Genomic DNA, 95,645 nt, shown 5'->3' with positions numbered 1-95,645 from the left:
GCCCGGGTTCGATCCCCTGCCGCTGGCATCTAGCCTGGGCCGGTAGCGGAATGTCGGTTTTGGAGCCCCCTTTTGCGGGCAATTGTCCTCCGTTGCCAACTTACGTTGCCTATGGAACAAGTAGAACACAGCGTTAGGGGGGCAGCATTGAAAAAAGTGATTTTGCTGGCGGCACTGTGCGCGAGTTGTGAACAGCAACAGCCCGCGTCAAACGATGCCGCAGTCATCGATGCTAAGGTGACTCAGGTTCCAAGCGGCCCGCCAAAATGTACGATGGCGATGGCAGCGAAACCGCCGAGGCCAAGCGGTTTTAAAGAGATACAATCCATGCCGCCCGCCACACTCTGCGAAGGAAGCTCAAACGAAAAGCCTGACAGCCCACATTTAACGATGGACGGGCTTGATCTGAACATCGGCGATCCGGTTGCGGGCATTGCTGATACTGTGCTTCGGTCAGGCGGAAAAGTTGCGCAGACGTTTGCCGGAAAGGCTTACGTTTTTGAGCAGCTGGTTCCGCCGCCACCAGCGGAGCGATCCGTCACGTCTGACCCAGAGAAGCGAGTTAGACGATACTGGATCAATTCTGAAAATGGCAAAATCACAGGCTTTCGTCGGTGCGATCAGTACCAGAATACCGACACTGCTGAAATTCCCGGTGGCCAGTATGCGAGTTTTGCAGGCCCACCAGAATCGATGAAAACCTTCGCCGAAGGTGGCTTTACACTCGGGCTAGTCACCAAATGGGCGAATGGATCAGAATTCAGGATTAGTGGCGGACCAAACATTGCGCGACTTGATGTAGGAAAAATTCCCGAAGCGTTTTCGTGGTCGGATCGCACAGTTAATACAAAAATGATGCGGGAAATGATCCGGCGTGAGGACCGCATGGATCGCGAGGTTGCACGGCAAAGTATATCGTTCGAGAACTGCCTTTCCAGTGACGAGCTACAAGCCATAATTGTCCCCCTTTTGGAAGATGGGGTGTCAGTCGATGAATAGAAGATTTTTTTTAGATCTCGCTTTGGCGTCGGCCGCATTAATGGCGGGCTGAGGGGAAAAGGCCACGACTGCGCATTCGCAAACACCCCAAGCACTGATGCTGCATTGGCCCCTGCCTTTCCCGTCCCCTTCACGTTTCGCGTTACGTGTAGATGATCCATCGAAATGGCAACGGCCGCTTCCAGCGGAAGTCGCCGCAGTCACAGGTCGCCTGGAATCGCGGCTCTGTCCCAGCCCCGGTCAAAGGAGGACCGACCGCTCGCAGGCGCGACATTTTCGCACCTGAGCGGCTTGGATGGGCGCGCAGCCGAACCGCCAGATCTTTGGAGCGCGATCAATTGCCGTTCTTGATGCCATCTGCGAAGAATGGCGAATGAGAATGTCTGACTACGACTGCAGCTTTTCGAATCCAGGGCCTGAAAAGCTGGTTCTGTGGCTTGAGCCTTGGGCAGAGCAGTTCGAGGTTCCTGCCCGCTCAACAGTCGCCCTGAAAGGGGCGGGGGGCTCCGAGAAAGGCTCTGTAGGCGAGATCGAGTGGGGAACCGACTGCCTGGTCATTTGGGCGAACGTCACGACTTTAGAAGTGTTCATCGATGACGTGCTGCAAGATTCGGCCTCCGTTCCGCTGCCTGATGGCCTAAGCAAAGAAATGCTTACCGTCCTGTTCGCGGCCCATCCATCCGCCCGCCTCGGAGGGAAGGCTGAGATCGCAGATACTCAAAGCAAATGGTGGAAGCGTCTTTGGCTCGGATCTCGAAAAATTCTAGGACCGCTTCTCACCCATCCCAGCAGCTGACGAACCTGCGCGGCAAAGGAAACCGGACCGACCGCTGCTCGGCGCACCAGATCGGCCCTAGAACGACCGACTAGGGCGCGAAGCAGCCTCTTTCTGGCTGGCGGCGCAGTCCTGTGCGGCGCTTAGCCGGCTTCCACGAAGGCGCATTCAAGCCGCACGTCGTCGAGCAGGCTTTCGATGGCGGCGCGTTGGGCCTCGGTGCCGCCAGGCCTGACATCCCAGTTGCAATGCGGGTGTGTCTTCCTGTCGCGCACGATGACCTTCCCGACGGCTCGGCGCCAGGTCTGGGTGGTGCCGCCATTTTGCCGGACGAGGCGTGTTATCAGCAGGTGTTCGAGATCGGATGCCGTCATGCCCGCCGCATAGCTGTTCGCGGCGGCTATTCCAACACGGCGCGCGCAGGCACTTGGGCGGCGTCAGCGCAACTGGCTGTCCTTGCTGCCGCGCCGGTTGATGTGGGAATGGGCGATCGTCTTGTCGCGTTGCCCCTGGCAGGCGACGCAGGTTCGCACGCCCGGCAGGGCTTCGCGCCGACGGGGAGGAATGGTCTCGCCGCACTCTTCGCAGTATTCGAGCCCCTCGCCAGCGGGCATCCGGGCGCGTGCGCCGCGCACCGCGTCGCTTACCGTGTCATCAATCTGATCCTGCACCGCGCCATCGCGCGACCATCCACCGGCCATATCCATTCCCATTCGTATCGTGGGTTACGACGTGGGGACCCGATGCGGGCGATTCAATGCTGTCGCCTCAGGCACCGTACTCAGGCGCTGGGGAGAGGGGCCTGCATCGTCAGAAGCGGGCGCGCAGGCCCAGGGTCCAGCGGCGTGGGGCGCCGGGGCCATAGGCGCGCGGGTTGGAGGCATCCGGGGCTTCGGCAAGGTCGACCTCGTCGACTTCGCTGAACGTGCCGAAAGTGGCGTAGTCGCGGTCAAGCAGGTTGCGCACGTTGGCAAAGAGCGAGAGGCCCGGGACCAGTTCCAGGCTCGCGCGCAGGTGGACCAGGACATAGCCGGGGACACGCGGGGTGAGGTTGGCCTCGTCGCCGACCAGGCCCTGACCCGAGCGGGCAAGGACATCGCCGCCTATCGAGAAGGTCCGGCTGCCTAGCACGCCTTCGTAGTCGGCGCTGAGCGTGGCGCCGTGGCGCGCGATGCCGGGGAGGCGATCTCCGGGGCGGACCTTGATCTGGCCGTCTTCGTCGGCGAGGGGATGCGAGGGGCTTGATACGGCAAGCGCCTGGCGGAAGGTCGCGTCGGTGAAGGCATACCCGGCCGCGATGCGCCAGCCGCCGTTTTGCGCTTTCACCGTCAATTCCAGGCCCTGACGGCGGGTCGAGCCCATGTTGCGGAAGTAGGCCCGGCCGCGCACCTCGGAGGCGACGTACTGGATATCGTCGGTGTTGGTGGTGCGCCAGCCGCTCGCCAACCAGTCGAACGTCCATCCGCCGTGCGTGGTCTGGCCCGCCGCGCCCACCTCGAAGGTCTTGGCAACGACCTGCTTCAAGGGCGGATCGGCGACGAAGAAGTTGGTGAGGCTGCACGGCGCGTCTTCGTCCGCGCAGGAGAGTTCGGCCGGGGTGGGTGTGCGGTTGGTCTCGGTGTAGCCCGCGCGCAAGGTGAGGGCCGGGGCGACACGCCAGTCGAACTCGATCCCCGGGTTGAGGCGGGAGAAGTGGTGCGTCCCATTGAGCGCGGTGCCGATGCCGTCGATCAGCTCGATCCGGGCGCGGTTGTAGCGAAGGCCGATTTCGGCGCGCAGACTGTCGGTCAAGGGGAGGCTGTCGGCTAGGAACAGGCCCCAATAGCGGGTCGTGGCAGTGAGGCGCACGGGCGCAATGGCACCGTCCTCCTGCACGATCTGGACGCCGAGACCCTCGACGCTGCGATCTTCGGTCAGGGCGCCGAGGGTGGTGCCTGCGCCAAACGTGCTGGTGCTGGTATCGTAGCTGAAGCCGAGCGCCAGATGGTTCTCTCCGGTCCACAAGGCGCGCTCGTCGATGATCTGGGCGAGGACCCCCATCGAGCGGGTATGGACATTGCCCCTGTTGAGGACGCCGTAGCCATCGACGCCCGGCAAGGCAGGGATCGGCTGGCCGGCAGGGTCGGTCAGGACCCAGCTTTCTTCGCCGCCATCATCGTCATTGTCGTCGTCATCGCCGCCTGCGCCTTCGAGACAGAGCAGGGCCTCGTCGTCCTCGCACGGCTCGATGTCGGCGACATCGCCGTTGAGGGTCGAGACCTTGAGGCGCTGGCGATAGGCGGTGGCCTCGATCCGGGTGTCGGAGCCGAGCGCGACCCAGGGGTGGACGCTGATCCGGCCATAGCGGCTTTGCGAATTGTCCGGCCAGCTGAAGACCGAGCGACGGCGCGCGGCGAGCAGTTCGACAGGGGCCACGCCGTTGCCGGTCAGGTCGGTGTCGGCCGCGATAATTTTCACATGGACGCCCGCATCGACGCCATCAAGGCCAAGGTCCGCGTAGCCGTTGACCAGATCGGACGGGCTGAAATCGCGCCAGCCCCGCTCACGCCGGGACTGGAAGGCGCCGAAGTAGCTGAAGGCGCCGGTTCTGCCCCCGGCCGAGAGGCTCACCGTGCGCTCACCAAAGCGGCCCGCGGCAAGGGAAGTGTCCATGCCGGGATCGCTGCGTCCGGTCGCGGTCTGCAGCACCATCGTGCCGCCAAGCGCGTTGAGGCCGTAGGCGGGGCTGGGGTCGGCGAGCGTGACGCTGCGGATCGCGGCGTCCGGGATGAGGTCGAAGCCCACGGTATCGCCGAAGGGCTGGTTGAAGCGGGCACCATCAAGGTAGACCGCGATCCCTTGCGCCTGGCCCTGGAGCGGGGAGGCAACGAAGCCGCGGTAGACGAGATTGGGCTGCCAGGGGTTGCCCTGCGCGTCCTGCAGGCTGGCGCCGGGCAATGTGCGGGTGAGCGCGCCCAGAAGGTCCGGCGTGCCGTTGCGGGTGATGTCGGACGCATCGAGTTGGATCGCATCGTCGAGATCGAAGCGCCCGCCTGGCGCAGTGACGACGATGGTCGGGACCTCGTCGTCCTCTGTCCGGATGCCCGTCGTCTGGGTCGCGGACGTCTGGGCGGTGGCCGGGGCGGCGAGGCTCGCGCACCACAGGCTCGCCGCGATCGCGGAGCATCTGCGCATGATCCTTGATCTCTCCCTGGATCGAATTCGTGGGGAGAGCCTAGGAAGGGGGCCGGGATCCTCGCAATTGGACCTAGGACCAATCTGGAGCGATATGTGGGGAGGGCGTTAGCCTGGCGCAGATTCGTCGCGCCGTTGCAGGGACTTCAGCCCTCGACCGGGCGGATGAGACCTTCCTGTGTGGCGCTGGCGACAAGCGTGCCCTTGCGGTCGAACAGGGCGCCGCGCGCATAGCCGCGGGCGTGCCCGGCCCAGGGGCTGTCCATGGTGTAGAGCAGCCAGTCATCGACATCGGGATCGGTGTGGAACCACATGGCGTGGTCGAGGCTCGCGGCCTGGAGTCGTGGCGAGAAGAACTGGGTGGGGTGCGGCAGCGAGGTCGTGCGCAGCAGCGCGAAGTCGCTGATGTAGGCGAGCAGCACGCGCTGCAGCGCAGGATCGGCCTGCATCGGACTGGCGAGGCGAATCCAGTAATGCTGCGCGGGGAGGGCATCTCCCCCGCCATGGCCTTCGCCCGAGCCGCTGACCTCGGGCGCGACGCGCACATCGAAGGCGGCGAGCTTGACGAGTGAGCCCGACGAAATCGCCTGTCCCATTGCGGCAAGTGCGGTTGCCAGATCCGGGCAATCGTCAGGCGCGGGCAACTGCGGCATGGTCTGCGCGTGCGCGAAGCCGGGCTCGGCGCGGTGGAAGGAGCTGGCCAGGTTCAGGATCGGGCGCCCGTCCTGGATCGCGACGACGCGGCGGTGGGTGAAGCTGCCGCCGTCGTAGTCGCGCAAGGTGCGGTAGATGATCGGCTTGCGCACGTCGCCTGCGCGCAGGAAGTAGGCGTGGAGCGAATGGCACTGGCGGGCGTCCTCCACGCTGAGCGCGGCCGCGCGCAGGGCCTGGGCCACCACCTGGCCGCCGAAGACCCGGCCCGGCTCGGTGTCGCTGGCGGGGGCCCTGTAGAGATCGGTGTCGAGCCGCTCGATGGTGAGCAGGTCCCCCAGCGCCGCCACGGCAAGGGAGGAGGGGTTATCCAGCATCGTGCGTCTCCTGGTCCGGCCGGGCCCTGGCGATCCACTCGCTGGCTTCGGTTTCGATCGCGACGAGTTCGCCTAGCGTCTGTTCGATCGCCTTTTTCTGCTTGCGCAGGTCCTTGATGCGCTCCTGCACCTTCTGGCGCAGGTTGCGCATCTGTTCGACATGTTCGGGATCGACTTCGTAGAGGTCGAGGAATTCCTTGATCTCGCGGATCGTGAAGCCCAGCCGCTTGCCGCGCAGGATCAGCTGCATGCGGCCGATCTCGCGCCGCGAATAGATGCGCATGGTGCCCGCGCGCTGGGGCGCAATCAGGCCCTTGTCCTCGTAGAAGCGCAAGGTGCGCATGGTGACGCCCAGCTGGCTCGCCGCCTCCTGGATGCCGAGCATGTCGGGGGCCGGATCGCCGTCAGGTTCCGGCTCCAGCGCGTTCACGCCGCGTCCCCGGTTTCGCCGCGGCGCGCCTTTTCCTCGGCGACGAGCTCCTTCTTGGAAAGCTTGCCGACAAGGGTCTTGGGCAGGGAGTCTCGAAATTCGATCGCGGAGGGCATCTCGATCTTGTTAAGCCGTTCGCGCAGGAATTCCAACAGTTCCTCGTCCGAAAGGGTGTCACCGGGGTGGAGTGCGACGAAGGCCTTGGGGGCCTGTCCGCGATAGGGGTGGGGGATGCCGATCACGGCGGCCTCGTTCACCATCGGGTGCTCGTAGATCGCCTCCTCGATGATGCGCGGGTAGACGTTGTAGCCTCCGCACAGGATCACGTCCTTGATGCGGTCGACGAGGAAGAGATAGCCGTCCTTATCGACGTAGCCGATGTCGCCGGTGCGCAGCGCGCCGTGGGTGAAGGTCTTTTCGCTTTCCTCCGGGCGGTTCCAGTAACCCGACATGACCTGGGGGCCGCGTGCGCAGACTTCGCCCTTTTCGCCGACTGCGCACAGGCGCTCCAGATTGTCGGGATCGCGGATCTCGATAGTCGTGCCGGGAAAGGCGGGCCCGCACGAGTTGTCCTTGACCTCACCCTCGAGCGGGTTGCAGGTGATGATCGGGCTGGCTTCGGAAAGGCCGTAGCCTTCCACCACGCGCACGCCGGTGCGTTCCTCGAAGGTGTGGCGCACCTCCAGCGGGAGCGGCGCGCCGCCCGAAATGCACACCCGCACGCTGGAAAAGGCGCCGTGCGTCTCCTCGCCGTTCAATGCGGTGTAGAGCGTGGGCACCCCGAAGAACTGGGTCGGCCTGGTGCGCAGCGCGGTCTTGAGGAAGGACTTCATCTCGAAGCGGGGCAGGAGGATCATCTCGGCCGCGGTGTCGATGGAGTAGTTGAGCACCGTCGTCAGGGCAAAGACGTGGAAGAGCGGGAGGACCCCCAGCGTGCGCTCCTGCGTCTCGGGCATGTGGCCCACGTGGGCAAGCATCTGCGCCGAATTGGCGGTAAGGTTCGCGTGGGTGAGCATCGCGCCCTTGGGCACGCCGGTGGTGCCGCCGGTGTACTGCAGCACGGCGAGGTCGTCGGGATCGCGGGCGACCGGATCGGGCGCGACCCGGCGCGCGACAAGATCGTCGTAGGCGATGAAACGCAGGTCATGCTCGGGGAAGGGCACGATGTCGCCGCGCTTGAAGAGCAGGAACGCGCCGCGCTTGAGCGAAGGCAGGGCATCGGCAAAGGAACACACGACGACGCGCTTCAGCTGGTGCTTGCCGAGCAGGTCGGCGACCTTGGGCATGGAGACTTGCAGGTCGGCCGTGACAAGGATCTCGCAACCCGAATCCTCGACAAGGTGCGCCATCTCACGCTCGGTGTAGAGCGGATTGAAGTTCACCACGACGCCGCCCACGCGCAGGATCGCGAAATAGAGGATCACGTAATAGGGCGTGTTGGGCAGGCACAGGCCGACCCGCGTGCCCTTGACGACGCCCAGGTCCTGGAAGCCGCGCGCCGCACGCTGCGCGCGCTCGCCGATCTCCTCGTAGGTCCACTTGCGGCCCATGAAGTCCACGGCGTTCCAGTCCCCGTGGACCTCGACAGCGTGGTCGAGCAGGTCGGTCAGCAGGCGCGGCGCGATGGGGGGCATCTCGTCCGCCGTAGCGAGGGAGGAAGTCTGTGCCAGGCGGTCCATGCCGCCCATCTGCGCCGCGCGTGTCATCAGAAGGTCATCCTTGCGCCAAGAGAGAAGACGAGGGCGGAGGCATCGGTCAAGGTGCCGTCCACCAGGATCGGCGTCTGCACAGGTGTTCCCGCGTAGGAGGCCGTGGTGCGGTCGATCGGCGCGTCCTCGAAGCTGATGTACGAGGCTGCGAAGTCCACCGTCAGGTTGCGCGTGGCCGCGTAGCTGGCACCGGCCGAGAAGTTCAGGCGGTCGCTGTCGGGTACGCGCGCGTCGCGGTGGCCATCGCGCGTGGGCGTCTGCCCGTACTGGATGCCGCCGCGCACGGTGAGCTTGGGATCGAGGGCGTAGTCGAAGCCGCCCGCCAGGCTCCAGATGTCGCGGTAGCCTTCGGGGATCGAGGTGTTGATGGGCGCGCCCAGATCAATTGAATCAAACTCGCTCCAGCCTACGCGCACCGCCTGGAAGTTGAGGGTGAGCTCGGGTGTCGCGCGGTAGCGGACCGATCCGATTGCCTGCCAGGGCGTGGAGAAAGTCGCGCTGGTCGCCACTTCCATGTTCTGCCCGGCCAGCGGCCCCAGCAGTCCCGAATTGGTGAGCGTACCGTCGAGCTTGTGCTTGATCGCCGACTTGTAGGCGAGGCCGAGCGAGACAGGGCCGCGGTGCATCTGCGCGCCGACCGACCAGCCCGTGTTCCAGCCATCGCCCTTGAGGCGCTGGTGCCCATCGGGAAGCGCGGCGGACAGGTTGGGCAGGTAGTTCGAGAGTTCGGCCTTGGCGTGCTGGACGTTGAGGCCCGCGCCCAGGTGAATGCCCGGTGCCAGCTCGACCGCGATGGTGGGCTGGATGTCGATGGTGCGCAGCTCGGTCTTGTCGGCGGTGTAGCGCGCCCAGCTGTCTTCCGAATAGTCGGTGGTGAAGTTGTAGGGGGCGCTGACCGCAAGGCCGAAGGCGAACTTGCCAAAGCCGTAGGCAATCGCGCCGGACGGCAGGACGCCGGTGTTGATCGGGTCCTTGGCGACCGGATCGCCGCCGACGGAGGCCGGCGCGGTGCCCGGGCGCACGATCAGCGTGTTCTCATCGCGCACCTTGCCGCGCGGCAGGATGGCGCTGGCGTGGAGCGAGGCTTCGCCGCCTTCCATCCCGGCAATGGAAGCGGGGTTCCACCAGATGGATTCGACGCCCGTATCGGCGGCTTCGCCCGAAAACGCGCGGCCCTGGGCGCGCACCGACTGCTCCTGAAGATAGAAACCTTGCGCGTGGGCCGTGCCCGCTGCGCCCAGAGCGCCCAGCGATACCGCCGTGCAAAGGGCGACCCGCCCAGTCATTCGTGTCATGTGTCTTCTCTCCCAAGAAGGATATTTTGGTGTTGTAAGGCGTTAACGCGCGAAGGAGGCTAGTCGATCCGCGTCCAGGTCTGGGTCTTGCACAAGGGCCACACGATGCAGCCTTTCAGCTTGAGCGTATTGGGTCCGTCCAGCGAGATCGTGGCCTTGTAGGTGCCCCCGTCTTCGGGGTTGTAGATCGAGCCCTTCTCCCACTTGTCGCCGTCCTTCTCGAAGCCGCCGATGATCTGCAGACCCTTCAGTTTGCGGGTGCGCTTGGCTTCGTCCTTGTTGTTGACGTCGCGCAGGTCCGGGTTCTTCTTCAGGTTGTCCGAGCTGACCAGGCGGCCGCAGATCGAGGCGCCGCAGCGCGAAATCTCGATGGTGCCGTTCTTCGATGGGGTGCGCCAGGTGCCGAGCGCCGAATCGGCGCTGGCTGCCTGCGCAGGTGCGGCCAGGCCAAGCCCGGCAGCAAGCGCAAGAAGCGCGGATTTGCTGGTGTGCATGCGCAATCTTTCATCCTCTCTCTTCCTACGGTCTCGACCGTGACCCGGGTTGGGAACCGGGCCACGGCCTGCCGTGTTGAAGATTCGATAGCGCAAATTTTGCTTGACGTATAGGGAAAGAATTGCACCCTTAGGGAAGACATCGACAAGATTCAGATCCGGACGTTGACGGAATCGCCGCAAGAGGGATTCGAACGAACCGGGTTCGCCTGTGGAGAGAATGCATGGATAGCGTCGTCATTGCGGGTTACGCCCGCTCCCCCTTTCACCTGGCCAACAAGGGCGCGCTGGCGCGGGTTCGTCCCGATGACCTGGCGGCGCAGGTCGTGCGCGGCCTGATCGCGAAGACCGGCGTGGAAGCCGCCGACATCGAGGACCTCATCGTGGGCTGCGCCTTTCCCGAAGGCGAGCAGGGCCTTAATGTCGCGCGCCTGATCGGCCTGCTTTCGGACCTGCCGCTCTCGGTCGGCGGGATGACCGTCAACCGCTTCTGCGGCTCGTCGATGAGCGCGATCCACATCGCCATGGGCCAGATCGCCGTGGGCGCGGGCGAGGCTTTCATCTGCGCAGGGATCGAATCGATGAGCCGGGTGCCGATGATGGGCTTCAACCCGATGCCCAACCGCGCGCTCGCCGAAAAGTCCGCCGCCTACATGGGCATGGGCGAGACGGCTGAGAACGTCGCGACCAAGTACCAGATCCCGCGCGCCGAGCAGGAGGCGCTTGCGGTCGAAAGCCAGAAGCGCGCCAGTGCTGCGCGCGATGCGGGCAAGTTCGTCGATGAGATCGTGCCCATCGAGACCAAGGCGGGCCTGGTCGAGCAGGACGGCACCATTCGCGGCGGTACGACAGCGGAAGATCTCGCCGGGCTCAAGCCTGCGTTTGATGCCAAGGGTTCGGTGACGGCGGGCACGTCCTCGCCGCTGACCGACGGCGCGAGCGCGGTGCTGGTCACTACGGAAAGCTATGCGAGGGCCCATGGCCTCCCGATTCTGGCCCGCATCAAGTCGGTCGCGATTTCGGGCTGCGCGCCCGAGACGATGGGGCTTGGCCCCATCCTCTCCAGCCAGAAGGCGATGGAGCGCGCCGGGATCACCGCGGCCGACCTCGACGTGGTCGAGCTGAACGAGGCCTTCGCCTCGCAGGCCATCGCCTGCATCAAGGACCTGGGCCTCGATACCGCGAAAACCAATATCGACGGGGGCGCCATTGCCATCGGCCATCCGCTGGGCGCGACCGGCGCGCGCATTGTCGGCAAGGCGGCCTCGCTGCTGAAGCGCGAGGGCGGCAAGTACGCGCTCGCCAGCCAGTGCATCGGCGGCGGGCAGGGCATCGCGACGGTTCTGGAGGCGGTGGAATGACCCAGGCTATCCAGAAAGTCTGCGTGATCGGGGCTGGCACCATGGGCGCGGGTATCGCGGCGCAGGTCGCCAACGCCGGTGTCCCCGTGCTTTTGCTCGATATCGTCCCCAAGGACGGAGCCAACCGCAACGCCATCGCGCAAGGCGCAGTTGCGAAGATGCTCAAGACCGAGCCTGCGCCGTTCATGAGCAAATCGGCGGCCAAGCTGGTCGAGACCGGCAATATCGAGGACGACCTTGAGAAGGTCGCGACCTGCGACTGGATCATCGAGGCGGTGATCGAGCGGCTCGACATCAAGCAGGGCCTTTACGAGAAGCTCGAAGCGCTGAAGAAGCCCGGCACGGCGGTCTCGTCGAACACCTCGACGATCCCCCTTGCGAACCTCGTCGAGGGCCGCACGGACGCCTTCAAGGCCGACTTCCTCATCACCCACTTCTTCAACCCGCCGCGCTACATGCGCCTGATGGAGATCGTGACCGGCCCGGCCACGGCACCCGATGTCGCCGCGAAGGTCGAGGAATTCGCCGACGTGAAGCTGGGCAAGACGGTCGTTGCGGCCAAGGACACCCCCGGTTTCATCGCCAACCGCATCGGCACCTTGTGGATCCAGCTTGGCCTCAACGCCGCCTTTGACATGGGGATCTCGGTGGAACTGGCCGACGCAGTGGCGGGCAAGCCGATGGGCGTGCCCAGGACCGGCATCTTCGGCCTTGTCGATCTGGTCGGCATCGACCTCATGCCGCACCTTCAGGCCAGCCTCACCTCGACGCTGGCCAAGGACGATCCCTACCAGGCCATCGCGCGCGACATTCCGCTCATCCAGAAGATGATCGCGGATGGCTACACCGGTCGCAAGGGCAAGGGTGGGTTCTACCGCCTCAACAAGGAAAAGGGCCGCCAGAAGGAGGTTATCGACCTGGCCACGGGCGAGTACCATGCCGTCACCCGTCCGGCGGGCCCGCGCGGGGCGGCGGCCAAGGGCAACTTGCGCAAGCTGGTCGAGATCAAGGGCGAGATCGGCGAATATGCCTGGGCGATCCTGGGCGGTACGCTGGCCTACGCGGCAAGCCTGGTGCCCGAGGCGGCGGACGATGTGGTCGCCATCGATGATGCGATGAAGCTGGGCTATAACTGGAAGCAAGGCCCCTTCGAGATGATCGACGTCCTGGGCGCGGCCTATCTCGCCAAGCGCCTGGAGGAGAGTGGCCAACCGGTGCCCGAGATCCTCAAGGTGGCGGGCGAGCGCAGCTTCTACCGCGTCGAGAACGGCGTGCGCCAGCACCTTGGCCTTGATGGTGAATACCACGACATCGTGCGTCCCGAGGGCGTGCTGCGCCTCGCCGATGTGAAGCTGGCCTCCCAGCCGATCCTCAAGAACGCCTCGGCCGCGCTCTGGGATATCGGCGATGGCGTCGTCGCGCTCGAATTCACGGGCAAGATGAACGCATTGGATGGCGAGGTGATGAAGCTCATCGTCCAGGCGCTGCCGCTCGTCCAGGAGAAGTACAAGGCGCTGGTCGTCTACACCGATGCCGACAACTTCTCGGCAGGGGCGAACCTGGGCCTTGCCCTATTCGCGGTGAACATCGCGGCCTATTCGGAGATCGAGAAGCTCGTGGCGGGCGGCCAGATGGCCTACAAGGGCCTGAAGTACGCCCCGTTCCCGGTCGTCGGCGCCCCTGCGGGCATGGCGCTGGGCGGGGGCTGCGAGATTCTGCTCCACTGCGATGCGGTCCAGGCCCATGCCGAGCTCTACACCGGCCTCGTCGAATGCGGCGTCGGGCTGGTGCCCGGCTGGGGTGGCAATGGTGAGATGCTGCTGCGTGCGCGCAATGCGGCCAAGATGCCTAATGGTCCAATGCCGCCCGTCGCCAAGGTCTTTGAGACCGTTTCGACCGCCACTGTCTCCAAGTCGGCCGCGCAGGCCAAGGAAATGCTCTTCCTGCGCCCCGATGACGGGATCACCATGAACCGGGACCGTCTGCTCTACGATGCAAAGCAGAAGGCTCTCTCGCTGGTCGAAGGCTACGCCCCGCCCGAAGCGCCCGAGTTCCGGCTCCCCGGCGACAGCGGGCGCGTCGGCCTCGCGATGGCCGCACAAGGCTTCCACAAGCGCGGCCTTGCGACCGAGTACGACCTCGTTGTCTCGGATGCCCTCGCCGAAGTGCTGACCGGCGGCGAAGCGGATCTGGTCGACACTGTAAGCGAGCAGGAACTGCTGAAGCTGGAGCGCGACGCCTTCATGAAACTGGTGCGTGAGCCGCGTTCGATTGCCCGCGTCGAGCATATGCTCGAGACCGGCAAGCCGCTGCGCAACTAAGTGAAAAGAACAGGGGGACGCGCGCTGCGTGTCCCCCGCGAGGAGAGTTGAGATGCAGGTATACGAGGCCCCCTTGCGCGACATGGCGTTCGTGCTGAACGAGCTTCACGCCGACGACGGGTTCGGCGATCTGGAGGCGCTGTCCGAATTCACGCCGGACCTGACCGGCGCGATCCTGGAAGAGGCGGCGAAGGTCGCACAGGAAGTGCTCCTGCCCCTGAACCGCAGCGGCGACATGGAAGGCTGCACGCTGGAAAACGGCGTTGTGCGCACGCCCAAGGGCTTCAAGGAAGCCTATGACATGTTCCGCGAGGGCGGCTGGTGCGCGCTTGCCTCGGATCCGGAATGGGGCGGGCAGGGCCTGCCCGAAGCGGTCAACAAGCTGACCGAGGAGATGATCTGCTCGGCCAACCTCTCCTTCAGCCTTTACCCCGGCCTGACCCACGGCGCGACGACCGCGATCGAGGGTTATGCCAGCGACGAATTGAAGCAGGCCTACCTGCCGAAGATGGTTTCCGGGGAATGGTCGGGCACCATGTGCTTGACCGAGCCCCACTGCGGCACGGACCTTGGGATGTTGCGCACCAAGGCCGTGCCGCAGGATGACGGTTCCTACAAGCTGACCGGCGCCAAGATCTTCATCTCGGCGGGCGAGCATGACTTGACCCAGAACATCGTCCACCTGGTCCTGGCGCGCATGCCCGACGCGCCTCCGGGCGTGAAGGGGATCAGCCTGTTCCTGGTGCCCAAGTACCTGCCCAAGGACGATGGCACGCCGGGAGCGGCCAACGGCGTCTCGGTCCAGGCGATTGAACACAAGATGGGCCTCAAGGCGTCCGCCACCTGTCAGCTCAACTTCGAGGACAGCGTGGGCTGGCTCGTGGGCAAGCCGCACAAGGGCATGGAGGCCATGTTCACGATGATGAACACCGAGCGCGTCTCGGTGGGCATCCAGGGGCTTGGCGTGGGCGAGGCGGCCTACCAGTCGGCGGTGTGGTATGCGAAGGACCGCGTGCAGGGCCGCTCGCTCTCGGGCGTCAAGAACCCCGCTGGCCCCGCCGATCCGATCATCGTCCACCCCGACGTGCGCCGCATGCTGATGACGATGCGCGCCTACAACGAGGGCAGCCGCGCCATCGGAGCCTGGGTCGCCCGCGCGCTCGATGCCGAGCGCCACTCGACCGACCCCGAGGTCAAGGCCCGGGCGCAGGACTTCATCGCGCTGATGACGCCGGTCGTGAAGGCGCTCTTCACCGACCTTGGCCACGAAGCCGCGCACCTGGCTGTCCAGGTTTACGGCGGGCACGGCTATATCGCGGAAAGCGGGGTTGAACAGTTCGCCCGCGATGCGCGCATCGCGATGATCTACGAGGGCACCAACGGTATTCAGGCGCTGGACCTTGTCGGGCGCAAGATGCCCGCGCACATGGGCCGCTACTTGCGTTCGTTCTTCCACCCGGTCGCCGCTTTCGTCGAGGCGAACAAGGAGGATGCGGACTTCGGCAAGATGATCGAGGGGCTGGAAAAGGCCTTCGGCGCGCTGCAACTCTCGACCGGCACGATTGCCCAGAAGGGCATGAAGGACCCCGAGGAAGCTGCGGCGGCTGCGACCGACTACCTGCGCCTGATCGGCCTTGTTGCGATGGGCTATACCTTCGCCAAGGCCGCGCTGATCGCGCGCGGCAAGCTTGCCGAGGGCGCTGAGGACGCGGCCTTCTACAAGGCCAAGATCACGACCGCGCGGTTCTTCTTCGACCGCCTGCTGCCCCAAGCAACGGCGGCGTTCCTGGCGATCAAGTCGGGCAAGGCCTCGATGATGGAATTGGAGGCAGACGCCTTCTGACGCTCCTCCCTGTTCCCGCCGCAGTCCTGCGCGGCGGGATAAGGATGGGCCAACCGGTCGGGTCGCGCCAACCGAAAGGAGAACACCCGGGATGGCCTGCAAGGGCGGTCCCGGGTGTTCGTCATGGGGCGTGGTTGGTTTCCGGGCTGGTTTGCGCGGCGGCGGGCACGGGATGTGCGCGCTTTTCGGCCTGGTCGTCGATGGTGGGATCGGGGACCTTGAAGAGCCGGGTAGGCTTGTCCAGCGCGCTTTCTGAAGAATGCGAGGTCAGGCTGATGAACCAGGGCGAGGCGAGCAGTCCCAGCGTCAGCGGCGAGAGCCAGATCGCGGTGACCGGATCGAGGAAGGCGGTCGCGGCGAAGAGGAGGCCAAGCACGATGTGCTCGCGCAAGTCGGGGATGATCTCGCGCACCGAGATGCGCCGCGCCTCGCGCGCCTGCGTCGACCAGCCTGCCGAGATGCCGAAAAGCAGGCCCATCAGCGCCTTGGTCTGGGTGACCATGGTGATTGGCGCGAAGAGTACGGCGAGCGGGACTTCGGCCGCCACCGAACGCAGGATCGTGGCCGTTCCGCCAAAGGCCGTGCGGCGCTTGGCATCCGAAAGCATCCAGACAAGGCCCATCGCCTTGGGCCCGAAGAGCAGCACGACGGTCAGCCACAGCACGCTCGGCGGCGCGGTGCCGACGAAACCGGCGCCCATCTGGCCCGCCGCCTGGGCAATGGTGACAATAAGCAGCAGCAGCCAGCCGGGCGAGGTGAGGTAGGCCGAGGCGCCTACCAGCAGGTGCAGGCGATGCGTCCAGGTGAGGCCCGAACTGGCCAGCAGCTGTAGGTGCTGCAGGTTGCCCTGCATCCAGCGTCGGTCGCGGATCGCCATGTCGACGACGGTGGGCGGGAACTCCTCGTAGGAGCCGCCGATCATGACCATGTGGACCGCCCAGCCACGGCGGCGCAGCAGTGCGGATTCGAGCATGTCGTGGCTGAGAATGTGCCCGCCGAAGGGGCCCTTGCCCGCCAGTTCGGGAAGGCCGCAGCTTTCGGCAAAGGCGCGCGTGCGCACGATGGCGTTGTGGCCCCAGAAGTTCGATTCCGAGCCCGACCACCACAGCAGACCCGCCGAGGCGATGGGTCCATAGGCTTCGCTCGCGAACTGCATCCAGCGCTGGAACAGGGTGCGCGCGTTGATGATCATGGGGACGGTCTGAAGGAGGCCAATGGAGGGGCGCTCCTCCATGATCGAGGCCATGCCCACGATCGAATCCCCGCTCATCATCGAATCCGCGTCGAGCACCAGCATGCATTCGTAGGCCCCGCCGAAGCGGCGCACCCATTCGGCGATGTTGCCGGGCTTGCGCGCGATGTTCTTCTCGCGGCGGCGGTAGTAGACGTTGATCGGCGCCTCGGCGGCGACCTCCAGCCACTCGGCGTATTCACGCTTGCCGGACAGCTCATTGGAATCGGACAGCACGAAGAAGTCGATCCACGGCGCACCGCCCGCCTTCTCGATGGAGCGGGCCATGGCGCGCACGCGCGCGAAGACCTCCTCCACACTCTCGTTGTAGACCGGCATCAGCACGGCGGTGCGCTTGGAGAGCGACTGCGCGGGGCTGGGGATCGCGGTGAAACCGGGATGTTCGCCCGAGATGAGTTTCAGGAACCCCACCGTCGAGCTCACGAAGCCGAAGGCGATCCAGGTGAACAGCGGAATGAAGAAGACAAGAAGCGCGATCTCGAAGGCATCGAGGCCATCGCGTGAAAACGCAAAGCGCAGCTCGCTCGAGGCGGCAAGGCCGATCACCGCGGTGAGCGTGATCAGGAGGAGGCGCTTCATCGCCATGCCCGGCGGCTGCGTCTTCACCTCGATGGAGCCGGGAGGCGGTCCATCGAGGCGCTGGATCGGCATCTCCAGCGGCGCTTCATCGGGAAGCGGACGCGGGGGCTGCGCGGGCGGCGGGGCCATGGTCATACGTTCAAGGTCTTTATCACGGTTTCGGACAGGGCGTTCTCGCCCTGCTTCAGGAACAGGCGCAGGTCCATCGGGTTCCCCTGGCCTTGCGCGTCGCTCATGCGCACGTCGAGCTTGACGCGCCAGGTGTTCGTCTGGCCGACCACGGGGTGAACCTCGCGCGCAAGGATCGCCTCGGGCGGCGCTTCGGCGACGACTTCGACCCCGCTCGTACGGTCGAGCCCGGCAAGGGCAGGCCCTGCAAAGTCGAAGACGAACTTGCGCGCGCCCGCGATCGCGGGGCCGTCGGCAAGACCGGCCTTGCCTTGCCAGTCGTTGATGCACCGGGCGATGGCGCTCTGGCTGGGGTCGTCCGAGGTCCAGGTCAGGCGGTAGCCGAAGGCCATCTCGTCGCCCTTGCGTACGGGCTTCGCCGGGGTCCAGAAGGCCGCGACATTGTCCTGGTTCTCGTTGTCGGTGGGCATTTCATAAAGCCGCACCGCGCCCGTGCCCCAGTCCGAAGTCGGCTCGATCCAGAGCGAGGGGCGCCTGTCGTACCAGGAGCCGTCGTCCTGGTAATGGTCGAAGGTCTGGTCGCGCTGGAGCAGGCCAAAGGCGGACGGATTATCGGCGGTGAAGCTGAAGGTGATCGGGTGGAGTGCGTTCTCCAGCGGACGCCAGACCTGCTCGCCGTTGCCCGCGCGGATCAGGAGGCCGTCGCTGTCGTGGACTTCCGGGCGCCAGTCGGGGCCGCGGGGAGGGCGCGGATAGGAACGGCTGGCCTGGTCGAACCAGAACATGCTCGACATCGGCGCGATGCCCAGCTGCTGGATGTCCTTGCGGATGAACAGCTGTGCCTTCACGTCCTGCACCACGCCCGCATCGCCGCCCCCGCGCGTGTCGATGCGGTAGGCGCCGGCAACCGAGGGGCTGTCCAGCAGCGCATGGATCACGAAGTGGTCGGCGCCCGCCTGCTCGATCCAGAAATGCGTGAAGCGGGGAAATTCCTCGCCCGAGGCCAGGCCGGTGTCGATGGCGAGGCCGCGCGCGGAGATGCCGAACTGGTCGCGTGAACCGGACGTGCGGAAATAACTGGCGCCCATGAACGAGAGCCAGTCCGCGTGGCCATCGGCGGCCATCACGCGAAAGCCTGCGATGTCCGCCTCTTCCTCGCCCACGAAGAGGCTGGAATTGTCGACCACGGGCCGGGCCATGCCATCGGTCACGACGTCAATGCCGACGGCATAGGGGGAGACGGCGGTCGCGGTCGGGAAAAAGCGCACGACGTTCGCGACGGCATGGGCGTCACCGTAGGTAAGCCGCGCAAGCGTGTCGAAGTCTTGCGCCGCGCGCGAGGAAATTTCGGGAGCCTGGTACGCAGCCCTGGCAAGGTCGCGGGCGCGCTTGACCAGAATGTCCCAGGAGAAGGGCTCGGGATCGCCCAGCATGGTGGCGGGCTCAGCTGCGGCCAGCGCGGCGCGCGGAAAGGCGCCCCCGGCAAGGACCGTGGCCAGCCCCAGCAGAAGGCCGCTTGCCTCGCGGCGATTGAGCGGGAGGCGGGCAGGGGTGTTGGAAGAGGGTGTCGTCAGCATAAGGCTCGTGAACTCCGGTCTGGTGCCCCCGGTTTCATCGCTTGCGTCAATTCCCTGTTGTGGCCGGGGCCTGTGGGGCCTCGCGCCAGCCGATGATGACATCCTCACCGGCCTCAAGCTGGGACGAGAACACCTCGGTGCGCCCGCCGTCGCTGCCCCCCGCGGTCACGAAGACGCGGCGCGGGTTGCCATCCTCTCCCACGAGGTAGATCGAATCGCGCCCGTCCATCGCCTCGCCCGCGCTGTCCGGGCGGAACTCCAGTGCGGCGTCGGGAACGAGCAGGACGTTGCTGCGCGGTGCCAGCGCCACCTCGACGCGCGCGGCCATCCCAGGCTCGATGCCCTCGGTCGCGCCGGTCAGGCGGAAGTGGGCCACGCGCTGGCCGCTCGCGTCCTCGATCCGGTCGAGGACGGCGGTGTGGGCGACATCGGGCTGGGCTTCGAGCCGCACGCTGGCCTCGGCGCCCGGCTCCAACGCCATCGCCGCCTCGCTGGCGAGCGGCACGCGCAAGGTCAGCTTGCTGCCAGGATGGACCAGCGTGAAAAGAAGCATGTCCTGCAGCACGCCCTGGCCCTGGCTGAGATTGTGGACCACGACCACGCCGTCGAACGGCGCGCGGATCACGCGGCCACGGGCGCGCTCCTTCTCGGCCTCGACGTCGTTCTGGGCGGCATCGCGGCGTCCTTGCGCGGCGGCCAGGCCCTCACGGGCGCGGCGGGCATCGGCACGTGCGCTTTCCATCTCGTTGGTGGAGGGCACGCGATGGTCGGACTCGCGCCAGACCCGTTCGAAGCGGGCGAGGCGTGTTGAGGTCTCCGAGACGGAGACCTCGGCGGCTTCGACATCGGCCTGTGCCGAGGCGAGGCGCGCCTCGTGGGCGGCGAGCGTCTCGTCCCCGCCGGGGGCCTCGATGCGGGCAAGGACCTGTCCGTACTTTACCGTATCGCCGGATTTCACCGGCAGATCGGCGAGCCGACCGTCGAGGCGGGCGCGGATCGCCAGTTCCTCGGCGCCGTGGACCATACCCGCTTCCGAGAGGCGCGGCACGAAGTCGCCGCTCGTGATGCTGGCGACGTAGTAGGGATCATCGTTGCCCGCGACGAAGCGCACGAAGAGCGTCGCAATCGCGATGATGGCCAGAACAAGGACGACAAAGCTGATGAGCTGGCGGCGACCCCGGCGGGGTGCTGCGCCCAGGAACGTGTCGAGCGAGCTGTCCGTGCTCTGGGTGCCGGGCGTTTCGGGATTACTCACAGACCAGCACCTCCGGGCCGTCGGCGGGCGGGGACGGGGGATCGAGATCGGCCTCGGACCACCCTAAGCCTTGAGCATCCCAGCTGCCGATGGTCGCCTGTGCGCGGGCCGAGCGCGCGGAGATGCGCGCGTCGCCCAGTTTGCGCATGGCGTTCTCGGCGACATAGAGCGTGGCCATCGTGCCCGTACCGGAGCGATAGGCCAGGCGCGCGTCCTCGACCGTGTCGCGGGCCCGGCTCATGGCCGCTTCCAACTTGGTTTGCCGCTCGGCCGAGAGCGCCATGCGGTCGCGGCTGGTGGCCAGTTCGTCGAGCGCGGCGTCGCGCGCCTCGCGCCACTGGCGGACCACGGCGCGTGCAGGTGTCGCGGTGTCGGTTTCAGACGGCGCGGCAGGGGCCTTGAGATCGGCCAGCGCGGCGGCAAGGTCCTCGTCGCTCACCTTGCTTTCGATCAGGTGCGCGATGAGGCGGCGTTCGAGCGCGAGGAGGTCTGCGCGCCGGGCAATGTCCTCAGCGGTGCTCTCTTCGGGCGGGAGCGCGCCGATGTCGGGCACCTGTCCGGTTTCGCCGAGCTTGGCTTCCAGTGCCGCGTCGCTGAGGCCGACCAGCTGCGCGAGCGCATGGCGGCTGTCCTCGTAGCGGCTCTGGAGCGTGCCGATATCATCGTTGCTGGCCGCCAGCGCGGTCCCGGCAAGCCCGGTGTCGACGCCCGAGACGAGGCCCGCTCCTCGCGGAAGGCGGCGATCTCGGCGTTGTCGCGGGTGGTGGCAAGGGCGCTATGGCGCGCCTCCAGCATCTCCTGCAGCTCGCGCGTTGCGATGTAGCTGCGCGCGATCCGTGCGGCGAGGTCGGCGCGCCTGTCGGCATAGGTGAAGGCGCGTGCGGCTTCCTGGGCGGCGTCGACATCGGTGCCGCGCGTGTCGAACAGGCGGCCGATACGCGTGTCGATGCGCCGTGCGTGCGAGCGGGCGCGTTCGTTGGCGCGGCGCAGCGAGAGCGCCTGGCAGGTGAGATCGCGGTTCTGCGCAAGGCCCGTCTCGACCAGTTCGGCAAGCAGCGGATCGCCCGCGCTGCGCCACCAGTAGGGCTCCGTCGGTGCGTGCACGGCGGCGGGAATCGGGGCCAGCGTGGAGGCGGGCGTGGTGCGCTCGGTCGTGCCCGCGCAGGCGGACAGGGCCAGTGCGCAGGTCAGCGCAAGAGCAGCAGGAGCAAAGGACGGGCGCGGGGAGGGGGACTTGCAGGCGTAGGACACGATGCTGCGATAGCGAAATTGCTTTCCAAGGCAATCGCCCTTGCGGAAAAACGCCGCGATGCGCGAGGCCTGTTCGACCGACCGTGCCGGGCGTGGGGCCCGATTGCCGTGTATCAAGGTGAATGTCCCCCGAGAGCTTGCGCGAAAACCTCGGAACCCAGCGGTTCCGGCTCTTGGGGTTAGACACATGGAGACCGCAAATGGTTCCGTCGACTGGTCAAAAATGCACGAAGCGAGGTGCTTGCAGGCGCGCTCGGGGGCAGGCACACAGGGACGATCATGAAACAGGCAAGCGACATTCTGACTTTTGCAACCGCCGGGTGCGGTCTTGTCGAGATCACGCGCGAGGTGGCGGACTGGGCGCGCGGCGCGCAGGTGGAGCAGGGGTTGCTCACGCTGCTGTGCCGCCACACTTCGGCCTCGCTGCTGATTCAGGAAAACGCGGCGCCCGAAGTGCGCCCGGACATTGTCGACTGGCTGGATCGCCTCGCGCCCGAAGGTCCCCACTACCGGCATGACGACGAGGGGGCCGACGATATGCCCGCGCACTTGCGCGCCATTCTGACCGGTGTGAACCTGCAGATCCCGATCATCAACGGGCGCCTTGCGCTGGGCACCTGGCAGGGCATCTATCTCGCCGAGCACCGCCGCCGCCCGCACCACCGGCAAGTCGCGGTTCATCTGATCGGGGCATAACAGGGTACGAAGGAGCAAGCGTGGCAGGCACCGAGGCACAGGACAGCGCGCAGGATGGGGACAGGGTGATCCTGCGCCACCGGCTCTCCACGCGGCTGTGGCACGCGGTCAACGTTCTGACCTTGCTCGTGCTCCTGATGAGCGGCCTGATGATCTTCAACGCGCACCCGCGCCTCTACTGGGGCGAATATGGCGCGAACTACGACGCGCCCTGGCTCAAGGTCTCCTCGGCGCGGATTGGCGCGCGCGAGTTCGGTTTCGTGCAGATCGCCAATTCCCGCGTCGAGACAACCGGCGTGCTGGGATTGTGGGAGGATCAGGACGGACGCCTGCAACGCCGCGCCTTCCCCTACTGGATGACCTTGCCCTCGCGCTACAGTCTGGCGCTCGCGCGGATCTGGCACCTGGCCTTCGCCTGGGTGCTCGCGCTGGGGCTGCTGGGTTATCTTCTCTGGTCGCTGGTGAACGGCCATCTGAGGCGCGATCTTCATATCACGCGCCGCGAATGGCACCCGCGCACGCTCTGGCAGGACGTGAAGGCCCATGCGCGGCTACGCTTTCCCAAAGGAGAGGCGGCGCGGCATTATTCGGTCCTCCAGAAGCTCGCCTATGCCGGTGTGCTCTTCATCTTGCTGCCGGGCATGATCGCAACGGGGCTTGCCATGTCGCCGGGCACGGACGCCTGGGCGCCGCTGCTGACCCAGGCTTTAGGCGGGCGTCAGACGGCGCGCTCGCTGCACTTCCTCTTCGCCTTTGGTCTTGTCCTCTTCTTTGGTGTGCACTTGGCCATGGTGGTGCTGGCAGGCCCCCTCAAGCATCTGCGGGCCATCGTGACTGGACGGATGCAAATTGAGGAGGACGCGTCGTGAGCCGGATCCTGCGCCCCCGTGGCGGTCTTGCCCTCTCGCGCCGGGGGCTCCTTCGTGGCGGCGCCGTGGCGGCAGGCGGCCTTGCCCTGTCCGGGTGCGATGACCTGTGGCGCGCGGACGCGGCCAAGGATGTCCTCACCCGCGCCGAGGACCTGCATCGCTGGAGCCAGCGTGCGCTGGGCGGCGAGGCGCTGGCGCGCGAGTACACCCGGGCCGACCTTTCCCCGCGCTTTCGCGCCAACGGCAGCCGGGGCGTGGCCGATCCCGCCTACCGCCGCCAGCTGGGCGAGGGTTTCGCGGGCTGGACCTTGCGCGTCGAAGGTCTGGTGGCCCGCCCGCTCGATCTCTCGCTTGCCGCGCTCAAGGACCTGCCCCAGCGCAGCCAGATCACCCGGCACGACTGTGTCGAGGGGTGGAGCGCGATCGGCCAGTGGCAGGGGCCCCAGCTTGGCGGGCTGCTTCGGCTTGCCGGGGTGTCCGAGAAGGCGCGCTACATCGTCTTCCACTGCGCGGACCTCTATCACGGGCGGCCCTATTACGAATCGATCGATCTGGCCGATGCCTTCCATCCCCAGACGATCCTGGCCTGGCAGATGAACGGCGCCCCGCTTGAAGAGGCGCACGGGGCGCCCTTGCGCCTGCGGGTCGAGCGCCAGCTGGGTTACAAGCACGCCAAGTTCGTCACCCGGATCGTCGCGGTGGACAGCCTCCAGGACATCTACGGGGGCAAGGGCGGGTACTGGGAGGATGTGGGCGACTACGCCTGGTACGCGGGAATTTGAGGCGAACGCGCTGCCGGACGGCGGACCGGCGCGACGGAAAATTCGGTTTGCCGGCCCTGTACTTGGGGAATCGTGCGCAGGATCGTCTTGAAACCTTCATAAACTTTCGAATGGCGCGCAATTCGCGGCCTTTCGCTCCTGAACGGTTGCGCAAGCGGGGATGTCCTTGCACATTCAGAGGGTTCTCGCGCGATATCCGGCGGGGGTGCGCAGGCGCGTGGGCGCTGCGCACAGGGGGTTGCAGACTGGAGACTAGCACGAATGAATTCGTTGACCGTTCTGGCCGCGGTAGGGCAGGCGCCCGGTGAGCCGAGCCTGATCGACCGCATCACCAACATCTCGGATTTCATCTGGGGGGGGACCTGGAACGGGGAGGAAGTGCTCCCGTTCCCGCCCATGGTGATCGTGCTCCTGGGCATCGGCCTCTACATGATGATCGGCCTGCGCTTCTATCCGCTGCGCAAGCTGGGCAGCGCCTTTGCCGGGCTCTTTGCCAAGAGCCAGAAGGGCGAAACCGGCGAGATCAGCCCGTTTGCCGCGCTGTCCACTGCGCTTTCGGGCCAGGTCGGCACGGGTAACATGGCCGGTGTCGCCACCGCGCTTGCGCTGGGTGGTCCGGGCGCGATCTTCTGGATGTGGGTGACCGCGCTCATCGGCATGGCGCTGGCCTTTGCCGAAGGCTCGCTTGCCATCCGCTACCGTGAACGTGGTCCGGATGGCAGCTGGCGCGGTGGTCCGATGACCTACATCGTGCGCGGCCTCGGGCCTGGCTGGACCTGGCTCGCGGTGATCTTCTGTATCGGCGCGCTGTGCTCGACCATCATCACCGGCAACGTGATCCAGTCGAATGCGCTGGCCGATTCGATGAACGAACTGTTCGGCATCGAGGAGTGGCTGGGCGGCCTGATCGCGGCGGTGCTGGTTTTCGTGGTCATCGTCGGTGGCATCAAGTCGATTGGTGCGGTGGCCGAAAAGGTCGTGCCGTTCATGGGCCTTGCCTACTTCGTGATGGCGCTGATCGCGCTCATTCTCGATGCGCAGGACATTCCCGAATCCTTCGCCCGCATTTTCCAGGGGGCCTTTTCACCGCAGTCGGCCATGGGCGGCTTTGCGGGCGCTGGCGTCCTGATCGCGCTGCGCGCAGGCGTCGCGCGCGGCCTCTTCTCGAACGAGGCCGGGCAGGGCACCACCCCGATGGCGCACGCCGTCGCGCAGACCCGCGACCCGGAAGTCCAGGGCCGCATGGCGATGATGGGCACCTTCCTCGACACCATCGTGATCTGCACCATGACTGCGCTGGTGATCCTGACCGTGGAGGGCGATTTCACCGCTGGCGGACAGGCCGTGGCGCACGCCTGGCAGTCGGATCTCACCGGCTTTGCAATGACCTCGGGCGCTTTCGCGGCCGCGTTCCCGACCCTCATCGCCGGTGTCCCGCTGGGTTCGGTCGTGGCTTCGATCGCGCTGATCATGTTCGTGTTCTCGACCATGCTGACCTTCAGCTATTACGGCGAGCGCACGATCACCTTCCTCTACGATCTGGTTCCAGGCTCGAGCGCGCGCGGCGAGAAGATCCTGCACATGCTCTGGCGCGTGATCTACTGCGTGGGCGTGGTGGTCGGCGCGGCGCAGCCGCTTGAGCTGGTCTGGCGCATGGGCGACATTTCGAACGCCTCGATGGCGCTGCCCAACCTGCTGGCCCTGGCTCTGCTTTCGGGTACGGTGTTCCGTATCGCCAAGGGCAAGGAAAAGCCTTCGGGCATCGATCCGTCCTGACCGAAGGCGTGCGGCGTGGGCCTTTCCCGCGCCGCACCTTTTCCCGCCTGCACACAAAAAGGCGCGCCGCGGACAGCTCCGCAGCGCGCCATTTTCTTAAGGTCGGTGCGGCGTGTCAGCGCCCGGACAGGCGCTCGACCGTGCCTTCGGGGGAGATCGCAAGATCGGGATGCAGGACGGCAATCGTCTCGCTCATGCGGTCGAGCGCGGACTGGACGAACGCGGCCTCCACGAGGAATTCCCGTTCGTCAAGCAAGACGAGGGCCTCGCGAAGCAAGCCATGCGCTCGAGCAATTCTATCATTTGCCTGGTCCATGCAACGCCCCGATTAATTTTTTGCAAGGTTGCCAGTGACTAGGGCTTTTACCTTAGTCCTGCAAATATAAATCTAACCCATTTTGGAGAATTTGGGCAGAGGCAAGTTAACGGGCGTGAAATTTGATCGAAAAAAACTAGAGCGCAAGCTTGAGCCTCGCAGCGTCCTCGCGCACCGCGCGGGGCTGGTCCGGCCAGATCCCGCGCGTGTCGTAGACGAGCTTTTCGGCCCGTTCGGCCAGTGGAACGACCTTGAACACGTCGTGGTCGACCAGGACAATGAAGATGTCGCAGGTCTCCAGGGCCTCGTCGATGTCGATCTGGGCGACGCATGTATCGGTAAACTCGATCGGGAGTTCCTCCGCATAAGGCTCGACCACGTGGATGCGCGGGCCGAACTTGCGGACAAGGCGGCTGGTGATGAAGCGCGCCGGGCTCTCGCGAAAATCGTCGATGTTCGCCTTGAAGGCGAGGCCCAGGCACGCGACCTTTGCGGCGGGGTGGGCCTCGATAAGCCCTTCGGCCTTGGCGATGACATGGTGCATCTTGTGGTCGTTGACCCCGCGCGCGGTGCGGATGAGCGGGGTGTCCTCGGGCGCGCCGTGTACGATGAACCAGGGATCGACCGCGATGCAGTGCCCGCCCACGCCCGGCCCCGGCGTCAGGATGTTGACGCGCGGGTGGCGGTTGGCAAGGCGGATCACCTCCCAGACATCCAGCCCCATTGCGTCCGAGACGATCGAGAGCTCGTTGGCAAAGGCGATGTTGACGTCGCGGTAGGCGTTCTCGACAAGCTTGGTCATCTCGGCCGAGCGCGCGTCGGTGGTGACGCATTCGCCGCGCACGAAGCGCTTGTAGAAGGCGAGCGCCTTGCGCGCGCAACGCGGGGTGATGCCGCCGATCGAGCGGTCGTTGTTGGTGAGCTCCTCCAGGATGCGTCCGGGCAGCACGCGCTCGGGGCAGTAGGCGATGGAGATGTCGGGGGTCTCGTGCGTGAGGCCCGGGATCCTGAGATCGGGACGGGCCCTGGCGATGAGATCGCGCAATTCCTCGGTCGTCCCCACCGGAGAGGTCGATTCCAGGATCACCGTGTCGCCGTGCTTGAGAACAGGCGCGATGGTGCGTCCGGCCTCCAGGACATAAGAAACGTCGGGCGCGTGCTTGGCTCCGTCCGCACCGTCCTTGTGGAAGGGTGTCGGCACCGCGATCACGAACACGTCCGCGGCCGCGACTTCGACCGAGGCGGAGAGGAGCCCGCGTGCCACCACGCCCTGGACCAGGCCATCGAGATCGACTTCCTCGATGTGGATCTCGCCCCGGTTGATCGTGTCGACCACGCTCTGCGAGACATCGAGGCCCAGCACCTTGCACCCCGCACGCGCGATCACCGCCGCGGTGGGAAGGCCGATGTAGCCAAGGCCGACGACGCAGACGCTGGGCTTAGTTTCCGACTTCATGTGCAATGTGCTCCACGATTTGGCGTGCGGCGGTCCCGTCCCCGAACGGATTGTGCGCGCGCGCCATGGCCTCGTACGATTCCCTATCGTCGAGCAGGGTTGAGATTTCGGAAACGATGCGCGTCGGCGCCGTTCCGACCAGTTTGGCCGTTCCCGCGGCGACGCCTTCGGGTCGCTCGGTCGTCTCGCGCATGACGAGGACGGGCTTGCCAAGGGCGGGGGCCTCCTCCTGCACGCCGCCCGAATCCGTCAGCATGATCTCGGCAAGGCTGAGCAGGCGCGCAAAGTGCGGGTAGTCGAGCGGCTCGATCAGCGCGACGTTGGCAAGGCCGGCGAGCCGGGCGTCATCACGGCGCGCACGTTGGGGTTGAGGTGGACGGGGAAGATGACGGCGGTGTCGGGCCTCGCGGCGATCTCGCGGATGGCGGTGGCGATGCCCTCCATGCCCTCGCCGAAATTCTCGCGCCGGTGGCTGGTGACGCCGATGATCCGCTTGCCAATGAAGCGCTGTTCCAGCTCGGCGAGGCCCTGCGCCAGTTCGGGGCGCGCGGCGATGGCGTTCGTCACCCAGTGCAGCGCGTCGATCACGGTGTTGCCGGTCACGTGGACGCGCGCGGGATCGACGTTCTCCTTCACCAGCGCGTCTTGCGCGGTGGTGGTGGGCGCAAAGTGCAGGCTGGCCAGCGAACCGATGATCTTGCGGTTCACCTCTTCGGGCCAGGGGTGATAGATGTTGTAGGAGCGTAGGCCCGCCTCGACATGGTCGACCGGGATCTGGCGGTAGTAGGCCGCAAGGCCGCCCGCCATTGCGGTGGCCGTATCGCCCTGCACGATCACCCGGGCAGGCTTCGCCGTGTCCATCACCGCGCCAAGACCGGTCAGGAGCCGGGCGGTCAGCGCATCGAGGCTCTGGTCAGGCTTCATGACGTCGAGATCATGGTCGGGCACGATCCCGGCGATCTCCAGGACCTGGTCGAGCATCTGGCGATGCTGGGCCGAGACACAGACCACGCATTCGAAGCGCGGATCGGCCTTCAGCGCGTGGATTACGGGGAACAGCTTGATCGCCTCGGGGCGTGTGCCGAAGACGACGAGAATGCGGGCGGGCTGCGTCATGAGAGTGGCTGTATCAGCGGAGTGTTAAGCAGGGAATAAGCATTCGCCGATTGGGGGCGAATGGATTGGTGAAGCCTGAAAGTCAAAAGGACGAAGTTGGAAGAAGAATGACCAAGGGGCCATCGCCCCTTGACCCCGAAACGGGATAGCTCACCAATCTCAGCCAAGGTGCCGCAAGGAAGGTGAGGTCGACGGTTCGGGGAGCCCGAGGGCGATGGCCCTCGGACTTATTCCTTTTTGCTTTGATGACTTACGCCGCAGGCTTGCGCGCGAACCACAGGGTATGGGGGTAGGACGTGCCGCTCGGGCGCGAGCCGACGGTGCGCGCGGTCACGGTGAAACCGGCTTCCTCCAGACGCGTGGTGAACGCAGGGTCGAACCAGGCCGACCAGACCGCGAGGATACCGCCCGGGCGCAGGGCGCGCAGCGAGCCTGCGAGGCCCTCGGGCGAATAGAGCCCGTCGTTCTGCCAGCGGGTGAGGCCTTCCGGGCCATTGTCGACATCGAGCAGGATCGCATCGTAGCCCTCGCGCGCGGCGCCGATGAGCATGGCAACGTCATCTTCCACGACCATCACGCGCGGATCATCGAGGCAGCCGTCGGTGAGTTCGTGCATGGGGCCACGCGCCCAGGCAAGTATCTCGGGCACGATCTCGGCCACGCATACGCCTGCATCTGCGGGCAGGGCCGAGAGCGCGGCGCGCAGGGTAAAGCCCATGCCATAGCCGCCGATGAGCATCTGCACGCCCGGACGGCCCGAAAGCATGTCGCAGGTCATGACCGCCAGCGCCTCTTCCGAGGCATTGGCCTCGGTGCTCATCAGCTCGGTGTCTTCGAGCAGGATGGTGAAGGCATCGCCGTGCTGGACGAGGCGCATCTCCACGCCCTCGGGCACGAAGGCGGTACCCAGCAGCACGTCGTTGCTGGTGTCGATGGGGCCGGTGTCGAGGGGAGCCGTGGCGGTGGATTGGGAAAGGGCCATGCGCAAATGAGGTCCTGCCGTGTAAGCAAGAGCGCGGCGCGTCTCTCAGCCGGGACATGCCTACACGATGATGGCCCCGATCCCCTCCGGCATGGGGGAGGGGCGGGAGGATGGCAATACGTGGTGGCCCAAAGGACAAATCGGCTGTGGATGGGGCGTGCGGACGCCGGTTCTGCTTGCTCCTTGCCGCGGCCTTGGGCATGCACGCGCGCATGGCAATTCTGAGCGACAAGTGGATTCGGCAGCAGGCCCGCGAAAACGGCATGATCGAGCCGTTCGTGGAGGCCCAGCGCCGCGATGGCTGCATCTCCTACGGGCTTTCGTCCTATGGCTACGACGCGCGCGTGGCGCCCGAGTTCAAGATCTTCACCAACGTCGATTCCGCGATCGTCGACCCCAAGGATTTCGCCAGCAACTCCTTCGTGGACCGCGAGACCGACGTCTGCGTGATCCCGCCCAACTCCTTCGCGCTCGCGCGCACGGTCGAGTATTTCCGCGTGCCCAAGGACGTGCTGGTCATCTGCCTTGGCAAGAGTACCTACGCGCGCTGCGGGATCATCGTGAACGTCACTCCGCTCGAGCCGGGCTGGGAAGGCCACGTCACGCTCGAATTCTCGAACACGACGCCGCTGCCCGCGCGCATCTACGCGAACGAGGGCGCGTGCCAGTTCCTGTTCCTGCAGGGCAACGAGCCGTGCGAGGTCAGCTATGCGGACCGTGCGGGCAAGTACATGGGCCAGCGCGGGGTCACGCTGCCGCGTCTGTGATCCGGCGTACAGCCACGCTCTGGCGGACAAGCTCGAGCTGGCCGTAACTGGTGAGGAACGAGGCGTCGGCCGCATCGCGCCCGATGCCGATCTTGGCCATTTCGCTGGCTCTGGCCATCCCCGTGCAATCAACCAGGTGCCAGCACCCGTCGAGGAAGACTTCGGCGACGGCGTGGAAGTCGGGCGGATCGACGTCGGGGCCGTAGACGCTGGCAAAGCGTGCCGGGATCGCGCTGGCGCGGGTAAGCGCGATCATCAGGTGCGCATAGTCGCGGCACACGCCCTTGCCGGCGTGGAATGTGTCCGCAGCGGTCGTCTGGGCATCGCTCGCGCCCGGTTCGTAGGACAGCGTCGCGGCGATCCAGTCGCGGATGGCGGCGACGCGCGCGCCGCCTTGCGTGCCCGGAAAGGTCTCCTCGACGAAATCCTGGAAGGTGTCGGCCGGGCAGAAGCGCGAGGCCATGAGGTAGTCGACCGTCTCACCGGGAAGCATATGCGGCGGCGTTGCGGGCAGGGGCGCGATCTCGGTGACGAGGCGGTGAACCTCGACCTCGGCGGTGTAGCGCACGTGGAGCGGTTGGTCGGTGCGCAACCAGATCCGCTCGCCGATGCTGGCCTGGCCCGGCACGCGGGCGAAATGGTCGCTGGGAGGAAGCTCGATGTAGGGCGCGCGCACCCGCTGTTCGGGGATCATCGCCGCCTCGATCTGGAGGAGGATGTCGGCCGTGCCGGAGAGCGCGTAGTGAAGCTCGGTCTCGATCGCAATTGCCATGGGGCCCCTCGCGCTGCAGCGGGTCTCTGACCGCTCAATGCGCGAGGGACGCGATGGCTCCGCGGCCGGTCAGCTTTTCTTCGTCTTCTTCACGTGGTCGCTGCGTCCGAAGTCGGGGCGCGAATCGTCCTGGCCTTCCTCGATGATCGAGCGGCGGATGGCGCGGGTGCGGGTGAACTGGTCGAACAGGGCCTCGCCATCGCCCACCCGGATCGCGCGCTGGAGCGCGGACAGGTCCTCGGTGAAGCGCTGGAGCATGGTCAGCACCGCCTCCTTGTTGGACAGGAAGACGTCGCGCCACATCGTCGGGTCCGAGGCGGCGATGCGCGTGAAGTCACGGAAGCCACCCGCCGAGTACTTGATGACTTCGCTCTGCGTCACGTCCTCCAGGTCCGAGGCCGTGCCCACGATGGTGTAGGCAATGAGGTGGGGCAGGTGGCTGGTGACGGCGAGCACGAGATCGTGGTGCTCGGGCGACATCAGTTCCACGTTGGCGCCCAGCGTCTCCCAGAATTCCACCAGCGTGGAGAGCTTCAGGAGATCGGTGTGCTCGGGCGGGGTGACGATGCACCAGCGGCCCTGGAACAGCGAGGCGAAACCGGCGTCGGGCCCGGAATTCTCGGTGCCTGCAACGGGGTGCGCGGGGATCACGATGTGATCGGGCAGAGCTTGCGCCAGATCGGCGGCAATGCGCTTCTTGGACGAGCCCACGTCGCTGACGAGGCATTCGGGCGGGATGGCCTCGCGCAAGGGCTTGGCGGCCTTGCCGATGGCGCCCGGAGGCACGCAGAAGATGACGAGTTCGGCTTCGGCCACCGCTTCCTCGGCGCTCTCGCACACCGTGTGGCACAGCCCCCGCTCGGCCGCGCGGGCGCGTGTGGCGGGATCGAGGTCATAGCCGGTGACGCGCGCTTCGGGCAGGTATTCCTGGATGGCAAGGCCGATCGAGCCGCCCTGGAGGCCGAGCCCGATGATCGCGATCTGCGAAAAGGTCATCCGGCAGCCTCCGCCATCTCGGCCAGCGCGTCGGCCATGGCGTCCATGTCCACGCGCTTGCCGATGGTGAAGCGCAGCGCCTGGGGCAGGCCCTGTCCCGGCAGCCAGCGCACGATGTAGCCGCGCTCGGCAAGGCCGTTGTAGGCCGCCTCGGCGCTGAGCGCGCCCTCGAACAGGACGAGGACGAAGTTGGCCTGGCTCGGCAGCGGGCGCAGGCCGTGGTTGCCCAGAGCCTCCAGCTTGCCCACGAAGCGCGCGCGCTCCTCCAGGTTGTGCGTGTAGCTGCGTTCGATGAAGGCAGTGTCGCCAAGCGCGGCGAGGGCGCTCGCCTGTGCGGTGACCGAGACGTTGAAGGGGCCGCGGATGCGGTTCAACGTGTCGATGATCGCAGGCGCCCCGGTGCCCCAGCCCACGCGCTCGCCGGCAAGGCCGAAGATCTTGGAGAAAGTGCGCGTGACAAGGACGTTCTCGTGCGCGGCGGCAAGCGCAAAGGCCCCATCCTCATCCTCGGCAGGGACGTATTCACCATAGGCCTGGTCGATCACCAGCAGCACGTCCGAGGGGAGGCCCGCGTGCAGGCGTGCTATCTCGCCCTTGGGCAGGTACGAGCCGGTCGGGTTGTTCGGATTGGCGAGGAAGACCACGCGGGTCTTCTCGGTGACAAGGCCGAGGAGCGCATCGACGTCCGTGCCGTAGTCCGCATCGGGAGCGACAACCGGCGTCGCGCCGCAGCGCCGTGCCGCGATGTCGTAGACTGCAAAGCCGTAGCGCACGTAGATGACCTCATCGCCCGGCCCGGCATAGCCTTGCGCGGCAAGGTTCAGGATTTCGTCCGAGCCGGTACCCATGACGACGCGCGCAGCCTCGAGGCCATGGCGCGCGGCAATCGCCTCGCGCAGCGCTCGGCTGTCGGGATCGGGATAGAGCGAGGGCGGCACCGTCTGCAGTCGCGCTGCGAGGGCGGCCTCGCTCGTGCCCAGCGGGTTCTCGTTTGCCGAGAGCTTGATCAGCGGCCTGCCATCGGCTCCGGCCGACTTGCCCGGGACATAGGCATGGATCGCCTCGATCCACGGCTTGGGGGCAGGGGCGGGCTTGGACGTCGTGGTTTCGCTCATAGTGCGCGCGCCTTTACCCCAGCCATGGCGCGATTGCACCTGTCATTTCGACAAGCCCTGCGCTGTGCGCGGTGCAGGTGCGAGAAAGATGAGATAAGTTTCAACTTTGTTCGCAGCCTGAACCTGTTTTCCTGTCAAATGCCCATAATTTTCCGCAGAAAATCAGCTTCCTGCAGGGGTTTCGCAGGCGCAGCACGCAAAGTTTGACAGCGGGTGTCTATTCCGGGAAGCTGGTGCCCTGTCAAACAAAGTTTCCATGGCTACAGCACACACCATTGATCCCACCCAGGTGCTCACACTCGATGAGCCACTCACGCTCGACAGCGGCCAGACGCTGCCCCTCGTGGAAATCGCCTACGAGACTCACGGCCGTCTGAACCCAGCCAAGGACAACGCGATCCTGATCTGCCACGCGCTGACCGGCGATCACCATGTTGTCTCGGACCACCCGCTGACCGGCAAGCCGGGCTGGTGGGTGCGCATGGTGGGCCCGGGCAAGCCCATCGATACCGACCGCTACTTCATCATCTGTGCCAACGTGATCGGTTCGTGCATGGGCTCGACCGGCCCGGCCAGCCTGGCCCCTGATGGCGAGCCCTGGGCCATGCGCTTTCCGGTCATCACCATCCGCGACATGGTGCGCGGCCACGTGGCGCTGCTCGATTCGCTGGGGATCGACACACTCCACGCGGTCGTTGGAGGCTCGATGGGGGGCATGCAGACGCTCTCGCTCGCCGCCAACTTTCCCGAGCGGGCCCGCGCGGTCCTCGTCCTCGCCTCGACCGCGCGCCACTCGGCCCAGAACATCGGCTTCCATGAGCTGGGGCGCCAGGCCATCATGGCCGACAATTCCTGGCGCGAGGGCGACTACTACGGCTTCGAGGACAGCCCGGAGAAGGGCCTTGCCGTCGCCCGCATGGCCGCGCACATAACCTATCTGTCCGAGGAAGGGCTGACCAAGAAGTTCGGCCGCCGTCTCCAGGATCGCTCGGAAAAGACCTTCGGTTTCGATGCGGATTTCCAGATCGAATCGTACCTGCGCTACCAGGGCATCTCGTTCTCCAACCGCTTCGATGCGAACTCCTACCTCTACATTACCCGCGCGATGGATTACTTCGATCTCGCCGAGGAGCATGGCGGGCGCCTTGCCAACGCATTCCGGCGTTCCAGGGCGCGCTTCTGCCTTGTCAGCTTCGATACCGACTGGCTCTATCCCACGTCCGCCTCGCGCAACGTGGTGCAGGCCCTGAACGCGGCCGGAAAGCCGGTCAGCTTCGTCGAACTTTCGGCCCCCTACGGGCACGATTCCTTCCTGCTCGATGTCCCCGCACTGGACCGCGTGGTGGCCGGGTTCCTGGGATGATCGAACTGAGCGATGATCCATCGCGCCTCGACGTGGCGCGCATTCACGGCTGGCTGGCCTCCAGCTACTGGACGCCGGGCATCGCGCGCGAAAAGGTCGAGCGCCAGATCGCCGGATCGCATTGCCTCGGGGCCTACCGCACCGAGGATGGGCAGCAGGTCGGCTTTGCCCGCGCCATCAGCGACCGTGCCAGCTTCGCCTGGCTGGCCGATGTCTGGGTGGATGCGGACGCGCGCGGGCAGGGGCTTGGACGCAGGCTCGTGTCCTGGTTCCTCGACCATCCCGAGTACGCTGATGTGCGCCGCTTCGCGCTCGCCACCTGGGATGCGCACGGGGTCTACGCCCCGCTCGGCTTTGCCGCGCCGAGCCGTCCCGATCGCCTGATGGAGCGGCTTTCCCCCAACCTGAAGCAGATGCTGGAAGACACGCCATGACCGCGCTTCGCCCCGACCTTGCCGTCATCGCCGAAAATGTTGCGGCCGGTGCGAGCGTGCTCGACGTGGGGTGCGGGGATGGCACGCTGCTCGCCGCGCTGCGCGATGAAAAGCACTGCGATACGCGCGGCATGGAGCTTGCTCCGGCGAATGTGGGGGCCTGCGTCGCCCGCGGCCTCTCGGTGATCCAGGGCGATGCGGACCAGGACACCGTGTTCTACCCGGACAAGTCGGTCGACTACGCGATCCTCTCGCAGACCCTCCAGACGACCATGCGCCCCGACCTCGTGCTCGACGAACTGCTGCGCATCGGTGAAAAGGCCTTCGTCAGCTTCCCCAATTTCGCTTTCTGGCGCGTACGTCTTTCGCTTCTGCTGCGTGGACGCATGCCGATTACCCGCATGCTGCCGGTGGTATGGTACCAGACGCCGAACATCCACCACGTCACCATCCAGGACTTTCGTACCCTGCTCAAGGACCGGGGCATCACCATCGAGGGCAACTGGTTCCTCTCGGGCGATACCTCGTGCCGCACGGCCGCAGCCAACTTCCTGGCCGAGCACGCGATCTTCCTTCTTTCGCGCGCGGCCTGAGTTATCCACTCCATTCCCGGCGCGCCGCGTCCCCTTCCGGCTGGACGCCCCGCGGCGCGACGGGCAAGGATTGCACCATCATGTGGCACATCTTCCAGTTTCCCCTCTGCCCCTTCAGCCGCAAGGTTCGCCTGCTCATGGCCGAGAAGGGCATCGCCTACGAACTTCAGACCACGCGCCCCTGGGAGGGCGAGGATCGCCTGTTCCAGATGAACCCGGCCGGGCGCACGCCGGTGGTGCACGAGACGGCCAAGAACATCGTTCTCGCCGACAGCCGTGCGATCTGTGAATACTTCGAGGAAACGGTGGAGCGCGGCGCGCTCATCAGCGGCACCGGCCAGCAGCGCGCCGAGATCCGCCGCCTGATCGCGATGTTCGACGAGAACTTCTTCCTCGATGTGACAGCACCCCTGCTGCACGAGAAGATGAAGAAGCGTCTTGTCTTGCGCCAGTCGCCCGATGCCCGCCTGCTGCGCGATGCCATGCGCCTCGCGCACGACTATCTCGACTACATCGATTACCTGATCGACAACCGCCCGTGGCTGGCGGGCTCCACCATGACGCTGGCCGACCTTGCCGCGGCCGCGCAGATCTCGGTCGCCGATTACCTCGGTGGCCTCGACTGGTCGAGCCACGAACAGGCGCGCGGCTGGTATCTGGTGATGAAGTCGCGCCCGAGCTTCCGGCCGCTGCTGAGCGAGCGCATGGAAGTGATCCAGCCGCCCAGCCACTATGGCGAAGTCGACATCTGAGAGGTGGCGCGCGTTCAGATAGAAGGCGGCAGTAGAAAGTAATTTACCAAGGGGTCATCACCCCTTGACCCCAAAACGGGCGACCTCACGTTCCGCGCGCCAGCATGGCTGAGAAACGTGAGGTCGCCCGTTTTGGGGAGCCCGAGGGCGATGGCCCTCGGAACTATCCTCTTTAAATTAGGCTGTTCAGGCCGCGCTAGGGTGCTTGGCGCCGAAGCGGCCGTGCTTGCGGAACTGGGTCATCCAGCGCTCAAGGAAGAGGCCCATCGGGCGCGGCGTGACGCCCAGGTCTTCCAGGCCCGGCGCCGCGCCGCTGGCCACGCTGCCTGCCTTGAGCAGCTTGTACTGGTCGGTGCTGATCGGCGTGAAGGGCAGCGCCGCGATGAGGCCGCCCAGGCCATCCGAAAGCTCGATGAAGCTGGGCTCGCGGTTCTCGGCGCGGGCGATGCGGGCGTTGAGGCCGCGCATGGTGACGACTTCGGGGCCGGCCAGCTCGAAGGTCTTGCCGCCAAACGCGAACGGGTCGCCCGCCGCATTGGCAATGGCAGCCGCGACGTCGTCGACGAAGACCGGCTGCAGCTTGGCTTCGGGGGCGAAGATCGGGAGCACCGGCATCGAGCTCATCATGCGCCCGAACATCATCACGAACTGGTCGTCGGGGGCGAAGATCACCGCCGGGCGCACGATGGTTGCCTCGGGGAAGGCGGCGAGGGCCGCGGCTTCGCCTTCGGCCTTGGTGCGCGCATAGGCAACATCCGAGCCCGCGTCGGCGCCAATCGCCGAGACGTGGACGAAGGACGCCGCGCCTGCAGCCTTGGCGGCCGCGGCGATGGCCCCCACGCCTTCACCCTGGATGTCGTCGAGCTTGCCCTTGAAGGCGCCGACCAGGTTCACCACGGCGTCCGAGCCGGTGAGGACGGCGGCAAGCGAGTCGGGCTTGGTGACGTCGCAGCGCGCGAACTGGACCGTGCCCAGATCACCCAGCGCCTTGATCGAGAAGGCCTTTTCGGGGTGGCGGCTGGCGATGCGCACGCGCGCCCCGCGCTCCAGCAGTTCCTGCGCGAGATGCTTGCCGACAAAGCCGCTGCCGCCAAGGATGGTGACGATCTTGCCGTAAAGCGTATCGGTGGGGCTCATGCTCATCTGCGTTCTATCCTCAAGGCCTTGGTGCCGGGCGGAGCGACGAGTCCCGCTTTGCAGCACATCGCCAAAGCCCCTGCCACAAGCACGGGAACTCGGCAACCGGCCAGTTGTTTCCGCGGCTTGCAGGAAAGTGCACCTCGCAAAGGTCCTGCAAAGCCGCACAAATCCGGCAGGTTCGAAGCGGGAGGATACAAAAAATGCATTTTCCTTTCAAACCCCTGTTGACACGAATCGCACCGCCCCTTAGAGGCGCCCTCCTACCCGGCGAGGACGGCAACTTGGTCCCCTCGCCTCCGTGCCCAGATGGCGGAATTGGTAGACGCACCGTCTTCAGGTGGCGGCGCTGGTAACGGCGTGGAGGTTCGAGTCCTCTTCTGGGCACCATTTGTTCTTCTCACGTTCTCCCAAATAATCTATAAAACCCGCAGAAATCCTAGGGATTTGGCCCTTGGATCGTTCCGGATCGTCCCGCCTGTTCTCGGGGGTTCCAGACACTTTTGTGGGCCTTTTGAGGCCGTTTCGCAAAGGCCCAGATGAAAAGGCCCCCACATGCCGCTGACAGATACTCGCCTCCGCGCACTCAAGCCCAAAGATAAGCCGTACAAGGTCACCGATGAGCGCGGCCTATATGTTGAGGTCACGCCGACCGGTAGCAAGCTTTGGCGATTCCGATACCGGATCGGCGGTGCGCAAAAGAAGCTCTGCATCGGCAGCTATCCCGAAATCAGCCTCAAGCAAGCGCGAGACGCGGCCTACGAGGCAAGACGAGCAGTTGCTTCAGGGGCCGACCCGGCCTTTGAAAAGCGGAAGCGGAAAATCCGCGCCGAGTTCCTTTCTGCACAGACGTTCGAGGCAGTCGCACGTGAGTATATTGAACAGATGATGGTCCAGAATGGCCGCGCCGATGGCACGATCGTCAAGGCCAATTATTTTCTCGACAAGCTTGCGCCTGCCATCGGGAACCGACCCATCAACGAGATCGAGCCGTTCGAAGTCCTGGCTCCCCTCAAACGGCTGGAAGCCACTGGTAAGCACGAGACTGCGAAGAAATGCCGCTCGTTCGCCGGCCGCGTGTTTCGCTACGGTGTCGCTACTACCCGCTGCAAATCCGATCCGACCAGTATGCTGAAGGGTGCTCTCGTAACGCCGAGAGCCACGCATTATGCAGCAATTCTCGAGCCCACCGAGTTAGGCGGGCTGCTGCGCGCAATCGACGACTTCACTGGCTACATGGTGACGAAGTTAGCTTTGCAGATCGCGCCGCATGTATTCGTGCGCCCCGGCGAACTCCGGCACGCCGAATGGCATGAGATCGACCTTGTCGATGGGGTCTGGAAAATCCCTGCCGGTAAAATGAAAGCGCGTCGAGCGCATGCTGTCCCGCTTTCCAAGCAGGTTAGAGGCTATCTTACTGATCTGGCCGAGATGCTCGGCCGCGAAGGTTATGTCTTCCCGTCTGCGCGCAGCTCCAAGCGTCCTATGAGTGAAAACACGCTCAATGCCGCATTCCGTCGCATGGGATATTCGAAGGAAGAAGTCACCGCGCACGGACTCCGGGCGACAGCATCGACATTCCTGAACGAGTCGGGACTCTGGAATCCGGATGCGATCGAGCGCGCCCTGGCACATGGCGACAGCAATGTCGTGCGTGGCATCTACCATCGCGGCAAACATTGGGACGAGCGGGTGCGCATGGCTCAATGGTGGAGCGACTACCTCGATGAGCTCCGGACAGGAGGAAAGGTCATCGTGGGAAAGTTTGCGAAGGGTTGATCGGAAGAAGGAATTTTTTCTCAGCCAATGCAGGACCGAAGGCTCAGGACTAGCCCTATCAGGGAAACTGACGCGAGCAAGGCGAACTCAATTCTGATGCCCCAGACTTTAAGCCAATTCCGCATCGTGCCGAGCCTCAGTTCGTAGAGCTTTTACAGCTAAGCTGATCGAACCGTTCAGCAACAGTCTTCCACGTTGCTATGCCAGCCTCGTCCCCTTCGTTGGATAGCCGCTGGATTTGCTGCGCGATATACGCGGTTCCCTCTTCGCCATGGTTCTTTTCGACCCAGAGCGCTACGGCCCACAATTCCTGATCGCGGTTCAGCACCATGGTTCACGTCTCCCGGTCCAGGTTCGCGCCAGGCCTTTGCTGACCAGCTGATCGCCAAGCGAGCGGCCGCCGCGCGTTACAACCCGCAATTTGCGACCGTACTGATCCTCGTCTCTGCTACCGATGGTCCTCAGTTCAAAGGGCCCGCCATTCAGCAATTCGACAAGGCGGCGCGTCGCGCGCATGCCGAGCTGGTATTCATAGTCGCAACGGGGCTCGCTGATCTCGGGAGTGTCGATGTCGGCAATCCGGATCTTCACGCCATCAAGCCAGAAGGTATCTCCATCCACGACGCATGTGCGCCGGATGGATCCGCAGATGTCGAATTGTGGGGAGCTTGCTTGCTGGAATAAAGCCTGAGGCTGCTGATCGTCGTTAGCAAGGCTGGCATCATGGACTGGCCAGTTGAGTGCCAGCAGCCCTCCAGCAAATACGATCGCGAATGCTCCCATACCCAACGCGATCTCCTTTCTCAGCTTCCGGCGCTTTTGTGCCTTCAACGCCTTGCGAAAGTCGAACGGCTCACCGGGGGTCTCATTCACTGGCGTTGTCCGTCTTCATTCCGGCACATGATTTCAGACAATAGCCGGAAATCAGGTAGTTTCGTCAATTGTACGTACCAATTGCCTGCCAACGTCCCAACACAGACCGGACATATTGCGGCGTTTCACCATTGTTGGGAATGCCGCGTGATCGGGAGACGGCACCTGGGCCAGCATTGTAAGCAGCCAAGGCCAGGTGGACTGCGTCGAACCGGTCCAACATATCGCGAAGGTACCGGGCGCCACCGTCGATCGAAGCAAGAGGGTCATGACGGTTCCGGACGCCCAGTTCTCGCGCCGTGGCCGGCATAAGCTGAGCCAGCCCGGCAGCACCGGCTGGACTCACAGCCATCGGATTGAAGCGGGACTCAGCCCAGATAAGAGCACGAAGCAGGTTGGTCGGAAGCCCGTAACGGCGTTCAGCCTCGCTATCGCCGCCATATACAAGCCTTCCCGGTAGGACACGTTTGCCGGCTCGGCCTGGTAGATTGCAGGAAGATATTCCCTTGCCGGCTGCTGGTCCGTCTTCGGCGGAACGATCGCGTGCTCGAACAAGGTGAAATCCTGGGCGCGAACTTGCTGTGAGGAGGTCGCGATCATCCCCAGACAGGCGACCGCTAGCGCGGGCAGACAATTGAGGCAGTTCATCTCGACTTGTGCTCCATTGATTCGAATCGAAAGAGAACATAAAAAGAACATGTGCCTGTAGGAAAGCCGCGAAGGCCTGCCTTTGGGAGAGGAGAGGAGCGCTGTTGAGGGGGCCACTTTGCATGCTGAGGAGCTCGCATGTCCCTGTCTGTCCAAACTCATCCCAACCGGTCGCTTGCCGAGACCGCCCGTCGCATTTGCGAATCGCGAGGGGGCAAATGGTCCGGCACAAAGGGCATGGCCTGTTGCCCCGCGCATGATGACCGCACGCCGTCACTCGGTGTGTCGCTCGGCCGACAGGCCATCCTCTTCCACTGTTTCGCGGGATGCGATCAGCAGAGCGTGCTGGCTGCTCTGGCGCGTGAAGGCTTCGAGGCACCGGCGCTTTTTTCAGGTTCTGCGACCACCAACGAACCCGAATCGACCAGCACCCGCAAACCCTCGGCGGTAGCGCTGAGGATCTGGCGCGATGCACAGCCACTGCGTGCCAGTCCGGCAAAGGCATATCTTGAAAGCCGCGGCATCCTCGCCGCATCTCCGGCGCTCCGCTTCCATCCACGAACGCCGCTTGGCCCGAAAGGACGGGCCCGCTTTCTGCCCGCCATGATCGCGGCAGTCAGCCTCGACGAGGGCCCGATCGCCATCCACCGCACGTTTCTGTCGAGCGAGGCTTCAGGCAAGGCCGCTTTCGAAAAGCCGAAACGCGCGCTCGGCGCGCTCGGTAAAGCTGCTGTTCGTCTCTTCGCTCCAGTTTCCGGCAAGCTTGGCCTTGCCGAGGGGGTCGAGAGCGCGATGTCGGCCTATGCTCTCACCGGCACTCCCGTCTGGGCGACCCTGGGCAATGAGCGCTTCGGTCTCGTCAGCGTGCCTGCGAGCGTGACCGAGCTTCACCTCTTCGTCGATCACGATGCTGGCGGCGAGCTGGCCGCGTCGCGTGGCCTGGCCGCTTATGCCCGCGAAGGGCGGACGATCCACGTTCGCAAACCATCCTCACGCGACACCGACTGGAACGATGAACTTACAGCATGGCTGCGACGCAAAGCGGCGCGGTAGAGGAGAGAGGGCTTCTCGAATTCCTGAACCGGCAGAGGGCGTGTCCCGATGCCTTCATCAGGAGGACGAATTGCCATGTTTCAATCAGACCTGTTTCCCGCCGGCGAGCAGTTGCCGTCAATGCCTTTGGCCTACGCTATCGGCACCCGAGTTGCCGAACTACTCGCTTCGGGACGCCATCTTACCCGTACCGATATCTCCGGGCTGTTCGCCGACAAGACCAGCGCCCTGGACTGGGGAAGCGCCTGGACCATCGACGACTACAACAACGCGGTCGAGATCGGCGCACTGCTCTGGCTTCGGGAGTCCTCATGCATCGATCTGGCAACAAGCGTGCACGAAGCCGACGCGCGGTTCGACTGGCTCGAAGCAGCCTTGCCGCCCAGGCATGTACGCAGCGAATCACAGGTCGAGCTCCAGCAGTTCTCGACGCCGCCAATGCTGGCCTGGCTGATGGCGAAGGCCGCAGCTGTCTCTGCGCAAGACACGCTTCTCGAACCGTCCGCAGGCAATGGTGCCCTTGCCCTATGGGGCAACATCCAGAAGGCTTCATTGGTCCTCAATGAGATCGATCCGGGAAGACGAGACGCCCTCGGCCAGATCTTCCCCGCAGTCACGATCACTGCGCATGACGGGGAACTGATCGCCGACCTGCTCCGCGGTCCTGTTCCGTCGGTCGTTTTGATGAACCCACCATTCGCCCGCAGCCAGGAACGCGGCAAGGACGGCGAGACGGCGCAGCGCCACCTGCGCAGCGCGATCCGGGCCGCTGCTGCTGAAGCGAGGATTGTCGCCATCATGCCCGAAGGATTCGATGCTTCCACTTTCTCCGAGGCACAGGGCGAAGCGTCGCTGCTCCTCGATGTGCGGCTGCAGCAGATGTTTCGCCGGACAGGGACGGGGATTGCCGTTCGCCTGGTCGTGATCGACAAGGTGTCGACTGCGCCCTCGTCAGCGATCACCGGAGATACTTGCGATCTGATCGCGCTCCACGAGCTGCTCAACGCGCTTCCGCCACGCGTAGAGACCTCCACCAACATCCATCGCCTGCCAATCGGGAAGCCAGTCTGCCTCGTTGGCAAGACCTCAACACATCGCGCGTCGGTCCGGCCGGTGGCGCCGTTCGCTGCGACACCAGCAGCCAGGGCGCATGCGATCGATCTTGCCTATTCTGTTCTCGCCGACCCCGCGCCGGTGCCTGAACAGGCAGGCATCTACCTGCCTTACCGCCCCAGCCGCATCGCGTTCGAAGACGCGCCGGTTCATCCTACCCCGCTCGTGGAATCGGTCGCCATGGGTTCGGTCGCGGCACCGCAGCCGAACGTTAGCCCGCATCTCCCCGCAAATTGGCAGGCCGACGGCCTTCTGTCCGAAGCGCAGTGCGAGACACTGGTCTACGCTGCCCAGGCATTCGCGCGCGACCTACCGGGCCAGTTCAAGGTCAGCCAGGAAGGCACCGCGCTGGAACTGTCCAAAGATGGTCACGAATACCGCCAGGGCTTCTTCCTTGGCGACGGAACCGGAGCGGGCAAAGGACGGCAGATCGCCGCGGTCATCATGGATCGCTGGCTCGCAGGCGAGCGACGTCATATCTGGATCACCAAAAACGAAGCACTGCTCGAAGATGCACGCCGCGACTGGGAAGCGCTTGGCGGGCTGCCGCTCGATCTCCAGCCGCTCTCGCGCTGGAAACTTGGCCACCCTGTAACGATGTCCGAAGGCATTCTCTTCGTCACCTATCCGACGCTGCGATCGGGGCGTGCCGAGGATACGCGGCTTGACCAGATCCTGGCCTGGGCGGGCGAGGATTACGACGGCGTGATTGCTTTCGACGAAGCCCATGCCATGGCTAATGCGCTCGGGGGTTCTTCAACCCGCGGCAAGGTCAAGGGCTCCGAACAGGGGATGGCGGGCCTCAGGCTGCAGAACCGTCTCCCGCGCGCCCGCGTGCTCTACGCGTCTGCCACCGGCGCCTCGGATATCGCCAACCTCGGTTACACCTCCCGGCTCGGCCTGTGGGGACCCGAGACCGCATTCCCGACCCACGAGGCGTTCATGACCGAAATCCGCGCTGGCGGTGTGGCGGCGATGGAGCTCGTCGCCCGCGACCTAAAGGCTCAGGGCCTCTATCTCGCTCGTGCGCTGTCCTTCGCCGGGGTTGAGTACGAGATCCTCGAACACAGCCTGACCGAAGCACAGGTGCGGATCTACGACGCCTATGCCGATGCCTGGGCAATCATTCACCGCAACCTCGAAGCCGCGCTCGAAGCAACCCGCGTGGTCGACGAGGACAGCGGCGACACGCTCAACCGCAACGCCAAGGCGGCGGCGCTTTCGATCTTCGAAGGAACCAAGCAGCGCTTCTTTGCCCAGCTCCTGCTTTCGATGAAACTGCCGAGCCTGATCCCCGCGATGGACGCGGCGCTTGGCGAAGAGCATTCGGTTGTCGTGCAGCTGGTCTCGACCGCCGAGGCTATGCTCGACCGGCGCCTTGCCGACCTTAGCGTTGAAGATCGCGAAGCGCTCGATATCGATCTGTCCCCGCGTGAATACGTGATCGACTACCTCACCAAGAGTTTTCCGGTCCGCCTGATGCAGGTCTTCGCCGACGAGGACGGCAATCTTCGTTCCGAGGCGATGAGCGACGACGAGGGCAATCCCGTCTTCTGCCCGCGCGCGATTGCCGCGCGCGATGCGCTGATCGAACAGCTTTGCGCACTGCCGCCTATCGCCACTGCGCTCGATGCGATTATCGAGCATTTCGGGACCGAGGCCGTGGCCGAAGTCACGGGCCGGACCCGCAGGCTAGTCCTGGGCCGCGATCGTCAGCAGCGCCTCGAACGGCGAAGCCCCAGTGCTAATGTCGCCGAAGCGCAAAGCTTCATGGAAGGGACCAAGCGCATCCTGGTCTTCTCGGATGCGGGCGGGAGGGGCGCTCCTACCATGCCGACCTTGGCTGTCGAAACCAGCAGCGCCGGGTTCATTTTCTGCTCGAGCCGGGCTGGCGCGCCGACAATGCGATCCAGGGGCTCGGTCGCACCAACCGCACCAACCAGGCCTCGGCCCCGCTATTTCGGCCGGTAACCACCGACGTGAAGGGCGAACGCCGCTTCATCTCGACCATTGCGCGCAGGCTCGATGCATTGGGCGCGCTGACGCGCGGCCAGCGACAGACCGGCGGACAGAACCTGTTCGACCCGGCAGACAATCTTGAAAGCGACTATGCGCGCGACGCGCTCAGCCGCTGGTTCCAGCTACTCTATGACGGCAAGCTCGAAGCCACCACCTTTGGCAACTTCGTCGAGCGCACCGGCCTCCGGCTCGAAAACCCCGATGGCGGACTGACCGACAATCTCCCCACGATCCAGCGCTGGCTCAATCGCATTCTCGCGCTGCCAATCGCGCTCCAGAACGCCATATTCGACGAATACCTTGGCCTCGTCGAAGCGCGGATCGAAGCCGCGCGTGAAGCCGGGACGCTCGACCAGGGACTGGAAACCGTCAGGGTTGATCGTTTCGAGGTCCTTGCCGACGAACTCCTCCGCACAGACCCCGTGACCGGAGCAGAAACCCGCCTCGTCTCGCTCGAGGTGTCGAGGCACCTTCGGCCTCTACGCTTGCAGCGCCTGGTGCGGATGCACGAGATCGGAAGCACGCACGCGATCCCGATGTGCAATGCGCGCTCGGGCAAGGTCGCGCTGTCGGTTCCTGCCCGGCGCCTCATCGCCGATGACGGCGCCGTGATCGAACGTCAGCGCCTGCTGCGCCCGCTCAAGTCCGCCAACTGGACGCTTGAGGCACTCGCTGAGAGCCACTGGGAAGAAATTGGCGTCACCGCGTTCACGGGGGCCTGGCGGGCCGAGGAAGAGGAGACCGCTGCTTCACCGGTGACGGAGCGCGTCCATCTCGCCACCGGGCTGCTGCTTCCGGTCTGGAAGCGCCTCCCCGGCGATCATGTCCGGGTTACCCGGCTCGTTGCCGAGGACGGTCAGTCGATCATCGGCCGAGAAGTGCTCGAGATCGATCTCGCTGCGATCGCCGAGACCTTTGGCCTCTCCGGAGTTACCGGGCCAGCTGCAGAGCAGATCGGCGACCTCGTTCTCGCCAGAGGCAAACCGCTAAGCCTTTCCAGCCACGATCCACTCACGGTGAAGCGCTCGCTGGTCGGCGGCGAACAGCGCCTTGAACTGACCGGATTCTCGCCGGATCGCCTCGACTGGTACAAGGGCAAGGGGTGCTTCACCGAGATCATCCGTTACCGCACGCGGCTGTTCGTGCCAGTCTCCGAAGCCTCGTCGGTCCTCCCCGCGCTTGCCGCCTGATCCCTCGGGCAGACCCCAATCTCAGAATGAGAGTGGAGGGAGCCCTTTGGGCTTGTGGGCCTCGTGATCCTCACCTGCGCCTCCATTCCATCAGGAGAACACCCATGATCCAGTCGATTCCCTTGAAGAAGCTCGTCCCGAGCCCGCGCAACGTTCGCAAGTCGAGCGACGTGCTGGCCGACCTCCAGCTGCGGGCAGACATTGCGGCGCGCGGCCTGCTGCAGAACCTCGTCGTGCGCAAAGGAAAGCGCGGCAAGTTCGAGGTAGAGGCCGGCGGTCGCCGTCTCGCCGCGCTGCAGGCGCTGGCCGAAGAGGGCACCTTGCCCGAAAACCACGAGGTCACCTGCCTCGTCATCGAAGGCGGGGAAAGCGAAGTGCGCGAAGCCAGTCTTGCCGAGAACTTCCAGCGCCTCGCGATGAACCCGGCCGACGAGGCGCAGGCCTTCGCCTCCATCATCGAAGCAGGAGCTACCACGGAAGACGTGGCTCGCCGCTTCGGCCTCACTGTCCGGTTCGTCGAAGGGCGTCTGCGCCTGGCAAGTCTGGCACCCTGCGTCTTCGAAGCGCTCGCCGAAGGCACGATCACGCTCGACATGGCCAAGGCCTACGGCGCGATCTCCGACGTGGAGCGCCAGGCGCATGTCTATGCCGAGCTGCAGGACGCCTGGTACCAGATCACGCCCGACACGATCCGCCGTATGGTGCTCGATGCCACAGTGCGCGGTTCCGATCCACGCGCTGTCCTCGTCGGACGCGATGCCTACCTCGCTGCAGGCGGCCGGATCGAGCGCGAACTTTTCGACGATGATGCCAGCGAGAGCTGGATCGATGTCGCGCTGCTTGAGGACCTCGCGCACAAGGCCATGGAAGAGGCAGCAGAAAAGGCCGCGCTCGAATATGGCCTTGCCTGGGTGCGCCCGACGCTTGGCAACTACGTCAGCCATGACCTCGTCGAAGGTCTCGGCCGTCTGCCATGCGAGCCTGCGCCGATGACCGAACAGGAAGCGAAGGAACTTGGCGAGCTCGAGGCCGACTACGATCGCGTCGCCGCCGTGCTCGAAGACGAAGACAGCGACGAGGACGAGGTCGCCAAGGCCGAACAGGAACTCGTGGTGATCGACCGCGCCATGCGCGCGCTCAATGACCGGCCGCCGGTACTCGCCGACGAACTGAAGTCCGAGGCTGGTGCATTCCTCGTCCTCTCGCGCAATGGCGAGCCGTCACTCGTCCCGCAGTTCTATACCGAGACCGAGGTCATCACCGACGACGAAGGCGTGCTCGAGGCAGTCGAGGAAAGCAGAGCGGTGAAGACCAAGGGGAGCGCGCTGTCGCAGCGTCTTCTCGACGAGCTTGCAATGCAACGCCGCGATATCCTCGCGATCCATCTCGCCAACGATCCGGCGCTTGCCCTCGACCTCATGGTCTTCACGCTCGCCGATGCCGATGGGCATGACTGGCGCGCGAAGAAGGCGTCGACGCTTGTTGGCCCGGTCGCGTCCGGGCCTGTCACCGGGTTCGAGGCCAAGGATGCACCGGCGAGCGCTGCCCTGGCCGAGTTTGCCGGGTCGCTCGATGAAAGCTGGCGAGCTGGAGAAAGCGACGTGGAACGGTTTGCGAGGTTCCGGGCGCTTTCCGACGAGGCGCGCTCGGCCTGGCTCGGCCATGTTGTCTCGCGCACGCTTGTCGCGAGTCTTGCCTGCGAAGGCGAGCGTTCGGTGCCACTGCAGGAGGCACTCGGCTCGCTGCTCGAAATCGAGACTGCGCATTGGTGGCGTCCCACGGCGGCTAACTACTTCGACCGCGTGGCAAAGGCCCGCACGCTCGAAGCGCTCGATGCCGCCGGCGGTCCCGAACTGGTCAGTCGCTACGCTGCCTCGAAGAAGGCCGAGCTTGCGAGTGCAGCCGAGCGCATCTTCTCGGGCAACTTCATTGGCGAGCCCGAGGTCAAGGAACGGGCGCAGGCCTGGGTTCCGCCGATCATGCGGTTCACAGATGCTGACGCCCCCGTCAATCTGGAGGAAGCTGCGTCCGCAGATGACGAAGCCGACGAACGGATCAGCGACGACGCGACAGACGAGATTGCCGAGCAGGCTGCCTGACCCCTCCTGACAGGTCCAGGTCACTCGGCAGGCGGTCCGTCCCAAACGGGACGGGCCGCCTTTTCCATGCCAGATACTCGGCAGAAAACTAACAGTCCGCGTATGGGCAAAAAGACAAGAGCAGACCTAGCAATGCTGGCAATCGACTTAGGCTGAAGGTCGATGGCTGATCGCTCCAAGGGGAGCGGTCAGGCGCGAGATGCCCTTGCTCTTCATATAGCCGCATAATTCTCCACATCCGGCGCTTAGACCTTCTCCGCCGAGCGCAACGGGGCGATGTTTCGAAGAAATTTCGGAGTTTGCCCATGGATATCGAAGCTATCGCACCGTTGAAACGGTGCGCAATTTACACCCGCAAGAGCACTAACCAGCGCCTCGAACATGATGTCAATTCGCTAGTTACACAGCGCGAAATCAGTAGCGCTTATGTCAAGAGTCAGCAGTACAAGGGTTGGGTCGAGCTGCCTAATCGATACGACGATGGCGGCCATTCGGGAAGCGGAATGGATCGCCCTGCGCTCTCGCAGCTCATGCAGGATATCGAAGCGGGAGAGATCGACGTTGTCGTGGTGTACAAAATCGACCGGCTGACCCGTAGCCTCGCCGATTTCGTTCGGATGATCGAGATCTTCGACCGCCGTAACATCGCTCTGGTCTTCATCTCACAGGCCTTCGATACTTCCGACAGTATGGGCCGGATGATCCTCAATGTGCTGCTTACCTTCTCCCAGTTCGAACGCGAGCTTATCGCGGAAAGGGTGCGCGACAGCATCCGCACGCGCAAGCGGCACGGGAAAATGCACGGTGGTTTGCCGCCGTTCGGCTATGTTGCCACACCCGAGGGGTTGAAGGTCGATGAGCCAGAAGCTGAGATTGTCCGGTTTATCTTCGACGAGTTTCTGCGGACACGGCGATACACTCGCGTCATGACGGCCGTTCGCGAACGGGGTCTTTGCAGCTCGGTCAAGTATTCGCCGCGGGGCAAGCCGCGCGGGGGAACGCCGATATCACCCAGTACCGTCTACGGTATCGTTCAGAATCCCATGTATATCGGTGAAATTAGAGGACACGATCGTACTTATACAGGAGAGCATGAGGCACTCATATCGCGCGAAATCTGGGAGGAGGCGCAAGCGATTTGTAACGAGCGCAAGAAGCGTAGGCCGAACAATCGAGATACCGACCACTTTCTCGCAGGCCTGCTTTGGGACGATCTTGGACGCCATATGCGGCTCGACCTGAAATGGCATTGGGGCAAGTTCTACAAGACCTATGTTTCGAGCAACGCCATCTGGTCGCGGAAGCTGTTTCTTCGGCAGTATCGTTCAAGCGCCGACGAGCTCGATACGGTAGTTCTGGCAGCAGTCGCAGAATTCTTATGCGATCGGATCAAGCTAAGAAAGGCGCTCAAAGGGCTGGGTCTGTTCGGCGAAAACCTGGAAACATTGGCCGAGAAAGGGCCGGCAGCTTCCGACCGGCTGATGGCGACCGCGAAGCCGAATCTGCATGAGCTTTTCAGGGCAATCGCGCATCGTGTGGAGCTTGGCGAGGACCAGGTCTCAATCGAGTTTCGTATGCTCGAGGTACGTCGCTATCTCGAGTGGAAGAGCGATATGAGCTTCCGCGGGCGTCCATCGAACTGGTCTTGCAGCGATGCGCGCTACGACCATGTAGTCGCGGTAAGAGCGGTAACTGCCGAGCGTTGGCCATCCCTGCACATCAATCCACGCGAGGCATCCTGTAAAGGCAAGCCAGACAAGAAACTTGTCGATCTCATTCGAAGCGCGCGCAAAGCACAACGCCTCGTGGAAGAGAACCGGGAGCTCGACCTATATGCGCTTGCGAAGATTCACGGCTGCCGCACAGCGCAGTTCGCACGTTTGATCCGACTGAACTATCTGGCTCCAGACATCGTAACCGCGGTTTTCGATGGGACGCAGCCATCCGGCCTCAACAGGAAAGTGTTGCTGAATTCCAACGTGCCAACCGATTGGGCGGTCCAGCGCAAGCTCTATGGGTTTCCAGCACCCGAGCGCGCAATCGATCGTCGTAATCTGTTCGATCGCGGGATGTGGCCGAGCGCATCAGAGTAGGGGGCCGGCAGCGTACTGACAGCTTTAGGCAGACGCGATATGCGAAGCGGAACTTCATTCAGGAATACGGCGGAACCGCTAGAACCATTCGCTGTTGGCTGAGCAGAGCTCAAGAATGCCGCGTTAGTTGCTTCACTTCGGCAGTACGAAGTAGAACCCGCATATGACTGAAAATCACCCCAAAGCAGAATCGAAGCGCGATCCCGCGGAGATCTTTGTCGGGAAGCGCTTCGATATCGAGCACGCTCTCAATATGTACGCGACCAGCTTCGTGCTCATGCCCGCGTTCGGGATTTACGAGAAGGAGATCGTGGCGGCGTACAAGTCGGAGCTCGCGAAATGCCATATCTACATCATTGGCACCATGCCGAAGATAGAGACTGTCGATCAATGCCTCGAGAATGGAAGGCTTATCATCGGTATGTTCGTCGGCGGCAAACGTCATGAACTCGCTTGGCCGATGCCAGAAGGCGTCGAGATGGTGGAGACTGAACGAGGTTGGTTCATCAAAAAAGATGATGGCTACTGGGCGCCTTCTGACGAAGAGATGGCCCAACGGCTGAACGCCGAGCAAGACGCAATCCGCTTCGAGGTCCTCTATATCGGGCAGGCATATGGCAAAGACGGGTCTCGCAACGCCTTGGACCGGCTGCTCAAGCACGAGACCTTGCAGCGGATTTCAGTCAGGGGCGTGCCGGCTGATCAACGGCTCACGCTTCTCATGTTAGAGATCGAGCCGGGCAATCGCATGATCTCCCTCATGAACCCTTGGGCCGAGAACACTAAAGACGGAAGCGCCCGCATCGCTGCTGGCCTAGACAAATTGTTCGGGACATCAGACGCTGAGCGTGTGACCCTCTACGAGGCGTCGCTGATCCGGCACTTCCAGCCACCATTTAACAAGGAATTCAAAAAGAGCTTCCCGTCGACTAATCTGAAGGTGCTAGCGGACTGCTATGACAAAGATTTTTCTGCCTTGGTTTCAGAGATCTGCATCGACGAACTGCCGTTTAAAATGACCTCGGATGCCGCTCCACCTTCCCAGTATCACATCGCCAAGTTCGACTTGCACGAGGATCAAGCTCGTCAGGTGTTCTTTGGCAGAAAGGTTTAACGGTGCGGCGGACATCGAACGGCACCGTTCGAGACGGCATAACCTGAGAATAGGCGCAGGGCCGTTGACATTGGTGAAGATGGACGAAGGATTTAAGGTCACAAACCAGTCGGGTTTTGAGGCGCCCTGCGATTGCGATCGCCATGGGAATCAGAGACGGCTGACACCTGCGCGCAAAGCATTTCAGACCCGGACTGAAGATTTTTTCCCATTTTTCGGGGAGTCACTTCGCTTGGGCTTGTGAGGGCGGCTGGTTCGCCGCCTGATCAGGAGCCAAGTCCAATGTCCCATACCGTTTTCATCGCCGTCCAGGGCCACGACCACCTCATCGAGGTCGACCTCCCCGAGAACGCTTCGATCGAGATCGTGCACGCCGCTGTCGAGGCGGCGGGCGTCAAGATCGATGAGGAGTTCGTCCTCTTCCACGACGAGGACGAGGAGCCGATCGAGTGGCAGGGCCACAAGCGACCGGAGCACACCAAGCACGGTGCCAAGCTGCACCTCGCCCGCTGCCGGAAGATCGACGTTACCATCCATTACCTCGAGCAGACCAAGCGCCACCGCTTCGCCCCCGGCGTCCGCGTGCGCCGCGTTAAGGCGTGGGCGGTCGAGCACTTCAAGCTGGCCGAGCGCGACGCCGCCGAGCACGTTTTGCAGATCTGTGGCGGCACTGACCGCCCGCCGACCGACACGCCGCTGCACAAGCTGGTCAAGCGCGGCCACTGCGAGCTGTGCTTCGACTTGGTCCCCGACATCCGCGTCGAGGGCTAATATGAACGCGCCCGTCAGCCCCAGCCAGACGCTGCTCGCTCGCGACCTGGCCGCACCGGAGTTTCGGTGCGGCCAATTCGACGGGCGGTGGCGCCTTGTCTCCCAAGCCTGGCCCTACGTCGTTATCGCCGTTTCGGCCGCGCCGCGCCCAAACTCTCCGACCGAGTTCGGGCTGCGGTTCGAATGCAGCGGCTATCCTCAGGTCGCCGTCACCGCGCAGCCTTGGGACCTTGCGACCGACGCGCCGCTCTCGGCGCACCTGTGGCCGCGCGGCAAACTGATTCTGCCTTCGGTCTTCCGGCCCGAGTGGCAGGGCGGGACGTGCCTCTACCTCCCGTGCGACCGCATCTCGATGAACGGGCACGAAGTATGGGTGAACCAGCACCCCAATCGCCTGTGGCAACCCGCCCGCGGCATCATCTGCTACTTGGAGCAAGTTCATGACCTTCTCAATCAGGACGATTACACGGGCGCTGTCGCGGCGTAACCGCGGCATCCGCTTCAGACCTGAACGCTGGATTGCACTTCTGGCCGAACTCGACCGCCGCGGCGAGCGACGCCACGAGGCGGGCGCGTTTCTCCTCGGCACCCGCACCGGCGATCTGCGCGAGGTGCAGGACGCTGTCTTCTACGACGAACTCGACCCGGAGGCCTATAAATCCGGCGTCTGCATCCTCCACGCCTCTGCGTTCGCCGCGCTGTGGTCGATGTGCCGCGCGCGGGGTCTCACCGTCGTCGGCGATGTACACACTCATCCGGGCAGCGCGTTCCAAAGCGAGGCCGACCGCACCAACCCAATGGTCGCGCGCGAAGGCCACATCGCGATCATCGTGCCGAACTTCGCTATGGGCCGCCCTGCGACCGCGACGCTCGGTGTGTACGAATACCGCGGCGACCATACCTGGATTGACCATTCCGGCGGATCCGCGATCCGGTTCCTCCACAACGACTTCTGGAGCAACTTCCTATGACGACCGATCCCGACCGCCTGCACCGAACGGCGAAATATTTCATGGACAGCGGAAGGGCGGCGACCGCCGAGGACGCGGTCGACATGCTCTCGCGCTTCGGCATGACGATCACCGTCGACGCGGCAATAGCTACGACTGTGAACGGCCAGACCGCGCTGCTTACCCTGGTTAACGCGGCACGGCGCACGATGCTTGGCGGCATCGAGGTCGAGGGCGTCAGCGACCAACGCGTCGTGACGCCCCTCTCAACCGAGACGACCCTTAGTGCCGCGGTCGCTGCGCTCGGCGGCAACTGCGTCAGTTGCGCGCGCGACGACTGGCCAAGCGCGATCATCGGCTTCGCCGCGCCGCCGACCGGACCCGCACCGGCCTGGCGTCTGCAGTGGGCGGGCTGGCGCGGCGGCGTCGTGCCTGCAGCCTGGCCCGCAGCCCCCGCGCACGACGCGATCCCGCTCGCGCCGGCCATGGCGGCCGCCGCCTGTGTTGGCGAGGTCTTCGCCTGGCACGCCGGCGACCACGAGATGGCGGGCCGGCGCGCGTCGGGGCTGTCGATTTGGAACCCGGGCGCGCCTTGGACCGATCCTGATCCGACCGAGCCGGCGCTCAGTCACCTCCCAACCAAGCTCTGGCTGATCGGCCTCGGGAACCTCGGCCAAGCCTTCGCCTGGTGTCTGGCCGCGCTACCCTATCCCGACGGGGCGAAGGCGGCGCTGTTGCTGCAGGACTTCGACAGGATGGCGGAGTCCAACGACAGCACTTCGCTGCTCGCGATCCCCGACCAGCCGACCGCTATGAAGACACGGTGGGTAGGTGAATGGCTAGAGCGCCGCGGGTTCGAGGTGCGGCACGAGGAGCGGCGGTTCGGCGCATGGATCCGGCGCCACTACCTCGAACCGGGCGTTGCCCTGTGCGGCGTTGACAACGCGGTCGCCCGCGCGGCGCTGGAGGACGCTGGCTTTGATCTTGTGGTGGAAGCCGGTCTCGGTGGCGGGACTCAGGGGTTCCGCAACTTCTCGCTTCATTGCTTCCCCGGCCCCAAGCGCGCGGGCGCGATCTGGGGAGCCGCGCTGGCGGCGACCGCACCTGACGTCTCCGCCATGCCAGCCTACCAAGCGATGAAGGAAAAGGGGATAGACGGTTGCGGCCGTGCCCAGATCGCGTCTCGCACGATCGGCGTACCCTTCGTCGGCCTGACCGCAGCAATCCTTGCCATCGGCGAATTACTGCGGCGGCTGCATGGCGGCGGTGCAATGGAGGTGGTGTCGGGTTCGCTCCTGACGCTCGAGGACACGGTCGTGTTCAACGGCAGTTTCGATCCTTATGCCCACGGCCATATCGATGTTGGCGACGCCGGTCCGGCGGAGGTGACCTGACCGACTCGGACCACGGGACTCCTAAGGACCGGAGCATCGTCTAATCTCGGTGGACATGCGGCTTCGACGACGTACGCGCGTTGATCGACCGCCTCGACACCGAGCCAACAACAGGCGAACACGCTGGCTCGAACGGCTTCGAGCGGCGCAAGGAAATTTGTTCGATGTGCTTCGGCGGAAACTGGTGATTCGACGGGTTAGGTGACGGCGCGGAAGGCGCAACGCGTCGTGACCCCGCACGGTCGATAATTCCTCGTCTGCGACAGGCTGAGGCGCATGTCAGTTCCGAAGTTGCCAACCGACCATCGCGACCAGTTCGTCATGGAATTGATCGCCGTACGCGGGAAGGTAGTCACGACGCGCAGGCAGCCGACGAGCGAGGTTAAGCCATTTTCCTTGAAACCGTCGATCGCGCCAAGCGCGCCTTGCACCATCGCGGGACGGTATGGCGGGACGACGGTGCTCTCGATCTTCGCCGCAATGTCGGGAGTCCTACACGCCGCAGATGAAGTAGCACTGACAGTTCGGGCAGAAGCGGTTATCGTCTGGCTTGGCGGGGAACTCGCCGGCCTCGATGCCGATGATTGCCCTCTCGAACGCCTTCACCGCCTTGTCTTCCTTACCGGCTGGAAACTCTCGGGTCTCGCCGTTGCTGGGATAATAGGCTCCAACGGATATCGTCCTGCCCGGAAAACGTCGCTGCGCCGCCAAGCGTAGCGCGCCGTAGATCGGCTTTTCTCCCTCGCCCTTTGACTGCCGGCCGGTCCGGATGCGCTGCACACGCACCATGTCGCCCGCGTCAATGAGGCGGTCTGGCACCATCGTGACAGTTCGACCGGCTATTGTAACCGCGAGTTCACCGTCAATCTGTGCGCCTTGCTCAGCGGCGATGAACGCTGCCCCGTTGGTAATCATGCGGTTCGCTGCCTGCCGGTAGTAGGCCTCGAACCCGTGGCCCACGGGCCCACGTTCGGCCCAGACCGCATCTAGATGCGCCAACGCCTCGGCCACGCTGGTCGCGACGCCGTCGGTGCGACGATCCTCTATCCATTCGAGCGTTCGGCGCACGCAGCGGTGGAAATCGAGGAACGCGGCGCCGTCCGCGCCGCCGCGCAGACCCATCAACTGTTCGTAGCGGTATCTCGCGGGACAGCGGATGTAGGTCTCAAGCTCGCTGGCGGAATAGCTAGTCCTCTTTTCGACGATCACGGGCGCGCGGGCGGGGGCCGGTGGCACGATGGAAGGAACCGTGCGGGTCTTAGCCGGGATCGCCGAAATTGAGTCTAGGAACTTCGATGCGGACGCGTTTTGCGTGGTGTATCTCACCGCTCGCGTTAGAGACAGATGGTCACGGGCGCGCGACAAGCCGACGAAAAACAGGCATTCCTCCTCGGCGTCATGGTCATCCTTCGCCATGTTCAACTGCGGGAATTTCGCCAAGGCAGGCGTCCTGGAACCTTTGCGACTCGCGGGCATATACCTCGTCGCCAGGGCGGGCAGGTGGACCGCAGGGAACTCTAAACCCTTGCTGCCATGGATCGTGAGCACGCGGACGGCATCGATGTCTGTCGCCTCAGCTGAGATCGCTCGGTAGACACTGTCCTGGTTCAGTAGCTCGATGCGGCGGATGCGCGCCAGAAGGCGCTTTCGGCTCTTGTCGCCAATAGCATCGTGCTCGCCGCACACCTTGAGAAGATGATAGATCGCGATCAGCTTCTGACGGTCCGCCGGGTCTGAACTCCGCACGAGGGGATCGAGGTATCCGCCAGTCTCGAACAGCCAGCCGGTTAGCATCGACCAGGGCGAGGTGCCGGGCCCGACGAACGAAAGCTCCGCGCCCAATTTTGCGAGCCCGCTGCGTCCCGTGTCTGACAACCCTTCGATCGCGGCGACCAAGGGCAACGCCTGGATTATCGGCAGCTTCGAGGCCGCGGCCCAGGCGATCACGGCGAGCGCGTCCTTCTCGGTAGCATTATATGGGGGAAGCTGCGCGACCCGCACAAGTCCCAGCCCGCCGAACTCGGCGTCGAGCGCGATCAAAGACAGCAAGTCGCGGATTTCGGAGCGCTCGAATAAGTCGCCGAGATATAGAAGGGGCACATTCAGCCTCTCGAGCAACGCCGTCAGGCGGCCAAGCGTCAGATGGCTGCGCGCTAAGATCGCTTGGTCTCGGTATGGGACGCCCGCGGCCCTCAACTGCTCGATGCGGTCCCGGATCGCGCACGCCTCGTTCTCGACAGTCGCGCAGACCTCGAGTGTTACCTCGCCGACTGCGCCGCGGTTCGCCTGCCACTGCGCCGCTTTGCCACCCGCCATTCCCCCGGTGAAGGCGGCGAACGCCCTAACGACCGGCGTTCCCGAGCGGTAGTTGATCCCGAGGCTGAGGCGAGTCCCATCAAACTCAGTCGTGAAGCGCTCAACGTTGGACGGCTCCGCGCCCCGGAACCGGTAGATCGACTGGCGATGGTCCGCGACGACCCAGATGTCACGACAGTCGTCGGCGAATGCGCGCAAGAGTGCCGAGCTGGCGAAATTCACGTCTTGGTATTCGTCGATCAGCAGGTGACGGTAGCGCCCGAGCACCTCCATCCGAACCTCTGCATCCTTGAGAAGGCTGACCGCGTACAGAATCAGGTCGCCGAAGTCGACTGCGTCCTGCTCCTCAAGTAGGCGTTCGTAGACAGCGTAGACTTCGCCAACCTCGACCGCCTTCTCGGCGACCACACGCGCAGCCTCGTCGGTGCCGGCAGCCGCGAGGTCTGCCTTGGCGGCCGCAAGGTATTCCTTCGGGCCGATCAGTTCGTCCTTCGCCCTCGAAATCGCGCTCACCACAAACGCCAGTTCGAGCGCTGGCTCGAACAGGTTTTGGTAGTGGCGCAGCGGAAGCTGTCCAAGGTTGGCTTCTAGCAATGCGAGGCTGGCCGTCGGATCAAAGATCTTGACATTCTCGGTCCGGCCGATGCGCCCTGGGTAGCAGGTCACCAGCTCAAGCCCGAACTTGTGGAACGTCCCGACCCACATCTCGATCGCGGCGTCGGCGTCAACTGCCGACATGCGCTCGCGCATTTCCTCCGCCGCCTTGTTGGAGAACGTTAGAGCGAGGATCGAGGAAGCCTCATCCTCCTTTAAGATGCGCGTGACGCGTTCGACAAGGGTGCGCGTCTTGCCCGTCCCGGGACCGGCATGTACCAAGAGCGGCCCGTCAGTCCAATCCACAGCCGCCTGCTGATCGGGGTCTAGGTCGTAGGCTACCTTCTCGCCCTCCTCAACTTCGGGGCTGACCAGGGGCGGAAGCAAAAGGGCGCGGATAGCCTGCTGTAGAACAAGGTTGCGCGGTAAGCCCAGCCGGGCCGCGATCGCCGGAGGCCGGGCGCCGGCGAGGAGCTCGTCCCTCAGCCAGTCCGAAGGACAGAGGAACTCGCCTGCGAAGACGTCGGCCTGAACCTCCTTGCGCTCGCGCGAGGAGTAGCCGTCGACGCGAGCTCCACCACTTTCCACAGGCTCGCCCGAAAGTCTCATCGATACGTCGGTGACGTCGCTCTGGGGATCAGAGTGGAGCCGGAAGTGTCCGAGCTCGTGCGCGATGACGACGACCTCGTCCTCCTTCGCCTGACCTCGCGCGACATGAATGATGCCGGGACTGCGCTCGAAGAAGCCTAGGACGTTCTCACCGGCCCGCGTGCCCGGATCAAACTCGACGATTTCCAGATCCTCCAGCTCGGCCATCGCGTCGACGAGCTCACGGGCGGTCGGAGCAGCACCCGCCTTGACAAGAGCGGCGGTGCGGCAGTCGCGCGCGGCGAGCCGGATGTCGCTCCACGCGTCCATCAGGCGTCGGCCAACCAGTAGGCGATCTCTTCATCGCTCATGCCGGACGACCGTATGATCTCCTCGAAGCTCCGCTGGTTCGCCACCGGTTGTCCGACGGACTTGGCGCGGCCGCCAAGTGCCGGAGTTCGGGCGGCGTGGGAATGGGCGACATTGAATGCCTCCACCGACACGCCGAGCTCCCGCGAGATCGCAGTCGAGAAGCGCGGTGGCACGTCACGCATTCGACCAGCGAACAGGTCGGCCACCACGACCCGCTTTATCGGCAGCCTACGGGCGAGGTCCGGTTGGGTCAGACCCGCCGCCTTGAGCATAGCGTTGAGCGTCGGGCCCGATGAGGCGGTCGGAGCGACGACACGGTCCCGGGCCTCTGCCTCGAACATGGCCGCCTGCACCCGGCTACGGCCACGCGCGATCATGTCGTCATCTAGCTGCGCGGACTGCTCTACCATGTCCGCGACCATCGCTAGCCGGACGGCTGCGTGCTCGCGGATGTCTTGGGCGAAGTCCGGGTGCGCCTCGGTCCAGCGCTCAACGTCGGCTCGCGTCGGGACGTCGCACTTCTCGTGGAACGCGATCAGCACTTCATCTCTTTCTCGCTGCTTATTTTCCATCACGATTTTCCGATCATCTTCTTTAACTGTTGCTTGGCGGACGCCAGCCTCTTCGCGGCGGTGCCCGGATCGATGTCGAGGATGCTCGAAATCGACTCGCCCTTAATGCTGCTGCAACGGTAACCCCGCATGTGGAGTTCGAACACGTCGCGCACGCCCTTGCCGCGGAGGCAGTCCAGGATTCGCTGCACGTCGGCGGCCTGTTCTGCCTCCGAGAAGTTCTCGGTCCGCGGATCCACCATGCCGCCCGGGTCGTCGACCATTTCGGGCATACGCTTCATCTTCTTGATCTCTTTGCGCACATGGTCGATTGCGCGGTTGCGCAGCGTTGACCTGAACCACTTGCGCAGGCCTTCGCCATCCGCCGCCGACGGCGACAGCAAAGCCTTGAGCATCGCGTCGTGCACTGCTTCGACGACCTCGCGCCCGCCGTCCGGAAAGGCCTTCGTCGAGACCTCGCCGCGCAGGATCGACAGCATTCTGTCGGAGATGAAGACTATCATCTCGCGGACAAACTCTTGTTCGATGCCGGCGCGGCGGTAGTTGGCACGTATCGCACCTACGATGACCCCTTCGGGGAACCGGGCCAGTTGACCCTGCTCGACGATCCGTCGCCACGTGCAGTGGTCGTCCGGCAGCGGGGGCTCATCGCCAGCGTCACTCATGAGAATCTCCTTCAAATCCGTGCCTCAGAGTTGAAAGCGAATCCTAACGCGAAAAATCCGGGAAAAAAAATTACAGTCGTGCGCGGCGGCGCCTCCCCGAACGTGACGTCAAACAACACCCGCCTCTATACAACTCGTTGGCGCTGGCAGGGAAGTTCGCGCAACTTTCCAACATCTTCAAGCTAATGCGAAAAGACGCGACGGGATAATCATCCGGATTGGTAGCTTCTTCGGTTCAGGCCGCACGTTTGGGCGAGCTCGCGAGCCATTCGGCGATGTCGCTGGCTATCCAGCTGGTCGTCGAACAATAGGGCGTGATGAGTACTTCGACGGGGCCTTTACTTCGGCGCCTCTGCGCGGATGGACGACGAGCATCATGCCATGCTCGGCGCGATGCCATGTCCACGATTGGCAAGCGTCTAATCGCAATACTCGCTCGATGAATGAAGGTTCGCTTGCGCCGATTAACGCTCAAAAGCGGAGGCGCAGCATTCAGTAAATTCGGACCATTGGACCATGCAAACGAAGGACGGCTTTCGGGCAATTGCCGTTTCAACCGGATTGACTGAGATTGGGGCGAATAGCCGTCTTCATTTAAAGAGAGAAGAGGGAGCTCTGCTTTTCCTGAACCGGGGCATGTCCGTCCCGTTGATCAGGAGACGTCCCATGACCAAATCCCGTCGCACTGCTTCAGTTTCGCCAGCTGAGCGCATCACCGCTGCCATCATTGAGAAGCTCGAGCAAGGCACCAAGCCATGGGCCAAACCGTGGCGGGGTGTGCCGGTTTCGCGGCCCTTGCGGTCCTGCGGAACGCCCTATCGCGGCATGAACACCTTTTGGTTGTGGATGGTCGCCGACGGCTGTGGCTACGCCTCGCCATACTGGATGACCTATCGCCAGTGCCAAGCACTCGGCGGCCAGGTCCGCAAGGGCGAGAAATCGACCATCGCGATTTTCTACAAGAGCTACACCAAGGAGGTCGAGAACGCCGAAGGAGACGCTGACACCGAGAACCGGCGCGTCCTCAAGGCTTATGCCGTGTTCAATGCGGATCAGTGCGACGGCCTCCCCGAGTGCTATCATCCTAAGCCACTCATTGCCGCGCTTGAGCCCGAGGGACGCGAAGACCGGCTTGATGCCTTCTTTGCCCATATCGGCGCAGACCTGCGCCATCATGGTGCCCAGGCTTATTACGAGCCGCTGCGCGACCGGGTCACCATGCCGCCAGCCGAGTTGTTCGAAGCCTACGACCACTACTATGCGACGCTCGCACACGAGTTGTCGCACTGGACGGGTCATTCTTCGCGGCTCGACCGCGATCTCAAGAACCGCTTCGGCAGCGACGCCTATGCTGCCGAAGAACTGATCGCAGAACTGTCCTCAGCAATTCTTGGGGCCGAACTGGGTCTTCCAGTCACCCACCTCGACCATCACGCCAGCTACATCGCGTCCTGGCTCAAGATCCTCAAATCGGACGAGCGCGCGATCCTCACCGCCGCGGCCAAGGCCGAGGAAGCGGCCAGCCTGCTGCTCGGACTGGGCGGATACCAATCAAGCGAAGGCGAGACCGATGTCGATCTCGCCGATGCAGCCTGAAGAGCGGTGAGATGGGACGTTCCGTCAGCTATCCAACTGGCTCCCTGGTTGCCTTTCGCCTGCTTGATGACGGCGAAGACGAAGATGTCGACTGGGCCTACGAGTGCCTAGTCGACGAGATCGTCGATACCGCGAAGGCGACCTTTCCTTCCTTCGAGCGCTTCGATGGATGGCGCGGCCGCGAAGATCGTATCCTCCTGCGCAATGCCTTCGCTGATTGCGGCATATCGACCTGGTGCGGGCTCGCCGCGATCTGGCTCGCCGAACGCGACGATGCCCAATACTGGGAGGCGGATTTCTACAACCCACGAACGGCGAGAGCACGGCACTGGCTTGGCCAGGTCTCGGGTAGGTTCATCGACCTGTTCGGTGAGTTGCGCCTGGTCGGGCGGTTCTCGAATGGCGAAGCGATCTTCGAGCGCTCCCGATCCACCAGCGACACCGGGTTCTGATCCTGCCTCATCCCAGTCCGCCGGGAGAGGCCCTTGGGCCGGTCGGGGCGCGCCGCAACCTGCGGCCCGTCGGCCCGTGTTGCCCGCGCCAGCCTAGGGCCGCAGGTTTCCCGCTGCGCGGTGCGTCTCGCCCCTTCTCCCGGCCCTGATCGGGCTCCGGCGGACAGGGTCGAGGCAATGGTGCCTCCTCTCCTTGTCCCCGCGATCAGGAGACAACGCATGTACGACAGCTTCATCGACCAGTTGAGCGGCCTCGACCTCTCAGGCCTCAGCATCAGGCCAGCTCCCTTCAACGAAACCGATTTTCCCTGCGAGGACGCGATCGAGCAGACGCTTAATGCCGTATGGTCCGACCTCTTCGCGATGTTTTCCGACACGGCCCTGGAAGCTGATGCCGAGGACATTGCCTGGGGTATGGTCAACCTTTTCCACCGCGCAGCCAGCCGCAAGTCAGCTCAGCTTGACCGGGCGAGCGACGAGATCCGGGTCCTGCTCGCATCAGCCGATGGCTCCGAAGTGCACTCAAGCAATCTGGACGAGCAGGTCGAACGTGCACAGGCCGCCGAAGCCAGTATGCTGGCGTTCGAGCAGATGCGCGAGACTGCGGCAGCACTCTATCGCGACGAGACCGGTTCCTCGTGGAAGCCTGTTTCCGGCTCGCGCGCGAGCCATTCACGCAATCTCACCTCTGCCGTCATCGATGCCCGCGACTTCCTCCGCGCACGCGCCGAGAGCCGGCGTCAAGCCCTGATCCCGGAAGGAACTCCGGTCGTCTTTGCTGGTGGTCGTCAGACCTTCGAGAGCGCCGAGGACGCGCGCGTTTATGCCGACAATATCTGGGCGACGCTGGACAAGGTGCGCGATGTGGTTCCCGATCTCTTCCTGGTCCATGGCGGCGACGGCAAGGGTGCCGATCGCTTGGCAGCGAGCTGGGCCGAGCGCCGCGAGGTCCAGCAGCTGACTTACTCGCTAGATCGTCGTCTCGGTGCCCGCGCCGGCTTCAAGCGCAACGAGCAGATGCTTTCCCTCAATCCGCGTTACGTTGTCGCCTTTCCGGGCAATGGCGTGACTGAACGGCTAGTGATCGACGCCAAGACGCGCCGGATCACCGTGGTCGATCGCAGGACCGTCACGTCCCGATCCAAGACTAAGGGATAACAGTCTGTTGGTCGCTGCAGCATGTCTACCATCGGTTGGCTGCGGCGACCATCTCAGACAATTGTCATCGATTGCCTTTTCGGTTGGAGAGGGGATTTCTTGGGAAGGCATCTCGGGTTATCAGCCCCGCATGCACCACGTCGACTCCAATCCGCTCGCCCATGATCACAACTTCCTGAGCGCCTCGCACGACGCCCATGAGCGGCGCACGCGTTATGTCGTTGCCTTGACCGCCGCGATGATGGTGGTCGAAATCGTCGCTGGCCTGTGGACCGGATCGATGGCGCTTCTCGCCGATGGTATCCACATGGCGACCCATGCAGGTGCCTTGGGCGTCGCGGCCTTCGCCTACTGGTTTGCCAGGCGCCATGCGAACAACCAGCGTTTCACATTCGGTACCGGCAAGGTGGGCGACCTCGCCGGCTTCGCGAGCGCGCTTGCCCTCGCCATCTTCGCAATCGGAATCGCGGTTGAATCGGCCCAAAGGTTCGTCAGTCCGCTCACGATTGCCTATACCGAGGCGATCTGGATCGCCGTGCTCGGCCTTGTGGTGAACCTCGCGAGTGCCTGGCTGCTTGGTGCCGATCATCACCATGGGCATGATCACGACCATCATCATCACCACGACCATGCGCATGCCGATAACAATCTGCGCTCCGCCTATTTCCACGTGCTTGCCGATGCCCTGACTTCGGTCCTGGCTATCGTGGCCCTTCTCGCCGGCATGTATCTCGGCTGGGCTTGGATGGACGCGGCAATGGGGCTGGTGGGTGCATTCGTGATCGGGCGCTGGTCATGGTCACTGCTGCGCGATACTGCTGCAGTGCTTGTGGACGCCGAAGCGGCCTCTCAACGGTACACAGAGGTGCGCGAGGCGCTCGAGGACCGGGACGCCGCGATCGGCGATCTGCACATCTGGCGGATCGGTCCCGGCAAGTATGCAGTCATCGCCTCGCTCATCGCCGATGATCCGCTCGCGCCCGACAATTATGCCAGCCGACTTTCAGAGCATGCAGAATATGTGCACGTCACGATCGAAGTTCATCACTGCGAGCATCCGCATCCCGAGCTTCGCGCGGCCTGATCGCGCCGTTCTAAAAGACCGAAACAGTATTCGAGGACTGTTATACTGTAACAAAAGACTTATACTTCATCGTGTTACGGAACTTGCAATCTTGATGCGGTTTGCTAGGAGCCGTTGGAATCCATGACTACAAGCTATCGTCGCCTTGTCCTGCACCCCTTCGTCGTCCTGCTCATGCTGGTCGCGATGGTGTTCGTGACGGCGGCGGATGCTGCTGCTTGCGGTGCCGAAGTGGCGCCCGGAAGCACGCCCGTTCTGGCTTCGCTCGATAGCGTGTCTGCGTCATCCGCAGCCGCCGACGAAGTGCCGGGCGATCCGGATGCGCCGGCCGAGCAACACGGCGTGTGTGGACACGGCCATTGCCATCACGGGGCGAGCTTTGCCGGCACCGTGCAGAAGAATTCGGTCCCTCACTTGGTCGTGGTTCCCGATGCGCCTCCCGCCGAAGCGCTCGCTTCCGAAATTGCCGACCGACTGAAGCGCCCCCCTCGCGCCTGACGACCGTCACCGCGCTGCATGCCGCAGCGCAATTCGGATCGTCAGCAGAGGAATTTTCGAAAAATGTCAGCCATTCATTGGCGAGGAGTCCTCCTTGGAGGGCTGCTCTTCGCCGCTACTGCCACGTCGGTGGCCGCGCAGGAGCAAGATCTCCTGACGTTGGAGGGCGCGCTGGTCCGTGCGGGGGCTTCGGAGGACTTGGATCAGCAGAGACAAGGACCGGAACTCAATCCGCGTATAATTGGACCGCGCGCCGATAAGGAAGCGGCCGAAGCCTTGGTCGGGCAAGCGCGACTACGCCCGAACCCCGAAGTATCATTCGAGGCTGAAAATATAGCCGGAACCGGTGCGTTTTCGGGTCTCCGGGCGACAGAATACACGTTAGCCGTCGGCCAGCGCATTGAGCTGGGAGGGAAGCGGAGTGCGCGCGTTCGGGCCGCGGAAGCCGAAGCGCGTGTCACCTCGCTCAGAGGCGATCTATCGTTAGCGGAACTGGGCTTTTCTGTGCGGGAGCGCTACGTCAGTGCCGCCGCCGCCGCCGCGAGGGTCGAGCTGGCCCAGGATATCGTTGGTCGCAATCGCGAACTAACCCGCATAGCCGATTTGCTAGTCGAGACAGGGCGCGAGCCGCCTTTGCGGGCCCTTCGCGCGAAGGCGGCGCTAGCGGAGGCCGAAGCCGAACTGCAGGCCGCCGAAGCCGCGAGTATTGCGGCGCGCGCGGCTCTCGGATCGCTGTGGAGCGCGTCCGAAACACTTCCTTCCGTTCCTCCCGACATTCCGCACATCGAACCACCCGCGGGGCTTGTCGCAAGCGAGGACACCCTGCGGCTACAAGTCGCGCGGGCGGAGTCCGCAGCCGCAGAAGCAGCGATTGCTCGCGAGCAGTCGCTGCGCGTGCCGGACCCGGTCATATCGGCCGGCGTCCGCCGGTTCTCCGAAAGCAAGGACAACGCCTTCCTCGTCGGCGTGGCCATCCCGCTCCCGTTCCGGGACCGTAACCAGGGGAACATAGCCGCGGCCCAAGCGCGGCTGCGAGCGGCTACTGCGCGCGAAGCTATCGTTCGAGCCGATTTCCGGCAGGAAGTCGCGCAGGCGCGCGCCGAGTTCCTGGCCGCTGAAGCACGCGTCGACACTTTGTCGAACACATCGCTTCCGCAGGCTGAAGAGGCCTTGCGCCTGGTTCGCATCGGATACCGGGCAGGTCGGTTTCCGCTTATCGAAGTTCTTAGCGCCGCCGAAGCGCGCGATGCCATCCGTAACGCGCTGATCGATGCGCAGGAGACCCGCGGACAGGCTGCGGCGCGTCTCATCCGTCTTTCAGCGCTCTAGGAGTCTTCAAAAAATGAACCGCAGAAATCTGATCGTAGCGCTGGTGGGAGCCGTGCTTATTCTAATCGCAGTTCTCTGGTTGTGGGGGGGAGGCGACGGGACCGAGAGCTCGGACGCAGTAGCGACCGAAGGGTCGGAAGAAAATCATGCAGCCGAAGGGATTGTTGAGCTTACCGATGAGCAGATCAAGGCTTCCCAGCTTGACATAGTAGCCGCAAGCGCGAGTTCGCTCGGTGCCGAAATCATCGCTCAAGGTAGCGTCGCCACATCGCCGCAAGGCCAAGCCGTGCTCAGCGCGGGCGCGGAGGGGCGGGTCGCACGTATTGCGAAAAGGCTGGGCGACCCTGTTCGCCGCGGCGAGACCGTAGCCACGATCGACAGCCGGGAAGCGGCGGCGATAACTGCCGATGTTACCTCGGCGCAGGCTCGCGCCGAACTCGCGCGGACGAGGCTCGAACGTGAACAGAAGCTCTTTGATGAGCAGGTAACGGCGCGTGCGGATCTCGAAACAGTTCGGGCAGAATACCAGCAAGCCCTCGCCGAGGTATCACGGGCAAGGCAGGCCGCGGCGGCAGCAAATGCGTCGGGCCGCACCATTGCCGTACGCTCTCCGATTGCGGGCAGGGTGACGGGCGCGCCGGTGGTCCTCGGTTCGTACGTGACGGCTCAAGACGAACTCTACCGCATAGCCAACGCCAACAGCGTGCAGATCGAGGCCGCGGTTCCGGCGGAAGATGCCCGGCGCATCGCCGCAGGCGCAGCGGCACGCGTGGAAGCGCCTGGCGGGGAAATTACCGCCAGGGTGCTCAGCGTGACACCCACGGCCGATGTCGAGAACCGCTCGGCAACCGTCGTCCTTGCCCCGGCCTCGGGCGCCGGCCTCCTGCCCGGCGAATATGTGCGAGTGCGGATCGAAAGTCGCACACCGGAAGGAACAGGCGGTGCCTTGGTGGTGCCGGCCGAGGCCGTGCAATCGGTGGACGGCCGGGATGTCGTGTTCGTCCGGACCGCCAACGGCTTCAAGGTCCAACCCGTGCAGGTCGGCGCGCGCACTTCGGAAAGGGTGGAGATCCTTGGTGGGCTTGCCGCTGGCACGCGCATCGCGGGCCGCAAGGCGTTCCTGCTCAAGGCAGAGCTCGGACGCGGCGAAGCAGAACATTGATCCAGATTGAGCCGGAGTTGCCAAGATGATTTCCAGTCTAGTCGAGATGTCGGTCCGCAACCGCATCCTCGTCCTGTTCCTAACGGCGGCGGTCGCGATCTGGGGAACCATCAACCTCCTCAATCTGCCGATCGACGCGGTGCCGGACATCACGAACAACCAAGTCCAGATCAACACAGTCGATCCGACGCTCTCTCCGCTCGATGTCGAACGCCTGGTTACCTACCCAGTCGAGGTCTCACTTGCCGGCATTCCGGGGCTGGAATCGACCCGCTCAATCTCGCGCAACGGCTTCTCGCAGGTTACCGCGATCTTCAGCGACAGCACCGACGTCTACTTCGCCCGCCAGCAGGTCGCCGAGCGGCTCACCACAGTGCGCAACAACCTGCCCGCAACGGCCGAGCCCTCGATGGGCCCGGTCTCGACCGGTCTGGGCGAGGTGTTGATGTGGACGGTGAGCTACGCGGACCGAACGCGGGAAACGGGACGCACCGGACCGGGCTGGCAGGCCGACGGCTCCTATCTCACGCCCGAGGGCGAGCGTCTGACCGACGACGTCTCGCGCGCGGCCTATCTGCGCACTTTGCAGGACTGGGTCATCGCCCCGCAGATTCGCAACGTGGACGGCATGGCAGGCGTCGATTCCATCGGGGGGTATGCGCGCCAGTTCGTGGTGACGCCGTCATCGACGCGTATGGCGTCCTTCGGCATTGGTTTCGACGAACTCGCGAGCGCGCTGGAAAGCATCAACCTGTCGGTCGGCGCCAACTACGTCCAGCGGGGCGGCGAAGCGTTTCTGGTGCGCTCCGACGCGCGCTTCCGCACGATTGAGGAAATCGAGGACGCTATCATCGCGCGTCGCGAAGGGATCCCGGTACACGTGCGCGACGTCGCCAGCGTGCAGAACGGAGGCGATCTGCGTACTGGCGCCGCCTCCAAGGATGGCGAGGAAGCGGTCGTAGGAACGGCCCTGATGCTTCTGGGCGAGAACAGCCGGTCCGTGGCTGCTGCTGCGGGCGATCGCCTCGCCGAACTTGCGCCGACCATGCCGCCCGACATCGAACTCGATGTCGTGCTCGACCGGTCCAAGCTCGTCAACGCGACGATCGCCACGGTCGAGAAAAATCTGACCGAGGGTGCGCTCCTGGTGATCGCGTCGCTATTTTTGCTGCTCGGAAATTTCCGCGCTGCTGTGATCACCGCGCTCGTCATTCCCCTGTCCTTCCTGATGATGGCGATCGGCATGAACCGGGTCGGTGTCTCGGGCAACCTGATGAGTTTGGGCGCCCTCGACTTCGGCCTGATCGTCGATGGCAGTGTGATCATCGTCGAGAACTTCCTGCGCCGGGTCAGCGAACGCCAGCATGAGGAAGGACGCCTGCTCGCACTCGGTGAGCGGCTCGAGGAGGTCATCGCGTCGACCAGAGAGATGATCCGACCGTCTTTATTCGGACAAGCGATTATCCTGCTCGTGTTTGTCCCGCTGCTCACCTTCCAGGGCGTGGAAGGCAAGACCTTCTCGCCGATGGCCATCACGGTGATGCTCGCACTCCTCTCAGCGTTCGTCATCTCGCTGACGTTGGTCCCGGCCCTCCTCGCACTCCTGATCCGCGGCAAGGTTGCCGAAAAGGAAGTACGCCTGGTCGCGTGGCTTAAGGCCAAGTACGAGCCGGCGCTGCGCAAGGCGCTGGCCTGGCCCAAACGAGCGGCGCTAGCGGGGTTCGGCGTGTTTGCGTTCTCGCTGGTCGTCTTTGGTTTCATTGGCAGCGAGTTCATGCCGCAGCTCGACGAGCAGGATCTGTCGATCCAGTCGATCCGGATTCCCTCGACCTCGCTCGATCAGTCGCTCGAAATGCAGCTTGGTATCGAGAAGACGGTCACGGCATTTCCCCAGGTCGATTACATCTATTCGAAGACAGGAACGGCCGAGGTCGCCAGCGATCCCATGCCGCCCAACATCTCGGATGCGTTCGTCATCCTCAAGCCGCGCGACGAATGGCCGGATCCCGACCTGTCGAAGCCGGAATTGATCGAACAGATGGAGCAGGCGATCTCGAAGCGCATCGGCAGCGACTTCCAATTCAGTCAGCCGATCGAGATGCGCTTCAACGAGTTGATCGCCGGCGTGCGCGGCGACATCGCGGTCAAGATCTTCGGCGACGACCTGGAGCAGCTAACCGCTGCTGCCAACCAGCTGGCAGCGATCTTTTCGGGGATCGATGGTGCGACCGAAGTCTCAGTAGAACAGACCGAAGGGTTTCCAACGCTCGACATCGAATTCAACAGGGCAGCCATCGCCGCGCATGGCCTGACCGTCGATGAAGTGGCGGCGACCGTTTCCTCCGCCTTGGGGGGAGCCGAAAGCGGTCTCGTCTTCCAGGGCGACCGGCGGTTCGACATCGTGGTTCGCCTGCCGGACGAGGTGCGCAACGATCTCGATGCGATCGGGGCGCTTCCGGTGATGCTCCCAGAAGAGGGGGTAGGCGAACGCCGGTCGGTTCCCTTGCGCTCGCTCGCAAGCCTCAAGGAGGTTGAGGGGCTGAACCAGATCAGCCGCGAAAACGGCAAGCGGCGAGTCGTGGTGCAGCTGAACGTCCGCGGGCGCGACGTCAGCTCGGTCGTGGCCGAGGCGAAGCAGAAGATCGCGCAACAGGTTCAGCTGCCCTCGGGTGCCTATCTCGAGTGGGGCGGGCAGTACGAGAACCTCCAGGCCGCGCAGGCGCGGATCGGCGTGGTCGTTCCCATCGTGGGCCTGGTTATCTTTGGCCTTCTCGTCATGGCGCTCGGCAATCTGCGCATGGCGACGGCCGTTTTCGTCACGGTCCCGCTCGGGATCGCCGGGGGGATATTCTCGCTGGCGCTGACCGGACTCCCGTTCTCGATCTCGGTCGCGGTAGGCTTCATCGTTCTTGCCGGTGTGGCGGTGCTCAATGGACTCGTGATGATGACGAGCATGCAGGGCCGATTGCGCGAAGGGATGTCGCTCGATGACTCCATCTATGGCGGTGCCGTCGAGCGATTCCGGGCAGTGCTGATGACCGCGATCGTGCCCTCGCTCGGCTTCGTGCCGATGGCGCTTGCGACCGGAACCGGCGCTGAAGTGCAGAAGCCGCTCGCGATCGTTGTGATCGGCGGTCTCATCACGGCCACAATCCTTACCCTGTTCGTCCTGCCGGCGGTGACACGCCTAATCCTGGCACGGCAGGGCGACGGGGGAGCGCGATGGGATCTTCGCAAATGGATGCCCACGCTGCCGACTTTCGGCCCTCTCGCGCGCTGGCGGCGACGGGGCGCAGTGTGATCGTCTTTTGCCGAGTGAAGATTGAAGGAGAGCATCGATGACGCAGACCAAATCCATGCTGATGCGGATTTATACCGATGAGGCAGCGATGCACGGCGACGAAGAAGCCGTGCACGTCGTAGTCGGCAGGGCGCGACAGGCGGGCCTGGCCGGGGCGACCGTGCTGCGCGGTCGGCTCGGCTTCGCTTCGGGTTCGGCGGTGCATCGGCACTACTCGCTGGGAATCGGCGATAATCCGCCGATGGTCATCGAGCTCGTCGACCGCGAAGACCGGCTGCGCGATTTCGTCCCGCAACTCGCGGATATGCACGGCATCGGGCTCATCACTCTCGAGGCGGTGGAAATCCTTTTCGCCGCCGACCATCCCCGCAAACGCGAGGCCTGAATGAGCCAACGCCAGATAGCAAGCGAACTCGTGGCCGCCTTCTGCGCCGACTCCACGTCCATCCAGTTTGGGAGCGGGGGACAGCTGGATGCGGCGCGTTCGCCCCGGACACAATTGTGCTCGGCTCCACTCAAGACGCGGCCTTCGCGGCTGTTCTTGCGCGAAGCTCCTAAGGTTCAAGAATGACACCGCCACAGACCTTCGAACAATCTCCCGCGCCCGAATGCGGCACCCCCGGCGCGCCGCCGCCCGATCAGGGCCACGACGAGCACGAGCACGATCACGATCACGCACATGGCGGCCCGCTCGGCGCGAACTCGGAACTGATATTTGCGCTCATTTGCGGCGGCCTGCTCGCTATCGGCTTCGCCATCGACAAGCTCGTGGCTGATGCGCCCGGGTGGTCACCCACCGCGCTTTACCTCGCAGCCTATTTCTTCGGCGGCTTCTTCACCGTGCGCGAGTCGGTCGACAATCTGAAGCAGCGCAAGTTCGAGATCGACACGCTGATGCTCGTTGCGGCCGCGGGGGCCGCTGCGCTCGGCGCGTTCGCCGAAGGTGCGCTTCTGCTGTTCCTGTTCAGCCTTGGCCACGCGCTCGAACACTACGCCATGGGCCGCGCGAAGCGCGCGATCGAGGCGCTTGCCGAACTCGCTCCGAAAACCGCCACCGTGCGCGGTGACGATGGCGAACTTCGCGAAGTTCCTGTCGAGGAGCTGACGGTTGGCGCGATTGTCGTGGTCAGGCCCGACGAGCGGGTTCCCTCGGACGGGTTCATCGTCAAGGGCATCACCGCGATCAACCAGGCCCCGGTGACCGGGGAAAGCATGCCGGTCGACAAGCGCTTCGTGATGAACGACGAGGCCGCGCGCGCCGACCCGGACGGGCTCGATGCCGCCTATCGGGTCTTCGCCGGGACCATCAACGGCAGCGGCATGATCGAGATCGAAGTGACCCGCCTTTCGAGCGAGACGACGCTCGCCAAGGTGGTGAAGATGGTGAGCGAGGCCGACACGCGGAAATCTCCGACGCAGCGCTTCACCGATCGCTTCGAGCGGATCTTCGTGCCTGCCGTGCTGGCGCTCGCGGTGCTGCTCCTGTTTGCCTGGGTGGTCGTCGACGAGCCGTTTCGCGACAGCTTTTACCGGGCCATGGCGGTGCTCGTCGCGGCCAGTCCCTGCGCGCTCGCGATTGCCACGCCCAGCGCGGTCCTTTCGGGAATTGCGCGCGCCGCGCGGGGCGGTGTGCTGATCAAAGGCGGAGCCCCACTCGAACTGTTGGGATCGCTCGACGTGATCGCGTTCGACAAGACAGGCACGCTGACCATGGGTGAGCCACGCATCCAGGAGATCGTGCCCGCAGCGGGCGTGACTAAAGAAGAGTTGATGGGGGTTGCGGTCGCCGTCGAAAGCCTGAGCGATCACCCGCTTGCGCGAGCAATCGCGGAACACGGCCGCGAGCACGTGGGCGATAGTCCCATCCCCCGCGCCACGGGACTTGAAAGCCTGACCGGCCGGGGTGTTTCGGCGAAGATCGACGGCGAGAATGTCATCATCGGCAAGGCCGAGATGTTCGGCGTCGAGGGGCTCGCCCCATTGTCCGCGGACATGGAGGCGGCAATCGATCGGCTGCGCCGGGCCGGTCAGACAAGCGTGGCCGTGCGCATGGGCGGGCGCGATCTCGGCGCGATCGGTCTGATGGACACCCCGCGGGGACCCGCCAGGGATGCTCTGATGCGATTGCGTGCGCTCGGCATCAAGCGCATGATCATGATCTCGGGCGATCATCAGCGGGTCGCTGATGCGGTCGCCGCCGAGGTCGGCATCGATGAGGCGCGCGGCGATCTTCTCCCCGAAGACAAGGTCGAAGTCATCAAGGCCATCCGCGACACCACGAGGGTCGCGATGGTCGGCGACGGCGTGAACGACGCCCCGGCGATGGCGAACGCCACCGTCGGCATCGCCATGGGTGCGGCCGGATCGGATGTTGCGCTGGAAACGGCCGATGTCGCACTGATGGCCGACGACCTGGCGCATCTCCCCTTTGCGGTCGGCCTCAGCAGGCGCACGAAATCCATCATTCGACAGAACGTCTATGTAAGCCTCGGCGTCGTCGCCGTGCTGGTGCCGGCGACAATTCTCGGCCTCGGGATCGGTCCCGCGGTCGCGATGCACGAAGGTTCGACCCTGGTCGTGGTGTTCAACGCGCTCCGACTGCTTGCCTATCGTGATGGGCCGCGACACCGCCCACCCGGTGTCTGAAAAGGAAAAGTCAAACAGCCTGCGAGGTTTGAATATGTTGGAACTAACCGAAGAAGACCGCATCCTTGTCATCAGAGCGGGCGGCAAACTCACCCTGGCGGATTATGATCGCTTCGTGCCCGCCTTCGAAGAAGCAGCCGCGCGCGGGGCGGGGCGCCTTCCGATGCTGATTGAATTGGATGACGACTTTGCCGGTTGGGATCTGGGCGGGCTCTGGCGCGATCTGAAGTTCGACGTGAAACACAAGGACAGCTTTGGGCGGATCGCTGTCGTTGGCGACAAGAGATGGGAGGAGTGGGGAACCAAGCTGTCGAATCCCCTCTTCCCTTCTGCAAAGATGCGCTTTTTCGAACGCGAGGAGCGAGCACAGGCGAAGCGGTGGCTGGAGACTTGAAAGGGGCAATGCGATGACCGATGATGCGGAATTCGACTTGGCTTCGGCGGACAAGCGCCGGACATTGTGGATCGTTCTGTGGCTCAACGTCGCGATCGCGGTCGGCTTCTTCGTTGGTGGCTATTTTGCGGACTCGAACGCACTTCTCGCCAATGGTCTCGATAACTCCTCGGATGCCATCGTCTACGGCCTCAGCCTCCTTGCGTTGTCGCGGTCGGGAAGCTGGAAGCGCGGCGCCGCGCGTTTTTCAGGGATCATGCTCCTGATATTCGCCGGCGGCGTCATTGCCGACGCCGTCCGACGTTACCTGGAGGGATCCGATCCCGGCGGCATCCTGATGATTGCGATGGCAGCTATAGCGGGGATCGTGAACCTCTATTGCCTCCGCCTGCTGCAGAAAATGCAGCACAAGGATGTCAACCTGCGCGCGGCGACCACATTCAGCTTCAACGATTTCATCTCCAACGGCGGCATCATCATTGCCGGTATCATTGTGATGATCACGGGCGCGAACTGGCCCGATCTCTTGGTGGGCGTCGCGGTCGCCGGCATCGCGTTATACGGCGGGATCGATATCCTCCGGGATGCGCACTCCGACAAACATGACGAGGAAAGAGCGAACCGCCAGAGCGACGGGCGGTGATTGGAAGGTTTTCACCCAGGCCCGTCGGACGTTAAGCCATCCGAATTGTATCCAGGCCGTTGCGACATGCCGACATGAAGCTTCGACGCGGCGTCGCTGCGAAACGGCGTTCTCTGCATGACCTTGGTCGATCTTATTATCGCTTCCGAAGGACTTTCGCACGTCCTGACCGTAGGCATCCTCATGGCAGTGATTGCAGGGGCGACCGTTCTGTGCGTCCGCGGCCTTCTGTTGTCGCAGCCTGCCGGGGATCTGGCCGCCTTCCTGTCGGCGGGGTTTGCCCTGGGTCTCGCTCTTATTCTTCTTTTCGAACTCGCCAGCGAGAAGGCCCTCGGACCGCCGGAAACCCTGGCCATGTTGGCGGGAGGCCTGAGCTTCGCCGCGTGTCTTGGTTTGGATCCATCAAAATGGCTCACTCGGAACCGTATGGCGAACGAGGGGCCGACGGATCGGCAATATGGCTGGCGCAAGAACTTTCGAACCGCGGCGCTGGCACTCGCCGGTGGGCTCATTTTTGGAACCGCCGCCATCGCGTCGCGCGACGTCGAACTAAAAATTGCAATCGGCCTTGCCATGGCCTGGGCAGTTTTGTGGCCAAAGATTCCAGACATATCCGTAACCCCAAACGGTGCCAAAAGGAAGCTTGGCCTCAACTTCGCGATTGCTTCAATTCTGTTTCTCGGCGGGGCACTCGGAACATATTCCTTGCTCAAATTGCTAACCCCCGAGGTGGTGACGGCGTTGCTCGCATTCGAGGCGGGATCCCTCATGGTCGGGGCTTTCGGTCTTGTTGATCAAACGAAATCCGCCGCTCCCAGACTTGGGCGTGGTCTTTCAGTCCTGATTGCCAGCCTTGCTGCCCTGATGCTGCTCGCCGAGGGGATCGAGGCCGTTTTGCCGCCTCAAGCCTCCGGTTCGTTTGGTCATCCGTCTCCATCGGCGGCCGTCGAAGTCACCTCCTTTTTTTGTATGGAAACCATCTGCTGGCCGAACCCCATCGTCATTTCGTTCATGGCCGTCAGAGTCATTCCCTCCGACGTGCAACGTCTGAGCGAGAGGCACATCCGTTCTCGCGGTCGGGATCAGCGTCCTATAGACCGTTCGTTCGCGGTATCCTTTCGGGTGGGGCGTTCCGCGAGATCGCCGATTCAGCGAGGAAGATAACCCATGAAAGCCTCTGACCTCTTTGTCGCCGCGCTCGAGGCCGAGGGGGTCGAGTACATCTTCGCCGTTCCGGGCGAGGAGAATCTCGATTTGCTCGAATCCCTGCGTACGTCCTCGATTCAACTGGTGGTCACTCGCCACGAACAAGGCGCGGGCTTCATGGCTGCGACATATGGGCGGCTGACCGGCAAGGCGGGCGTTTGCCTGGCGACCCTCGGGCCTGGTGCGACAAACCTTACCACACCTGCCGCTTATGCGGCGCTCGGGGCTTTCCCCCTCATCATCATCACCGGGCAGAAACCAATCAAGACGTCGAAGCAGGCACAATTCCAGATCGTGGATGTGGTTTCGCTGTTTAGGCCTTTGTGCAAGGCATCAACGCAGATCGTGAACGGGAACCGTATTCCTTCGCTGGTCCGCGAGGGGTTTCGCCTGGCCCAAGAGGAGCGACCTGGCGCCGTTCTGCTAGAGTTGCCGGAGGACATTGCTGAGGAAGATACGATCGAGCCGATCATACCACCGCACGATCGGCGTTATGCTGTCGCCGGAGACGCGGTGCTTGATGAAGCGGCAAAGCGCATTCTAGCCGCCGAACGGCCTCTGCTATTGATCGGCGCGGGCGCGAACCGCTGGCGCGCTTCGAAGGCGCTGCGGCGATTTGTGGCACAAACTGGATTTCCATTCTTTGATACCCAGATGGGCAAAGGCGTCGTGGATGAGAACAGCGAGCTTTATCTCGGGACAGCCGCTCTGTCATCGGGTGATTATGTCCACTGCGCGATCGAGAAGGCCGATCTGATCGTCAACATCGGGCACGATGTGGTGGAGAAACCGCCCTTCTTCATGGAGCCCGACGGTCAGACTGTCATTCACATCAATTACAAGGCAGCTGAGGTCGACCAGGTCTATTTTCCCCAACTCGAGGTCATCGGCGACATCGCCGGATCGGTCGAGCGATTGGGGAAACGCCTCGATGGCAAGCTGAATTGCGACCGGAGCTATTACACGGCCCTCCACAAGGAGATCGCATCTCACCTTCGGGAGACGAGTGATGACGATCGGTTCCCCATGGTGCCTCAGCGTGTGGTGGCCGACGTTCGCAGTGTGATGGCGCGCCACGATATCGTCGCGCTGGACAACGGCATCTACAAGATCTGGTTCGCACGCAACTACATCGCGCACGAGCCGGGGACCATTCTCCTCGACAACGCTCTGGCGACGATGGGCGCGGGACTGCCGTCAGCGATGATGGCAGCCATGCTGTCGCCCGGACGGCGAGTCCTGGCAGTGTGCGGAGACGGCGGATTCATGATGAACTCGCAGGAACTCGAAACCGCCGTCCGGCTCGCGCTCGATCTCGTCGTTCTGGTTCTGAATGATGCGGCCTACGGATGATACGCTGGAAGCAGGACCAGCTCGGTTTTCCTGATTATGGTCTGACTTTCGCCAACCCCGATTTCGTAACTTATGCAAAGAGCTATGGGGCGACCGGCCACCGGATCGAACAAAGCTCGCAGCTCATCCCCGTGTTGGATGCCGCGTTCAAGGCAGGCGGCGTCCATCTGGTCGATCTCCCGGTCGATTATTCCGAAAACAATAAGGTTCTCATCGACGAACTGGGCGCGAAGGTCTGCGACCTATGAAAAAAACGACCGTACACAACCCGTTCGACCGCGAACCCATCGCCGAAGTGCCACTCGCCCAATGGCCTGAAATCGATGGCTGGCTGAACGATGCGACATCGCTCCACAGCGACCGCAGCGCATGGCTTCCGGTGTATGATCGTATCGCCATCCTTCGGCGGGCAGGCGGAATCATGGCCGAACGCGCCGAAGAGCTTGCGCTTCAGATTGTCCGCGAGGGCGGCAAGCCTCTGGCCGATGCCCGTGTGGAAACCGAGCGCGCGGTCAACAGACGTCTAACTGTGGGTTCAGGTGCAGTTCGATGGGGGCAGCTGCGAGATCCCCATGGATCTTACCCCGGCCGGTGCGGGGCGGACGGCGTACACGTTCTGCGAGCCGATCGGTCCTGTCGTTGCAATCTCGGCTTTCAATCACCCTCTCAACCTGATCGTCCAGTTTGGACCCGCGGTCGCCGCAGGTTGTCCTGTCCTCATCAAGCCCGCGTTGGAAACGCCCTTGTCATGTCGAAGCTTCGTAAACATTCTTCATGAAGCAGGTTTGCCCGATGGTGGCGCGCTCTTTCCGTGGCTGGGCAATCGTCGCACAAGCGAAACGAAAAGGCCGGCGGTCCGCGACTGAAAATTTCGGGCGAGGGCGAACGCGGCGGTGGCGTGTCAGGCGACACAGCCTGGAAAGACGGGTCTTAGCGAATGCAGGCGCTCCTCTACACCCTTGTGCCGCTCGTCGCCGTGATTGCCGGGGCTGCCTACGCGAGTTGGCGCCGGCCCGGTCCGGCCTTCACCGCAGGCGTTCAACACCTGGCGGCAGGGGTCGTCTTTGCGGCGGCGGCGGGCGAAATTCTCCCGGCCCTCAAGCATACCGTCTCGCCCGTCGCAGTCCTGATCGGCGGCGCCCTCGGCGTCGTGCTCATGCTGGCGATCAAGCGCATTGGCGAGAAGTTCGAAGGGCCGCTGGCGCTGACGACGCTCATCGGGGTCGATCTCTTCATCGACGGACTGGTGCTGGGAATCGGCTTTACTGCCGCGCTGCAAACTGGTCTGCTTCTCACAATTGCGTTATCCCTCGAGGTCCTGTTCATCGGTGTCGCGCTTGCTCTCGGCCTTGCTGGCCGGGGCTGGCGCACCGGCAAACTGCTGCTGACAGTGACTGCCGTCGGACTGCTTCTGCCGCTGGGAACCCTCGCTGGGACGGCCGCCGCTGTTCTGCCCACGGCCTTTCTGACGGGCCTGTTCGCCTTCGGACTCATTGCGCTGCTCTATCTGGTGACCGAGGAATTGCTGGTTGACGCGCACGAGTCACCCGAAGGGCCTTTGGTCGCGTCGATGTTCTTCGTCGGATTTCTTCTCTTGCTGATGTTGGAAGAGGCGATGACGGTCTAGTCGAATTTCCGCTTGCCCTCTCGCGCGCCGCCTGCGCGCTCGCTTCGCCAATCACCGCATGAAGCGCTAGGGCGCTCTTGACGGAGAAGTGAGCGTCGCAACCGGAGCGCAATCCGAAGCGCCTACGCAGTACCCGACGGGCTGGAGTTCGACCGGATCGTTGCCGTTCTCGAAAATCAGAAAGGTATCGAAAGCGTCCACCACGTTCATGTCTGGAACCTTGGCGAGCATCATCGTGCGCTTGAGACGCACGTCGTCCTATCGTCAACCTCGCTAGATGCTTTCGAGGACCTCAAGGTTCAACTGCGAAGCCTTCTTGCCGAACGGTTCGCAATTGGACATGCGTCTTTCGAGGCGTGCCGAGCGCCAGGTTGCGATAATGCGCTTGTCCCCGAGCACCGCGTTCCCTGGATGGCAAATGAAAATGAAATCCGCAGGCGCTGACTGTCGCAGGTTCCCCTGATCGTCAGGGGCCATGCGAAGCGGCAAGAGTATCGATTATCCTGCAATCGCTGATGGTATACTGTTCACAGCTTGCGATCATGCGCGAGAGTTCATCGCGCATGACCTGCAGGGCGGCAATCTTTCGTTCTACCTGATCAAGATGCGCACGCGCCAATGAATCGACCTCAGCGCAAGATCGATCGTCCTCGTTCGATAACTCGAGCAGTTCGCGGACATCCGGCATCGAAAAGCCGAGATCGCGCGCCCGGCGAATGAAGGTCAATGTCGCCGCCTCGTCAGGTCCGTAATCGCGATAGTTGGATCGGGTGCGGGGCGGGGCAGTTAAAATGCCTTCGCGCTCATAGAAGCGGATCGTCTCCGCCTTGACGCCGGTTTTGCGCGCGACCTCACCAATTCTCATACCATCATCCCCAATCGCTTGACCTTGTAGTGGCTACAAGGTGCATAGGCGGTCTTGAAACCAGGAGTCGAGTGGATGGCGAAGAATTGTTGCGATGCCGCCGATGTCGGCGATGCCCATAACGATCCGCAATGGCGCCGGATCCTGTGGGTGGCCCTCGCTCTCAACGCCATCATGTTCGCTGTTGAGATCGTGGCCGGGATAGCAGCTGATTCGCGCGCACTGCAGGCCGATGCCCTCGATTTTCTCGGCGATTCGGCCAATTACGCCATCAGTCTCGGAGTTGCCGGAATGGCTATTGCATGGCGCGCACGCGCGGCCCTTGCGAAAGCAGCGACCATGCTGGCTTTCGGCGTGTGGGTGCTCGGCTCGGCCATCTGGGGTTTCTTTGTCGAGGCGTCGCCCGAGCCTGGAACGATGGGCGCCATCGGTTCTCTTGCTCTGGCGGTAAATCTCGCCGTCGCCGCGATGCTGTTCCGGTATCGCTCGGGCGATGCGAACATGCGCTCGGTGTGGATCTGTTCGCGCAACGACGCGATCGGTAATATCGCCGTGCTGGCGGCAGCGATTGGCGTTTTCGGCACCGGCCGTGCGTGGCCCGATCTGGTTGTGGCGAGCATCATGGCAGGACTGGCGGTGTGGGGAAGTGCCGAGGTCTTCAAACAGGCACGTGGCGAACTGCGCTCTACCTAAACTTCAGAATATGCCCGCGATTGCGGATTGGGGGAAATACGTTTCCGTCTATACCCTGCTATTGCGAATTAATTGCACAAGTTATAGAGCTCCCTCATGCATCGCATCGTCTCCGCTACCGTCCATCCGGCACTGCGGCTCATTCTGCTGGCGCTTGCGCTGTGTCTGTCCGCCACCGCGAGCGCGGAAGAGCCCGATGTGCGAACCACTTGGCGTTTGCTCGATTATATCGCGGTCGACTACGCCTCCGCGGTTTCCAACGGACGTGTTGCCGACGAATTCGAATATCGCGAAATGGTGGAGTTTTCCGATGTCGTGGCGCGACAGGTCGCCGTATTGCCGGACATTAACGACAATCAAGAGCTCATCCGCCGATCAGACCAGCTGCGAGCTCTGATCGCCAACAAGGAACCCGCCGAGCGAGTTGCGCGCTTCTCGCGCGCGCTGGCAGCCTCGTTGCTGACAGCCTACCCGGTTCCGCTCGCCCCTTCGCAGGCGCCCGACCTTGTCCGCGCCCGCACTCTCTTCGCGCAGAACTGTGCCTCGTGCCACGGCGCAGCCGGAAGTGCGCCACCAGCCGCAATGCAGGCGCTCGATCCCGCGCCGATCGACTTTACCGATATCGACCGGGCGCGGCAGCGCAGTGCGTTCGGGCTTTACCAGGTCATCACGCAAGGGCTGGAAGGAACGTCCATGGCCAGCTTCGCATCGCTGTCCGACGAGGATCGCTGGGCGCTTGCATTCTATGCCGGCAGCATTGCTTTAGAAGATGTAGCCAAAGGCGAGCGTATCTGGCGGGAAGATAATGGCATACGCCAGCTTGTCCCCGATCTCGAGACGCTCGCCGCGCTCACACCGGAACGTCTGGCCGAGCAAATCGGCGAGGACCGTGCGCTCGCCGTCATGGCCTATCTTCGCGCCAATCCCGATGCGGTGGGACAGGCAAATGACGCAGGTTCGCTCGCCTTCGTTCGCGATACGCTCGATCGCAGCCTGTCAGCTTATCGGGCTGGCAACCGAGAGGAAGCGCGGCAGCTTGCACTGTCTGCCTATCTCGACGGTTTCGAACCCCTGGAGGCCCTCCTGGCAACGCGCGATGGCGGTTTGATGCGCGAGGTAGAACAGGCGCTCGGGCAATTTCGGGCCGCAATAGAGTCCGGTGCGGACCCATCCGAACTACAGCAAGAGCGGGCTCGCATCGATAGTCTGCTGGCCAGAGCCGAGAGAGCGTTGGCTCCTGAGGCGGCCAGCGAAATCTCGACCTTTCTCGGGGCGTTCACCATCCTGCTGCGCGAGGGGATCGAAGCACTTCTGGTTGTTATCGCCATGATCGCCTTTGTGAAAAAGTCGCAGCGCTCCGAGGTATTGCCCTATGTCCATGGCGGGTGGATCGCTGCTCTTCTTGCAGGTGTCGCTACCTGGGTCGTAGCAACCTACTTCGTCAGCATCAGCGGTGCGAGCCGCGAGATGACCGAAGGGATCGGCGCGCTGCTTGCGGCTGTCATTCTCGTATCGGTCGGGATCTGGATGCACGGCAAATCCCAGGCCGAGGAATGGCGGCGCTATATCCAGGAAAAAATGGGCAAGGCGCTCTCGCGCGGATCGGCATGGTTTCTCTTTGGTCTTGCATTCGTGGTCGTCTACCGGGAAGCGTTCGAGACTATCCTGTTCTACGCTGCCCTGTGGAACCCGCAGAGCAGCGGCATCATACTGGCAGGTGCCTTGTCCGCAGTCGCGCTGCTGGCGCTCATTGCATGGGCCATGCTGCGCTACAGCCGCAAACTGCCGATCACCCAGTTCTTCCGCTACAGTGCTATCCTGATTGCGATCCTTGCGGTCATTCTCGCGGGCAAGGGCGTGGGCGCTTTCCAGGAGGCCGGAGTTCTTTCCGCCACTTTCATTGCCGGCTTGCCGCGCCTCGCCGAACTCGGCTTCTTCCCGACTGTCGAGACGATCGGCGCGCAATTGCTCACGCTGCTGGCCCTGATTGCCGGATTTCGGGTAAGTCGATCACCATCGGGACCGCAGCCGGCAGCTGTCGAGGGATAGGAGATCCCGGTTTGCGATCAGCGGGGTCCGGTGCCGAGACGGCGCGCGAGCCACAAGGTGGCCGTGGGAACCGCGACCCACATCACGATCGGTACCAGGCCGATTTTGGTCCCGGGCACAAGCGGCATGATTGCACTATAGGACCACCCCCAGTCGGCACCGACAGCCAGCACTTCGACCATGGCAGTAATGGCCAGGCCGATTCCCAGGAACACGACAAAACGCGAGATCGGCCAGTCTACGAGCCACGGCGTTTTACCACTGCCGACAGAGGCGCCGAGATAAGCGGCCACCATGATCCCGGCATCGCCGAACGAGGCCAGGCCGCAGCGACGTGCTGCCTCGGCAGGCGACAGACCTCCCGACTGGTAGAAAGGAAGCTGGAGCATCTCCCAGGCGAAAGCGATGAGAATTCCGAAGATGGCGATCCAGAGCGCTGGATGAGCACCGCGCCATTCGCGCGATTTCTCAGAGATTTGGTTTTGATCCTGCATCGTCTTATCCGTCACTCTTGCCATCTCCGTCCCGCACCCATTGCTCAGGTATCGAATTTGGGGAGAGCGAGGCCGCGCAGGCGCAGGGCGTTGCCGATCACCGATACCGAGGACAGGCTCATCGCCGCGGCCGCGATCATCGGGCTCAAAAGCAACCCGGTCCACGGATAGAGAACACCTGCCGCGACCGGAATGCCGAGCGCGTTATAGGCGAAGGCAAAGAACAGGTTCTGCCTGATGTTGCGCATGGTCGCTCGAGACAGGACGAGGGCCTGAACAACGCCGACGAGATCGCCGCGCACCAGTGTCACGCCCGCGCTTTCGATCGCGACATCGGTGCCCGTTCCCATCGCGATCCCGACATGCGAAGCGGCGAGCGCCGGCGCGTCGTTTATGCCGTCGCCGGCCATGCCCACCCGGCGACCCTCGCTCTTCAACTGCTCGATCTTGCGATGCTTGTCCTCGGGCGAGACGTTCGCTTCGACTTCGTCGATACCGACCTGGCTTGCTACCGCACGCGCGGTGGCTTCGCTGTCGCCGGTAAGCATCACGATCTTGATGCCGCGCTCATGCAACGCGGCAATAGCGGTGCGGCTGGTTGCCTTGATCGGATCGGCGACCGCGATAAGGCCTGCCGGTGCCCCGTCCACGGCCACGAACATCACCGTCTGTCCGAGGCTTCGGCCTTCGTCCGCCGTTGACCGCCAGCCTTCTTCGAGCGCCCCTATACGCTCCATCATCTTTTCATTCCCGATCGCGACCAGGCGCTTGTCGACATTTGCCTGGATGCCTTCGCCGGTCACGGACTCGATATCGGAAGCGTCGAGAATGGCAGCGCCCCTGTTTTGAGCCCCTTCCACGATCGCGTGGGCGAGCGGATGCTCGCTTCCTCTCTCAACGGCAGCGACAAGGCTCAGCAACTCCTGCTCGTCGAAATCTGACTGCGGTTTTACGTCGACAAGATCGGGCTTGCCCCGGGTCAGTGTGCCGGTCTTGTCGACAACCAGCGTATCGATCTTTTCCAGCGTTTCGAGCGCTTCGGCGTTCTTGATCAGGATGCCGTGCTGGGCTCCCTTGCCGGTGCCGGTCATGATCGACATTGGCGTCGCCAGTCCGAGCGCGCAGGGACAGGCGATGATCAGAACGGCGACCGCGTTGACGAGCGCGTAGGCAAGGGCCGGTGCCGGTCCCCAGATGGCCCAGACGACAAAACTCACGATAGCGACAAGGACGACGATGGGCACGAACCATCCGGTGACTTGGTCGGCGAGCCGCTGGATCGGTGCCCGGCTGCGCTGCGCCTCCGCCACCATCTGCACGATCTTCGAGAGCATGGTGTCCGCGCCGACCTGCGTCGCGCGCATGGTGAAGCTGCCGGTCTGGTTTACGGTGCCCCCGATCACGGGATCGCCAGCGCTTTTCTTGACGGGAATGGGCTCGCCACTGATCATGGATTCGTCGATGGCACTGCTTCCATCCTCGAGCGTGCCATCGACGGGGACCTTGTCGCCCGGACGCACGCGCAGAAGGTCCCCAGACGTCAATTCATCAAGCGGAACTTCGCGCTCGTCCCCGCGACCGAAAATCTTCATCGCGGTCGGGGGCGCGAGCTCGAGAAGCGCCCGCAAGGCGCTCGATGTGGATCCGCGCGCCTTGAGTTCGAGCACCTGCCCGAGCAGCACGAGGGTCGTGATAACCGCTGCTGCCTCGTAATAGACGCCGACCCGGCCCGCATGATCGCGGAAAGCCTCGGGAAAGATGTCCGGGGCGAGGGTTGCCACAAGGCTGAACAGATAAGCGATGGCAACGCCGAAGCCGATCAGGGTGAACATGTTGAGGTTCATGGTTCGGACCGATTGCAGCGCGCGGGTGAAGAAGGGCCAGCCGCCCCAAAGCACCACCGGAGTGGCCAGCAGAAGCTGCAGCCACTGCGCGAAAGCGGGTTCGATGATCTGATCGAACGGTCGCGACGGGATCATGTCGCCCATCGCATAAGCGAAGAGCGGCAGGGTGAAGAGCGCGCTCCACCAGAACCTTCGCCGCATGTCGACCAGTTCGGGATCGGGACCCTCGTTCAAGGTCACCGTTTCGGGTTCGAGGGCCATCCCGCATATCGGGCAGGAGCCCGGCCCCGGCTGCCGGATCTCCGGATGCATCGGACAGGTGTATATCGTACCTTCCGGGACATCCTCGACAGCATCGAGGTGCGCCTTTGAAAGATACATCTCCGGATCCGCGCGGAACTTGTCGAGGCAGCGCGAGGAGCAGAAGTAATGGTCGCCACCCTTGTGTCGATCGATGAAGCGGGCGCCGTCCATCTTCACGCTCATTCCGCAAACGGGGTCGGTCGCCGTGCCCTCGATCGCATTGTGCCCATCGCTCATTTGTCGTTCTCCCCTAATTGGCCGTGACCACGAACTGCCCCATCATGCCTGCGTCCTCGTGCTCGAGGATATGACAGTGATACATGTAGGAAGTGTCGGGATCGGTATTCTCTTCGAACCGCAACAGCAGCCTGACCTGTTCACGCGGATTGACGATGACGGTGTCCTTGAAACCTGCCTCTTCCGCCCGCGGAGGCCGGCCGTCCCGGTCGAGCAAGCGGAACTGCACATTATGAATGTGAAAGGGATGGGCCATCATCGATGCGTTGGCGATTTCCCATATTTCCCACTGACCCACCGGTACGCGCTGGTTGATGACATCCATGTCCATGGTCTGGCCGTTGATCGACATGCCCCGACCCATCATGCCCATATCGAGTACGAAGCGGCGGCTGCGAACGGCGAGCGAGGGGTCTGGCGCGGCAAGCGTGGCCAGGATGGGCGGGAGCGTTACTGGAGTCCCCGCGCCGGAGGGGCACATATCGAGGATCGAAAACGTGCGCCCCTGCCTCTCGCGATCGGCCCGGTTTCCCATCATTCCGCCGCCCAACATACCCCCGCCTTGTCCGCCCATCATGCCCATGGCGTTAGCAGGGCTGCTGGCAATCAGCCGGAGCGGGCGCCCTTCGGAAAGATCGACGATCACTTGTGCGCGTTCGCCTGGGGCAAGGGTAAGACTGCGAACCTCGCTTGGCGCGGCAAGCAGGCCGCCATCGCTTGCGATGAGTTGCATCGGACGATCACCTTCGAGCGAGAAGGTGTAGAACCGCGCATTCGATCCATTGAGAAGCCGCAGGCGCAGCGGACCGGCGGCCGCCTCGAAAACGGCATTGGCCGTTCCGTTCACATAGATGCGCTCACCCATCACCCCCATCATCCGCGAGTGCATATCGAGCGGGTAAACAAGGCGGCCCGCGCCGTCGATCACGCGATCCTGCACGACGAGCGGTATGTCATCTACACCGTACCGGCTCGGCAGATCGAGGCGATCCTCTTCCTCGTCGCGCACGTAGATCGGGGCAGCAAGTCCGGCATAGACCTGTGGTCCGGCCCGGCGATGCAGATGCGAATGATACCAGTATAACGAAGCGCGCTGGCGTATTTCGAAGGACGGGCTCCAGCGCTCACCGGGCCGTATGAGCTGGTGCGGCCCGCCATCCGCTGTGGCGGGAAGTTCGAAACCATGCCAGTGGACGGTCGCATCTTCGGCAAGCTTGTTGTCGATGTGAAAGCGAACCTGTTCGCCGCGGCGCATTTCGAGGGTCGGGCCGAGATAGGATGCGTCGATACCGATCGTCGGTGACGCCGTGCCGGGCACGAATCTTTCTCGCCAGGTGTGAGGGAGAGGCGAAAGACACGCTCGCCCCGTTCGATCGTTCCGGCCTGTAGCCGAGGTATGGCAAGAGGTTTGCTTGCACCTGATCGATCGAGCGACATCCTGCTTTGCGTATCGCAGCCCAGCAGCGGCAGCGCCGCGAAACCCGTCGCCGCGAGACCGGCGCTCTTCATGAAATCGCGCCGATCCTGAAAGTTGGGCCTGTCGATATCGGGCATATTCACCTGTTTTTGCGTGGGAGGCACCGGCGCAACCGAGCGCCTCCCACCCTTCATGCTATCGCGGCGTTACCGAGGTAACGACGCTGCCTTCGGTTCCAGTACGAAATTCAAAGGCTATTCCCTCACCGACACTGACCTGTTCGAGGATTTGCGCGTCGGCTTCGAAGGCCATGGTCATCGCGGGCCATCCGATACTTTCGACCGGACCATGCTCGATGGTCACCGTGCCCGCCTCGGAATCGATGGCTGTAACCGTTCCCTCCGCGCTGGCGCTCTGCTCGCCGCCGGTCTCCTCCGCCATCGGCATTTCGCCTGACATGGGCATGCTGTCCGAGTTCGCCATGTCGTCTGACATCATGGTCTCTGAGCTGTCGTCTGCAGCGTCGCAGGCTGCAAGCGCCAGCGGTGCCGCGAGCAGGATCATGTAGGTTAGGGTACGCATTCTTCTTCTCCTTGAGGGTTGGCCGGTTTTTCCGGACGGGGGCGCCGCAACAACAGATAGGCGGCGGGAAGCAGGAACATGGACAGGAGCGGGGCGGTGATCATGCCGCCAACCATCGGCGCGGCGATGCGGCTCATGACTTCCGAGCCCGCGCCGGTGCCGATCAGGATCGGAAAGAGACCCGCAAGGATGACTGCGACGGTCATCGCCTTGGGCCGCACGCGCAGGAGCGCGCCTTCCCGGATGGCCTCGTCTACTTCTTCGGCGCTCAGATCACCGCGTCGCCGCTCCAGTGCGGCTTTCAGGTAGATCAGCATCACTACGCCGAATTCGGCGGAGACGCCGGCAAGCGCGATGAAACCGACCGCAGTCGCCACCGACTGGTTGTAGCCCATCAGATAGAGCAACCAGTATCCGCCCGTCAGCGCGAAGGGCAGCGTGCCCATGATCAGCAAGGCTTCGTCCCAGCGCCGGAAAATGAGATATAGCAGCAGGAAAATGATCGCGAGCGTCGCGGGAACCACGACCTTCAGTCGCTCATATGCGCGCGTCAGATATTCGAACTGGCCCGCATAGGACAGGCTGACGCCGGCAGGAAGATCGACACCCGCGGCGACGACCTCCTGCAGATCGGCGACCACCGAAGTAAGATCGCGGCCCCGGACGTCGACGTAGATGTAGCTGGTCAGTCGGCCCTGTTCGCTCTTGAGCATGGGCGGACCGTCGCTGACGGCGATACGGGCGACAGTGCCAAGCGTGATCTGTTGGCCGGACGGCGTCAGAACCGGCAAGGCCCTGAGTTCCTCGACGCTGTCCCTGATTTCGCGGGGATAGCGCACATTGATCGGATAGCGCGCCAGCCCCTCGACGGTCCGTGCGACATTGGCACCGCCAACTGCACCAGAGACGATCTGCTGGATGTCGGCAATGTTGAGCCCGTATCGCGCGGCCGCCATCCGGTCGATATCGACATCGACATACCGACCGCCCGACAGCCGCTCGGCCAGGGCGGAACTCACGCCAGGCACGGTCTTGGCGATACGCTCCACATCGAGTGCAACGCGTTCGAGTTGATCGAGATCGTCGCCTGAAACCTTGACCCCGATCGGGCTCTTGATCCCGGTCGCGAGCATGTCGATCCGGTTGCGGATCGGCGGCACCCAGACATTGGCGAGGCCCGGCACCTGAACGACCCGGTCAAGTTCCTCGACCAGCAGATCGGGCGTCATTCCCTCGCGCCACTCCTCGCGCGGCTTGAAGCGGATCGTCGTTTCGAACATCGTCAGGGGAGCCGGATCCGTCGCTGTATCGGCGCGCCCCGCCTTGCCGAACACCGTTTCCACCTCGGGGACCGACTTGATCAGGCGATCGGTGCGCTGCAGCAGCGCCGAAGCCTCGCCGGGGGAGAGGCCGGGCAGCGCGCTCGGCATATAAAGCAAATCGCCTTCATCGAGCGGCGGGAGGAACTCGCCGCCAAGCCGGGTGAAGGGGATCGCGGTGGTCAGGAAGATCAGCGCCGCGATCACCAGCGTTGCCTTTGGGCGCCGCATGACCCAGTCGAGCCCCGGACGATAGATTTTCGTCAGCCAGCGGTTGAGAAAATTGGAATCCTCCGAAGGGATCTTCCCACGGATCAGCCATCCCATCATTACCGGCACCAGCGTTACCGACAGAATGGCCGCGGCCGCCATGGCATAGGTCTTGGTGAAAGCGAGCGGAGCGAACAACCGCCCTTCCTGCGCCTGCAGGGTGAAGACCGGTAGGAACGACAGCGTAATGATCAGCAGACTGAAGAACAACGCCGGTCCCACTTCCTTCGATGCATCGGCGATGATCCGCCAGCGTTCCTTCACCGCGAGCACGGTATCGGGATTCTCGTGTTCCCATCGCTCGAGATGCTTGTGCGCGTTCTCAATCATGACGACGGCGGCATCGACCATCGCACCGACCGCGATGGCTATTCCACCCAGCGACATGATGTTGGCATTGACGCCCTGGATGCGCATCACGATGAAGGCCGCGAGCACGCCCAAAGGCAGGGTGATGATGGCGACAAGTGCCGAGCGCGCGTGCCAGAGGAACAGCGCGCATACGAGCGCCACGACGATAAACTCTTCGATGAGCTTCGTGGTGAGGTTCTCTATAGACGCATCGATGAGCTGAGAGCGATCGTAGGTCGTGACGATCTCGACGCCTTCGGGAAGGCTTGCCTGCAAGTCGTCGAGTTTCTGTTCGACGGCCTGTATTGCGCTTCTTGCATCCGCACCCTGGCGCAGGACGATGATGCCGCCGGCAACCTCGCCTTCGCCATTGAGCTCGGCGATGCCTCGGCGCAGTTCGGGGCCGACCTGGATCGTCGCTACGTCGCCCAGCGTGACCGGAACGCCGCCGCTCACCGCGCGCAGCGGGATCGCCCTGAAATCGTCGAGGTCGCCGAGATAACCCGAGGCACGGACCATATATTCGGCTTCGCCCATCTCGACGATCGAGCCGCCCGCTTCCTGGTTGGCGGACTGGATTGCGCTCACGATCTCGGCGTGAGTCACGCCGAGCGAGGCCATCCGGTAAGGCTCGAGCACGACCTGGTATTGCTTGACCATTCCTCCGACGCTGGCGACCTCGGCAATGCCGGGGATTGTCTTGAGTTCGTAGCGCAGGAACCAGTCCTGCAGGCTGCGCAGTCCGGCAAGGTCGTGTCCGCCGCTGCGATCGATCAGCGCATATTCGTAGATCCACCCTACCCCGGTGGCATCGGGGCCGAGCGTGCTCGTCACGCCATCGGGCAGGCGGACCTGCACCTGGTTGAGATATTCGAGCACACGCGATCGCGCCCAGTAGAGGTCGGTACCGTCCTCGAAGATGATATAGACATAGCTGTCGCCGAACATCGAGTAGCCGCGGACGGTTTTCGCCCCCGGCACCGAAAGCATGGTCGTTGCCAGGGGGTAGGTGACTTGGTCCTCGGCGATCCGGGGGGCCTGCCCCGGATAGTTTGACCGGACCACAACCTGCACATCGGACAGATCGGGCAACGCGTCGACCGGCGTCGTGCGCACCGCCCAGAAACCGGCCAGCGTTACCGCGACGGCGGCGAGAACGATAAACAGGCGGTTGGCGATCGAGGCATCAATTATCCGAGCAATCATTGTCCGGCCCTCGTGATAGACTCGATCCGGGGGCCGGCATCCTGCTGGGTGAAGGTGAAGCGCACCCTGTCTCCCGTCTCGAGCCCGCGCATTTGCGCCGCGCTCTTCGTGCGGAAGGTCATGGTCATCGCGGGCCAATCGAGCCGGGGCACAGGACCATGCCGCAGCGTCACCGAACCATTGGCGATCGACTGGATCGTGCCGGTGGCACCGAAGGTCGCTGGTTCGTCCTCGCCGCCGGTGGAAGCGTCATCTGCCTGATCGACCGGACGGACGTCCAGTCCGGTAAGGCTTGCTTCGGAATCGAGCAGGAACTGACCCGATGTCACGACCTGTTCGCCGGCCGACAGACCGGCCAGAACCTCGGTCCTGCCACCCGCTTCGCGGCCGATCCGGACCTCGGCGGGCATGAAACCGCCCTCGTCCTGCTTCACCATCACGATGGTTCGACGTCCGGTCCTGATAACGGCTTCGGACGGCACCAGCAGCGCGCGGCGTGTGTCCGGGGTCAGCGAGACCTGTGCGAACATGCCCGGCTTGAGGCGACCGGATGCATTGGGCAGTTGCGCACGAACGGTGATCGTACGGCTTGCATCCTCCGCGCTCGGCAGGATAGCGACAATGGGTCCGGAGAAGCGTTCCTCGGGGAATGCGGTCAGCGTCGCGCTGACAGGTTGCCCGACGCGTACATTCGCCGCCTGCGTTTCAGGCACCGCGGCTTCGAGCCAGATCGGTGAGAAACCGGTTATCTCGGCGAGCGTCTGTCCGGCCATGACTGTCATTCCCGGACGCACGCCGAGCGATGTGATGGCACCTCCAATCGGCGCGGTAACGGTGATCGTGGACTGCGGACGTCCATTGCGCCCTACCGATGAGATCAGGCCTGGAGGCATGCCCAAAAGGCGCATGCGTTCGCGCATGGCCTGCGCAAGTTCTTCATCACCGCTGTTCAGGACGGCCAGATACTCCTGCTGCGCTCCGCCCCATTCGGGAACCAGGATATCCGCGAGCGGCGCGCCCCGTCCAACGACATCGTCGGGCGCGCGGCCGTAGGTTCTTTGTACATAGCCTCCGGCACGTGGCTGGACGATCGCGACGTCGCGTTCGTTGTAGGCCAGAACGCCTGTGACGGTTATTTCCGGCTCGAGGACGCCGTACTCGGCTTCAGTGGTGCGGATGCCGAAATTCTGCACCAGGCCGGGATCTATCCTGACGCCTGCAGTGGCCTCCTCGCCCGCGCACTTGGGCACCAGCTGCATATCCATGAAGGGCGAATTGCCCGGCTCGTCGAAGTGCTGCCCCGGCACCATCGGGTCGTACCAGTAAAGGACCTCCTCGCATTCGGTCGCACCGCCGCCCGCGTCGCCTGCACCACCCTGGCCTTCGCCGAGCTGCGAGAGACCATAGCCGGCGGCAAGACTGATGAGCGCGACCGTGCCTGCCATCGTCCAGGATTTCTGGCGCGGCGACAGCCTGTCCCACGCGGCTCCCATTGCGGCTCTCATCGGCCATACTCCCCATAGGTCAGTCGCAGGTTCGCGGCGGCTTCGACGGTCGCTTCCTCGCGTTGCAGAATGTCCACCCGCAGCACGGCGAGCGTTTTGATGGCGTCGATGACGTCGAGCAGTTCCGCGCGGCCCGCGGCAAAGCTCGCGCGCTCGAGGTCCACGCGGCTTTCGGCAAGGGGAAGCAATTCGTCGGTCGCGCGCTGCCATTGTCGATAAGCGCTGCGCCATGCCGCGAGATCGGTTTCGAACCGGGCTTCGAGTTCACGCAGCCGGTCGGCTCTGGCCGACTGTGCCGCAGCCGCCTCGGCTTCGGCGGCGGCTATACGCGGGTTTTGGCGCCGGTCCGCGAAAATCGGGAGCGTGATCGAACCCATCACCGAGATCGCATCGCCAAAATCGGGATCGCGCCGTCCATAGCTCACATTGACGCCGAAATCCGGACGCCTTTCCGATCGCGCAAGATCGCTTCTCGCTTCCGCTTGGCGGACCTGCGCAAGCGCCACGACAAGCTCCGGATTGCTTTGGAGCATGGCCCGCAAACCTTCGGGATCGAGATCGGCCGAAGGGATGGTTCCGGTCGCGGTAGCGTTCGGCAGAGCCGTATAGCGCGACAGCATGGCCTGAGCGGCCTCTCGGTCGGCTTCGATCCTGGTCCGCATGTCTGCGACTTCGAGCACGGCACGGCGTACTTCCAGACTTTCGGCGGGCCTGGCCGAACCGGCGGCGACAGAACTGCGGGCGAGTGGTACGAGCCCCTCGATTTCAGCGAGTGCATCGTCGGCGACGGTCAGAGCCCGTTGGGCATAAGCCAACGAGATCCATGCCATTCCTGCTCCGAGGCGCACCCTGTAACGGGTTTGACGCAACTGTGCTGCGGCAAGATCGATGTCGGCGTCCGCCATTCCAAACCGGGCCCGACGTTTCGCGAGATTGGGGATCTCCTGTTCGATGCCGACTTGGATCTGCGTTGGGAGCTGGCGATTCAGCTCGAATGCAGCCGGCCCGCTTAGCGGCAGGTTCTGGATGCCCGCGCGTAGGCGCGGGTCTGGCAGTTCATCGGCAGCGTCGGCGATCTCGCGCCGGGCGTCCAGTCGCAGCTCGCTTGTTCGAACCTGCGGCTGGTCGCTCGTTGCTGCTCGTAAAGCTTCCTCATAGCCCACCGACTGGGCATTACTCGCCGGCGCAAGGGCCAGCAGGACCGGAAGCGCGGTCCAGCTTATTCGTTTCATGATCGTTCATCCGCAAAAGGAGCGCGTCAGGCACGCGTTCCGGATCACCGGCCCGCGTCGAGCGCAGGCCGTTCATCCAGAGGCAGGAGCGCGCAGGCTTAAGCCTGCACGCGGGTCATGCCGGAAATTGCGGAGGTGGCGGTTCTGGCCCCAGCCTTGGGGCGGCGAGCGAATTGGAGATCAAACCGCTGAATTGAGCAGCCTGCGCCGGTAAGTCTTCGGAAAGGGTCGCATCAGCGCCGGGAGCGAGCGGCGCAATGCACCCGAGCGCCACCAGACAATCCAGCCGAAGGTTCTTGCAAGGTGCGCTGCCGTCATCTTCCGTGGAAGTCGCGCCCGCCATCGTTTCCATCTCTGCGCAGGCCGGATCGCCTGCGTCGACGACCTGAGGAAGAGCAGAAGCATGCGCGGCCGACTGGACGAATAGCCCGCAGGCGATCAATAACAGTCCTAGGGTACGCAAGGCTCGCATCACACTCACCTAGAGCTTTGCCGCTTTTAAGACAAGGTCATGCAGCCTGCGGAGAGTCTCAAAATTATCGTGACCCCTCCCGATTGTCGCCGTACGTGTCTCGAACATGCCGCCTCCTCCTCAGTCGATTCCCAGTTCGGCTTTCAGCGCTGTCATGCTTTCGAAGCGGTCTTCTTCTGGGCGGGCTATTGCGGGCTTGGCGTTGACCCAGGTGTTCTCGCAGACGAATTCGAGCATCGCTGCCGCAAGATCCGCGTGCCGGCAGCGAAAGCAACCTTCGGCAAGGCGCTCGTCGGAAATGACGGCTTCACCGGTATAGGGTTCGTCCAGGAGCCAGCCCGGTCGCGCAGCCGTCCATTCCAGGCCTTTCGCGCGCTCCAGAAGATCTTCCATTGCGCGCATCTGTGCGAGAATTTTGTGCAAGGCTGGTCTTGCTGTGAGCTCGAACCATGCAGGAACGCTGGGCTGCGCCTCTACGAACGCTGCCGATATCACGACGATCCGGGAAATGCCGGTTGCCGACATCGCTTCCACCAGCCTGCGGGTTCCCTCCGTGTAAAGCGGAGGCGGATCGATCGCCGTCGATGGACTAAACCCTATACCGAGTGCGGAAATAACAGCACGGCAACCTTCGAGCTCGCTGCTGAAGTCGTCATTGAGTACATCGCATTGGAAGTACTCGACGTTATCGACCCGGTCCGATGGTTCGGGCAAGGTGTGCTCGAACGCTCGAACCGCGATGCCCTTGCGAACCGCATGGCGCAGTATTTCCGTACCGGTCTTTCCTCCGGCACCGAAGACCGCAATGGGTGCTGCATCGGTCACAGGCTCAGCTGCCACTGTCGTACCTCATTATGAATCTGGCCGCGCGTGCCGGGCCCGTCGTGATCATGGAGCGGGCGCCGACGCACGCTGGCGCCCGCTCGCTCGTGTTCACGCCTCGCTGTTGCCGCAGGTCGTGTACCCCCAGAACCCGAACTCGTCCTTCATCCGAGGTCCGGCGACGATGAGTTCCTGCATCTGCAGGCCCGCGTCTCCTTCGTCATCGAGAAGGCGCGTGCGGATACGAAGCTCACCATTCGCATACTCACCCGAGGCGCTTGCTGTGACAGGGATCAGCTTGCCGTTGATCTTGATCGCGCCGCCACCGCTGTTGTCGTAGACGAACGACGGAAACGCGACCTCAGTCAGGCGAAACTGACACGTGTTCTCGGCTCCCAGCGTGGCGAGGTCCGCGTCGCTCATGGTCTCGGGCAGCATGAGGCCGGGGCTGAGGTTGGCAAGAGCGCTCGCAGCACTCTCTATCGGCGCCGCAGTTGCCGGGGGATCGAGCTGTGCTTCGCGATCATTGCCGACCGCGGTATTGGTGTTGCAGGCCGCCAGAGGGAGGGCTGCAAGCGTCAGGATTGCGATCTTGTTCATTGCTGCATCTCCTCGGGCAGGCGTTCTTCGGTGCGCGGACCGTTTTCCTCGATGTCCTGGATGAGATATTTCATCTCGGCGATCTCGCGCCGCTGCGCGACGATGATGGCCTGCGCGAGTTCGCGAACCCGCGGATCCTTCAGGCTCGCCCTCTCGCTAGTCATGATCGCGATCGAGTGGTGCGGGATCATCGCGGCCATGTATTCGGTATCGTCCACCGTGGTCTGGCTGCGTACGAGCCATAGCGCGAGCGCGAAGACGACGGCTCCGACACCCAAGATGATGAAGTTCTTGGTCCGGTCCTTGTACATGCCCCACATGAAGAGAAGCATGACCACCATCATCATCGCGCCCATGACGAACATCATCCAGAAGCGCGTCTCGCTCCAGAAAACGTCGTCCATGTCGAAGCTGTTGGCATACATCAGGAAGAACATGATCACGGTCGAGGTCGATACCATTGCCATGAACCGCCAGTAGTTGCCGCCCCCTCCACCTTTTTCGTGTGCATCGCGCCTAGCTTCAGCCATATCAATTCTCCTTTTCGCTCATGGTTTGATAGACATATTGGGCGGTGCAACTGATCATCAGGAACCCGGTAAGGGCGGCGATGCCGGAAATGGCGCGCATGTGCCCGGCGGGCAGAATATCGCCGAGACCGACCGTCGAGATCGTGATCAGCGCGAAGTAGTAATAATCCATCCAGCTGTTGATGACGTCCTTCTCGAGCCCGCCAAGGCCCCAGACGGAAGCGAGATACATTCCGCCCGCGAATATGCCGGCGATGACCAGATGGCTGAGAAGAACGAGGCTGGAGCCTGCAAGCAGCCGGAAATGGCGTGGGTCCTTGCCTGGCGGAGAAACGGCTTTCGCCCCGCGCAGCATCAACATGTGGAAGTAGAGAGAGATCGCGAACAGGGCGAAACCGAGAAGCAGTGCCCAAATCATAACGAGACCCAACCCAGGGCCTTGGCACCCATCCAAAGACCCATACCGATCATGAACAGGTTCTCGGTCAACGATACGAAGCCGAGCGGCACGTTGCTGCCTCCGCCGACGCAAGCGCATTTCAACTCGCGCTTGTCGATGTAGACCGCCTTGAACACGCTGACCGCGCCGACCGTCCCTATGAACAGCGATACCGGAACCGAGACGATCGGAAGCGCGTGCGCGACCATTAATATTCCAGCCAAACCCTCACCGAACGGATATAGAAATCCATATCGTACCCAGCGTCGCGCCAGCAGATCGTAGTTGAGGAACATGGTCGAGAAGCTGCGCACGTCCTGCAACTTCTGGATCGCGAGCAAGGCCATCGATAGGCTGACAAACCATTCG

The 95,645-nt window shown here is 63.7% G+C and carries 81 protein-coding genes, 1 tRNA gene and 5 pseudogenes (1 of these 87 running past the window's edge); 45 read left to right on the top strand and 42 right to left on the bottom strand.

Going from position 1 to position 95,645, the window contains the following annotated elements:
- Nucleotides 1–147 precede the first annotated feature (147 nt).
- Nucleotides 148–999 carry a hypothetical protein gene (locus MBENS4_RS25220; RefSeq protein WP_144400838.1) on the top strand — a complete coding sequence of 284 codons (852 nt, stop codon included), beginning with the start codon at nucleotides 148–150 and terminating at the stop codon, nucleotides 997–999.
- A 379-nt stretch (nucleotides 1,000–1,378) separates the two neighbouring features.
- Nucleotides 1,379–1,795: a hypothetical protein gene (locus tag MBENS4_RS03210; RefSeq protein WP_039388729.1), complete on the top strand. Its 417-nt coding sequence runs from the start codon at nucleotides 1,379–1,381 to the stop codon at nucleotides 1,793–1,795.
- Between the two features lie 122 nt (nucleotides 1,796–1,917).
- Here MBENS4_RS03210 and MBENS4_RS03205 read toward each other — a convergent pair whose 3' ends face one another.
- The 8 genes from MBENS4_RS03205 to MBENS4_RS03170 all read right to left on the bottom strand — a co-directional run bounded on the left by MBENS4_RS03205 (nucleotide 1,918) and on the right by MBENS4_RS03170 (nucleotide 9,904).
- On the bottom strand, nucleotides 1,918–2,148 hold the full coding sequence (locus tag MBENS4_RS03205; RefSeq protein ID WP_039388726.1) for a hypothetical protein: 231 nt from the start codon (nucleotides 2,146–2,148) through the stop codon (nucleotides 1,918–1,920).
- Between the two features lie 63 nt (nucleotides 2,149–2,211).
- Nucleotides 2,212–2,475: a DksA/TraR family C4-type zinc finger protein gene (locus MBENS4_RS03200; RefSeq protein ID WP_039388723.1), complete on the bottom strand. Its 264-nt coding sequence runs from the start codon at nucleotides 2,473–2,475 to the stop codon at nucleotides 2,212–2,214.
- 109 nt (nucleotides 2,476–2,584) lie between these two features.
- Nucleotides 2,585–4,948, bottom strand: a complete 2,364-nt coding sequence (locus tag MBENS4_RS03195; protein WP_052321973.1) for a TonB-dependent receptor — start codon at nucleotides 4,946–4,948, stop codon at nucleotides 2,585–2,587.
- Between the two features lie 146 nt (nucleotides 4,949–5,094).
- A complete protein-coding gene (locus MBENS4_RS03190) occupies nucleotides 5,095–5,976 on the bottom strand; it encodes an acyl-CoA thioesterase (RefSeq protein ID WP_039388721.1) in 882 nt (293 codons plus the stop codon).
- Complete coding sequence (locus tag MBENS4_RS03185) at nucleotides 5,966–6,361, bottom strand: MerR family transcriptional regulator (RefSeq protein WP_039391661.1); 396 nt, start codon at nucleotides 6,359–6,361, stop codon at nucleotides 5,966–5,968. Before MBENS4_RS03185 ends, MBENS4_RS03190 begins: the two co-directional genes overlap by 11 nt.
- A 41-nt stretch (nucleotides 6,362–6,402) precedes the next feature.
- A complete protein-coding gene (locus MBENS4_RS03180) occupies nucleotides 6,403–8,112 on the bottom strand; it encodes a long-chain-fatty-acid--CoA ligase (RefSeq protein WP_039388718.1) in 1,710 nt (569 codons plus the stop codon).
- Nucleotides 8,112–9,410, bottom strand: a complete 1,299-nt coding sequence (locus MBENS4_RS03175; RefSeq protein WP_144400837.1) for a porin — start codon at nucleotides 9,408–9,410, stop codon at nucleotides 8,112–8,114. The genes MBENS4_RS03180 and MBENS4_RS03175 overlap by 1 nt, the downstream gene beginning before the upstream one ends.
- Before the next feature lie 59 nt (nucleotides 9,411–9,469).
- Nucleotides 9,470–9,904 (bottom strand): DUF2147 domain-containing protein, encoded by a 435-nt coding sequence (locus MBENS4_RS03170; protein WP_039388714.1) that lies wholly within the window; start codon nucleotides 9,902–9,904, stop codon nucleotides 9,470–9,472.
- Between the two features lie 224 nt (nucleotides 9,905–10,128).
- On the opposite strand from MBENS4_RS03170, the gene MBENS4_RS03165 reads away from it, so the two are divergent.
- Genes MBENS4_RS03165 through MBENS4_RS03155 form a run of 3 tightly spaced genes read left to right on the top strand, consistent with a single transcriptional unit; the run spans nucleotide 10,129 to nucleotide 15,429 of the window.
- On the top strand, nucleotides 10,129–11,265 hold the full coding sequence (locus tag MBENS4_RS03165) for a thiolase family protein (RefSeq protein WP_039388712.1): 1,137 nt from the start codon (nucleotides 10,129–10,131) through the stop codon (nucleotides 11,263–11,265).
- Nucleotides 11,262–13,586, top strand: coding sequence for a 3-hydroxyacyl-CoA dehydrogenase/enoyl-CoA hydratase family protein (locus MBENS4_RS03160; protein ID WP_039388710.1), 2,325 nt, complete (start codon nucleotides 11,262–11,264; stop codon nucleotides 13,584–13,586). Before MBENS4_RS03165 ends, MBENS4_RS03160 begins: the two co-directional genes overlap by 4 nt.
- Before the next feature lie 52 nt (nucleotides 13,587–13,638).
- Entirely contained in the window at nucleotides 13,639–15,429 is a 1,791-nt protein-coding gene (locus MBENS4_RS03155) for an acyl-CoA dehydrogenase C-terminal domain-containing protein (RefSeq protein WP_039388707.1), read from the top strand.
- A 121-nt stretch (nucleotides 15,430–15,550) separates the two neighbouring features.
- Here the strand turns inward: MBENS4_RS03155 and mdoH are convergent, their stop codons facing one another.
- The 5 genes from mdoH to MBENS4_RS03130 are packed head-to-tail and all read right to left on the bottom strand — an operon-like array spanning nucleotide 15,551 to nucleotide 21,589.
- On the bottom strand, nucleotides 15,551–17,395 hold the full coding sequence (mdoH, locus tag MBENS4_RS03150) for a glucans biosynthesis glucosyltransferase MdoH (protein ID WP_039388704.1): 1,845 nt from the start codon (nucleotides 17,393–17,395) through the stop codon (nucleotides 15,551–15,553).
- Complete coding sequence (locus MBENS4_RS03145; RefSeq protein ID WP_052321972.1) at nucleotides 17,392–18,966, bottom strand: glucan biosynthesis protein; 1,575 nt, start codon at nucleotides 18,964–18,966, stop codon at nucleotides 17,392–17,394. The genes mdoH and MBENS4_RS03145 overlap by 4 nt, the downstream gene beginning before the upstream one ends.
- 46 nt (nucleotides 18,967–19,012) lie before the next feature.
- Complete coding sequence (locus tag MBENS4_RS03140) at nucleotides 19,013–20,221, bottom strand: efflux RND transporter periplasmic adaptor subunit (protein ID WP_039388702.1); 1,209 nt, start codon at nucleotides 20,219–20,221, stop codon at nucleotides 19,013–19,015.
- Nucleotides 20,214–20,774, bottom strand: coding sequence for a hypothetical protein (locus MBENS4_RS03135; RefSeq protein WP_039388698.1), 561 nt, complete (start codon nucleotides 20,772–20,774; stop codon nucleotides 20,214–20,216). Before MBENS4_RS03135 ends, MBENS4_RS03140 begins: the two co-directional genes overlap by 8 nt.
- Complete coding sequence (locus MBENS4_RS03130) at nucleotides 20,672–21,589, bottom strand: hypothetical protein (RefSeq protein WP_039388696.1); 918 nt, start codon at nucleotides 21,587–21,589, stop codon at nucleotides 20,672–20,674. Before MBENS4_RS03130 ends, MBENS4_RS03135 begins: the two co-directional genes overlap by 103 nt.
- Before the next feature lie 162 nt (nucleotides 21,590–21,751).
- On the opposite strand from MBENS4_RS03130, the gene MBENS4_RS03125 reads away from it, so the two are divergent.
- From MBENS4_RS03125 to MBENS4_RS03110, 4 genes are all read left to right on the top strand, one after another.
- Nucleotides 21,752–22,168: a secondary thiamine-phosphate synthase enzyme YjbQ gene (locus tag MBENS4_RS03125; protein ID WP_039388694.1), complete on the top strand. Its 417-nt coding sequence runs from the start codon at nucleotides 21,752–21,754 to the stop codon at nucleotides 22,166–22,168.
- A 20-nt stretch (nucleotides 22,169–22,188) separates the two neighbouring features.
- Nucleotides 22,189–23,037, top strand: a complete 849-nt coding sequence (locus MBENS4_RS03120) for a cytochrome b/b6 domain-containing protein (RefSeq protein ID WP_039388691.1) — start codon at nucleotides 22,189–22,191, stop codon at nucleotides 23,035–23,037.
- Nucleotides 23,034–23,819, top strand: a complete 786-nt coding sequence (locus tag MBENS4_RS03115; RefSeq protein ID WP_242404757.1) for a molybdopterin-dependent oxidoreductase — start codon at nucleotides 23,034–23,036, stop codon at nucleotides 23,817–23,819. The genes MBENS4_RS03120 and MBENS4_RS03115 overlap by 4 nt, the downstream gene beginning before the upstream one ends.
- 261 nt (nucleotides 23,820–24,080) lie before the next feature.
- A complete protein-coding gene (locus MBENS4_RS03110) occupies nucleotides 24,081–25,595 on the top strand; it encodes an alanine/glycine:cation symporter family protein (RefSeq protein ID WP_084591929.1) in 1,515 nt (504 codons plus the stop codon).
- A gap of 115 nt (nucleotides 25,596–25,710) precedes the next feature.
- Here the strand turns inward: MBENS4_RS03110 and MBENS4_RS25670 are convergent, their stop codons facing one another.
- The 4 genes and pseudogenes from MBENS4_RS25670 to MBENS4_RS03095 form a co-directional block, all read right to left on the bottom strand.
- Entirely contained in the window at nucleotides 25,711–25,851 is a 141-nt protein-coding gene (locus MBENS4_RS25670) for a hypothetical protein (protein WP_159108009.1), read from the bottom strand.
- A 196-nt stretch (nucleotides 25,852–26,047) separates the two neighbouring features.
- Nucleotides 26,048–27,367: a UDP-N-acetyl-D-mannosamine dehydrogenase gene (gene wecC, locus MBENS4_RS03105; protein ID WP_039388688.1), complete on the bottom strand. Its 1,320-nt coding sequence runs from the start codon at nucleotides 27,365–27,367 to the stop codon at nucleotides 26,048–26,050.
- A pseudogene (wecB, locus tag MBENS4_RS03100) lies at nucleotides 27,351–28,483 on the bottom strand (non-hydrolyzing UDP-N-acetylglucosamine 2-epimerase). Before wecB ends, wecC begins: the two are co-directional and overlap by 17 nt.
- Before the next feature lie 250 nt (nucleotides 28,484–28,733).
- On the bottom strand, nucleotides 28,734–29,360 hold the full coding sequence (locus MBENS4_RS03095; RefSeq protein ID WP_052322313.1) for a spermidine synthase: 627 nt from the start codon (nucleotides 29,358–29,360) through the stop codon (nucleotides 28,734–28,736).
- A 317-nt stretch (nucleotides 29,361–29,677) separates the two neighbouring features.
- On the opposite strand from MBENS4_RS03095, the gene dcd reads away from it, so the two are divergent.
- On the top strand, nucleotides 29,678–30,232 hold the full coding sequence (dcd, locus tag MBENS4_RS03090; RefSeq protein WP_039391652.1) for a dCTP deaminase: 555 nt from the start codon (nucleotides 29,678–29,680) through the stop codon (nucleotides 30,230–30,232).
- Here dcd and MBENS4_RS03085 read toward each other — a convergent pair.
- The 3 genes from MBENS4_RS03085 to hisC form a co-directional block, all read right to left on the bottom strand.
- Nucleotides 30,213–31,004 carry a transglutaminase-like domain-containing protein gene (locus MBENS4_RS03085; RefSeq protein ID WP_039388685.1) on the bottom strand — a complete coding sequence of 264 codons (792 nt, stop codon included), beginning with the start codon at nucleotides 31,002–31,004 and terminating at the stop codon, nucleotides 30,213–30,215. The two genes, dcd and MBENS4_RS03085, sit on opposite strands and share 20 nt — an antisense overlap.
- Nucleotides 31,005–31,073: 69 nt before the next feature.
- Nucleotides 31,074–32,000: a prephenate/arogenate dehydrogenase family protein gene (locus tag MBENS4_RS03080; RefSeq protein ID WP_039388683.1), complete on the bottom strand. Its 927-nt coding sequence runs from the start codon at nucleotides 31,998–32,000 to the stop codon at nucleotides 31,074–31,076.
- Nucleotides 31,997–33,115 carry a histidinol-phosphate transaminase gene (gene hisC / locus MBENS4_RS03075; protein WP_039388681.1) on the bottom strand — a complete coding sequence of 373 codons (1,119 nt, stop codon included), beginning with the start codon at nucleotides 33,113–33,115 and terminating at the stop codon, nucleotides 31,997–31,999. The genes MBENS4_RS03080 and hisC overlap by 4 nt, the downstream gene beginning before the upstream one ends.
- Nucleotides 33,116–33,371: 256 nt before the next feature.
- On the opposite strand from hisC, the gene metX reads away from it, so the two are divergent.
- From metX to MBENS4_RS03055, 4 genes are all read left to right on the top strand, one after another.
- Complete coding sequence (gene metX / locus MBENS4_RS03070; RefSeq protein WP_144400836.1) at nucleotides 33,372–34,478, top strand: homoserine O-acetyltransferase MetX; 1,107 nt, start codon at nucleotides 33,372–33,374, stop codon at nucleotides 34,476–34,478.
- Complete coding sequence (locus MBENS4_RS03065; RefSeq protein ID WP_039388678.1) at nucleotides 34,475–34,912, top strand: GNAT family N-acetyltransferase; 438 nt, start codon at nucleotides 34,475–34,477, stop codon at nucleotides 34,910–34,912. The genes metX and MBENS4_RS03065 overlap by 4 nt, the downstream gene beginning before the upstream one ends.
- A complete protein-coding gene (gene metW, locus MBENS4_RS03060) occupies nucleotides 34,909–35,505 on the top strand; it encodes a methionine biosynthesis protein MetW (protein WP_039388677.1) in 597 nt (198 codons plus the stop codon). Before MBENS4_RS03065 ends, metW begins: the two co-directional genes overlap by 4 nt.
- Nucleotides 35,506–35,585: 80 nt before the next feature.
- Entirely contained in the window at nucleotides 35,586–36,257 is a 672-nt protein-coding gene (locus tag MBENS4_RS03055) for a glutathione S-transferase family protein (RefSeq protein ID WP_039388674.1), read from the top strand.
- Between the two features lie 186 nt (nucleotides 36,258–36,443).
- On the opposite strand, the gene MBENS4_RS03050 is transcribed toward MBENS4_RS03055, so the two are convergent.
- Nucleotides 36,444–37,400, bottom strand: a complete 957-nt coding sequence (locus tag MBENS4_RS03050) for an SDR family NAD(P)-dependent oxidoreductase (RefSeq protein WP_039388671.1) — start codon at nucleotides 37,398–37,400, stop codon at nucleotides 36,444–36,446.
- 297 nt (nucleotides 37,401–37,697) lie between these two features.
- Between MBENS4_RS03050 and MBENS4_RS03045 the strand changes: the two genes are divergently transcribed.
- Together MBENS4_RS03045 and MBENS4_RS03040 are read left to right on the top strand one after the other, a co-directional pair.
- Nucleotides 37,698–37,784 (top strand) — tRNA-Leu (locus MBENS4_RS03045).
- Between the two features lie 165 nt (nucleotides 37,785–37,949).
- Nucleotides 37,950–39,173 (top strand): tyrosine-type recombinase/integrase, encoded by a 1,224-nt coding sequence (locus MBENS4_RS03040; protein WP_039388668.1) that lies wholly within the window; start codon nucleotides 37,950–37,952, stop codon nucleotides 39,171–39,173.
- 136 nt (nucleotides 39,174–39,309) lie between these two features.
- Here the strand turns inward: MBENS4_RS03040 and MBENS4_RS03035 are convergent, their stop codons facing one another.
- The 3 genes and pseudogenes from MBENS4_RS03035 to MBENS4_RS03025 all read right to left on the bottom strand — a co-directional run bounded on the left by MBENS4_RS03035 (nucleotide 39,310) and on the right by MBENS4_RS03025 (nucleotide 40,694).
- Nucleotides 39,310–39,504, bottom strand: a complete 195-nt coding sequence (locus MBENS4_RS03035) for a DUF6961 family protein (protein ID WP_052321971.1) — start codon at nucleotides 39,502–39,504, stop codon at nucleotides 39,310–39,312.
- Entirely contained in the window at nucleotides 39,495–40,046 is a 552-nt protein-coding gene (locus MBENS4_RS26335; protein ID WP_242404756.1) for a thermonuclease family protein, read from the bottom strand. The genes MBENS4_RS03035 and MBENS4_RS26335 overlap by 10 nt, the downstream gene beginning before the upstream one ends.
- Nucleotides 40,047–40,110: 64 nt before the next feature.
- Nucleotides 40,111–40,694, bottom strand: a pseudogene (locus MBENS4_RS03025) (lytic transglycosylase domain-containing protein).
- Nucleotides 40,695–40,832: 138 nt separating this feature from the next.
- On the opposite strand from MBENS4_RS03025, the gene MBENS4_RS24555 reads away from it, so the two are divergent.
- The 9 genes and pseudogenes from MBENS4_RS24555 to MBENS4_RS02980 all read left to right on the top strand — a co-directional run bounded on the left by MBENS4_RS24555 (nucleotide 40,833) and on the right by MBENS4_RS02980 (nucleotide 54,490).
- Nucleotides 40,833–41,747 carry a DUF7146 domain-containing protein gene (locus MBENS4_RS24555; RefSeq protein WP_144400835.1) on the top strand — a complete coding sequence of 305 codons (915 nt, stop codon included), beginning with the start codon at nucleotides 40,833–40,835 and terminating at the stop codon, nucleotides 41,745–41,747.
- 75 nt (nucleotides 41,748–41,822) lie between these two features.
- Nucleotides 41,823–46,069: pseudogene (locus MBENS4_RS03015) on the top strand (strawberry notch-like NTP hydrolase domain-containing protein).
- Nucleotides 46,070–46,173: 104 nt separating this feature from the next.
- Nucleotides 46,174–48,168 carry a ParB/RepB/Spo0J family partition protein gene (locus MBENS4_RS03010; protein ID WP_039388665.1) on the top strand — a complete coding sequence of 665 codons (1,995 nt, stop codon included), beginning with the start codon at nucleotides 46,174–46,176 and terminating at the stop codon, nucleotides 48,166–48,168.
- A gap of 305 nt (nucleotides 48,169–48,473) precedes the next feature.
- Nucleotides 48,474–50,261, top strand: a complete 1,788-nt coding sequence (locus MBENS4_RS23855; RefSeq protein ID WP_052321970.1) for a recombinase family protein — start codon at nucleotides 48,474–48,476, stop codon at nucleotides 50,259–50,261.
- Nucleotides 50,262–50,424: 163 nt separating this feature from the next.
- Complete coding sequence (locus MBENS4_RS03000) at nucleotides 50,425–51,375, top strand: hypothetical protein (protein WP_039388662.1); 951 nt, start codon at nucleotides 50,425–50,427, stop codon at nucleotides 51,373–51,375.
- Nucleotides 51,376–51,657: 282 nt separating this feature from the next.
- Nucleotides 51,658–52,146, top strand: a complete 489-nt coding sequence (locus tag MBENS4_RS02995; RefSeq protein WP_039388659.1) for a hypothetical protein — start codon at nucleotides 51,658–51,660, stop codon at nucleotides 52,144–52,146.
- A gap of 1 nt (nucleotide 52,147) precedes the next feature.
- Nucleotides 52,148–52,633 carry a DUF7665 family protein gene (locus MBENS4_RS02990; RefSeq protein ID WP_039388657.1) on the top strand — a complete coding sequence of 162 codons (486 nt, stop codon included), beginning with the start codon at nucleotides 52,148–52,150 and terminating at the stop codon, nucleotides 52,631–52,633.
- The gene (locus MBENS4_RS02985; protein ID WP_052321969.1) at nucleotides 52,587–53,117 is read left to right on the top strand and encodes a Mov34/MPN/PAD-1 family protein; all 531 of its coding nucleotides are present in this window, start codon (nucleotides 52,587–52,589) and stop codon (nucleotides 53,115–53,117) included. Before MBENS4_RS02990 ends, MBENS4_RS02985 begins: the two co-directional genes overlap by 47 nt.
- Nucleotides 53,114–54,490, top strand: a complete 1,377-nt coding sequence (locus MBENS4_RS02980) for a hypothetical protein (protein ID WP_052321968.1) — start codon at nucleotides 53,114–53,116, stop codon at nucleotides 54,488–54,490. The genes MBENS4_RS02985 and MBENS4_RS02980 overlap by 4 nt, the downstream gene beginning before the upstream one ends.
- 492 nt (nucleotides 54,491–54,982) lie before the next feature.
- Here MBENS4_RS02980 and MBENS4_RS02970 read toward each other — a convergent pair whose 3' ends face one another.
- The 3 genes from MBENS4_RS02970 to MBENS4_RS02960 are packed head-to-tail and all read right to left on the bottom strand — an operon-like array spanning nucleotide 54,983 to nucleotide 59,597.
- Complete coding sequence (locus tag MBENS4_RS02970; protein WP_039388652.1) at nucleotides 54,983–58,318, bottom strand: UvrD-helicase domain-containing protein; 3,336 nt, start codon at nucleotides 58,316–58,318, stop codon at nucleotides 54,983–54,985.
- Nucleotides 58,318–58,932, bottom strand: coding sequence for a helix-turn-helix domain-containing protein (locus MBENS4_RS02965; RefSeq protein WP_039388649.1), 615 nt, complete (start codon nucleotides 58,930–58,932; stop codon nucleotides 58,318–58,320). Before MBENS4_RS02965 ends, MBENS4_RS02970 begins: the two co-directional genes overlap by 1 nt.
- Nucleotides 58,932–59,597 carry a sigma-70 family RNA polymerase sigma factor gene (locus MBENS4_RS02960; protein WP_039388647.1) on the bottom strand — a complete coding sequence of 222 codons (666 nt, stop codon included), beginning with the start codon at nucleotides 59,595–59,597 and terminating at the stop codon, nucleotides 58,932–58,934. Before MBENS4_RS02960 ends, MBENS4_RS02965 begins: the two co-directional genes overlap by 1 nt.
- Nucleotides 59,598–60,263: 666 nt before the next feature.
- On the opposite strand from MBENS4_RS02960, the gene MBENS4_RS02955 reads away from it, so the two are divergent.
- The 17 genes and pseudogenes from MBENS4_RS02955 (at nucleotide 60,264) to MBENS4_RS02885 (ending at nucleotide 78,046) form a co-directional block, all read left to right on the top strand.
- Nucleotides 60,264–61,193 carry an ArdC family protein gene (locus MBENS4_RS02955; protein ID WP_039388645.1) on the top strand — a complete coding sequence of 310 codons (930 nt, stop codon included), beginning with the start codon at nucleotides 60,264–60,266 and terminating at the stop codon, nucleotides 61,191–61,193.
- An 11-nt stretch (nucleotides 61,194–61,204) separates the two neighbouring features.
- Nucleotides 61,205–61,645, top strand: coding sequence for a hypothetical protein (locus MBENS4_RS02950; RefSeq protein WP_039388642.1), 441 nt, complete (start codon nucleotides 61,205–61,207; stop codon nucleotides 61,643–61,645).
- 219 nt (nucleotides 61,646–61,864) lie between these two features.
- Nucleotides 61,865–62,803, top strand: a complete 939-nt coding sequence (locus MBENS4_RS02945) for a DUF2493 domain-containing protein (protein ID WP_039388639.1) — start codon at nucleotides 61,865–61,867, stop codon at nucleotides 62,801–62,803.
- Nucleotides 62,804–62,933: 130 nt separating this feature from the next.
- Nucleotides 62,934–63,887, top strand: coding sequence for a CDF family Co(II)/Ni(II) efflux transporter DmeF (gene dmeF, locus MBENS4_RS02940; RefSeq protein ID WP_039388637.1), 954 nt, complete (start codon nucleotides 62,934–62,936; stop codon nucleotides 63,885–63,887).
- Between the two features lie 123 nt (nucleotides 63,888–64,010).
- Nucleotides 64,011–64,385: a hypothetical protein gene (locus MBENS4_RS02935; RefSeq protein ID WP_039388636.1), complete on the top strand. Its 375-nt coding sequence runs from the start codon at nucleotides 64,011–64,013 to the stop codon at nucleotides 64,383–64,385.
- Nucleotides 64,386–64,448: 63 nt separating this feature from the next.
- Nucleotides 64,449–65,714: a TolC family protein gene (locus MBENS4_RS02930; RefSeq protein ID WP_039388635.1), complete on the top strand. Its 1,266-nt coding sequence runs from the start codon at nucleotides 64,449–64,451 to the stop codon at nucleotides 65,712–65,714.
- A gap of 13 nt (nucleotides 65,715–65,727) precedes the next feature.
- Nucleotides 65,728–66,876, top strand: a complete 1,149-nt coding sequence (locus MBENS4_RS02925; protein WP_039388634.1) for an efflux RND transporter periplasmic adaptor subunit — start codon at nucleotides 65,728–65,730, stop codon at nucleotides 66,874–66,876.
- A 25-nt stretch (nucleotides 66,877–66,901) separates the two neighbouring features.
- Complete coding sequence (locus MBENS4_RS02920; protein ID WP_084591927.1) at nucleotides 66,902–70,177, top strand: efflux RND transporter permease subunit; 3,276 nt, start codon at nucleotides 66,902–66,904, stop codon at nucleotides 70,175–70,177.
- 37 nt (nucleotides 70,178–70,214) lie between these two features.
- Nucleotides 70,215–70,562 (top strand): DUF190 domain-containing protein, encoded by a 348-nt coding sequence (locus tag MBENS4_RS02915; RefSeq protein ID WP_039388633.1) that lies wholly within the window; start codon nucleotides 70,215–70,217, stop codon nucleotides 70,560–70,562.
- A gap of 182 nt (nucleotides 70,563–70,744) precedes the next feature.
- Complete coding sequence (locus MBENS4_RS02910) at nucleotides 70,745–72,823, top strand: heavy metal translocating P-type ATPase (RefSeq protein WP_242404755.1); 2,079 nt, start codon at nucleotides 70,745–70,747, stop codon at nucleotides 72,821–72,823.
- Nucleotides 72,792–73,217, top strand: coding sequence for a SpoIIAA family protein (locus MBENS4_RS02905; protein ID WP_242404754.1), 426 nt, complete (start codon nucleotides 72,792–72,794; stop codon nucleotides 73,215–73,217). The genes MBENS4_RS02910 and MBENS4_RS02905 overlap by 32 nt, the downstream gene beginning before the upstream one ends.
- Nucleotides 73,218–73,230: 13 nt before the next feature.
- Entirely contained in the window at nucleotides 73,231–73,860 is a 630-nt protein-coding gene (locus MBENS4_RS02900) for a cation diffusion facilitator family transporter (protein WP_039388631.1), read from the top strand.
- Nucleotides 73,861–73,977: 117 nt separating this feature from the next.
- Complete coding sequence (locus tag MBENS4_RS02895) at nucleotides 73,978–75,024, top strand: hypothetical protein (protein WP_039388630.1); 1,047 nt, start codon at nucleotides 73,978–73,980, stop codon at nucleotides 75,022–75,024.
- Nucleotides 75,025–75,027: 3 nt separating this feature from the next.
- Nucleotides 75,028–76,667, top strand: a pseudogene (locus tag MBENS4_RS02890) (acetolactate synthase large subunit).
- Nucleotides 76,664–76,876 (top strand): annotated as a pseudogene (locus MBENS4_RS27125) (aldehyde dehydrogenase family protein); the annotation flags it as partial. The pseudogenes MBENS4_RS02890 and MBENS4_RS27125, both read left to right, overlap by 4 nt.
- A gap of 115 nt (nucleotides 76,877–76,991) precedes the next feature.
- Entirely contained in the window at nucleotides 76,992–77,285 is a 294-nt protein-coding gene (locus MBENS4_RS27120) for an aldehyde dehydrogenase family protein (RefSeq protein ID WP_255352634.1), read from the top strand.
- A 71-nt stretch (nucleotides 77,286–77,356) separates the two neighbouring features.
- Nucleotides 77,357–78,046 (top strand): ZIP family metal transporter, encoded by a 690-nt coding sequence (locus MBENS4_RS02885; protein ID WP_039388629.1) that lies wholly within the window; start codon nucleotides 77,357–77,359, stop codon nucleotides 78,044–78,046.
- A 66-nt stretch (nucleotides 78,047–78,112) separates the two neighbouring features.
- On the opposite strand, the gene MBENS4_RS02880 is transcribed toward MBENS4_RS02885, so the two are convergent.
- On the bottom strand, nucleotides 78,113–78,298 hold the full coding sequence (locus MBENS4_RS02880) for a hypothetical protein (protein ID WP_039388628.1): 186 nt from the start codon (nucleotides 78,296–78,298) through the stop codon (nucleotides 78,113–78,115).
- On the opposite strand from MBENS4_RS02880, the gene MBENS4_RS27520 reads away from it, so the two are divergent.
- Complete coding sequence (locus tag MBENS4_RS27520) at nucleotides 78,233–78,490, top strand: hypothetical protein (protein ID WP_445321513.1); 258 nt, start codon at nucleotides 78,233–78,235, stop codon at nucleotides 78,488–78,490. The genes MBENS4_RS02880 and MBENS4_RS27520 overlap by 66 nt on opposite strands.
- 22 nt (nucleotides 78,491–78,512) lie before the next feature.
- Here MBENS4_RS27520 and MBENS4_RS02870 read toward each other — a convergent pair whose 3' ends face one another.
- Entirely contained in the window at nucleotides 78,513–78,911 is a 399-nt protein-coding gene (locus MBENS4_RS02870) for a MerR family transcriptional regulator (RefSeq protein ID WP_039388626.1), read from the bottom strand.
- Nucleotides 78,912–78,986: 75 nt separating this feature from the next.
- Here MBENS4_RS02870 and MBENS4_RS02865 point away from each other — a divergent pair, with 75 nt between their 5' ends.
- Together MBENS4_RS02865 and MBENS4_RS02860 are read left to right on the top strand one after the other, a co-directional pair.
- On the top strand, nucleotides 78,987–79,604 hold the full coding sequence (locus tag MBENS4_RS02865; RefSeq protein WP_039388625.1) for a cation transporter: 618 nt from the start codon (nucleotides 78,987–78,989) through the stop codon (nucleotides 79,602–79,604).
- A gap of 96 nt (nucleotides 79,605–79,700) precedes the next feature.
- Complete coding sequence (locus MBENS4_RS02860; RefSeq protein ID WP_039388624.1) at nucleotides 79,701–81,653, top strand: cytochrome c/FTR1 family iron permease; 1,953 nt, start codon at nucleotides 79,701–79,703, stop codon at nucleotides 81,651–81,653.
- A 17-nt stretch (nucleotides 81,654–81,670) separates the two neighbouring features.
- Here the strand turns inward: MBENS4_RS02860 and MBENS4_RS02855 are convergent, their stop codons facing one another.
- The 13 genes from MBENS4_RS02855 to MBENS4_RS02800 form a co-directional block, all read right to left on the bottom strand.
- On the bottom strand, nucleotides 81,671–82,162 hold the full coding sequence (locus tag MBENS4_RS02855; RefSeq protein ID WP_242404753.1) for a hypothetical protein: 492 nt from the start codon (nucleotides 82,160–82,162) through the stop codon (nucleotides 81,671–81,673).
- Nucleotides 82,163–82,191: 29 nt separating this feature from the next.
- Nucleotides 82,192–84,531: a heavy metal translocating P-type ATPase gene (locus MBENS4_RS02850; RefSeq protein WP_039388622.1), complete on the bottom strand. Its 2,340-nt coding sequence runs from the start codon at nucleotides 84,529–84,531 to the stop codon at nucleotides 82,192–82,194.
- A gap of 13 nt (nucleotides 84,532–84,544) precedes the next feature.
- The gene (locus MBENS4_RS02845; RefSeq protein ID WP_242404752.1) at nucleotides 84,545–85,849 is read right to left on the bottom strand and encodes a multicopper oxidase family protein; all 1,305 of its coding nucleotides are present in this window, start codon (nucleotides 85,847–85,849) and stop codon (nucleotides 84,545–84,547) included.
- Nucleotides 85,850–86,143: 294 nt separating this feature from the next.
- Nucleotides 86,144–86,530 (bottom strand): copper-binding protein, encoded by a 387-nt coding sequence (locus MBENS4_RS02840; protein ID WP_242404751.1) that lies wholly within the window; start codon nucleotides 86,528–86,530, stop codon nucleotides 86,144–86,146.
- The gene (locus MBENS4_RS02835; protein WP_039388620.1) at nucleotides 86,518–89,676 is read right to left on the bottom strand and encodes an efflux RND transporter permease subunit; all 3,159 of its coding nucleotides are present in this window, start codon (nucleotides 89,674–89,676) and stop codon (nucleotides 86,518–86,520) included. The genes MBENS4_RS02840 and MBENS4_RS02835 overlap by 13 nt, the downstream gene beginning before the upstream one ends.
- The gene (locus MBENS4_RS02830) at nucleotides 89,673–91,169 is read right to left on the bottom strand and encodes an efflux RND transporter periplasmic adaptor subunit (RefSeq protein ID WP_039388619.1); all 1,497 of its coding nucleotides are present in this window, start codon (nucleotides 91,167–91,169) and stop codon (nucleotides 89,673–89,675) included. Before MBENS4_RS02830 ends, MBENS4_RS02835 begins: the two co-directional genes overlap by 4 nt.
- Nucleotides 91,170–91,177: 8 nt before the next feature.
- Nucleotides 91,178–92,413 carry a TolC family protein gene (locus tag MBENS4_RS02825; RefSeq protein WP_039388618.1) on the bottom strand — a complete coding sequence of 412 codons (1,236 nt, stop codon included), beginning with the start codon at nucleotides 92,411–92,413 and terminating at the stop codon, nucleotides 91,178–91,180.
- Nucleotides 92,414–92,528: 115 nt separating this feature from the next.
- Complete coding sequence (locus MBENS4_RS25215) at nucleotides 92,529–92,885, bottom strand: hypothetical protein (RefSeq protein WP_144400834.1); 357 nt, start codon at nucleotides 92,883–92,885, stop codon at nucleotides 92,529–92,531.
- 120 nt (nucleotides 92,886–93,005) lie between these two features.
- A complete protein-coding gene (locus MBENS4_RS02820; RefSeq protein ID WP_039388617.1) occupies nucleotides 93,006–93,710 on the bottom strand; it encodes an NAD(P)-dependent oxidoreductase in 705 nt (234 codons plus the stop codon).
- A gap of 108 nt (nucleotides 93,711–93,818) precedes the next feature.
- Complete coding sequence (locus MBENS4_RS02815) at nucleotides 93,819–94,307, bottom strand: DUF6692 family protein (RefSeq protein ID WP_009823998.1); 489 nt, start codon at nucleotides 94,305–94,307, stop codon at nucleotides 93,819–93,821.
- Complete coding sequence (locus MBENS4_RS02810; protein WP_008603933.1) at nucleotides 94,304–94,768, bottom strand: DUF305 domain-containing protein; 465 nt, start codon at nucleotides 94,766–94,768, stop codon at nucleotides 94,304–94,306. The genes MBENS4_RS02815 and MBENS4_RS02810 overlap by 4 nt, the downstream gene beginning before the upstream one ends.
- Before the next feature lie 70 nt (nucleotides 94,769–94,838).
- A complete protein-coding gene (locus MBENS4_RS02805; RefSeq protein ID WP_008603934.1) occupies nucleotides 94,839–95,255 on the bottom strand; it encodes a potassium channel family protein in 417 nt (138 codons plus the stop codon).
- Nucleotides 95,252–95,645, bottom strand: the 3' portion of a protein-coding gene (locus MBENS4_RS02800; protein WP_051051475.1) for a glutaredoxin family protein. The gene runs 338 nt beyond the window's last position; 394 of the gene's 732 nt are visible here — the last part of the coding sequence; the start codon falls outside the window, past its right edge — the gene reads right to left on this strand; its stop codon occupies nucleotides 95,252–95,254. Before MBENS4_RS02800 ends, MBENS4_RS02805 begins: the two co-directional genes overlap by 4 nt.

Origin of the sequence: Novosphingobium sp. MBES04 (genome assembly GCF_000813185.1) — a bacterium.
In the GTDB taxonomy this organism is placed as follows: domain Bacteria; phylum Pseudomonadota; class Alphaproteobacteria; order Sphingomonadales; family Sphingomonadaceae; genus Novosphingobium; species Novosphingobium decolorationis.
The sequence above is the reverse complement of the archived record's forward strand: the minus strand, read 5'-3'. Positions and strand labels throughout refer to the sequence as shown.

What these genes read in the sequence shown, in the direction of transcription:
- MBENS4_RS03200 (WP_039388723.1), bottom strand. Translation starts at nt 2,475, where the DNA reads ATGGCCGGTGGATGGTCGCGCGATGGCGCGGTGCAGGATCAGATTGAT.
- MBENS4_RS02965 (WP_039388649.1), bottom strand. Translation starts at nt 58,932, where the DNA reads ATGGAAAATAAGCAGCGAGAAAGAGATGAAGTGCTGATCGCGTTCCAC.
- MBENS4_RS03010 (WP_039388665.1), top strand. Translation starts at nt 46,174, where the DNA reads ATGATCCAGTCGATTCCCTTGAAGAAGCTCGTCCCGAGCCCGCGCAAC.
- MBENS4_RS02925 (WP_039388634.1), top strand. Translation starts at nt 65,728, where the DNA reads ATGAACCGCAGAAATCTGATCGTAGCGCTGGTGGGAGCCGTGCTTATT.
- MBENS4_RS02980 (WP_052321968.1), top strand. Translation starts at nt 53,114, where the DNA reads ATGACGACCGATCCCGACCGCCTGCACCGAACGGCGAAATATTTCATG.
- MBENS4_RS02850 (WP_039388622.1), bottom strand. Translation starts at nt 84,531, where the DNA reads ATGAGCGATGGGCACAATGCGATCGAGGGCACGGCGACCGACCCCGTT.
- MBENS4_RS03125 (WP_039388694.1), top strand. Translation starts at nt 21,752, where the DNA reads ATGAAACAGGCAAGCGACATTCTGACTTTTGCAACCGCCGGGTGCGGT.
- MBENS4_RS02905 (WP_242404754.1), top strand. Translation starts at nt 72,792, where the DNA reads ATGGGCCGCGACACCGCCCACCCGGTGTCTGAAAAGGAAAAGTCAAAC.
- MBENS4_RS03085 (WP_039388685.1), bottom strand. Translation starts at nt 31,004, where the DNA reads ATGGCAATTGCGATCGAGACCGAGCTTCACTACGCGCTCTCCGGCACG.
- MBENS4_RS02825 (WP_039388618.1), bottom strand. Translation starts at nt 92,413, where the DNA reads ATGAAACGAATAAGCTGGACCGCGCTTCCGGTCCTGCTGGCCCTTGCG.
- MBENS4_RS02910 (WP_242404755.1), top strand. Translation starts at nt 70,745, where the DNA reads ATGACACCGCCACAGACCTTCGAACAATCTCCCGCGCCCGAATGCGGC.
- MBENS4_RS03195 (WP_052321973.1), bottom strand. Translation starts at nt 4,948, where the DNA reads ATGCGCAGATGCTCCGCGATCGCGGCGAGCCTGTGGTGCGCGAGCCTC.
- MBENS4_RS02950 (WP_039388642.1), top strand. Translation starts at nt 61,205, where the DNA reads ATGGGACGTTCCGTCAGCTATCCAACTGGCTCCCTGGTTGCCTTTCGC.
- dmeF (WP_039388637.1), top strand. Translation starts at nt 62,934, where the DNA reads ATGCACCACGTCGACTCCAATCCGCTCGCCCATGATCACAACTTCCTG.
- MBENS4_RS02985 (WP_052321969.1), top strand. Translation starts at nt 52,587, where the DNA reads ATGACCTTCTCAATCAGGACGATTACACGGGCGCTGTCGCGGCGTAAC.
- MBENS4_RS03190 (WP_039388721.1), bottom strand. Translation starts at nt 5,976, where the DNA reads ATGCTGGATAACCCCTCCTCCCTTGCCGTGGCGGCGCTGGGGGACCTG.
- MBENS4_RS03145 (WP_052321972.1), bottom strand. Translation starts at nt 18,966, where the DNA reads ATGCTGACGACACCCTCTTCCAACACCCCTGCCCGCCTCCCGCTCAAT.
- MBENS4_RS03080 (WP_039388683.1), bottom strand. Translation starts at nt 32,000, where the DNA reads ATGACCTTTTCGCAGATCGCGATCATCGGGCTCGGCCTCCAGGGCGGC.
- MBENS4_RS02920 (WP_084591927.1), top strand. Translation starts at nt 66,902, where the DNA reads ATGATTTCCAGTCTAGTCGAGATGTCGGTCCGCAACCGCATCCTCGTC.
- dcd (WP_039391652.1), top strand. Translation starts at nt 29,678, where the DNA reads ATGGCAATTCTGAGCGACAAGTGGATTCGGCAGCAGGCCCGCGAAAAC.
- MBENS4_RS03180 (WP_039388718.1), bottom strand. Translation starts at nt 8,112, where the DNA reads ATGACACGCGCGGCGCAGATGGGCGGCATGGACCGCCTGGCACAGACT.
- MBENS4_RS02810 (WP_008603933.1), bottom strand. Translation starts at nt 94,768, where the DNA reads ATGGTATCGACCTCGACCGTGATCATGTTCTTCCTGATGTATGCCAAC.
- MBENS4_RS02955 (WP_039388645.1), top strand. Translation starts at nt 60,264, where the DNA reads ATGACCAAATCCCGTCGCACTGCTTCAGTTTCGCCAGCTGAGCGCATC.
- wecC (WP_039388688.1), bottom strand. Translation starts at nt 27,367, where the DNA reads ATGAAGTCGGAAACTAAGCCCAGCGTCTGCGTCGTCGGCCTTGGCTAC.
- MBENS4_RS03065 (WP_039388678.1), top strand. Translation starts at nt 34,475, where the DNA reads ATGATCGAACTGAGCGATGATCCATCGCGCCTCGACGTGGCGCGCATT.
- MBENS4_RS03175 (WP_144400837.1), bottom strand. Translation starts at nt 9,410, where the DNA reads ATGACACGAATGACTGGGCGGGTCGCCCTTTGCACGGCGGTATCGCTG.
- MBENS4_RS02960 (WP_039388647.1), bottom strand. Translation starts at nt 59,597, where the DNA reads ATGAGTGACGCTGGCGATGAGCCCCCGCTGCCGGACGACCACTGCACG.
- MBENS4_RS03165 (WP_039388712.1), top strand. Translation starts at nt 10,129, where the DNA reads ATGGATAGCGTCGTCATTGCGGGTTACGCCCGCTCCCCCTTTCACCTG.
- MBENS4_RS23855 (WP_052321970.1), top strand. Translation starts at nt 48,474, where the DNA reads ATGGATATCGAAGCTATCGCACCGTTGAAACGGTGCGCAATTTACACC.
- metX (WP_144400836.1), top strand. Translation starts at nt 33,372, where the DNA reads ATGGCTACAGCACACACCATTGATCCCACCCAGGTGCTCACACTCGAT.
- MBENS4_RS02900 (WP_039388631.1), top strand. Translation starts at nt 73,231, where the DNA reads ATGACCGATGATGCGGAATTCGACTTGGCTTCGGCGGACAAGCGCCGG.
- MBENS4_RS03155 (WP_039388707.1), top strand. Translation starts at nt 13,639, where the DNA reads ATGCAGGTATACGAGGCCCCCTTGCGCGACATGGCGTTCGTGCTGAAC.
- MBENS4_RS02865 (WP_039388625.1), top strand. Translation starts at nt 78,987, where the DNA reads ATGGCGAAGAATTGTTGCGATGCCGCCGATGTCGGCGATGCCCATAAC.
- MBENS4_RS02870 (WP_039388626.1), bottom strand. Translation starts at nt 78,911, where the DNA reads ATGAGAATTGGTGAGGTCGCGCGCAAAACCGGCGTCAAGGCGGAGACG.
- MBENS4_RS02970 (WP_039388652.1), bottom strand. Translation starts at nt 58,318, where the DNA reads ATGGACGCGTGGAGCGACATCCGGCTCGCCGCGCGCGACTGCCGCACC.
- MBENS4_RS02935 (WP_039388636.1), top strand. Translation starts at nt 64,011, where the DNA reads ATGACTACAAGCTATCGTCGCCTTGTCCTGCACCCCTTCGTCGTCCTG.
- MBENS4_RS03000 (WP_039388662.1), top strand. Translation starts at nt 50,425, where the DNA reads ATGACTGAAAATCACCCCAAAGCAGAATCGAAGCGCGATCCCGCGGAG.
- MBENS4_RS02895 (WP_039388630.1), top strand. Translation starts at nt 73,978, where the DNA reads ATGACCTTGGTCGATCTTATTATCGCTTCCGAAGGACTTTCGCACGTC.
- MBENS4_RS02995 (WP_039388659.1), top strand. Translation starts at nt 51,658, where the DNA reads ATGTCCCATACCGTTTTCATCGCCGTCCAGGGCCACGACCACCTCATC.
- metW (WP_039388677.1), top strand. Translation starts at nt 34,909, where the DNA reads ATGACCGCGCTTCGCCCCGACCTTGCCGTCATCGCCGAAAATGTTGCG.
- MBENS4_RS03170 (WP_039388714.1), bottom strand. Translation starts at nt 9,904, where the DNA reads ATGCACACCAGCAAATCCGCGCTTCTTGCGCTTGCTGCCGGGCTTGGC.
- MBENS4_RS03035 (WP_052321971.1), bottom strand. Translation starts at nt 39,504, where the DNA reads ATGGTGCTGAACCGCGATCAGGAATTGTGGGCCGTAGCGCTCTGGGTC.
- MBENS4_RS02835 (WP_039388620.1), bottom strand. Translation starts at nt 89,676, where the DNA reads ATGATTGCTCGGATAATTGATGCCTCGATCGCCAACCGCCTGTTTATC.
- MBENS4_RS02860 (WP_039388624.1), top strand. Translation starts at nt 79,701, where the DNA reads ATGCATCGCATCGTCTCCGCTACCGTCCATCCGGCACTGCGGCTCATT.
- MBENS4_RS03055 (WP_039388674.1), top strand. Translation starts at nt 35,586, where the DNA reads ATGTGGCACATCTTCCAGTTTCCCCTCTGCCCCTTCAGCCGCAAGGTT.
- MBENS4_RS24555 (WP_144400835.1), top strand. Translation starts at nt 40,833, where the DNA reads ATGTCCCTGTCTGTCCAAACTCATCCCAACCGGTCGCTTGCCGAGACC.
- MBENS4_RS03040 (WP_039388668.1), top strand. Translation starts at nt 37,950, where the DNA reads ATGCCGCTGACAGATACTCGCCTCCGCGCACTCAAGCCCAAAGATAAG.
- MBENS4_RS02915 (WP_039388633.1), top strand. Translation starts at nt 70,215, where the DNA reads ATGACGCAGACCAAATCCATGCTGATGCGGATTTATACCGATGAGGCA.
- MBENS4_RS02930 (WP_039388635.1), top strand. Translation starts at nt 64,449, where the DNA reads ATGTCAGCCATTCATTGGCGAGGAGTCCTCCTTGGAGGGCTGCTCTTC.
- MBENS4_RS27120 (WP_255352634.1), top strand. Translation starts at nt 76,992, where the DNA reads ATGGATCTTACCCCGGCCGGTGCGGGGCGGACGGCGTACACGTTCTGC.
- MBENS4_RS02945 (WP_039388639.1), top strand. Translation starts at nt 61,865, where the DNA reads ATGTACGACAGCTTCATCGACCAGTTGAGCGGCCTCGACCTCTCAGGC.
- MBENS4_RS03205 (WP_039388726.1), bottom strand. Translation starts at nt 2,148, where the DNA reads ATGACGGCATCCGATCTCGAACACCTGCTGATAACACGCCTCGTCCGG.
- MBENS4_RS25215 (WP_144400834.1), bottom strand. Translation starts at nt 92,885, where the DNA reads ATGCGAGCCTTGCGTACCCTAGGACTGTTATTGATCGCCTGCGGGCTA.
- MBENS4_RS03110 (WP_084591929.1), top strand. Translation starts at nt 24,081, where the DNA reads ATGAATTCGTTGACCGTTCTGGCCGCGGTAGGGCAGGCGCCCGGTGAG.
- MBENS4_RS02840 (WP_242404751.1), bottom strand. Translation starts at nt 86,530, where the DNA reads ATGCGTACCCTAACCTACATGATCCTGCTCGCGGCACCGCTGGCGCTT.
- MBENS4_RS02805 (WP_008603934.1), bottom strand. Translation starts at nt 95,255, where the DNA reads ATGATTTGGGCACTGCTTCTCGGTTTCGCCCTGTTCGCGATCTCTCTC.
- MBENS4_RS02830 (WP_039388619.1), bottom strand. Translation starts at nt 91,169, where the DNA reads ATGGGAGCCGCGTGGGACAGGCTGTCGCCGCGCCAGAAATCCTGGACG.
- MBENS4_RS03160 (WP_039388710.1), top strand. Translation starts at nt 11,262, where the DNA reads ATGACCCAGGCTATCCAGAAAGTCTGCGTGATCGGGGCTGGCACCATG.
- MBENS4_RS02815 (WP_009823998.1), bottom strand. Translation starts at nt 94,307, where the DNA reads ATGAACAAGATCGCAATCCTGACGCTTGCAGCCCTCCCTCTGGCGGCC.
- MBENS4_RS02885 (WP_039388629.1), top strand. Translation starts at nt 77,357, where the DNA reads ATGCAGGCGCTCCTCTACACCCTTGTGCCGCTCGTCGCCGTGATTGCC.
- hisC (WP_039388681.1), bottom strand. Translation starts at nt 33,115, where the DNA reads ATGAGCGAAACCACGACGTCCAAGCCCGCCCCTGCCCCCAAGCCGTGG.
- MBENS4_RS03185 (WP_039391661.1), bottom strand. Translation starts at nt 6,361, where the DNA reads ATGCTCGGCATCCAGGAGGCGGCGAGCCAGCTGGGCGTCACCATGCGC.
- MBENS4_RS03210 (WP_039388729.1), top strand. Translation starts at nt 1,379, where the DNA reads ATGTCTGACTACGACTGCAGCTTTTCGAATCCAGGGCCTGAAAAGCTG.
- MBENS4_RS03050 (WP_039388671.1), bottom strand. Translation starts at nt 37,400, where the DNA reads ATGAGCATGAGCCCCACCGATACGCTTTACGGCAAGATCGTCACCATC.
- mdoH (WP_039388704.1), bottom strand. Translation starts at nt 17,395, where the DNA reads ATGACCATGGCCCCGCCGCCCGCGCAGCCCCCGCGTCCGCTTCCCGAT.
- MBENS4_RS03095 (WP_052322313.1), bottom strand. Translation starts at nt 29,360, where the DNA reads ATGCGCCTCGTCCAGCACGGCGATGCCTTCACCATCCTGCTCGAAGAC.
- MBENS4_RS02990 (WP_039388657.1), top strand. Translation starts at nt 52,148, where the DNA reads ATGAACGCGCCCGTCAGCCCCAGCCAGACGCTGCTCGCTCGCGACCTG.